Origin of the sequence: Pseudomonas sp. 57B-090624 (assembly GCF_003234055.1) — a bacterium.
Lineage (GTDB): Bacteria > Pseudomonadota > Gammaproteobacteria > Pseudomonadales > Pseudomonadaceae > Metapseudomonas > Metapseudomonas tohonis.
On sequence record NZ_QKRU01000015.1, the window covers coordinates 1 to 110,769 of the forward strand.

Genomic DNA, 110,769 nt, shown 5'->3' on the forward strand with positions numbered 1-110,769 from the left:
GAAGCCCGCAGCGAAAGACTGCAGACGCATTGCGACCGTCCTTGGAGTAATGGCATATCGACATCGGGGCGGCATTTTTATGGCGCCAGCGACTTTGCTCAAGCCCTTTCCCGACCAAATGCGAACCACTCGTCAGATCGGGCGGGCTGGAGAAAGGCGGCAAATGCTAACCGACCGGACAGTCGATGGAAGCCAATCAAGGCTCCTTTACCCGTTAGGAAATTTCCGAGTCGCAGGCAAAAAAAAGCCCGCAGTGTGAACGGGCCGGGAAAAAGGACTCGCTGATGAGTCAGGGGGTAAGACGGTTACTAGCTGCCGCGATAGGTGGAGTAGCTGTAGGGGGAGATCAGCAGCGGCACGTGGTAGTGGTCCTGCTCGGCGCTGATGCCGAAACGCAGCACGACCACATCGAGGAAGGCCTGCTCGGGCAGCTTCACGCCACGCTTGCGGTAGTAGTCGCCGGCGTGGAAATGCAGCTGGTAGACGCCGGTGGCGTAGTCATCGCCCTGCAGCAGGGGGGCGTCGCAACGGCCGTCGTCATTGGTGGTGGTGCGGGTGATCAGCTCCAGGCCGCCATTCTCGACGCGGTAGAGCTCGATGCTGATGTCGCTGCCGGGGCAACCGTGGGCGGCATCCAGTACGTGGGTAGTCAATCGTCCCATTGTTTTCCGGGCTCCCGCTGCGGTCATCGACCGGCGACAGCCACACCTCCTCTTCTCGTTGAAATCGGTGCATCGGGAGTGCCCAAGCCCTGAAAAGGGGCGTTCCGGGAACTGCGATGCGCCAAATATAAGACATTATTCATAAAAATTGTACACAATTATTCGAGAATTTTTATCGCCCCGACGGCGGCTGGATTCGCCAGCACCATTTTGATGCAGACCGGCATAGAGCAAGGGTTGTATTGCAAAGAACTGACCAATCAGGCAAGTTTTTTGCAAACCTGCAGGACGTCGACCTGGACAAATATTTCATTTACAAAACTCGATGACGTTTGTATACAATCACTCATCGCGTTCGCGCAGCCCGGCTCCGCGAACCCTCCACAGACAAGAAGGAATCCAGTAGTGAGCCTCGACTACCCCCGCGACCTGATCGGCTACGGCAGCAATCCCCCGCATCCGCACTGGCCGGGCGAGGCACGCATCGCCCTCTCCTTCGTCCTCAACTACGAGGAAGGCGGTGAGCGCAACATCCTCCACGGCGACAAGGAATCCGAGGCCTTCCTCTCCGAGATGGTCGCGGCGCAGCCCCTGCAGGGCGCGCGCAACATGAGCATGGAATCCCTCTACGAGTACGGTAGCCGAGCCGGCGTCTGGCGCCTGCTCAACCTGTTCAAGAAGCACGACATCCCGCTGACCATCTTCGCCGTCGCCATGGCCGCACAGCGCCACCCGGACGCCATCCGCGCCATGGTCGAGGCCGGCCACGAGATCTGCAGCCACGGCTACCGCTGGATCGACTACCAGTACATGAGCGAGGAGCAGGAGCGCGAGCACATGCTCGAGGCCATCCGCATCCTCACCGAGCTGACCGGCGAACGCCCGCTGGGCTGGTACACCGGCCGTACCGGCCCCAACACCCGTCGCCTGGTGATGGAGGAAGGCGGCTTCCTCTACGACTCCGACACCTACGACGACGACCTGCCCTACTGGGACCCGGCCAGCACCGTGGAGAAACCGCACCTGGTGATCCCCTACACCCTCGACACCAACGACATGCGCTTCACCCAGGTGCAGGGCTTCAACAAAGGCGACGACTTCTACGAATACCTGAAGGACGCCTTCGACGTGCTCTACGCCGAAGGTGCAGCCGGCGCGCCGAAGATGCTCTCCATCGGCATGCACTGCCGCCTGCTGGGCCGCCCCGCGCGCCTCGCCGCCCTGGCCCGCTTCATCGAATACGTGAAGAGCCACGACAAGGTCTGGTTCGCCCGCCGCGTGGACATCGCCCGCCACTGGCACACCATCCACCCTTTCCAAGGCAACGCCCAATGAGCAGCTTCCAGAAGATCACCCCGTCCAGCCTGTCCCGCGAGGCCTTCGTCAGCGCCTTCGCCGACATCTACGAGCACTCGCCCTGGGTCGCCGAGAAAGCCTACGACCTCGGCCTGGATGCCAGCGTCGACCAGATCGACGGCCTGCACCAGCGCATGTCCGACATCCTCCTCAGCGCCAGCCACGACGCCCAGCTGGCCCTGATCAACGCTCACCCGGACCTGGCGGGCAAGGCCGCCGTCCGAGGCGAGTTGACCGAAGCCAGCACCAGCGAACAGGCCGGCGCCGGCATCCACGAATGCACGGCTGAAGAGTTCGCACGCTTCACCGAGCTGAACGACGCCTACAAGGCCAAGTTCGGGTTCCCGTTCATCATGGCGGTGAAGGGCAGCAATCGGCACCAGATCCTGGCGGCCTTCGAGGAGCGCATCCACAACACCCCCGAAGCCGAGTTCAGCCGGGCCCTGGCCGAGATCAACAGGATCGCGCTGTTCCGCCTGCAGCAGATGTGACCCTGGCTGCACGCACGCCGGACACGCCGATGCCCCAGTTCCAAGGCAGACCCTGATGAAGAGCTACGCAGTACCCTTCGAGAAGTACATCAACCTCGCCGACGCCCGTCTCGGGACCCGAGCCCTCTCGGTCACCGACGACTGGTTCGCCGACGTCAACCGCCTGTTCCAGCCGTCCGCGGCCGTGTGGAAGGAAGGCGTGTTCGACGACAACGGCAAGTGGATGGACGGCTGGGAATCCCGTCGCAAGCGTTTCGAAGGTTACGACCATGCCGTGATCCGCCTGGGTGTACCGGGCTCGATCAAGGGCCTGGACATCGACACCAGCTTCTTCACCGGCAACTACCCGCCGTCCGCGTCCCTCGAAGGCTGCTTCGTGGCCAACGGCGACCCGGACGAGAACACCCAGTGGAGCGACGTGCTCGGCGCCGTGGAGCTCAAGGGCGACAGCCACCACTACCACGCGATCGACAACGACCAGGCCTTCACCCACCTGCGCTTCAACATCTACCCCGATGGTGGTGTGGCGCGCCTGCGCGTATACGGCGTGCCCCATCGCGACTGGAGCGCGGTCGGCGACAACGAGCAGGTCGACCTCGCCGCCGCCCTCAACGGCGGCCGCGCGCTGGCCTGTTCCGACGAGCACTTCGGCCGCATGGGCAACATCCTCAACCCGGGCCGTGGCATCAACATGGGCGACGGCTGGGAAACCGCCCGCCGCCGTACGCCTGGCAACGACTGGGTGATAGTCGCCCTCGGCCACCCCGGTGAGATCGAGCGCATCGTGGTCGACACCCTGCACTTCAAGGGCAACTACCCCGACAGCTGCTCGATCCAGGCGGCCTTCGTCAAAGGCGGCACCGACAGCCAGATCGAGACCCAGAGCCTGTTCTGGCGCGAGCTGCTGCCGAGCCAGAAGCTCTCGATGCACGCCGAACACGAATACACCGAACAGATCCGGGCCCTCGGCCCCGTCACCCACGTACGCCTGAACATATTCCCGGACGGAGGCGTCAGTCGCCTGCGCCTGTTCGGCAAGGTGGCCAGATAACGCCGGGCCACTCCCGGCCCCCCCGTCACCGTGGCGGGGCGACAGCAAGGACAAGAAGCACAGCATGCGCACTCTCAAGATCGAGCCCCTGACCAAAGAAGCATTCGCCCCGTTCGGTGACGTCATCGAAACCGAAGGCAGCGAGTTCTTCATGATCAACAACGGCTCCACCCGCCGTTACCACAAGCTGGCCACCGTCGAAACGGCCCAGCCGGACGACAAGGCGATCATCAGCATCTTCAGCGCCGAATCCCTGGAGATGCCCCGCCCCATCCGCATGCTTGAACGACATCCGCAGGGCAGCCAGGCCTTCATACCGCTGCTCGGCAACCCCTTTCTGGTCGTGGTCGCGCCCGTTGGCGATGCACCTGTACCGGGTCTGGTCCGTGCCTTCCTCACCAATGGCAGGCAGGGCGTTAATTACCATCGCGGCGTCTGGCACCACCCGGTGCTGACGATCGAAAAGCGGGATGACTTCCTGGTGGTTGATCGCAGTGGTTCCGGCAACAACTGCGACGAGCATTACTTCACCGAGGACGAACAGCTCTTCCTCGACCCCCACCACTAATAAGAGAAGCCCAGCGATCGCCGTGCCGATCGTTCGGGAAAGAGGTACGTACTGTGGAAGCACATCTGACCGAATGGCTGAACCTGAGCATTCGCTGGGTTCACATGATCACCGGTATCGCCTGGATCGGCGCATCGTTCTATTTCGTCTGGCTGGAGAACAACCTCAACCGCAAGGCCCCGCGCGACGGGCTGGCCGGTGACCTGTGGGCGATCCACGGGGGTGGCATCTACCACCTGGAGAAATACAAGCTCGCCCCGCCGAAAATGCCGGACAACCTGCACTGGTTCAAATGGGAGGCCTATTTCACCTGGCTGTCGGGCGTCGCCCTGCTGACCGTGGTGTTCTACCTGAACCCGACCCTGTACCTGATCGCCCCCGGCCTCGACCTCGCCCCGGCGGCGGCCATCGCCATCGGCGTCGGTTCGCTAATCGCCGGCTGGTTCATCTACGACCTGCTGTGCGACTCGCCCCTGGGCAAGCAGCCCGCCCTGCTCGGCCTGATCCTCTTCGTGCTGGTGATCGGCGCGGCCTGGGGCTTCACCCAGGTGTTCAGCGGTCGCGGTGCCTACATCCACGTCGGCGCGCTGATCGGCACCATCATGGTCGGCAACGTGTTCCGCATCATCATGCCGGCCCAGCGTGCGCTGGTTAAGGCGATCGAAGAGAACCGCACCCCGGACCCGGCGCTGCCGGCCAAGGGCCTGCTGCGCTCGCGCCACAACAACTATTTCACCCTGCCGGTGCTGTTCATCATGATCAGCAACCACTTCCCGAGCACCTACGGCAGCCAGTACAACTGGCTGATCCTGGCCGGGATCGCGGTGATCGCCGTCCTCGTGCGCCACTATTTCAACACCCGTCACGAGAGCAACAAGTTCGCCTGGACCCTCCCGGCCGGCGCCCTGGGCATGATCTGCCTGGCCTTCGTCACCTCGCCGAACTACAAGGCCGCCACCGCGCCCATCGCCAACGTCGCCCCGGCGACCGCACCGGCCCAGACCGAGGCCGCGTCCCCGGCAGCTACCCCCGAAGGCAGCAAGCCCGCCGAGCAGGCCCAGGCACCGGCCCAGCCCGCCACCGCCCAGGCCAACGCCGGCGCCGCGGACTTCGACAAGGTCCACAGCGTGATCCAGGAGCGCTGCTCCGTCTGCCATTCCGCCAAGCCCACCAGCCCGATGTTCACCGCGGCCCCGGGCGGCGTGATGTTCGACACCCCGCAGCAGATCCAGGCCATGGCACCGAAGATCCAGGCTCAGGCCGTCGCTACCCAGATCATGCCGCTGGGCAACATCACCCAGATGACCCAGGCCGAGCGTGACCTGATCGGTTCCTGGATCGCACAGGGCGCCAAGACCAACTGATCTCGACCACGACGGGCCGCATCCCCAAGCTGCGGCCCGTACTTCAAGCCTGCCCCAGGCAGGCTTTTTTTACCGTCTTCCGGCAAGGCGTTCCGGTGCACGTCCAGCATCAGGCCCTGCCCTTTGTTCCGCGTGCCCCCGTCCACCGCCCACAGCTGGGCCTGGATGGCAGAAACATGAATACCAGGATCGCAGCCGGCCTTTGCCGGCTGCGGCCTATAAGGCTCAACAAAAACAAAAGCGCCAGAGGTGTTGCATGACCAAGCTGACCGAGCCCGAGCTCGCCATTCCGCCCGCCGATCAACACCTGCCTCTGCTGCAACTCCTGCTCGTCGGCATCCAGCACGTGCTGCTGATGTACGGCGGCGCCGTGGCCGTGCCGCTGATCGTCGGCCAGGCGGCCGGCCTGTCCCGCGAGGAGATCGCCTTCCTGATCAACGCCGACCTGCTGGTGGCCGGTATCGCCACCCTGGTGCAGTCGATCGGCATCGGCCCGGTGGGCATCCGCATGCCGGTGATGATGGGCGCGAGCTTCGCCGCCGTCGGCAGCATGGTGGTGATGGCCGGCATGCCCGGGGTGGGCCTGCAGGGCATTTTCGGCGCTACCATCGCCGCCGGCTTCTTCGGACTGCTGCTGGCCCCCTTCATGGCGCGCATCGTGCGTTTCTTCCCACCGCTGGTCACCGGCACGGTGATCACCTCCATCGGCCTCACGCTCTTCCCCGTGGCGGTGAACTGGGCCGGCGGCGGCAGCAAGGCGGTGCAGTTCGGCGCCCTGGAATACCTGGCGGTGGCCGCCCTGGTGCTGGGCATCATCCTGCTGGTGAACCGCTTCATGCGCGGCTTCTGGGTCAACGTCTCGGTACTGATCGGCATGGCCGTGGGCTACATCGTCTCCGGCGGCATGGGCATGGTCGACCTCACGGGCCTGGAGCAGGCGCCCTGGTTCCAGGTGGTCACACCGCTGCACTTCGGCATGCCCAGGTTCGAGCTGGCACCCGTGCTGTCCATGTGCCTGGTGGTGGTGATCATCTTCGTCGAGTCCACCGGCATGTTCCTCGCCCTGGGCAAGATCACCGGCCGAGAGGTCTGCCCCAAGGCCCTGCGCCGTGGCCTGCTGTGCGACGCCGGCGCCTCCTTCTTCGCCGGCTTCTTCAATACCTTCACTCACTCCTCCTTCGCCCAGAACATCGGCCTGGTGCAGATGACCGGCGTGCGCAGCCGCTACGTCACCGCCGTCGCCGGCCTGTTCCTGATCACCCTCAGCCTGCTGCCCAAGGCCGCCTTCCTGGTCGCCTCCATCCCGCCCGCCGTGCTCGGCGGCGCAGGGCTGGCGATGTTCGGCATGGTCGCCGCCACGGGCATCAAGATCCTCCACGAGGCCGACATCACCGACCGCCGCAACCAGCTGCTGGTGGCCGTGAGCATGGGGATGGGCATGGCACCGGTGGTGCGCCCCGAGTTCTTCGCCCACCTGCCCCACTGGATGGAACCCATCACCCACAGCGGCATCGCCATGGCCACCGTCAGCGCGCTGGTGCTCAACATCCTGTTCAACATCCTGGGCGAGAAGGAGCGCAGCCGACACTGCGCCGCCCACTGAGCCTTGCTCCCACCTGGATGCACCGACCCGGTGAGGACAGGACTTCCAGCCCGCCTACAAAGCGGGCTTTTTTATGGGCATCCGCCTTCGAACGGAACGACAAGGCACGTAGGGGGTTCGATTCCGCGCCATTGGGCCTCGCTGCGCTCCGCGCCAACCTACGTTTCAGGCGTTAGCCGCGTGCTTTACAGGGCGTTCGCGGGAGGCATGTGACGAGTCGATCGGTCGCAGGCAAAACGGCCGATTTTATGTACACAATTTTGATTTGTTACACAGCCTGTAAACAGGATGCTATATTCGCAAAACCTGACCCGCAGTTCAGATTCTGGACGCGAGGCAGCCAGCGGGACGGCTGTAACCCGCAAGCCCACGACCTACAAAAACAACAGGCAGGCTTTGAACGATGAACCCATCCGCCCAGACCGGCACATCCGGCGCCGTCCGCCGTTCCGACCGCGACACGCCCACTGTCCTGCCCTCCCCGTTCACGACATTCCCCACCGCGGCCTTCCCCCACGAGGCACGGTGCATTTCGCACGACGCAGCCGAACAGCCCAGCGCTGAAGATCGCCCGTCGCCGCCCCGGAATCCGAAGACCGACCGCGTCGTCATGCCGAGCTGACGCCAGGACGGCCAACCCGGAATCCCTCCATGCATCCAGCAAGACCGCCCCGCTCTGCGGGGCGGCTTCCTGCCGGCTGCGTAGAGGCCAACCTGAAGCCCTGAAAAATAAGGAAAACCGCATGAACCTGAAGCATCTGCCTCACTGCATCGCCCTGACCGCAGGCCTCCTGGCGGGAGGGCAGGCCATGGCCGACGGCCCGCTGCTGTGGCAGAACAACAGCGTCACCTACCTGTACGGCAAGGATTTCAAGGTCAACCCGGAAATCCAGCAGACCTTCACCTTCGAGCACGCCAGCGGCTGGACCTGGGGCGACCTGTTCATCTTCGCCGACCAGATCAACTACAACGGCAAGGCCGACGCCAATGCGGGCAACAACACCTACTACGGTGAAATCCAGCCGCGCCTGTCGTTCGGCAAGCTGTTCGACCAGAAGATCGCCTTCGGCCCGGTGACCGACGTGCTGCTCGCCGCCACCTACGAGCGTGGCGAGAACCGCACCCAGAACTACCTGCTCGGCCCGGGCTTCGACCTGGCCATCCCCGGCTTCGACTACTTCCAGCTGAACTTCTACTACCGCAAGCCCGACGGCATCACCAACAACCCCGCCGGCCAGTGGCAGGTCACCCCGGTGTGGTCGTACACCATCCCCGTCGGCAACTCCGACATCCTCATCGACGGTTTCATGGACTGGGTGTGGAACAACAAGGACGGCAGCAGCAGCCGCCCGAACGACCTGCACGCCAACCTGCACTTCAACCCGCAGATCAAGTACGACCTGGGCAAGGCGCTGGACCTGGGTGCCAAGCAGCTCTACGTCGGTGTCGAGTACGACTACTGGAGCAACAAGTACGGCATCGACGACGACAGCTTCCTCGGTGACGAGATCCTCGGCGGTACCGACCAGAACACCGCCAGCCTGCTGGTCAAGGTGCACTTCTGATAGCACCTGCTGCATGAAAAAAGGGATGGCGCGAAACGCCATCCCTTTTTCGTTGGCGGCAATGCCGCCGATACCCGCCGTCAGCTGGCGCGGGCCAGGTTGCGCAGGGCCTTGATCTGGTCATGGTTGCGCTGCACGCCGAGCAGTTGTTTCTCGACGATGGAGCGAGCCGGCGGCGGCAGCTCCTTGCCCAGCGCATCCTTGTAGGCCTTCAGCGCGACATCTTCGCCGCGCTCGCATTCGTTGAGGATGGCGGCATCGTCCTTGCCGGTCACCAGGGCCTTGAGATCGACCCAGCGACGGTGCAGGGCACCGGCCACGCTGGAGGAGGTCTCCGGGTCACCACCCATGGAACGCACCACCTGCTGCAGCTCGGCAGCGGCGCGGGCGCACTCCTGGGCGCGCTGGGTAAAGGTGGCTTTCAACTGGGGGTTCTTGACGTCCTCGGCGCATTCGAGAAACCCCTTTTCGCCGTCCTTGCTGGTTTCGATCAGGTCGTTGAGAACGGAGATAGCCTTGTCGTTATCCATCGTGCTTTCCTCTTTTTCCGGTAGGGATTCCAGCCGAGTTTCTTCCTCAGCCACTCAGGAAGATGGACCGGACGGGTTTTCCGATGGTTCAAGGTTTCGGCAACGAGGCATGACGGAACGGCTCGCGCTGAGCGCGACGAGCCGGCGGGGCAAGGGGCCGTCCGTGCGGTGCGGCCCGTTCGTCGGTCAGGGCCTGGCGGGGTCGTCCTTGCGCTTCTGCCGCTCCAGGTAGTCCACCTTCCACTGCTCCAGCCCCATGTACTCGGTATCGAGGTTGGCCTCGACGCGATGGTGCGCCTTGAGCGCATCCACTTCCGCCTTGTGCGACACCAGGAAGCGGTCGAAGCGCTGCACCAGCTCCGGGTGCCGGGAACTGGAGAGGTGGAAGGTGCCGCGGGTGTGCGGCAGCGACGGGTCGAACACCAGCGCACCGGGGCGGGCGCGGATGTTGTCCAGGTAATAGGTGGCGACCACCACGTTGAAGTAGGCACCGTCGGCCTGCTTCTTCAGGGCCTGGCGGATCATCTGCCGCAGGTCGCTGCCCTGCACCGGCTGCACCTTGCCCTCGTCGATACGCGACTGGTAGCCACGGGGCGTCCAGCCCTGCACCAGGGCCAGGCGCCGCAGGGTCTCGATGCCCTGCCCGACCCGCTTGGGGTCCACCAGCACGCCATCCACGTAACCCACCACCGGTGCGCTGTAGGCCATGGGCTTGCCGGCCTTGACGTCATCCGCCCACTCGGGGCTGTCCGGGTACTTCAGGTCCACCTCGCCCTTGACCAGGCGCCCGGCAAGCTCGGTGACCGGCAGCGCGCGATAGCTCAGCTCGATGTGCTCGGCCTGCGCGAACAAATCCAGCACCTCGCGGGCGAAGCCGCGGTATTCACCCTGTTCGTCGACCCAGTAATGCGGCTGGAAGGACAGGCGTTCGACGCCCACGACATAGCTTTCCCCATGGGCCGCACCCAGGGGCAACAGGCTGGCCAGCAGCCAGCCCAGATAGCTCGCTCTCAAAGGACTCTCCTCGTCTTCGGGTAGGGTGCCGGCCGCGACACGAGCCGCGCCCGGCGCGCCATCACTCGCCCAGCACCAACTGATGAGCGAGGCGGTTGTGGCGCTCGATCACGCGTGGCAGGTCGACCGTCATCAGCTGGCCATCCTTCACCACCAGGCGACCGTTGATCACGCTGTGGGAGACCTGGGCCGGGGCGCAGAACACCAGGGCCGCCAGCGGATCGTGGAGGGCGCCGGCGAAGGCGATCTGGTTCAGGTCGAAGGCGACGAAGTCCGCCGCCATGCCAGGGGCCAGGGCCCCGATGTCGTCACGGTTGAGCACCTTGGCGCCGCCCAGGGTGGCGATCTCCAGCGCCTCGCGCGCGGTCATGGCATCGGGGCCGAAACCGACGCGCTGCAGCAGCAGGGCCTGGCGCACCTCGCCGATCATGGTGGCGCCATCGTTGGAGGCCGAGCCGTCGACACCCAGGCCGACCGGAACGCCGGCATCGCGCATGCGGCGGATCGGCGCGATGCCCGAGGCCAGGCGCATGTTCGAGCAGGGGCAGTGGGCGACACCGGTGCCGGTGCGGGCGAACAGGTCGATGCCGTGCTGGTCGAGCTGAACGCAGTGGGCGTGCCACACGTCATGGCCCACCCAGCCCAGGTCTTCGGCGTACTCGGCGGGGGTCATGCCGAACTTCTCGCGGCTGTAGGCGATGTCGTTGACGTTCTCCGCCAGGTGGGTGTGCAGCGACACGCCGTACTGGCGCGCCAGCACCGCCGCTTCGCGCATCAGGTCCTGGCTCACCGAGAAGGGCGAGCACGGCGCCACCACCACCCGCAGCATCGAGCCATGGGACGCATCGTGGTAGTCCTCGATCAGGCGTTGGGATTCCTTGAGGATGTCCGCCTCCTTCTCCACCACCGAGTCCGGCGGTAGGCCGCCCTGGCTGCGGCCGACGCTCATGCTGCCGCGCGCGGCGTGAAAGCGCATGCCGATCTCGCCGGCGGCGTGGATGCTGTCGTCCAGCTTGCAGCCGTTGGGGTAGATGTAGAGGTGGTCGCTGGAGGTGGTGCAGCCGGAAAGGATCAGCTCGGCCATCGCCGTCTGGGTGGAGACCTGGATCATCTCGGGGGTCAGGCGCGCCCAGATCGGGTAGAGGTTGGTCAGCCAGTTGAACAGCTCGCCGTCCTGGGCGGCCGGCACCACGCGGGTGAGGCTCTGGTACATGTGATGGTGGGTGTTGACCAGGCCGGGGATGACGATGTGGCCCTTGAGGTCCAGCACCTCGTCCGCGCTCTGCGGCAGCTCGGCGCTCGGCCCCACCTGGCGGATGACGTTGTCCTCGATGAACAGCCCGCCCTGCTTCAGCTCACGGCGCTCGCCGTCCATCGTGACCAGCAGGTCAGCGTTCTTCACCAGCAATGTCTTGCCCATGCTCAATCTCCTCAGCCCTTCAGGGCGCTCTTGTTCTTGAAAAGGAATGCAGCAACGGATCGGGTTGCTGGGAGACGGACCGGCAAGGCGCGCCCTCGAAGACAGTACGGTACGTACGGCGAGAGGGCGCAACGCAGCCGGGCCTAAGCCCAGCAGCCCGATCAGCCGCCGGTGGTGCTCATGAAGCGGACTACCTGTACCTGGGAATCCGCCTCGAAATGGTGCCGCTCCGGCTTCAGCCGCAGGGCATCCACCAGGGCCGCGCGCAGCCGCTCACCGTCACCGGGGTGACGACGGATCAGTGCCTTGAGGTCCAGTGCACCTTCATGGCCGAGGCACAGCACCAGCTTGCCTTCGGCGGTGACGCGCACACGGTTGCAGTCGCCGCAGAAGTTGCGGCTGTGGGGGGAAATGAAACCGACCTGGGTATCGCTGCCGATCACCTGCCAGTAGCGCGACGGGCCACCGGTGCGATGGCTGCTGGGCAGGAGCTGGAAGCGTCGCTCGACCCGCTCGCGCACCTCTTCGGAGGTGCACAGGGTGACCTTGCGTTCGTGGCTGGAGATGCTGCCCAGGGGCATCTCCTCGATGAAGCTGATGTCCAGGCCACGCTCAACGGCGAACGCCACCAGGTCCTCGACCTCATCGTCATTGCGGCCTTTCTGCACCACGGTATTGAGCTTGATGCGCTGGAAGCCGGCGTCACGCGCGGCATCGATGCCGGCCAGCACCTGATCGAGGGCGTCGCGGCGGGTGAAGGCGGCGAAGCGCTCGCGCTGCAGGGAGTCGAGGCTGATGTTGAGACGGGTGACGCCGGCGGCGCGCAGGTCGTGCGCCATGTGGGCGAGCTGCGAACCGTTGCTGGTGATGGCCAGGTCTTCCAGCTCGCGGCGGGCACCGAGCCGCGCCAGCAGGCCGGTGAGGCCCTTGCGCACCAGCGGCTCGCCACCGGTCACGCGGATGCGCCTGACCCCGAGCCCGATGAAGGCATCGGCCACGGCGTAGAGCTCTTCGAGGCTGAGTATCTGCGCCCGCGGGGCGAAGACCATGTCTTCGCTCATGCAGTAGGTGCAACGGAAGTCGCAACGGTCCGTGACCGAGAGACGCAGGTAGGTGATCCGGCGACCGAAGGGGTCGCGCAATGTGCTGTCTTGCATGGTGCAGCCTGCCGCAACACGCGCCGGTCGGGACCCCGGCGGCATGGACGGATGCGGAATAAAAACAGAAATCCAAAATCTTGTATACAGAAACCTGTCGGACCGCGCCCTCGCCACCCCTCCCCCGCTTGCTTGAGAGGCCCGGGAGGCCGGTGCTACCATGCCCGACCGCTCGCCAGCCGACCCGTGACGGCCACCCGGCGAGTGAACAGAGGAGCAGATGTGAGCAGCATTCGCGAGCGCAATAAAGAGCTGATCCTGCGGGCGGCCAGTGAAGAGTTCGCCGACAAGGGTTTCGCCGCCACCAAGACCAGCGACATCGCAGCCAAGGCCGGCCTGCCAAAGCCCAACGTCTACTACTACTTCAAGTCCAAGGAGAACCTCTACCGCGAGGTGCTCGAAAGCATCGTCGAGCCGCTGCTGGCCGCCTCCCACCCCTTCAATGCGGGCGGACACCCGGGCGATGTGCTCAAGGCCTACATCCGCTCGAAGATCCGTATCTCCCGCGAGCTGCCCCACGCCTCGAAGGTGTTCGCCAGCGAGATCATGCATGGGGCGCCGCACCTGTCCGCCGAGCAGACCGCCCACCTCAACGAGCAGGCCCGCCACAACATCGCCTGCATCCAGGGCTGGATCGACCAGGGGCTGATGGCCAGGATCGACCCCAGCCACCTGCTGTTCAGCATCTGGGCGGCGACCCAGACCTACGCCGACTTCGACTGGCAGATCTCCGTCGTCACCGGCAAGGCCTCGCTCAGCGACGCCGACTACGAAGCCGCCGCCGACACCATCATCCGCCTCGTGCTCAAAGGCTGCGAAGTGCAGGAAGCCCCCCAGGCGCAGAGCGCCTGAGGGAACCCCTTCAGGCCTTGAAGGTGAGCACCGGGCTGAACCGGGCGATCACCGCCACCGTCTCCTCCTCCACCTGTGAGCGCACCACCTCGCCGATCTCCTTGTAGGCGCCAGGCGCCTCCTCGATCAGCCGTTCCTCGCGGGTGGTGATGCACTGCACCCGCTCCAGACCGAGGATGCCCGGGTCCTTGCGCCCCTTGAACAGGATCTCGCTGCGCGACATCGAGCGCCCCGCGCCGTGGCTGGCCGAGCTCAGCCAGCGCGGGTTGCCGAGCCCCGTGAGCAGGTAGGAGTCGTGCCCCATGCTCCCGGGGATGAGCAGGTCCTGCCCCGCATAGGCCGGCGTCGCCCCCTTGCGATGCACGTTGCCCTGGGGCTCCTGCAGCACGATGTTGTGGGGCACATCCACCAGCAGCGGCGCTTCGGTGTCCGGCCCGAACAGCTCGCGGGTGCGCTGGCGCACCATCTCGGCGATCAACGCGCGGTTGGCGTCGGCGTAATGGGCAGCACTGTGCATGGCCAGCAGGTAGTGCCCGGCCATCTCGCCCACCAGGGCGAAGACCTTCGACTGCGGATGCTTCATGCCCTTGGGCCACAGCTCCCGGGCCTTGTCCATCCAGCGACGGCCGACATGGAAGCCGACGTCCCGCGAGCCGGTGTGGATCATCACCACCACCTGCCCCACCGACAGCCCGCGCTCGAAGCAGGCGCGCCGGTCCACCAGCTCGGTCACCACCTGCACCTCGACGAAGTGGTTGCCGCCACCGAGGGTGCCCAGCCCGGGGTCGCGCAGTACCGCGCGGCCCGTGTTCTGCAACGCCTCGGGTGCATAGGCCGCCTCGCCCCGGACGAAGGACGACGGGTGCAAACCCGCCAGTTCACGCGTCACCTGCTCCAGGTCGAGCCGCGCCAGGAGCCCGTCGCGGTCGGGGCGGCGACCCACCGCATTCCAGAAGTCGCCGAGCCCGCCTTCGAACAGCGCGGTCATGTCGCCCGGCGCCGTGGGGATGTTGCGGGTGCCGCCCAGCAGGTCGCCCCGCACGCGCTCCACCCATTCCGCCTTGCGTGCGAGGAAGGCGTCGTAATGGATGCCCAGCCGATGCAGGCGCATGCCGCAGTTGATATCGGTACCGATGCTCTGGGGGATCACCATGTCGGGGCTGGTGACGATCACCGAGCCCACCGGAATGCCGGAGCCGGCGTGGAAGTCCGGCGTGGCGCAGGCGCAACGCACCTCGCCGCCGTCGGGGTGGGAGACACCGGCGAAATCCAGCAATTGCAGCACCGCCTTTTCCTCGATGGGAAAGGATTCGGGCAGCAGGATGCTGGCACCCAGGCCGGCGCTGTTCAGTGAGGAAACGGACAGGGTGTTGCCGTCGACGCGGCTGATGGCCACGCCGGCTCGGGCCAGCTTTTGCTGGACCCGCTTGAAGGGAGTCTTCTTCATGGAATGCTGCTTTTTCGACAGACGAAAAAAGACATCGCCGCAATGGCGATGTGGATGTCCGTCAGCAGCAGAAAGGGACGGCGCGGATGTTAACGGCATCGCCAGGGCGATTCAACACCTGCGCCAGGGTGCCTCCCGCGAGCGGGAGGCTCGGGAGGGTCAGGCCGCCGCGATGCCGGCGTCGGCCTTGAGGCCCACCGATTCCACGCCGCTGATGGCGCACTGCTCATCGATATCGGAGGTGTCGCCGCTGATGCCGATGGCACCGATCACCTCCCCCGCCTGATTGCGGATCAGCACGCCACCCGGCGCAGGCACCAGGTTGCCGTCGGCCAGGTTGTTCACCGCACCGATGAAGGCCGGGCGCTGCTGCGCATCGGCGGCGATCAGGCGCGAGCCCTTGCCCAGGGCGACGGCACCCCAGGCCTTGCCGATGGCGATCTGCGGGCGAAGCATGCTGGCGCCGTCTTCGCGCTGCAGGGTGATCAGGTGGCCGCCGGCATCCAGCACGGCGATGGTCAGGGGGGCGGTTCGCAGTTCGCGGCCAATGGCCAGGGCGCGGTTGGAGATGCTGACAGCGGTTTCCAGGGACAGGGTGCTCATCGTGAGGCTTCCTCGGGTAGTGGTTGAAGCGGACGCACGTCGCCGGGTTGCCATGGCCATCACGGAGCCGAGTGCACGAATGGCGGCGCTTTCCTCAACTATCTCACCGAACACAGAAAAATCAATCTTGATATACAATTTATTTTTATTTTGTATACATTAATTCAATTACCGCTCCGCGCAGGCCCTGAAAGCCGCGTCAAACGGGCGTTTTAAAGAAACCCGAGCCTGCGACATTTCGCCCGACAAATCTCCTTGACCCTTCAGTCGGCACCTGAATAGAATCCGCCACAAGCACCTTGTATACAATTTTCACAAGAAAAGAGGCACAAAACATGGCCAAAATGAGAGCAATCGAGGCCGCCGTCCTGGTGATGCGCCGCGAAGGCATCGACACCGCGTTCGGCATCCCCGGCGCCGCCATCAACCCGCTGTACGCCGCGCTGAACAAGATCGGCGGCATTGACCATGTCCTGGCCCGCCACGTCGAAGGCGCCTCGCACATGGCCGAGGGCTACACCCGCACCAACCCGGGCAACATCGGCCTGTGCATCGGTACGTCCGGCCCTGCCGGCACCGACATGGTCACCGGCCTGTACTCGGCCTCCGCCGACTCCATCCCGATCCTCTGCATCACCGGCCAGGCCCCTCGGGCCCGCCTGCACAAGGAAGACTTCCAGGCCGTCGACATCACCAGCATCGTCAAGCCGGTGACCAAGTGGGCGACCACCGTCCTCGAGCCGGGCCAGGTGCCCTATGCCTTCCAGAAGGCCTTCTTCGAAATGCGCAGCGGCCGCCCCGGCCCGGTGCTGATCGACCTGCCCTTCGACGTGCAGATGGCCGAGATCGAATTCGATATCGACGCCTACGAGCCGCTGTCGGTGAACAAGCCGGCCGCCACCCGCATCCAGGCCGAGAAGGCCCTGGCCATGCTCAATGAGGCCGAACGCCCGCTGATCGTTTCCGGCGGCGGCGTGATCAACGCCAACGCCTCCGACAAGCTGGTCGAATTCGCCGAACTGACCGGCGTACCGGTGATCCCGACCCTGATGGGCTGGGGCACCATCCCCGACGACCACGCGCTGATGGCCGGCATGTGCGGCCTGCAGACCTCGCACCGCTACGGCAACGCCACGCTGCTGGAATCGGACCTGGTGTTCGGCATCGGCAACCGCTGGGCCAACCGCCACACCGGCTCCGTCGACGTCTACACCCAGGGCCGCCGCTTCATCCACGTGGACATCGAGCCCACCCAGATCGGCCGCGTGTTCACCCCGGACCTGGGCATCGTCTCCGACGCCGGTTCCGCGCTGGACGCCTTCCTCGAAGTCGCCCGCGAGTGGAAGGCCGCCGGCAAGCTGAAGGACCGCAGCGCCTGGGTCGAATCCTGCCGCGAGCGCAAGCGCACCCTGCAGCGCAAGACCCACTTCGACAACGTGCCGGTCAAGCCGCAGCGCGTGTACGAGGAAATGAACGAGTTCTTCGGCAAGGACACCTGCTACGTCAGCACCATCGGCCTGTCGCAGATCGCCGGCGCCCAGTTCCTGCACGTGTACAAGCCGCGCCACTGGATCAACTGCGGCCAGGCCGGCCCGCTGGGCTGGACCGTTCCCGCCGCCCTCGGCGTGGTCAAGGCCGATCCGAGCCGGCCGGTCGTGGCGCTATCGGGTGACTACGACTTCCAGTTCATGATCGAGGAACTGGCCGTGGGCGCGCAGTTCAACCTGCCCTACATCCACGTGCTGGTGAACAACTCCTACCTGGGCCTGATCCGCCAGGCGCAGCGCGGCTTCGAGATCGACTACTGCGTGCAGCTGTCCTTCGACAACGTCAACGCACCGGAGCTCAACGGCTACGGCGTGGACCACGTCGCGGTGGTCGAGGGCCTGGGCTGCAAGGCCATCCGCGTGTTCGACGCCAACGAGCTGCAAGGCGCTTTCGCCAAGGCCCGCAAGCTGATGGAAGAGTTCCGCGTACCGGTCGTGGTCGAGGTCATCCTGGAGCGTGTCACCAACATCTCCATGGGCACCGAGATCAACGCGATCAACGAGTTCGAAGAGCTGGCCCAGCGCGGCGCCGACGCCCCGACCGCCATCTCGATGCTGGACTGACGAGCAACGCCCCCTCTCCCGTTCGTGGCGGGAGAGGGACGTCTACCGAGGAGAATCTTCATGCCCCGTTTTGCCGCCAACCTGTCCATGCTGTTCACCGAAGTGGACTTCCTGGACCGTTTCGCCGCCGCTGCCGAAGCCGGTTTCACCGGTGTCGAGTACCTCTTCCCCTATGACTTCCCGGCCGAGGAGATCAAGGCCCGCCTGGACGCCAACAAGCTGGAACAGGTGCTGTTCAACCTGCCCGCCGGCGACTGGGGCAAGGGTGAGCGCGGCATCGCCTGCCACCCGGACCGTGTCGAGGAATTCCGCGCCGGCGTGGACAAGGCCATCGCCTACGCCAAGGTGCTCGGCAACCAGCAGGTCAACTGCCTGGCCGGCATCCGCCCCCAGGGCCCGGACTGCGCCACCGTCGAGAAGACCTTCGTCGACAACCTGAAGTACGCCGCCGAGAAGCTGCAAGCCGCAGGCATCCGCCTGGTCATGGAAATGATCAACACCCGCGACATCCCGGGCTTCTACCTGAACACCACCCAGCAGGCCCTGGCCATCCGCGAGAAGGTCGGCAGCGCCAACCTGTTCCTGCAGTACGACATCTACCACATGCAGATCATGGAAGGTGACCTGGCCCGCACCGTGGAAGGCAACCTCGCCGTGATCAACCACGTGCAGCTGGCCGACAACCCCGGCCGCAACGAGCCGGGCACCGGCGAGATCAACTACCGCTTCCTCTTCGAGCACCTGGACCGCATCGGCTACCAGGGCTGGGTCGGCTGCGAGTACAAGCCCGCCACCACCACCGCCGCCGGCCTTGGCTGGCTGAAAACCCATAACGCCATCTAAGAAAGAGGTAATCCACATGGCCAAGATCGGATTCATCGGCACCGGCATCATGGGCAAGCCCATGGCTCAGAACCTGCAGAAAGCCGGCCACACCCTGTTCTTCTCCGAGCACTTCGACAAGGCGCCCGCCGACCTGCTCGGTGACAACGGCATCGCCCTGGCCAACCCGCGCGAAGTGGCCCAGGAAGCCGAGTTCATCATCATCATGGTCCCGGACACCCCCCAGGTCGACGACGTGCTGTTCCGCAAGGACGGCGTGGTCGAAGGCGTCGGCGCCGGCAAGGTGGTGATCGACATGAGCTCCATCTCGCCCTCCGCCACCAAGGTCTTCGCCGAGAAGGTCAAGGCCACCGGCGCCTCCTACCTGGACGCCCCGGTATCCGGCGGTGAAGTCGGCGCCAAGGCCGCGACCCTGAGCATCATGGTCGGTGGCTGCCCGAACGCCTTCGAACGCGCCCTGCCGCTGTTCCAGGCCATGGGCAAGAACATCACCCGCGTGGGTGGCAACGGTGATGGCCAGACCGCCAAGGTCGCCAACCAGATCATCGTCGCCCTGAACATCCAGGCCGTCGCCGAAGCCCTGCTGTTCGCCGCCAAGAACGGCGCCGACCCGGCCAAGGTGCGCGAAGCGCTGATGGGCGGCTTCGCCGGTTCGAAGATCCTCGAAGTGCACGGCGAGCGCATGATCAAGGGCACCTTCGACCCGGGCTTCCGCATCAGCCTGCACCAGAAGGACCTCAACCTGGCCCTGTCCGGCGCCCGCGAGCTGGGCCTGAACCTGCCCAACACCGCCAACGCCCAGCAGGTCTTCAGCACCTGCGCCGCCATCGGTGGCAGCAACTGGGACCACTCCGCACTGGTGAAAGGCCTGGAGCACATGGCCAACTTCTCCATCCGCAAAGAGTAAGCCGCTTTCGCCGGGCACCCGCCCGGCACCCCTTTCGACCTTCCTGGCCGGCGGAGTCACGGCCCAATGGCCAGGTGGGTCGATTCCAGTCCCGAGTCGCTGCGAGCGGCGGCTCGGGACTGCAATCGGCCTCCAAGCCCCACCGCAACGAGAATCCAGCGCCCCTCCGGAGTCTGTCATGTCATTCGATCCGCAAAGCCTGCTGCGCGACCTCTTCGCCACCGCCATCGACGCCGCCCACCCCCGCCAGGTACTGGCCGACCACCTGCCCGCCGACCGCAGCGGCCGCCTCATCGTCATCGGAGCCGGCAAGGCCGCCGCCGCCATGGCCGAGGTGATCGAGCAGGAATGGCAGGGTGAGATTTCCGGCCTGGTGGTGACCCGCTACGGGCACGGCGCCAACTGCCGCCGCATCGAAGTGGTCGAAGCCGCGCACCCGGTACCGGATGCCGCCGGCCTGGAGACCGCCCAGCGCGTGCTGGAGCTGGTGAGCGGCCTGAGCGAGAGCGACCGGGTGATCTTCCTCCTCTCCGGCGGCGGCTCCTCGCTGCTGGCCCTGCCCGCCGAAGGCATCAGCCTCAAGGACAAGCAGGCGATCAACAAGGCCCTGCTGAAATCCGGCGCCGCCATCTCCGAGATGAACTGCGTGCGCAAACACCTCTCGGCGATCAAGGGCGGTCGCCTGGCCAAGGCCTGCTGGCCGGCCAGCGTCTACACCTATGCCATCTCCGACGTGCCCGGTGACGAAGCCACGGTCATCGCCTCCGGCCCCACCGTCGCCGATCCGACCACCTCGGCGGAGGCCCTGGCGATCCTCGCGCGCTACCAGATCGAAGTGCCGGCCAACGTCCGCGCCTGGCTGCAGGACCCGCGCTCGGAGACCGTGAAGCCCGGTGACCCGGTGCTCTCGCGCAGCCACTTCCAATTGATCGCCACGCCCCAGCAATCCCTCGATGCCGCCGCCGAGAAGGCCCGCGCCGCCGGCTTCACCCCGCTGATACTGGGCGATCTGGAAGGCGAGTCCCGCGAGGTGGCCAAGGTCCACGCCGGCATCGCCCGGCAGATCGTCCTCCATGGCCAGCCGATCAAGCCGCCCTGCGTGATCCTTTCCGGCGGCGAGACCACCGTCACCGTGCGCGGCAAGGGCCGTGGCGGGCGCAACGCCGAGTTCCTGCTGAGCCTGACCCACACCCTCAAGGGCCTGCCCGGCGTCTACGCCCTGGCCGGCGACACCGACGGCATCGACGGTTCCGAGGACAACGCCGGCGCCATCATGACCCCGACCAGCCACGCCCGCGCCGCGGCGCTCGGGTTGTCCGCCAGCGACGAGCTCGACAACAACAACGGCTACGGCTACTTCGCCGCCCTCGACAGCCTGATCGTCACCGAGCCGACCCGTACCAACGTCAACGACTTCCGCGCCATCCTGATTCTCGAGAGCCCCGCACAATGACCTCCGACAAGAAAGTCAAAATCCTCGCCACCCTCGGCCCGGCCATCAAGGGCGTCGACGACATCCGTCAACTGGTGGAGGCCGGGGTCAACCTGTTCCGCCTCAACTTCAGCCACGGCGAACATGCCGACCATGCCCAGCGCTACCAGTGGGTGCGCGAGGTCGAGCGCCAGCTGGCCCGCCCGATCGGCATCCTCATGGACCTGCAGGGGCCCAAGCTGCGGGTCGGGCGCTTCGCCGAGGGCAAGGTCCACCTGGAGCGTGGCCAGGCCCTGCGCCTGGACCTGGACGCGAGCCCGGGCGATGCCAGCCGGGTCAACCTGCCCCACCCCGAGATCATCGAAGCCCTGCAGCCGGGCATGAACCTGCTGCTGGACGACGGCCGCCTGCGCCTGCAGGTGACCGCCAAGCACGCCGATGCCATCGACACCCGGGTGATCGCCGGCGGCGAGCTGTCCGACCGCAAGGGCGTCAATGTCCCCGAGGCCGTGCTGCAGCTGTCCCCGCTGACCGCCAAGGACCGCCGCGACCTCAATTTCGGCCTGGAGCTGGGCGTCGACTGGGTCGCCCTCTCCTTCGTCCAGCGCCCCGAGGACATAGTCGAGGCCCGGGGCCTGATCCAGGGCCGCGCCGCGCTGATGGCCAAGATCGAGAAGCCGTCGGCCGTGCAACACCTGGAAGAGATCGCCCGCCTGTGCGACGCCATCATGGTCGCCCGTGGCGACCTGGGCGTCGAAGTACCGGCCGAGAACGTGCCGCGCATCCAGAAGGACATCATCCGCACCTGCCGCCAGCTCGGCCGTCCGGTGGTGGTCGCCACCCAGATGCTGGAATCCATGCGTTTCTCCCCGGCGCCGACCCGCGCCGAGGTGACCGACGTCGCCAATGCCGTGGCCGAAGGCACCGACGCCGTGATGCTCTCGGCCGAGACCGCCTCCGGTGACTACCCGCTGGAAACCGTGCAGATGATGAGCAAGATCATCCGCCAGGTGGAACAGGGCCCGGACTTCCAGTCCCAGCTCGACGTCAGCCGCCCGCAGGCCGAAGCCACCGCATCGGATGCCATCAGCTGCGCCATCCGCCGCATCAGCAGCATCCTCCCGGTGGCGACCCTGGTGAACTACACCGAGTCCGGCAGCTCCAGCCTGCGCGCCTCCCGCGAACGCCCCAAGGCGCCGATCCTCAGCCTCACCCCGAGCCTGGAGACCGCCCGCCGCCTGACCGTGGCCTGGGGCGTCTACTCGGTGGTCAACCAGCGCTTGGACAAGGTCGAGGACGTCACCGGCACCGCGCTGGAGATCGCCCGTGCCCAGGGCATGGCCCGCAGCGGCGACACCCTGGTGATCACCGCCGGCGTGCCCCTCGGCCAGCCCGGCTCCACCAACATGCTGCGCATCGCCCATCTGGACTGATCCATCCGCGGCCACGGCGCGCGCAGACGCACCGGGCCGCCCTGCTCCGGCAGGTCGAATGCCGTCCGCAGGCGCCGCGTCCCAGGGACGGGCGCCTTTTCCCTTTCAACCGGCCACACCATGCGACACCTTCCTCTGCCTTGCGATGCCCGTTCCTGGGCCAGTGCCCAGCTCAACGGTTTCAGCCAGATCTTCCTGCAGCGCCACCCCGGCTGCGGCGTCCTGCTGCTCTGCGCCATCCTCGTCGGCGCGCCACAGTTGCTCGGCGGTGCCCTGCTCGGCGGTTTCGCCAGCTGGCTCACCGCCCTGCGCCGGGGCTACCCGCGCGAGGACGTGGAAGCCGGCCTCTACGGCTACAACGGCGTGCTGCTGGGCATGTTGCTGGGTTCGCGCTTCGAATGGACGCTGCACCTGCCACTGCTGATCGTCTGTTGCGCCGGCCTTTCTACCCTGCTGCTGCACCGCCTGTTGCGCAACGCGCGGGAACGCCAGTGGCTGCCCGCCTTCACCAGCCCCTTCGTCGGCTTCGGCTGGGTGCTGCTGTGGCTGGCCCATGGACTGCAGCTGACTGCCCTGCCAACCCCGCCGGCGGCCATTCTCGATGCCGACACCACCGGCCTGTTCCTCGCCCTGCTGCGTGGCTTCGGCCAGGTGATCTTCCTCGCCGACCCGCTGGCCGGGGCCTGCGTGCTCCTCGCCCTGCTCCTGTCCTCCTGGCGGGTAGCGCTCTGGGCGTCATTCGGCAGCGCCCTGGCGCTGGCACTGGGCCTCTGCCTGAAACTGCCCACCGACACACTGCTGGCCGGCCTGTTCAGCCTCAACGGCGTGCTGATCGGCATCGCCCTGGGCAAGCGCCTGGCCAGCCTGCCGGTGGTCATCATCGGCGTCACCCTCGGCGTGCTGCTGCAACCCGGCTTCGCCACCTTCGGCCTGCCCGCCATGACCGCGCCATTCATCCTCGCGTGCTGGCTGGTGATTGCCGGCGGCCGCCTGCTGCGCCAGAACGGCACGCGGCCGCGCCCCACCCGCCTGCGCCACTGAAAGGGCGGCTCTGCTAAGGTTCGTCTCCTGAGGAGGACTCCATGGCCGAGCCACACAGCAGGCGCGAGCGTCTGTACAGCATCATCTTCCAGGCCGACACCCCGGCCGGGCGGCGCTTCGACACCTGGCTCATCTGGCTGATCCTGGCCAGCCTGGCCGTCGTGCTGCTGGACAGCGTCGAGCACATCCACCGCCGCCACGCCGGCCTGCTGTCGGGGCTCGAATGGGCGATCACCGCGCTGTTCATCGCGGAATACCTGCTGCGCCTTTACAGCGCGCCGAAGCCGCTGCGCTACGCCTTCAGCTTCTTCGGCCTGGTGGACCTGATGGCGATCATCCCCGGGGTGGTCGCACTCCTCTATCCGGATGCCCAGTACCTGTTGATCGTCCGCGCCCTGCGCCTGGTGCGGGTGTTCCGCATCTTCAAGCTGCGCCACTACCTGGTGCAGGCGAACTTCCTGCTCAGCGCGCTACGCGGCAGCCAGCAGAAGATCGCGGTGTTCCTGCTCAGCGTCTCCACGTTGGTGGTGGTGTTCGGTGCATTGATGTACGTGATCGAAGGTCCGGAGAACGGTTTCACCAGCATTCCCACCAGCATCTACTGGGCGGTGGTGACCCTGACCACCGTCGGCTTCGGCGACATCACCCCGAAGACGGCACTGGGCCAGGCAGTGGCCAGCCTGGTGATGATCACCGGCTACTCGATCATCGCCGTGCCCACCGGTATCTTCAGCGCCGAGCTGGCCAACGCCATGCGCCAGGAGGGGCAACTGGACAAGGAGTGCGCCACCTGCCGCAAGCGCGGCCACGAATCCGCCGCGAGCTTCTGCAGCCGCTGCGGCAACCCGCTTTTCCCGCGAGGAGGCGAACATGAAACAACTTGATCAGGCACGCTGGGACGCCCTCTGGCTGCGCCTGGGCGCGCCCGCGCCCGAAGGCAGCTTCGATCAGCTGCGCGAGGCCTACGGTGCGCCCCAGCGCCAGTACCACAGCACCGCACACATCAGCGCCTGCCTGGGCCACTTCGACGAATGGAGCCACCTGGCGGACCACCCCGACCGGGTCGAACTGGCGCTCTGGACCCACGACCTGGTGTACGACCCGCAGCGCCAGGACAACGAGGCAGCCAGCGCCGAGCAGACGGTCGCCTGGCTGCTCCAGGCCGGGCTTGGCGAGCACGGCGAGGCGCTGCGCGGGCTGATCCTCGCCACCCGCCACATGGAACCACCGCGTGCCGGTGACGCCGAGCTGGTGGTGGACCTGGACCTGTCGATCCTGGCAGCCCCGAGGGAGGTCTACGACGCCTACGAAAAGGCCGTGCGCGCCGAATACGAATGGGTGCCGGAACCGCTGTTCCGAGCTGGGCGCAGCAAGCTGCTGAAGCAGTTGCTGGACATGCCCCGCCTCTACCACAAGACCCCGCTCGCGCAACGCTGGGAGCAGCCGGCGCGCGAGAATCTGCTTGGCGCCCTGAAGGCCTTGGCCTGAGAATAAGCAAATTCGTTTTCAGTATTTAAAAGAATATATGGCACACCGCTATATTCCCTTGCCCTCACCCCCTAGAAGGAACGATCCGTGAAACGTCTGTTCTCCGCTTCGCTGCTGGCAGCGGGCCTGGCCCTGGCCAGCGCGGCCCAGGCCGCCCCCACCCTGCTCAACGTCTCCTATGACGTGATGCGCGACTTCTACAAGGACTACAACGCCGCCTTCCAGAAGCACTGGCAGCAGGAGAAAGGCGAGAACATCACCCTGCAGATGTCCCACGGCGGCTCCAGCAAGCAGGCCCGTGCCGTGATCGACGGCCTGCCCGCCGACGTCATCACCATGAACCAGGCCACCGACATCAACGCCCTGGCCGACAACGGCGGCCTGGTGCCGCAGAACTGGGCCGAGCGCCTGCCGAACAACAGCGCCCCGTTCACCTCCGCCACCGTGTTCATCGTGCGCAAGGGCAACCCCAAGGGGCTGAAGGACTGGCCGGACCTGCTCAAGGACGGCGTCCAGGTGGTGGTGCCCAACCCCAAGACCTCCGGCAACGGTCGCTACACCTACCTCTCCGCCTGGGGCTACGTGCTGAAGAACGGCGGTGACGAGAACAAGGCCAAGGAGTTCGTCGGCAAGCTGTTCAAGCAGGCGCCGGTGCTCGATACCGGTGGCCGCGCCGCCACCACCACCTTCATCCAGAACCAGATCGGCGACGTCCTGGTGACCTTCGAGAACGAAGCCGAAATGATCGCCCGCGAATTCGGTCGTGGCGGCTTCGAAGTGGTCTACCCGAGCGTCTCCGCCGAAGCCGAGCCGCCGGTGGCCGTGGTCGACAAGGTGGTCGACAAGAAAGGCACCCGCGAGGCCGCCGAGGCGTACCTGAAGTACCTGTGGAGCGACGAGGGCCAGACCATCGCCGCCAACAACTACCTGCGCCCGCGCAACCCGGCGATCCTCGCCAAGTTCGCCGACCGCTTCCCCAAGGTCGAATTCCTCTCCGTGGAGAAGACCTTCGGCGACTGGCGTGACGTGCAGAAGACCCATTTCAACGACGGCGGCGTCTTCGACCAGGTCTACACCGGCCAGTAAGCCGGGCGGCAGACACGAAAACGGCGACCCTGGGGTCGCCGTTCTTGTTTGTGGATCAGGCCGGAGTCGCCGGCCTCACTGCCCAAAGGTGCTGGCCCATTCGCCGAACTTCATGCACAGGCCGAAGCTCATCACGTCATCGGTATCGGCAAGGCAGTTGACCGCCAGGCGCGCCGTGCCGCCCTTGGCGTAGTCGCTCGCGCAGGCCTTCTCGTTGCGCTTCATCTCCTTGTAGGCCGTGTCCATCTTGTACATGGCGTCATCCAGCTGCGCCTGGGTAGCGCGCTTCTGGCGCACGGCCTCGCGACCGATCTTCTGCGTCTCGGTGATCAGCGACGGCATGCGGCGGATGGCGGCGGCACATTGCACCATGCCCTTCTGGTGCAGTTGCCCGGGGTTCAGGTTTTCCTCGTCGTCCTCGAACAGGGTGCTGCGCGAAGAGGTGCGCTGGAGCTCGGAGTCGTCCAGGCCCTGGATGGTGTTCACCTGCAGCTTCTGCTCGGTGACATTGCGGCTTTCCGGTGGCGGGGTATCGGTGAAATGCACCTTCCCCTGTTCGTCGCGCCACTGGTAGACCTGGGCGAGAACCGGCTGGGCGATGAGCATGGACAGAAAGGCCAGGGCGATGCGAGCGAACATCCTTGTGCTCCAAATGGCAGAACGCCAGCACAGTACACAAGGGCTGCCAGGCTGTCCACGCGCCGCGGTGACGGTGGTCGGAACGGCATGACCGCGCGTCAGGACGCGCGGCCGGGCTCAGGGGTGGCGACGCCCGAGACCGGCGGGCACGCCGCTGGAATCGGTGGCCTGCCAGGGGCCGCTGGGGCTGTTGGACCAATGCCAGCCCTGGTCCCAGTGGTAGTAGGTGCGCTCGCGGTAGTAGAGGTCCTGCTCGCCTTCGAGCACATAGACCCCGAGCGCCGTGTCCCAGTAGCAGGCAGCGCCGGGCGGCGGCGCGTAGCGCGGGTGGCTCTTCATCCGCGTGACCTTGGGCGGCAGCGGCTGGGACGGCGTCACCGGCGGGCGGTTCTGCTGGCCGGGCGGCGGCAGCTGTCGCGGTGCAGCGGGCCCGCCGCCGTGCTCGGGAGCCGGCGGCTGCAGGGAGCAGCCGGCAAGGCCGAGGAGCAGGCAGGCAAGGAAAAATCGAAGGGTCGAATTCATGGCTGCGTGCTCGTCGGTCGGTGGATCAGGGCTGGTCCGGGCTGTCGATGGTCAGGCGCTGCTGCTCCTGCACAGCACTAGACAACGCCGGGCTGCGTCCGATCCATTCGCCTGCCTTGGCATTGCCCTCGCGGGAGATGCGCGCCACCAGCTGCACCTGGGCGAAGTTGGAAATCTTCAGCTGCGGCATCATCGCATCGGCGTCGCTGAGCACCACCTCGGCCGGCAGGTCCTTCACCGTCAGGCGCTTGACGGCCAGCGGCATGGGCGGGCCTTCGGCAGCGCGGGCGAAGATGAACACCGCATCCCCCGGCTGCACCTTGTCCTTGAGCGCGGAGGCCAGGTCGACACGGACCTTCAGCTGCGGCATGGACTTGGTGAGGGTATCGCGCTCCGGCAGCGTTTCACCGCTCTCGGCGAGCTTCTCGCGGGCACGCTCGATACCGCCCTGCAGGGCGCCGCGGGACGGGTCGTCCTGCGGCAACACCGCGATCAGGCGTTCCCAGTAGCCGATGGCGTCCTTGAAACGGCCCTCCTCGAAGCCGGCGATACCCAGCAGGCCAAGGCTGGTGACTTCGTTGGCATCGGCCTTCAAGGCCTCTTCGGTCAGCGCCTGCACCTCGGGGGTGAAGCGCTTCTGGCTGGCGAAATACAACGCCTGGGCCCATTGCCCCAGTAGCTCGGGCTGGCGACCGGCGACCTGCACGGCGCGCTCGTAGGCCTTGGCGGCATCGCCGGCACGCTCCTGGGCCATGTAGGTACGGCCGAGGAAATACCAGCCTTCGGCGGAATCCGGCTGCGCCTGCACGACCTTTTCCAGGCGCGCGGTCATCTCCTCGATGGTGCGCGGCTGCTCGCGCATCTCGCGGGCCAGCTCGACCTTGTCGCTGGCGCCCCAATGCAGGTACAGGCCGATGCCCAGCAGCGGCACGGCCAGCGCGACAGCGAGCGGCAGGGCCTTGCCGAGGCGCGAGCTGCGGCCGGTGTCGGCACCCTCGGTGTCGGCCAGCAGCTCACGCGCGGCTTCGGCACGGCCGGCCTCGAGCTGCTCCTCGGTGAGTGTGCCGGCTGTGCGCTGGCCCTGGAGCTCGGCCAGGCGCTCCTGGTACAGGGCGACGTTGAGTGCGGTGCGATCCTCTTCGGCCTGGGCCTTGCGGCCACGCAGCACGGGGATCAGCAGGAATGCGAGGGCGACCAGCAGGAGCAGGCCGGCGGCGAGCCAGAAATCGATCATCAGTGGTTCTTGTCCTGAGTCTCTTGATTGAGCAGCGCATCCAGGCGGGCGCGCTCATCGCTGGAAAGCAGTGCGTCGCCGGGGGCGTTCTCGACGCGGCGGCGGCGCAGCACGATCACCCCGAGCACCAGCAGGCCGCCCACCAGCAGGCCCGCCGGGCCGTACCAGAGCAGCAGGGTGCGGCCGTTGACCGGCGGCTTGTAGCGCACGAAGTCGCCGTAGCGGGCGACCAGGTAGTCGACGATCTCGTCGTCGCCCTTGCCCTCTTCCAGCATGCGGAAGATCTCGCGGCGCAGGTCGGTGGCGATGGGCGCATTGGAGTCGGCGATGTTCTGGTTCTGGCACTTGGGGCAGCGCAGTTCCTCGGTGAGCACGCGGAAACGCTCGCGCTCGGCCTCGTCCTTGAACTCGTAGGTGTCGATGGCCGCGCGGGCCACGCCGGTGAGGGCGAGGCCAAGGGCCAGGGTGGCGAGCAGGCGCTTCATTGGCCGGCCTCGTCGACCAGGGCCTGGTACAGCGGCGCCAGTTGCTCGCGCCAGACGACTTCGTCGATCACGCCGACGAACTTGTGGCGGATGATGCCGTCCTTGTCGATCAGGAAGGTCTCGGGGGCGCCATAGACGCCCAGGTCCAACCCGAGGCTGCCCTGCTCGTCGCGGATGTCCAGCTGGTAGGGGTTGTGGAACTCCTTCAGCCATTTCAGCGCCGCAGCGTTGTCGTCCTTGTAGTTGACGCCGTGGATCACCACGCCCATCTGCGAGAGCTTGTTCAGCACCGGGTGCTCGACCCGGCAGGAGATGCACCAGGTGCCCCAGACGTTGACCAGTGCCGGCTTGCCCTTGAGGTCGGCCTCGCTGAGGTTGCGCGAGCCGTCCACGGACTGCAGCGAGAACGCCGGGAAGGGCTTGCCGATCAGCGCCGACGGCAGCTCGGCGGGGTCGAGGAACAGACCGCGATAGAGGAACACCGCCACGCCCAGGAAGATCACCAGGGGCAGCAACAGGATCAGGCGCTTCATGCTTGCGCTCCAGCCATGCCCAGCGCGTCACGCACGCGGGTCTTCACCTTGACCCGGTAGCGCGGGTCGAACGCTGCCAGCACGCCGCCCAGGCCCATCAGCAGGCCGCCGAGCCAGATCCAGCGGACGAAGGGCTTGACGTGCACGCGCACGGCCCAGGCGCCATCCCCCAGGGGTTCGCCCAGGGCCACGTAGAGGTCGCGGGTCAGGCCGGCGTCGATGCCCGCCTCGGTCATCACCGATTGCTGCACGGTGTACAGGCGCTTCTCCGGGTGCAACACGGAAATTTCGCGGTCGCCGTCGAGCACGCGCACGGTGCCCTTGTCGGAGGTGAAGTTGGGGCCCTCGTGGTGGGCGGCGCCCTCGAACACGAAGCGATAGCCCCCCAGCTCGACGGACTCGCCCGGGGCCAGGCGCAGGTCGCGCTCGGCGCTGTACTGGCTGGAAAGCACCACGCCCAGGGCGCACACGGCGATGCCGGCGTGGGCCAGTTGCATGCCCCAGTAGCTGCGGGTCAGGCTGCGGGCGCCCTTGATCAGGCCCTTGTGGCGGGTCTTGTCGAGCAGATCGCGCACACCGGCCAATACCACCCAGGCGGCCAGGGCGAACACCGCCAGCACCGCCCAGTGGAAGTCGCCATAGACGAACGCGCCGAGCAGGCCGAGTACCAGGCTGCCGATCAGCACCGGGCCGAGCATGCCCAGCAGCCACTTCATCGGGGTGTCCTTCCAGCGCACCAGCACGCCGACCGCCATGACCACCATCAGCAGCGCCATCAGCGGCACGAACAGGGCGTTGAAGTACGGCGGCCCCACCGACAGCTTGGCGCCGGAGATCGCGTCCAGCACCAGGGGGTAGAGGGTGCCGAGGAGGATCATCGAAGCGGCCACCACCAGCACCAGGTTGTTCACCAGCAGCAGGGTCTCGCGGGACCACAGGGCGAAGCCCACCTGGCTCTTGACCACCGGCGCGCGGACGGCGAACAGGGCCAGCGAGCCGCCCACCACCATCAGCAGGAAGATCAGGATGAACACGCCGCGCTCCGGGTCCGAGGCGAAGGCGTGCACGGAGGTCAGCACGCCGGAACGGACCAGGAAGGTGCCCAGCAGGCTGAGGGAGAAGGCGGCGATGGCCAGCAGCACCGTCCAGCTCTTGAACACGCCGCGCTTCTCGGTCACCGCCAGGGAATGGATCAGTGCGGTGCCCACCAGCCAGGGCATGAAGGAGGCGTTTTCCACCGGGTCCCAGAACCACCAGCCGCCCCAGCCGAGCTCGTAGTAGGCCCACCAGGAGCCGAGCACGATACCAACGCTGAGGAAGGCCCAGGCGATGATGGTCCACGGACGCGACCAGCGAGCCCAGGCGGCGTCGAGGCGGCCGCCGAGCAGTGCGGCGATGGCGAAGGCGAAGGCGACCGAGAAGCCCACGTAGCCCATGTAGAGCATCGGCGGGTGGACGATCAGGCCGAAGTCCTGCAGCAGCGGGTTGAGGTCGTTGCCGTCGGCCGGCATGTTCGGCAGCAGGCGGTTGAAGGGGTTGGAGGTGATGATCAGGAACGACAGGAAGCCGATGCTGATCATGCCCATCACCGCGAGCACGCGGGCCAGCATCACCTCGGGCAACTGCCGGGAGAACACCGACACGGCGAAGGTCCAGCCGCCGAGGATCAGCGCCCAGAGCAGTAGCGAGCCTTCGTGGGCCCCCCACACGGCGCTGAACTTGTAGTACCAGGGCAGCGCGCTGTTGGAGTTGCTGGCGACGTAGGAGACGGAGAAGTCGTCGACCATGAAGGCGTAGGTGAGGCAGCCGAAGGCGAACGCCAGGAAGGCGAACTGCCCCCAGGCGGCGGGCTGGGCCAGGCTCATCCACTGGCGATCACCGCGCCAGGCGCCGATCAGCGGCAGGGTCGCCTGCACGGCGGCCATGCACAGGGCGAGGATCAGGGCCAGGTGGCCGAGTTCGGGAATCATGGAATCAGCCCTCTTTCTTCGCGGGGGCCATCTGGCCGCTTTCTTTCAACGCCTTGGTCACTTCCGGCGGCATGTATTTCTCGTCGTGCTTGGCCAGCACTTCATCGGCCACCAGCACGCCCTCGGCGTCCAGCTTGCCCAGGGCGACGATGCCCTGCCCCTCGCGGAACAGGTCCGGGAGGATGCCGTGGTAGCGGATGGTCACGTCCTTGGCGAAGTCGGTGACCACGAACTGCACCTCCAGGGAATCCTGCGAGCGCTGCACCGAGCCATCACGCACCATGCCGCCCGCGCGGATGCGGGTGTCCTTCGGCGCTTCGCCGTTGGCGATCTGCGTGGGGGTGTAGAACAGGTTGATGTTCTGTTGCAGCGCCGACAACGCCAGCGCCACGGCGACTCCCACACCGGCCAGGATGGCCAGGATGATGAACAGGCGCTTCTTGCGGACCGGATTCACTTCGACTCCTCCCGGCGCAAACGGCGCGCCTCGTCTTGCAGGTAGCGACGGCGCGCCATCAGCGGCAGCGCGACGTTGAGGATCAGGATCGCCAGGCTGATGCCGTAGGCGGTCCAGACATAGAGGCCGTGATGGCCCATGGCGAGGAACTCGCCGAACGTTGCGAAATTCACGATGCCTTCTCCACCAGTGCCTTCACCTCCGCCTTGACCCAGCTGGCCCGCGCCTCGCGGCGCAGCACGTCCAGGCGCATGCGCAGCATCAGCACGGCGGCGAAGAAGCAGTAGAAGCCCAGCACCATGATCAGCAGCGGCACCCACATTTCGGCAGGCATGGCCGGTTTCTCGGTGACGGTGAAGGTGGCCGGCTGGTGCAGGGTGTTCCACCACTCCACCGAGTACTTGATGATCGGGATGTTGATCACGCCGACGATGGCCAGCACCGCGCAGGCCTTGGCGGCGCTGTCACGATTGCTGATCGCCTGGCCCAGGGCAATGACACCGAAGTAGAGGAAAAGGAGGATGAGCATCGACGTCAGTCGGGCATCCCACACCCACCAGGCGCCCCAGGTCGGGCGGCCCCAGATGGCCCCGGTGAGCAGCGCGATGGCGGTCATCCAGGCGCCGATGGGCGCGGCGGCCTGCAGGGCGACGTCGGCCAGCTTCATCTTCCACACCAGGCCGACCACGCCGCACACCGCCAGCATCACGTAGCAGGACTGCGCCAGGAAGGCGGCCGGCACGTGGATGTAGATGATGCGGAAGCTGTTGCCCTGCTGGTAGTCCGGCGGCGCGAAGGCCAGGCCCCAGACCAGGCCGGCGAGGATCAGGATGCCCGCCGCCCAGGCGAACCAGGGCAGCCAGCGACCGCTGATCTCGTAGAACCATTTGGGCGAGCCCAGCTTGTGGAACCAGGTCCAGTTCATGAAAGCTGCCTCAAAACTACTGCGCTTGCCGATACGGCGTTGAAAGCAGGCTCGGGCTGCTCATTCAGGGCGACTAAACTCCGCGCCCTCGCCTGCTTTCGCCTTGTCTCGGCTGCGCTCGCTACGTTTTTCAACAGCTTTCTCATGATCAGGCAACTCTGTTTCTTATTCGCCGACGCTGATGGTCAGGCCGGCGGCAATGGCAAAGGGAGTCAGGGTCACCGCCAGGGCGGTGAGGCAGGCCAGCCACAACAGGTGGCCCACCGCCGGCAGTCCTTGCAGGGCCGCTTGCATCGCCCCGCTGCCAAGGATCAGCACCGGGATGTACAGCGGCAGAATCAACAGCGCCAGCAACAGCCCGCCGCGCTTGAGACCAACGGTCAGGGCAGCGCCGACCGCGCCGAGCAGGCTCAGCACCGGCGTACCCAACAGCAACGAACCGAGCAGTACCGGCAGGCAGCGCGCAGGCAGGCCCAGCATCAGCGCCAGCAAGGGCGCCAGCAGCACCAGTGCCAGCCCGGAAAAAAGCCAGTGTGCCAGTACCTTGGCCAAAACCAGAAGCGGCAGGGGGTGCGGCGAAACGACCCACTGTTCCAGCGATCCATCCTCGAAATCACTGCGGAAAAGCCCGTCCAGAGAGAGCAGGACGGCCAACAGGGCCGCGACCCAGACCAGCCCCGGAGAAAGGCTTTGCAACAATTGCGTCTCCGGACCGACGGCCAGGGGGAACAAGGCGATGACGATAGCGAAGAACACCAGGGGGTTGGCCAGCTCCGCCGGTCGGCGGAACAGCAGGCGCGCTTCGCGGGCGACCACCAGGCCGAATACACGGATCATGCGGCGCGCCGCCCGAGGTCGAGTTCGCGGTAGCCGGCGGGGGCGCGGGCCATGCTGTGGTGGGTGGTGAAGACCACCAGGCCACCCGCATCGCAATGCTGGGCCAGGTGTTCCTCAAGTTGCGCCACGCCCTGCTTGTCGAGGGCGGTGAAGGGTTCGTCGAGGATCCAAAGCGGCGGCGCATCGAGGTACAGGCGCGCCAGGGCCACGCGGCGCTGCTGGCCGGCGGACAGGGTATGGCAGGGGACGTCCTCGAACCCGCGCAGGCCCACCGACTCCAGCGCCTGCCAGATGGCATCGCGGCTGGCCGGCTGGTGCAGGGCGCAGAGCCAGGCGAGGTTCTCTTCGGGGCTGAGCAGGCCCTTGATGCCGGCGGCATGCCCGATCCACAGCAGTTCGCGGGCGAGTTCACCGCGCTGCCCGGCCAGGGCCACGCCCTTCAGCCGTACTTCGCCGGCGGTCGGCTGCATCAGCCCGCAGAGCAGGCGCAGCAGGCTGGTCTTGCCGCTGCCGTTGGGGCCGGCCACCTGCAGCATCTCGCCGTGGCCCAGGCGCAGGTCGAGCCGCTCGAACAGCATCCGCCAGTCGCGCTCGCAGGCGAGGTCGTGGGTCTCGAGATAAGGACTGGTCACGGCAACGGATACCCTGGGGGAACTCAAGTCATGGAGGTGCCGGCCGCTATACTCAGGTGCGCGCGAATTCGGCGCCCGGCCCGGACGGGGCGGCATTATACATGTCCACCACGGCCCCCGAAGGGGGCTTTTCAACAGGTTGTTACCCTTGATGACCGAGATCAGTTCCTCGCGCCCCATCAGTGCCACCCCGGCGGCCAGCCGCCCCGCACAGACGGTTGCGGAAGCCGCCGTGAAGCTGCTGCAGCCGATCGGCGGACTGCTCGCGGCGGGTGACAGCGCGGACGCCGAAGTGGTCAGCGTCAAGGAAAACGCACAGAACAGCTTCCAGGTGCTGCTCAAGCTCACCCTGAACGGCGGCCAGCAGGCCACGGTGGAAGCCAGCAGCAACCGTCCCCTGGCCCAGGGCAGCCTGCTCAACGTCACCGCCGTCTCGGAAACCCGACTGATGGTGGCCCTGCAGCCCGGCGGCACCGCCGTACTGGACAGCATCGATCTGGACCAGTTGCCGGTGGGCACCCTGGTACAGGGCAAGGTGGTCTCCAGCGAGCAACTGGCCGAGGCCCGCAGCACCGTCTACCGCTCCCTGATCAACCTGATCAACACACCGCTGGCCGGTCGCCAGATGGCGGTGGAAGGCCCGCTGCCACTGCCCATCGGCAGCCTGCTGAGCGCCCAGGTGCAGAGCAGCCAGTCCCTGCAGTTCCTGCCCCTGTCCGCCCAGCTCGACCAGCTCGCCCTCACCCAGCAGCTCGCTACCCAGCAGAGCCGCCAGGGTTCGCTGGAGGGCCTGGTACAGGCGCTCAAGGGCATGGGCGACGCGCTCCCGAGCAACCTGCGCGGCAGCGTCGACCGCCTGCTGGCGAGCCTGCCCGACGCCTCTCAGCTCAGTGACGCCAAGCTGCTGGCCAAGGCCATGGAGAACAGCGGCGCCCTGCTGGAGGCGCGCCTGCTGGCCGGCCATGGTGCAGCCCTTGGCCAGGACATCAAGGGCAACCTGCTGCGCCTGATCGCCCAATTGCTGCCCAACCTGCCCAACGGCCCAGCCGCGCTCCCCACCGCCGGCGCCAGCAACGCCATGGCCCAGGCCCTGCCGGCCTTCATCCGCAGCGCGCTGGGCTCCCTGGGCCAGGCCAGCGCCCGGCAACAGGCCCTGAGCTTCCCCCTGCCCTCGCGCCTGGCGCAGCAGGCCGAGGGCGAAGGCGACCTGGAGCTGCTGCTGAAGATGGCCGCCGCCGCCGTCTCGCGCCTGCAAACCCATCAGCTGTCGAGCCTCGCCCAGTCGCAGATGACCCCCGAGGGCAACCTGCTCACCACCTGGCAGCTGGAGCTGCCCATGCGCAACAACCAGGACATCGTGCCCCTGCAGGTGAAGGTGCAGCAGGAGCAGACCCCGCAGAAGCGCAAGGAAGAACAGAAGGAGACCCTGTGGCGCATCGAGCTGGCCTTCGACATGGAGCCGCTGGGGCCGCTGCAGGTACAGGCACAACTGATGCGCGGCGCCATCTCCAGCCAGCTCTGGGCCGAGCGCGCGCGCACCGCGAGCCTGATCGATGGTGAATTGCCCAACCTGCGTGAGCGCCTGGTGTCCGCCGGCCTCGAAGTCAGCGAGCTGGCCTGCCGCCAGGGCATACCGCCACAAGGCCCGCGCACCAACCTGCAGCAGCGCTGGGTGGACGAGACCGCATGAACGCCCTGCCCTTCCCGCTCACCCGGAGCACACCGCAATGACCCAGGCCAAGCAGCCACGCCAGGCCATCGCCCTCTCCTACGACGGCGCCACCGCCCCCAGCCTGACCGCCAAGGGCGACGACGAACTGGCGGAAGCGATCCTCGCCATCGCGCGGGAGTACGAAGTGCCGATCTACGAGAACGCCGAACTGGTGCGCCTCCTGGCGCGCATGGAATTGGGCGAGGCCATTCCCGAGGCGCTCTATCGCACCATCGCCGAGATCATCGCCTTCGCCTGGTACCTCAAGGGCAAGTGCCCGGCAGGCTTCGTCGCCGATGGCGAACGCGACGTCACCCCAGCAGTGCCGTTGCTGGGCGGCCCTAGGGGCTGAACGCCAGCACCTCGCCCTCCACCCCCTTGCCCAGCGGGAAGTCGAGCAACTGCCAGGCGAAGTAACCATCGCGGAAGTAGAACACCTGCTTGTAGCCCCAGCTCACCGCGAGCTGCGCCGCCAAGGCGCCTCTCGGGCAGACGTCGCTGTCGCAATAGATCACCAGCGGCACGTGCCGGGGCCAGTGGGGCATCGCCAGGCCGGCGAAGCGATCGGCCAGGTCCAGGTGCACGGCGCCATGCACATGGCCCCAGCTCCATTCCGCGGAAGGCCGCACATCGATGAACAGGGCGCCGTAGTCATACAGCCGCTTGGCCTGGAGCACATTCACCGTGGTCGCTCCCTTGACGCTCAGGGGAGCTTCCTCGGCTACGGCAAACGGCAGGACGCACAACAGCAGGAGCGGCAGAAGTCGCATGACGGACCTCGCGGAATCGATACCCGAGCCTTGAGCTTAGGCAGCGACCGGAGCAGGCCTTGGAACTATTGGTTCAGAGGGGATGAGGTGGTTAGAGCGAGAGGGAGTTAGCGGGGCTCAGCCCTGCTTCTGCTTGCGAGCGAGCTGCAGCTTGCTGACCAGCTCGGCCTCGGCCTGGGTGAGGCCGCAGGAATGGGTGAGGTCATCGACGCTGGCGCCCATGCCTGCCAGGCGCGCGGCCTGGGTGAAGGACAGGCTGCTGGGATCGCGCTGCTCGATCTGGCTGACCTTGTCGGGCAGCGGCGCCACCACCCGGCGCAGCTCGTGCAACTCCTCCCCCATGCGGATGCTGCCGCTGAGGTAGGCGTCGAGCCGCCGGGCGAGCTCCTTGATCCGCTGATCGCGCACGGCGTCCCGCCGGGTCTGCTCCTCGGCTGCCAGGCGCTGCCCCTTCTGCAGCCGCACGCAGGTGACTGCTAGGGCTGCACAGGCGATCGCCAGGATCGCCAGCGCGATCTCGGTCAGCACGTCAGATGCTCTCCAGCTCCGACCACTCTTCCTCGCTCATCATCTTGTCCAGCTCGACCAGGATCAGCAGCTCGCCGTTCTTGTTGCAGACGCCCTGGATGAACTTGGCCGATTCCTCGTTGCCCACGTTGGGCGCGGTCTCGACCTCGGACTGACGCAGATAGACCACTTCGGCGACGCTGTCGACGAGGATGCCCACCACCTGCTTGTCCGCCTCGATGATGACAATGCGGGTGTTGTCGGTGACCGAGGCCGAGTCCAGGCCGAAGCGCTGGCGGGTGTCGATCACGGTGACGACGTTACCGCGCAGGTTGATGATGCCCAGCACGTAGCTCGGGGCACCCGGAACCGGCGCGATCTCGGTGTAGCGCAGCACTTCCTGGACCTGCATCACGTTGATGCCGTAGGTCTCGTTGTCCAGGCGGAAAGTCACCCATTGCAGGATGGGATCTTCGGAACCTTGCCCTGACGATTTCTTCATGTTCCCTAGCCTCTTCTAGAACCGCCCGGGGCGGCGTTCGCGGGTTCTGCCCGCTTTTTTACAAACCTGGGCGCCACGCTCGTGCGAGGCGCCGGCATTCAGTTGAGCGACATCTTCTTGACGGCACCGCTGGCGATGAGTTCAGCCAGCGCGGAGACGTCCAGCAGCGCGCACATGTGTTCGATCACGGTACCGGCGAGCCAGGGACGCTGGGTGCGCTGGGTGCGCCACTTGATCTCGCTCGGGTCCAGGCGGATGGAGCGGCTCACCTGGTGCACGGCCAGGCCCCACTCGTAGCCCTGGACGGAGATAACGTACTGCAAGCCTTCGCGGAAATCATCGCGATACCGGTCCGGCATGACCCAGCGCGCGGTGTCGAGCACCTTCAGGTTGCCGGCCTGGCTCGGCAGGATGCCGAGGAACCAGTCGGGCTGGCCGAACAGCGGGGTCAGCTCCTGGCCGGCCAGGGGATAAATGGAGCCCAGGCAAACCAACGGGACCGCGAGCGTGAGGCCGGCCACGTCGAACAGCAGGCACTCGAAGGGCTCTTCGGCCCAGCTCGGACGCTGGTCGAAGGACATCGGCTCGCTGTCGAGCAGCGGCGCGTTGACTGCCTTGAGCTCGGCGACCGGCTCGACCAGGCTGGGGCGGGCAACGGGAGCGACCGGAGCGGCCGGCGCCACAGGTGCGGCGGGCATGGCCTCGGTACGCAGCTCGGTCGGCGCCGCGACCAGCGTACGCAACGGCGCGGCCTCGACCACCGGCCTGGCAACGGGTGCTGGCGCTGCGACCGCAGCGGCGACCACGGAAGGAGCCGCCACGGGCGCAGGGGATGGCACGGCCGCGATCACCGGCTTGGCGGTCATCAGCCGGGCATCACGGACCTGCTCCTCCAGCACCGCTGCCTCGAACTCGTCCAGCGTGATGCTGTCGGCGAGTTCGATCGTCGCTTCCTGCAACAGGGAATCGAGGTAGGACTGCAAGGCCAGCTGCGGCCTCGTGGCGGTGGCGACGGTACGGCTCATTGATGGGACCTGCAGGAGTGGGCTCCAGAGTCTATCGGCAGCAAGGCCGCGCGACTTGAGGGATGTAATTCAGCATAGACGCTCATTTCAGGCTACCTGGGCGGCCAGTTGCTGGCTGAGCAGATGCTTGAGCAGCGCACGGTAGGCGATCACCCCACGGCTGTTGGAATCGTACTGCGAAGGCGTGACCCCGGCGCGGCTGGCATCGCGCAGGCGGGTGTCCACCGGGATATAGGCCGGCCACAGGTGCTCGGGGTAGGAATTGCGCAGCACCCGCAGGGTATTCAGGGAGGCCTGGGTGCGGCGGTCGAACAGGGTCGGGACGATGGTGTACGGCAGCGCCTGCTTGCGCGAGCGGTTGATCATCGCCAGCGTGCTGACCATGCGCTCCAGGCCTTTCACCGCGAGGAACTCGGTCTGTACCGGGATCACCAGTTGCTGGCTGGCAGCCAGGGCGTTGACCATCAGCACGCCCAGCAGCGGCGGGCTGTCGATGATGGCGTGGTCGAACTCCTGCCACAGTTGCGCGAGGCTCTTGGCGACCACCAGGCCCAGGCCGTTCTGCCCCGGAGACTGGCGCTCCAGGGTCGCCAGCGCGGTACTGGAAGGCAGCAGGGAGATGCGCTCATGACTGGTCTGCAGCAGCAACTGGCGCGGCAGGCCATCCGGCACGTTGCCCTGGTGCAGGAACAGGTCGAAGCAGCTGTGCTCCAGGGTGTCCGGGTCATGCCCGAAGTAGCTGGTCATCGAACCGTGGGGGTCGAGGTCGACCACGACCACACGTTTGCCGGCGTCGGCCAGCAGGCCCGCCAGTGCGATCGACGAGGTGGTCTTGCCTACACCACCCTTTTGATTGGCTACCGCCCAAACTCTCATCTTCTTCATCCTCCCGGCAGAAACGCCGCCTTGCCGAGAATCATTGTCCGCCTGCGGGGGCCGGCGACGGGGAATTGACGCCCCCCTCTGCAGAGGGGCTCGCTGCTGGCGACGGTGCAGGTTGCGTGCCAGCACGCTGCAAGGCGCCATCAGGTTTTGCGTTGGCACTGCCGACGCCGCTCACCGCGCGACGCACGTCCAGATTGCGGGAAATCACCAATACCACGCGCCGGTTGCGCCCGCGTCCTTCTGCCGTCGCGTTGTCGGCTACGGGCTGGAACTCGCCATAGCCGACCGCCGCCAATCGCGCCGGGTTCACACCGTCCATCGACAACATCCGCACGATGCTCGCGGCCCGCGCCGTAGACAGCTCCCAGTTGGAAGGATAGTTCGCCGTGCTGATCGGCAGGTTATCGGTGAAACCTTCCACGTGCACCGGGTTTTCGTAGGGGGCGAGGATCTTCGCGACCTTTTCGATGATGGTGAAGGCTTCGTTGGCCGGAATGGCGTCGCCGCTGGGGAACAGCAGGCTGGAGTTCAACTCGATCTCCACCCACAGCTCGTTGCCGCGAACCGTCATCTGCTCGTCCTTGATCAGGTCGCCGAACGCATCGCTGATATTGCGGGTGATCTCCCGCAGGGGATCGCTGGCGTCGCCGTCGCTGCTGCCGGAGTCCTGGGTCATGGACTTGTCGGACTCGGTGGTGCGCGGGCGCTCCTCGCCCACGGGGATCGGCTTGATCGAGCGATCCGGCTGGTTGAAGACCCCGGTCAGGCTCTCCGAGAGGATCTTGTACTTGCCTTCGTTGATCGAGGAGATGGAATACATGACCACGAAGAAGGCGAAAAGCAGGGTGATGAAGTCGGCGTAGGAGACCAGCCAACGCTCGTGATTCTCGTGTTCTTCCTGATGACGTCTGCGGGCCATGTCGCCTCCATCAATCCATGAAGCCTTGCAGCTTCAACTCGATGGAGCGCGGGTTCTCGCCCTCGCCGATGGAAAGGATGCCTTCGAGCAGCATTTCCCGGTAGCGCGACTGGCGCATGGCAATGGATTTGAGCTTGTTGCCGATGGGCAGCAGCAGCAGGTTGGCGAAGCCGACGCCGTAGATGGTGGCGACGAAGGCCACCGCGATACCGCCGCCCAGCTGGCTGGGATCGGCCAGGTTGCCCATCACGTGGATCAGGCCCATCACCGCGCCGATGATGCCGATGGTCGGCGCGTAGCCGCCCATGCTCTCGAACACCTTGGCGGCCTGGAAGTCGCGGGCTTCCTGGGTGTAGAGGTCCACCTCGAGGATGCTGCGGATGGCCTCCGGCTCGGCGCCGTCCACCAGCAACTGGAGGCCCTTGCGCGCATAGGCGTCGGGCTCGGAATCGGCAATGGGTTCGAGTCCCAGGAGGCCTTCCTTGCGCGCCGCCATGCTCCAGCCGACCACGCGGTTGATACCACCGGCGAGGTCGATCTGCGGCGGGAAGATGATCCAGCGGATGACGACCAGGGAGCGCTTGAACACGCTCATGGGGGTCTGCAGGAATGCCGCGCCCAGGGTGCCGCCGATGACGATCAGCGCCGCCGGGCCGTTGAGCAGGGCCCCGGCGTGCCCGCCTTCCAGGTAGTTGCCACCGATGATCGCGACGAGCGCGAGAATGACCCCGACGAGACTCAGTACATCCATTGAAGCGTGCTCTCCATTACAGGCACGCCTCGGCGATGTGCCTGCCGATATCGTCGAGCCCGTAAACGGCATCGGCCAGGTTGGCCTTCACGATGGCCATGGGCATGCCATAGATCACGCAGCTGGCCTCATCCTGCGCCCACACCTGGCTGCCGCCCTGCTTGAGCAGACGCGCGCCCTCCCGGCCATCGGCGCCCATGCCGGTCAGCACCACCGCCAGGACCTTGTCGTTATAGGCCTTGGCCGCGGAACCGAAGGTGATGTCCACGCAGGGTTTGTAGTTCAGGCGTTCATCGCCGGGGAGGATGCGCACGGTGCCGCGCCCGTCCACCATCATCTGCTTGCCCCCGGGCGCCAGCAGCGCCAGGCCGGGGCGCAGCACATCACCGTCCTCGGCCTCCTTGACGGATATCCGGCAGAGCTTGTCGAGGCGCTCGGCAAAGGCCTTGGTGAAGGCCGCCGGCATGTGCTGGATCAGGACGATGGGCGCCGGAAAGTTGCCGGGCAGCTGGGTCAGCACCCGCTGCAGGGCCACCGGGCCGCCAGTCGATGTACCGATGGCCACCAGCTTGTAGGACTTGCGCTTGGGGCTCGGGCTGGAAGCGCCACCGGCGCCCGAAGCCGGTGCAGGCGCAGCGCCGGCACTGGGACGCGAGGGTGCCGGAGCGGGTGCGGCGTGGCTGGGCGACGGCGTCGGGGCAGCCGGAGCCGGGCTGTAGCTGCTGTAGCGACGGTTGCTACGCGCGATGCTGTGGACCTTCTCGCAGAGCAGTTGCTTGACCTTGTCGGGGTTGCGCGAGATGTCCTCGAAGTTCTTCGGCAGGAAATCCACAGCACCCGCGTCCAGGGCGTCCAGGGTCACCCGGGCGCCTTCGTGGGTCAGGGAGGAGAACATCAGCACGGGGGTCGGGCAGCGCTGCATGATGTGCCGCACTGCGGTGATGCCGTCCATCATCGGCATCTCGTAGTCCATGGTGATCACGTCCGGCTTGAGCGCCAGCGCCTGGTCGATGGCCTCGCGGCCATTGGTGGCGGTACCGATCACCTGGATATTGGGGTCGGCGGACAGAATCTCCGAAACGCGACGACGGAAGAACCCGGAGTCATCAACCACCAGAACCTTGACTGCCATAAACACTCCTAACAGGCGGCCCGACGGGCCGCCTAAACGATCAACCGCGGCGCGCGTAGCGCTTGAGCATGCTCGGCACGTCGAGAATCAGGGCGATGCGCCCATCACCGGTGATGGTCGCGCCGGACATGCCGGGCGTACCCTGGAGCATCTTGCCCAGGGGCTTGATCACCACCTCTTCCTGGCCGACCAGCTGGTCCACCACGAAGCCGATGCGCTGGGTGCCCACGGAAAGGATCACCACATGGCCTTCGCCCTGTTCCTCATGGGCGGCATCGCGAACCAGCCAACGCTTGAGGTAGAACAGCGGCAGTGCCTTGTCGCGGACTATCACCACTTCCTGGCCGTCCACCACGTTGGTGCGCGACAGGTCGAGGTGGAATATCTCGTTGACGTTGACCAGCGGGAAGGCGAAGGCCTGGTTGGCCAGCATCACCATCAGGGTCGGCATGATCGCCAGGGTCAGCGGCACCTTGATGACGATCTTCGAGCCCTGCCCCTTCTGCGAGAACACGTTGACCGTGCCGTTGAGCTGGGAAATCTTGGTCTTCACCACGTCCATGCCGACACCACGGCCGGACACGTCGGAAATCTCGGTCTTGGTCGAGAAGCCCGGGGCGAAGATCAGGTTGTAGCACTCCAGATCGGTCAGGCGGTCGGCAGCGTCCTTGTCCAGCAACCCCTTCTCCACCGCCTTGGCGCGGAGGATGTTGGCATCCATGCCCTTGCCGTCGTCGGTGATCATCAGGAGGATGTGGTCGCCTTCCTGCTCGGCGGAGAGCACCACGCGGCCCGTACGCGGCTTGCCGGCGGCCTCGCGCTCCTCGGGCGTCTCGACACCGTGGTCGACGGCGTTGCGCACCAGGTGGACCAGCGGGTCGGCCAGGGCTTCGACCAGGTTCTTGTCGAGGTCGGTCTCCTCGCCCACCAGCTCGAGGTTGATCTCTTTCTTCAGGTTGCGCGCCAGGTCGCGGACCAGGCGCGGGAAGCGGCCGAAGACCTTCTTGATCGGCTGCATGCGCGTCTTCATGACGGCGGTCTGCAGGTCGGCGGTGACCACGTCGAGGTTGGACACGGCCTTGGCCATGGACTCGTCGCCACTGTTGAGGCCCAGGCGCACCAGGCGGTTACGCACCAGCACCAGTTCGCCGACCATGTTCATGATCTCGTCCAGGCGCGCGGTGTCCACGCGCACCGTGGTCTCGGCTTCGCTGGCGGGAGACGCGGCCTTGTCGGCCGCCGCCGGTGCAGGCGCCGCTGCGGGTTTGGCAGCCGGCTTGGGCGGCTCGGCGGCCTTCGGAGCCGCCGGCTTCGCGGCGGCAGCAGGCTTGGCGGCCGGTGCGGCAGCGGGCTTGGCCGGTGCAGCGGGTTTGGCAGGCGCGACCTCGGCAGCTTCGGCAACGAACTTGCCCTTGCCGTGCAGTTGATCGAGCAGCGCTTCGAATTCGTCGTCGGTGATGTTGTCGCCGGCACCGGCACCGGGTGCAGCCGCCTGCGGGGCGGGCGCGGCGGCAGCCGGTGCAGCGGCTTCCGTCGCAGCGAACTTGCCCTTGCCGTGCAACTGGTCGAGCAGCGCTTCGAACTCGTCGTCGCTGATCTCGTCGCCCCCACCGGCAACCGGTGCGGCAGGCGCAGGTGCGGCCGGTTTCGCCGGCGCGGCGGCTTCCGTCGGCTCGGCAACGAACTTGCCCTTGCCGTGCAACTGGTCGAGCAAGGCTTCGAATTCGTCGTCGCTGATCTCGTCGCTGCCGGCAGCGGCGGCGGCAGGCGATACGGGGCTTTCGGCAGCAGGCGCGTCGAGCACGTTCAGCAGTTGCTCGAACTCGCTGTCGGTGATGTCGCCGGATACAGCGGGAGCGGCCTCGGCGACCGGTTCAGGCTCGGGCTCGTACTCCGGCTCGGCAGCGGGCGCTTCCTCGTCGTCGCCACCCGGCTCGGCCAGCCGCGCCAGGGCGGCGAGCAGTTCGGGGGTGGCCGGCGTCGGCTCGGCACGCTCACGCACCTGGCTGAACATCTCGTTGACGGTGTCCAGCGCCTGCAGGACCACGTCCATGAGCTCCGCCGTCACGCGGCGTTCACCCTTGCGCAAGATGTCGAACACGTTCTCGGCGATGTGGCAGCACTCCACCAGCGCATTCAGCTGGAGGAAACCGGCACCGCCCTTGACCGTGTGGAAGCCGCGGAAAATGGCATTGAGCAGATCCATATCGTCCGGACGGCTCTCGAGCTCGACCAGCTGTTCGGACAATTGCTCCAATATTTCGCCGGCCTCAACCAGGAAGTCCTGGAGGATTTCTTCATCGGCGTCGAAGCTCATTCGGTTGCTCCCTAGAATCCAAGGCTGGATAACAGATCATCGACATCGACCTGACCGGACACGACATCATCACGCTTATCGGCATTGATCTGCGGACCTTCACCCCTGGAAGGCTCTTTTTGTTTTTCTTTTTCAGCCACGAGCTCCGCACGGTCGTGCTGGATGCCGGCGAAACGATCGACGTCGCTGGCCATCAGTACCAGTTTCACCAGATTGCTCTCGACTTCGGTGACCAACTGGGTAACGCGCTTGATCACCTGCCCGGTCAGGTCCTGGTAGTCCTGAGCGAGAAGGATGTCGTTCATTCTGGACGAAAGCTGCTCGGTGTCGCGTTGACTGCGAGCAAGGAAGGTCTCGATACGCTTGGCCAGGTCGCGGAAGGCATCCGCGCCAATTTCCCGACGCATGAAGCGACCCCACTCCTCACCCAGGCTTTGGGCTTCGTCGCCCAACCCGTTGAGCAGCGGCGCGCTCTCCTCCACCAGGTCCATGGTCCGGTTGGCAGCCTTCTCCGTCATCTTCACCACGTAGGAGAGACGATCGGTGGCATCGGCGATCTGCGAGACCTCGGTGGCGTGGGGCAGATGCGGGTCGATCTGGAAGTTGACGATCGCGGTGTGCAGCTCGCGCGTCAGCTTGCCGACTTCCTGGTAAAGCCCACGGTCACGGACCTTGTTGAGTTCATGGATGAGTTGCACGGCATCGCCGAAATTGCCTTTTTCAAGGGTCTCGACCAGCTCGCGCGCATGGTTTTTCAGGGTCGACTCTAGGTCTCCCGATTGGGAATCTTTCTGGTCCATGGCGTCCTCGCGACTGGCATCAGCCGTTGACCCGTTCGAAGATCTTCTCGATCTTCTCTTTGAGCACCTGGGCGGTGAAAGGCTTGACCACATAGCCATTCACACCGGCCTGGGCCGCTTCGATGATCTGGTCACGCTTGGCCTCGGCCGTCACCATCAGCACCGGCAGGTGCTTGAGGCGCTCGTCGGCACGCACGGCGCGCAACAGATCGATCCCGGTCATGCCGGGCATGTTCCAGTCGGTGACCAGGAAATCGAAATTGCCACTGTGCAGCATGGGTAGAGCGGTGGTGCCATCATCGGCCTCTGCGGTATTGGTGAAACCCAAGTCACGCAGGAGGTTCTTGATGATGCGTCTCATCGTCGAGAAATCGTCCACGATGAGGATTTTCATGTTCTTGTCCAAATCGACCTCCGTACAGTCCTAAACGCCCCCGAATAACGGGGGCGTCGATCAATCGAAAAACCGGCGTGCCGATCAGTGTGCTCGCCACTCGCCCAGCCGCGACCGCAAACGCGCAGCACATTGGCTGTGCAACTGGCTCACACGCGATTCACTGACCCCCAGCACTTCGCCGATTTCCTTCAAATTCAGCTCTTCGTCGTAATACAGCGCCAGTACCAGGCGCTCTCGTTCCGGCAGATTGGCGATGGCGTCAGCCAGCGCCGCCTGGAAGCGTTCGTCTTCCAGATCATTCGAAGGTTCGAGATGGGTGACTCCGGTATCTTCGTGCGTCGCGCCATGCTCACCGTCCTGCAACAGGTCGTCGAAGCTGAACAGGCGACTGCCCAAAGTGTCGCTCAGGATGCCGTAGTAATCTTCGAGACTCAATCCAAGTTCGGCCGCAACTTCCTGATCTTTAGCGTCTCGCCCGGTTCTCGCCTCAATTTTCCGGATGGCATCGCTCACCATCCGGGTGTTGCGGTGGACCGAACGTGGTGCCCAGTCCCCTTTCCTCACTTCGTCGAGCATGGCACCGCGGATGCGGATGCCGGCGTAGGTCTCGAAACTGGCGCCCTTGCTGGAATCGTATTTCTTCGAGGCTTCGAGCAGGCCGATCATGCCGGCCTGCATCAGGTCCTCCACCTGCACGTTGGCCGGCAGGCGGCCCAGCAGGTGGTAGGCGATACGTTTGACCAGCGGCGCGTAGCGCTCGATCAGCTGGTGCTGGGAATCCCTAGCCTGTGCCTTGTTGTACATACGAAGTCCACTAGCGGGTGTCATATGGCCGAATCCGCGATCGGTTGCTGCACCAGGCGCTCGACGAAGAACTCCAGATGACCGCGTGGGTTCGCCGGCAGGGGCCAGCTATCCACCTTCTGGGCTATCGCCTTGAACGCCAGGGCGCACTTCGAGCGCGGGAAGGCTTCGTAAACCGCGCGCTGCTTCTGCACGGCCTTGCGTACGGACTCGTCATAGGGCACCGCACCGACGTATTGCAAGGCCACATCTAGGAAGCGATCAGTCACTTTTGTCAGCTTAGCAAAGAGGTTGCGACCCTCCTGTGGACTGTGTGCCATGTTGGCCAATACGCGGAAACGGCTCATGCCGTAGTCGCGGTTGAGGAGCTTGATCAAAGCATAGGCGTCGGTGATGGAAGTGGGTTCGTCGCAGACGACCACTATCACTTCCTGCGCCGCACGCACGAAGCTGACCACCGCATCGCCGATACCGGCAGCGGTGTCGATCACCAGCACATCGAGGTTGTCGCTGATCTCGCTGAAGGCCTGGATCAGGCCGGCGTGCTGCATGGGCGAAAGCTGCACCATGCTCTGGGTGCCGGAAGCGGCCGGCACGATGCGTACGCCCCCCGGCCCCTGCAGCAGCACGTCGCGCAGGTCGCACTCGCCGGCGATCACGTCGGCGAGGGTGCGCTTGGCGGTGAGGCCGAGCAGCACGTCGACGTTGGCCAGGCCGAGGTCGGCGTCCAGCAGCATGACCCGGCGACCAAGGTCGGCGAGGGCCAGCGAGAGGTTCACCGACACATTGGTCTTGCCGACGCCACCCTTGCCGCCGGTCACAGCAATCACCTGTACGGGATGCAAACTACCCATTTATTACACCTTGTCTCACGTCGACTGGGCCACTTGGCGGGCTCGTGCCACTCATCCGGAGTGGCTGGGGTTCTAACCGACTCGGCGGGCCGGATTCTGGTACAGGCCGGCGAAGAGGTCGGCCATGGCTTCTTCGCTGGGGTCTTCCGGGGTCTGCAGGCTGACCGCACGGCTCACCAGTTGGTGGCTGCGGGGCACCTGCAGGTCGTCCGGAATCCTGGGCCCATCGGCGAGATAGGCTACCGGGAGATGCTGGCCGATAGCCAGTCCTAAAACCTCTCCCAGGCTCGCCGCTTCGTCGAGCTTGGTCAGGATGCAGCCGGAAAGACCGCAGCGCTTGTAACTATGGTAGGCCGCCTTTAGCACTTGGCTCTGGCTGGTTGCAGCCAGCACCAGATAATTCCTGGCTTTGACCCCTTTGCTGGCCAACGTTTCCAACTGCATTTTAAGCGCAGGATCGGCTGCCGGCAGGCCTGCCGTATCGATCAGCACCACGCGCTTGCGCGCCAGGGGCGCCAGGGCCTGGGTCAGGGACTGGCCCGGATCGACGTGGGTCACGGAGACGTTGAGGATGCGGCCGAGGGTCTTGAGCTGCTCCTGGGCGCCGATGCGATAGCTGTCCATGCTCACCAGGGCGATCTGCTGGGCGCCGTACTTGAGCACGTAGCGCGCAGCCAACTTGGCCAGGGTGGTGGTCTTGCCCATGCCGGCGGGGCCGACCAAGGCGATCACCCCGCCCTCCTCCAGCGGCTCCTGCTGCGGGGTGCGGATGGCGTGGGCCAGGTGGGCCAGGACCATGCGCCAGGCCTGGCGCGGGTCCTTGACCGAGGCAACGCGCTCCATCAGCGCCCGCGACAGTTCGGCGGACAGGCCCATGCGCTGCAGGCGACGCCAGAGGCCGGCCTGCTGCGGACGGCGGCTCTGCATCTGGCCCCAGGCGATGGAGCCGAGTTGTACTTCGATCAGCTCACGCAGGCCATTGAGCTCGAAACGCATGGCGTCCAGGCTGCGCTGGTCGGCGGCCGCCGGTGCGGCGGGCCTGGCCGGAGCGGCGGCGGGAGACGGGGCCACCGGCGCGGCGGACGGGCGCTCCAGGCGCGACGAACGCATGGCGGCGGCGAGGCTTTCCGGGGACAGCTCCGAGCGGTCGGCGATCAGCTGGCGGTTCTTGCCGGCGTCGGCCTGGCCACCGCGGTTGCTCAGCTCCGCGTGGGCCTCGGCGATGCGGGCCTGGGTGCGGCGCAGCTCGGCTTCGAGGGCCGGGTTGGGCTTGCTCGGCGCGGGAGCCGGCATGGGATAGTCGAGCGCGGCGGTGATCTCCACGCCACCTGCGACCCGACGGGTGCCGATGATGGAGGCATCCGCGCCCAGTTCGTCCCGCACCAGTTTCATGGCCTGGCGCATATCCGCAGCGAAGAAGCGTTTGACCTGCATGGCCTGTGACCTCGGTTAGTTCTGCCCCACAGTCGCGACTATGGTGACCTGCTTGTTGTCCGGTATTTCCTGGTAGGCCAGTACGTGCATGGTTGGCACGGCGAGCCTTGCGAAGCGCGACAGCATCGCCCGGATCGGCCCGGCCACCAGCAGGATGGCCTGCTTGCCGAGCATCTCCTGGCGCTGCGCCGCTTCCACCAGGGAACGTTGCAGCTTCTCGGCCATGCCAGGCTCCAGGAGGATGCCATCCTCGGAGCCTTGTCCGGCCTTCTGCATGCTACTGAGCAATATCTGTTCCAACCTGGGCTCCAGGGTGATCACAGGCAGCTCCGGCTCTAGTCCCACAATGCTTTGCACGATTGCACGGGCGAGCGCCACGCGAACCGCCGCCACCATAGCGGCGGGATCTTGACTCTTCGGGGCCACGTTGGCGATGGCCTCGGCGATGGTACGGATGTCGCGCACCGGTACCTGCTCCTGCAGCAGCGCCTGCAGCACCTTGAGCAGGGTCGACAGCGACACCAGGCCCGGCACCAGCTCCTCGGCGAGCTTGGGCGAGCTCTTGGCCAGCAATTGCATGAGCTGCTGCACTTCTTCGTGCCCCAGCAGCTCGTGGGCGTGCTTGTGCAGGATCTGGTTGAGGTGGGTGGCGACCACGGTGCTGGCGTCCACCACCGTGTAGCCGAGGGATTGCGCCTGGTCGCGCTGGCTGCCATCGATCCAAACGGCCTCCAGGCCGAACGCCGGATCCTTGGCGGCGATGCCATTGAGGGTGCCGAAGACCTGGCCGGGGTTGATCGCCAGCTCGCGGTCCGGGTAGACCTCCGCCTCGGCCACGCTGACGCCCATCAGGGTCAGGCGATAGGCGTTGGGCAGCAGGTCGAGGTTGTCGCGGATGTGCACCGAGGGCATGAGGAAGCCCATTTCCTGGGACAGCTTCTTGCGCACGCCCTTGATCCGGGTGAGCAACTGGCCACCCTGGTTGCGGTCCACCAGGGGGATCAGGCGGTAGCCGACCTCCAGGCCGACCATGTCCACCGGGGTGACGTCGTCCCAGCCCAGCTCCTTGGTCTCCGGAGCACGCTGGGCCGGCAGCAGTTCCTGCTGGCGCTGCGCTTCCTGGACGGCCACTTCCTTCTCCTTCTGCCCCTTGCGCCAGATCCACCAGGCACCGCCGGCGGCGATCAGGCCGAGGCCGAGGAAGGACACGTGGGGCATGCCCGGGACCAGGCCCATGGCGATGAGGATGGCGGCGGAGACAGCCAGTGCCTTGGGCGAGGCGAACATCTGGCGGTTGACCTGCTGGCCCATGTCCTCGGAGCTGGAGACGCGGGTCACCATGATCGCAGCGGCGGTGGACAGCAGCAGCGAGGGGATCTGCGCCACCAGACCGTCACCGATGGTCAGCAGGGAGTAGATGCGCCCGGCGTCGCCGAAGGTCAGGCCATGCTGGATGATGCCGATGGCCATGCCGCCGATCAGGTTGATGAACAGGATCAGCAGGCCGGCGATGGCGTCGCCGCGGACGAATTTGCTGGCACCGTCCATGGAGCCGTAGAAGTCGGCTTCCTGGGAGACTTCCGCGCGGCGCTTCTTGGCCTCGACCTGGTCGATGATGCCGGCGTTGAGGTCGGCGTCGATCGCCATCTGCTTGCCGGGCATGGCGTCCAGGGTGAAGCGTGCACTCACCTCGGAGATACGCCCGGCACCCTTGGTGACCACCACGAAGTTGATGATCATCAAGATGGCGAAGATCACCGCACCGACCACGTAGTTGCCGCCGATGACCACTTCACCGAAGGCCTGGATCACCTTGCCCGCGGCGTCGTGGCCGTCCTGGCCGTGGAGCAGCACCACGCGACTGGAGGCCACGTTCAGCGCCAGGCGCAGCAGGGTCGAGACCAGCAGGATGGTGGGGAAGACCGCGAAGTCCAGCGGGCGCAGGGCATAGACGCTGACCAGCAGGACCACGATGGAGAGGGCGATGTTGAAGGTGAAGAACACGTCCAGGAGGAACGGCGGCACCGGCAACGTCATCATGCCGAGCATGATCAGCACCAGCAGCGGCACCCCCAGGTTGCCCCTGGAAAGGCTGGCGAAGTTGCCGCGCACGTTGCCGATCAGTTGCGAACGATCCAAATCTCTACCCTCACGCAATGGCGAAACACAGCCCTCGCCCATTCAATCTTTTGACGCGCGGATGCGCGCTGGAGGGCTTGTGCAAGAAGCTCACCAACTTTGCCGGGATCGGCTTTACAGAGGGGTTGCAGCGGCAATGGCCGACCGTCTGCGGGTCACTCGTCGCGGCGCAGGTCGGCAGGGATCGGCGGCTCCGCCAGGGGCGCAGGGCGCTTGCCCTTGCCCGCGCGGAACTGCTTGAGCTGGTAGACGTAGGCCAGCACCTGGGCGACCGCCAGGTAGAGGCCGGCAGGGATCTCCTGGTCCAGCTCGGTGGAGTAGAACACCGCCCGCGCCAGGGCCGGGGACTCCAGCACGGTGATCTTGTGCTCCTGGGCGATCTCGCGAATCTTCAGGGCGGTGAAGTCGTTGCCCTTGGCCAGCAGCAAGGGCGCCGTGCCCTTGGCCGGGTCGTACTTCAGGGCCACGGCGAAGTGGGTCGGGTTGGTGATCACCACGTCGGCCTGGGGCACGGCGGACATCATGCGGCGCTCGGCCATCTCGCGCTGCATGCGGCGGATGCGCGACTTGACCTCGGGCTTGCCCTCGCTGTCCTTGTACTCGTCGCGCACTTCCTGCTTGGTCATCATCAGCTTCTGCTTGTTGTCCCAGAGCTGGTAGGGCACGTCGATGGCGGCGATCAGGATCAGCCCGCAGGCCAGCCAGACCGCACTCCAGCCCACCACCTGGACGCTGTGCAGGATGGCCTGCTCCAGCGGCTCGTGGGCGATGGCCAGGAGGTCGTCGGCATCCGAGGACAGCACCATCAGCGCCACCATCAGGATCAGCCCGAACTTGCCCAGCGCCTTGAGCAGCTCCACCACCGCGTGCATGGAGAACATGCGCTTGAGGCCGGACAGCGGGTTCATGCGGCTGAACTTGGGTGCCAGCGCCTCGAAGGAAAACAGCCAGCCACCCAGGGAGATGGGCGCCACCAGGGAGACGATGAGCAGGGTCACCAGCAGCGGCGTGATGGCCGAGAGCGCCATCTGCCCGGACTGCAACAGCCACAACGCCATGCTGCGCTCATCCATCAGCACCTCGCGCGGCAGGGTGAAGTTGGACTGCATCATGCGCATCATCATGTCCGCCAGGCCGCCGCCCGAGGCCAGCACGCCCCCTGCCCCACCCAGGGTGATGGCGAGGGTGTTGAGCTCCCTGGAACGGGCGATCTGCCCCTTCTCGCGCGCCTCCTGCTGGCGTTTCGCCGTGGGTTCTTCGCTCTTGTCCGCCCCGCTCTCACTCTCCGCCATGGCGCACCTCGGCAGCAGGCCCGGTCAACCGACCGGGACGGGCAATGGGCTGCGCGCAGCCAGGCTGGACGATCATCAGCGCGCCCTCGCCAGCTCGCGCAGGAGCTGCAAGGCGTCGGAAGCGAGGATCTGGTACTGGGCGAGGATGTCGGCCATGCCGATCCAGATGATCACCAGGCCCAGGGCCACCGTCAGCGGGAAGCCGATGGAGAATATGTTCAGTTGCGGCGCGGCGCGGGTCATCACGCCGAAGGCGATGTTGACCACCAGCAGCGCGGTGATCGCCGGCAGCGCCAGGAGCAGGCCGGCGCCGAGCACCCAGCCGAGCTTGGTGGCCAGCTCCCAGTAGTGCGCGGCCATCAGGCCGCCTCCCACCGGCAGGGTGACGAAGCTCTCGGCGAGCACCTCGAACACCACCAGGTGGCCGTTCATGGCGAGGAACAGCAGGGTCACCAGCATGGTGAAGAACTGCCCGATCACCGGCACCGAGACGCCGTTGGTGGGGTCGACCATCGAGGCGAAGCCCAGGCCCATCTGCACCGCGAGGATCTGCCCGGCGACGACGAAGGCATGGAAGAACAATTGCAGGGCGAAGCCCATCACCGCGCCGACCAGGATCTGTTCGGCGATCAGCAGGAAGGCTTGCAGGCTGATGGCATCGACCGCCGGCATCGGCGGCAGCGAGGGCGCCAGCACCGTGGTGATGCCGAGGGCCAGGTACAGCCGCACCCGGGTCGGCACCAGCTGGGTGCCGATCAGCGGCATGGTCATCAGCAGGGAAGCGATGCGGAACAGCGGCAACAGGTAGCCACTGAGCATCCCGCCGATCTGCGCCGCACTCAGCTCGAACATGTCAGCCGATCAGCATGGGGATGTTGTGGTACAGGTTGGTCATGTATTCCATCAGCTCACGGGTCAGCCAGGGCCCGGCCCACATCAGCGAGATCAGCATCACCAGCAGGCGCGGCAGGAAGCTCAGGGTCTGCTCGTTGATCTGCGTGGCGGCCTGGAACATGGCAACGATCAGGCCCACCACCAGGCTCGGCACCACGAGGATGCCGACGATCACGCAGGTCAGCCACAGCGCTTCGCGGAACAGGTCGACAGCGACTTCGGGCGTCATGGCTAAACCCCTCCAAAGCTTCCGGCGAGTGTGCCGATGATCAGCGCCCAGCCATCCACGAGCACGAACAGCATGATCTTGAACGGCAGCGAGATGATCAGCGGCGACAGCATCATCATGCCCATCGCCATCAGCACGCTGGCCACCACCAGGTCGATGATCAGGAACGGGATGAAGATCATGAAGCCGATCTGGAATGCGGTCTTCAGCTCGGACGTGACAAAGGCCGGGATCAGGATGGTCAGCGGCGCGGCGTCGGGCGACTGGATGTCGGTGCGCTTGGACAGGCGCACGAACAGCTCCAGGTCGCTGGAGCGGGTCTGCGCCAGCATGAAGTTCTTCACCGGCACCTCGGCGCGCTTGATCGCCTCCTGCGCCGGCAACTGCTCGTTGAGGTAGGGCTGCAGGGCGTCGCGGTTCACCTGGTCGAACACCGGCCCCATGATGAACATCGTGAGGAACAGCGCCATGCCGGTGAGGATCTGGTTCGACGGCGTCTGCTGCAGGCCCAGCGCCTGGCGCAGGATGGAGAAGACGATGATGATCCGGGTGAAGCTGGTCATCAGCATGACGAACGCCGGGATGAAGCTCAGCGCGGTCATGATCAGCAGGATCTGCAGGCTGACCGAGTATTCCTGCTGGCCTTCGGCGTTGGTCGACAGGGTAATGGCGGAGATCGACAATGGGTCGTCGGCGCCCAGCGCCAGGGGGGCCGCCAGTGCCAGCAGCAGGGCGATCAGGATGCGCCAGTAACCCATCAGCTCTTGTCCTTGTCCTTGCCCAGCAGCTCCATCAGGCGCTGGGCGAATTCGGGGGTGGCAGGCTCGGCGTCGGGCATGTGCACCGGCTCCTTGAGCACGTGCAGCGGGGTGATGCGCCCGGCGGTCAGCCCGAGGAGGATCTGCTCGCCGCCGACCTGCACCAGCACCAGCCGATCACGCGGGCCCAGCGCCTGGCTGGAGATCAGCTTGATCACCTGGCCGCCACGTGGGTTCATCTGCTGGACCCGGCGCAACAGCCAGGCGAGCAGGAAGATCACACCCACCACCAGCAGCAGGCCCAGGGTGAGCTGCCCGAGCTGCGCGGCCACGCCACCGCCGGCATTGACCACCGGAGCCGCGGCAGCCGGGGCCGCCATCGTCATCGGGGTGGCGGAGGCCGCCGGTGCGACAGGATCGGCGGCGAAGGCCAGCAGCGGCAGGCAGGGCAGTGCGAGCAGGAGTCGGCGCATGGCGTCAGCGCAGCTTCTTGATGCGTTCGCTGGGGCTGATCACGTCGGTCAGGCGGATGCCGAACTTCTCGTTGACCACCACGACTTCGCCATGGGCGATCAGGGTGCCGTTGACCAGCACGTCCAGCGGTTCGCCGGCCAGGCGGTCCAGCTCGATCACCGACCCCTGGTTCAACTGCAACAGGTTGCGAATGGTGATGTCGGTGTTGCCCACTTCCATGGAAATCGATACCGGGATGTCGAGGATCACATCGAGATTGGGGCCATCCAGGCTCACCGGCGCGTTGGAACGCGGCATGCTGCCGAACTCCTCCATCGGCGCGCGCGGATTGGACGGTGCCGCAGGGGCAGCGCCCTGGTTCATCAGTGCGTCGATATCGTCCTGGCTGGCCTCGTCGCCCGCCTCGGCCAGGGCCGCCGCCCACTCGTTGGCGAGCGCCTGTTCCTCGGGGGTGGTGTTTTCTTCGTCTGCCATCGGTTGACCTCGGCTGGCTCAAATGGGGGTGGAGCGACCGTCAGCGCTGACGGTCGATCGGATCGAGAATCTGCAGGGCCAGGTTGCCCTTGTGGGCCCCCAGCTTGGCCTTGAAGGCCGGCACGCCGTTGGCGCGCATGATCATGTGCTCGGGCATCTCCACCGGGATCACGTCGCCCGGCTGCATGTGCAGGATGTCGCGCAGGCGCAGCTGGCGGCGGACCACGGTGGCGCCGACCGGTACGCTGACGTCGAGGATGTCCTCGCGCAGGGCCTTGATCCAGCGCTCGTCCTGGTCATCGACATCGGACTGGAAGCCCGCGTCGAGCATCTCGCGGATCGGCTCGATCATCGAGTAGGGCATGGTGATGTGCAGGTCGCCGCCGCCGCCATCGAGCTCGATGTGGAAGGTGGAGACCACGATCACTTCGCTGGGGCTGACGATGTTGGCCAGCGCCGGGTTCACCTCGGAGTTGATGTACTCGAAGTTCACGTCCATCACCGCATGCCAGGCTTCCTTCAGGTCGACGAAGGCCTGGTCCAGCACCATGCGCACCACGCGCAGCTCGGTGGGGGTGAATTCCCGGCCCTCGATCTTGGCGTGACGGCCGTCACCACCGAAGAAGTTGTCCACCAGCTTGAACACCAGCTTGGCGTCGAGGATGAACAGGCCGGTGCCGCGCAGCGGCTTCATCTTCACCAGGTTGAGGCTGGTGGGCACGTACAGCGAATGCACGTACTCGCCGAACTTCATCACCTGCACGCCACCCACCGCCACGTCCGCCGAGCGGCGCAGCAGGTTGAACATGCTGATGCGGGTGTAACGGGCGAAGCGCTCGTTGATCATCTCCAGGGTCGGCATGCGTCCGCGGACGATGCGATCCTGGCTGGTCAGGTCGTAGCTCTTGACGCTCCCGGGTTCCGCGTCGTTCTCGGTCTCGACCAGGCCGTCGTCGACGCCGTGGAGCAGCGCGTCGATCTCGTCCTGGGAAAGCAGGTCTTGGACTGCCATCGGTCTCCCCTGCTACTGCAATACGAAATTGGTGAACAGCACTTGTTCGATCGCCACCTTGCCGGTCTGCGCCTTGGCCACCTCCTGGATGGTCGCGGTCGCCTGCTGGCGCAGCATTTCCTTGCCCACCGGCGTGACCAGGGTGTCGAAGGTCTGGCTGGAGAAGAGCATCACCAGCTTGTTGCGCACCACCGGCATGTGGACTTTCAGCGCGTCCATCTCGGCCTTGTCGCGGCCCATCAGGGCGACGGTCACCTGCATGTAGCGCTGGTGGCCGTTCTGGTTGAAGTTGACCACGAAGGCCGGGGCCAGCGGTTCGTACAGGGCGATCTGCTTGACCGGTGCGGCGTGCTCGGCGGCCGCTTCGGCGTCCTTGGCATCGTCCTTCTTGGCATCGCCGCGACCGAGCAGGAACCAGGTGGCGCCGACCGAGGCGCCCACCACCACCAGCAGCACGACGACCAGCAGGATGATCAGTTTGAGCTTGCTCTTGCCCGCCGGCTTCTCGCCGCCGCCCGCGTCCGCCTTCGCTTCTTTCTTCGCCATGCCAAAATTCCGTCGCTGATTCGGGTTCACACCCGCATTCAATGGGTTGAGAGCAAGTGTTATGCCAGCTTCTCAACAAACGCCGCAGCGGATATACCAGTGTCCTTGGCGCCTGTCACCCACGAAAAAGGCGCCCGGTGGCTTTTCGTTCAGCCACCGGGCGCCTTCAGTCTAGAACATGGCGATTGCCGGGATGCGGATCAGGCGTAGTAGTCCACCAGGCCACGCCCGCCACCCGCCGTCGGGCTGCGAATCTCGCTGATGCCGACGGCGATCTCCTCATCGCCGCCCCCGCCCAGGTGCGATGCGCCGCCATTGCCACGGCCGCTACCCCCCTCATTGCCCTGCTGGCCCTGCCAGCCGCGGTTCAGGGACTGGTCGGAGACGTTGACGTCCAACTGGTTCATGCCCTGCTGCGAGAACATGTCGCGCAGCCGGTGCATCTGCCCTTCCAGTGCGTCGCGCACCCCGGCGTTGGGGCTGGCGAAGGTCACCTGGGTCTGGTCCTGGTTCATGTGGATACGCACTTCCAGGCGCCCCAGTTCCTGCGGGTCGAGCTGGATCTCGGCCGACTTGAGGTTCTGGCTGGACAGCCACATGACCCGGTCGACCACCGCTTCGCTCCAGCCACCCTGGTTCATCGCCACCGGCTGGCCGGGGACCAGTGCCGGCGTGCGCTGGGCCAGGGCCGATTGCTGGCTGATGGCCTGGCCGAGCGCGTTGAGGCGACTGTCGAGGACTTCACTGCGGATCTCCGACTTGCTCTCGCCCAGGCCCTGGGTCAGTTGCTCGGAGAGCTCGGCCACCGGCAGCTCGACATCCACCGGGGTCTCGCCCGTCTCCGCCGGCTTGTCGGAGAACGCGGCCATGGCGCTGGCGAAACTCTGCCCGGCACTGGCCGAGTTCTGCGCAGTGACCGTAGTTGTGGTCGCGACCTGGACCTGGTCGCCCTCGCCGGTGGCCTGCAGGCTGACCTGCATGCCGGCGAAGCCCTGCAGCGGGTCCGCCTGCGGGTCGACCTCCAGGGTGGAGGTGCCGGGAGTGGCCGCGGCGACGCCGGGCATCCCGGTGGGCAGGGTGATTTCCGGCGCCGGCGGCTCGACCACCGGCGGTGCGATCTGGCCGCTCATGGCCATCAGCAGCAGCGGGTCGATCACCGGGTCATCCGGCTGGGTGCCATCGCTGGCGGTGACGGTGTCGTCGCTGGCCTCGCCCCCGCTGCCGCTTCCCTTTCCGCTGTCGCGGTCGGCCGGCAAGTCGTTGCCGCTATCGGCAACCGTCGTTGGCTTGCCGCTGCTGTCATTGGCCGGCCGGTCCGCCGAATCGTCCGCCTTGCGGGTGTCATCGGGCTTGTCACGGGCGGGCTTGGCCGCCGGCTCGTTTCGTTCTACAGGCTTGGCCTGCTGCTCCTTCGCATACACCTGGGCAAAGCTGGGAGCCGCATTCCTGCTGGGCTCCGGGGCCTTCACCTGGGCTTTTGCCGCCTGCACTTTCGGCTTCACATCAGGGCTGGCCTGCAGAAGCATATCGGTGGCAACGGGCATGGGCACTCTCCGCTGAGGGGTTGGTTCGTGCCAAGGGGATTGCAAGGGGCGGGCCAAGTTTCAGCCATGCAGGGCAGCGGTGCGTCAGAAGCTGTGGCGCTGGCGCTCGGAGCGGAACAGGATGCGCACGATGGCGAACTCGCGCTCGATGCGCTCGACCAAGTCCGGCGCGTCTTCCAGGCGCTCGCGGCGAGCGCTCTCTTCCAGCTGCTTGCACAGGCTCGCCAGCAACGGCGCGCCCATGTTGCTGCAACTGCCCTTGAAACTGTGCGCGGCAAGGCGCAAGGCCTGCGCGTCCTGCTGGTCACAGGCCTGGTGGAGCAGGCGCACGCGCTCTTCCGAGTCGACCAGGAAGGTGTCCAGCAACACCGGGTACTCGTCTTCCATGACTTCCTGCAAAGCGGCCAGTACGCCATTGTCGATATGCAGATCGGACAACCGGATCACTCCTTGAACGACACGATGGGAATCAGGATGGGCGCGGCCAGACGAACTCCACGCGAATGCCCCTGCCATCCTCCGGCAAGTCGCAGCGCGCGGCAAGTTGTCTGACCAGGGTCAGGCCACGACCGCTGAGGCGCGACGTGTCCGCCGCACGCGCCAGCATCGCCTGCGCATCGAAGCCCTTGCCGCTGTCCTCGACCCGAATCGACAGGCACCCGCTTTCCTCGCTCTCGGACAGCAGTTCGAGGTGGATGCGCACATGGCCGTCCTCCAGGCAGGCCAGGCGCAGGGCACGCTCGCGGTAGTACTCGGCGAACCCGCGCGCATCGCGCTTGAGCGATGAGTCCAGGCCCAGCACACCGTGCTCCAGTGCGTTGGAATAGAGCTCGGCGAGCACGGTGTAGAGCGCCCCGCCCTGGTCACGCAACCCCTGCACCTCCAGCAGCAGTTGCAGGAGGAAAGGCAGGGGATTGAAGCGCTTGAGGGTCGGGGCGCGGAACTCGAAACAGGCGGACCAATCCATCGGGCTCAGCTGGCCACTGTCGGTGAAGGCCAGTTGCGGACGCTGGTCGAGGTCCTCGACCAGCGCCACCTCGATCATGCTGACATCGTCCTGCGCCTCGCCACGGAACGCGGCCAGGGTGCGCTGGATTTCGTCGAACAACCGATCGGCGCGGGTATTGCCGGCGAACACCCGCTGCAGGCGCTCGTCACCGAACAGCTCGCCGGCTTCGTTGCGGGTCTCCAGCACGCCGTCGGACCAGAGGAACACGCGGTCGCCGACTTCCATCGGGTAGACCTCGTACTTGTCATCGAACACAGCGGGGTCGAGCACCCCGAGCGGCAGGTGCCGCGACACCAGCGGCACCACCGGGCTGCCGTCGGCACGGCGCAGGTAGCCATCGGGCAGGCCGCCGTTCCACACCTCCAGCACACGGCGCTGGAAGCTGAGGTTGAGCAGGGTCGCACAGCAGAATACGCCCACCGGCAGGATGCGCTTCAGCTTGGCGTTCATCTCGCGGAGGATGTCGACCATGGCGTAGCCCTTGGCGGTCATCCCGTAGAACACCTCGGCCAGCGGCATCGCGCCGATGGCGGCCGGCAAGCCGTGACCGGTGAAGTCGCCGAGCAGTACGTGCATGCCGCCGGAGGGCTTGAACGCGGCCAGCAGCAGGTCGCCATTGAACAGCGCGTAGGGCGATTGCAGGTAGCGGATGTTGGAGGCATTGAGGCAGCCGGAGTGGGCCACCTTGTCGAACACCGCCTTGGCCACCCGCTGCTCGGTGAGCAGGTGTTCGTTGTGCTTGGCGATCAGGTCACGCTGGTGCAGGACCGTCTCCTGCAGGCGGCGCAGGCGATCCATGGCCTTGATCTTGGCTTCGAGGATGACGCGGTTGTAGGGCTTGGCGAGGAAATCGTCACCACCGGCCTCCAGGCAGCGCACCAAGGCCTCGTTCTCGGTCAGCGAGGTGAGGAAGATGATCGGCACCAGCTCCTCGCCCGCCAGCTGCTTGATCCGCCGTGCGGCCTCGAAGCCGTCCATGACCGGCATCAGCGCATCCATCAGCACCATGTCCGGCCGCTCCTGCTCGAACAGCGCCACCGCTTCCAGGCCATTGGCCGCCGTCAGGGCACGATGGCCCTGGCGGTTGACGATGGTGGAGAGCAGCATGCGGTCGGCTGCGTTGTCCTCGGCGATGAGGATCGACAGGCGGGCCGACATGGCGGTTTCAGGCAATCTGGAACAGCTGTTCGAAGTTGGAGATGGCGAGGATCTTGCGGACGTCGGGGTTGCAGTTGACCAGGCGGATCTGCGCGCTGTCGCCGCCCGCGTGGTCACGCAGCAGGAGCAGCATGCCCAGGGCCGAGCTGTCGAGGTAGGTGGTGCCCTTGAGGTCCACCACGTAGCGTGTGGGGTGGATGCTCACGCGCTCGTAGGCGTCGCGAAATTCCTGGTGGGCCCCGAAATCGAAACGTCCCTGGATGACGATGGTCAACTCTTGCCCGTCGCTCGAAGGCAGCGAGGTGATGGCCATGCAAGACTCCTTGATCAGATGAAAACGCGTGCTGAAGATTTAGCACCCGCCTGGAGCCTCGGCAACCGCGATTTAGCGTTCCTCACGCCCGATGAGGCGTTGCGAGAGCTCGTCGAGCAGCTTCTGCTCGCGCTTGTCCTGGATCGCCCGCGCTTCGTCGAGGTAGCGCTGCACCAGTTTCTTCAGGCCCTCCAGGCGGGCGTAGCGCTGCTGCCAGGCCTCACGCGCCTTGACCAGATTCTCGCGGTGCCAGGCCACGCTCTGGGTCTGCTGGGCGACGGCCGTTTCCAATTGCGAGAGAAAGCGCTGGTAGTTGGTCAGCCACTGGCCGGAGACGCCCTTGCTGCCCTGAGTGATCCACTGCTGCTGGTAGTCGGACCGAAAACGCTCGAGATCGCCGAGCTTGCCTTCGGCCTGGCCGAGCAGGCCCTGGCAGTGGCCGACCTGGCGGGCGGCGTCGCGTTCGGCTTTCTGCGCCATTTCCACCACGGGTGCCAGGCGCGCGGCGCGGTCACGGGCCATGGATCATCAGCCCGCGTTGCCGGTGTTCAGCACCGCTGCCAGGCCTTCGACACTCTGCGCCAGCGGCTCGCTTTCGTTGAGCCCCTGATGGAGGTAGCGGGCCATGGCCGGATGCCGGGCGATGGCCAGGTCGGTGTCGGCGTCGCCACCGGCGACATAGGCCCCGACGCTGATCAGATCGCGGCTCTGCTGGTAGCGCGACCACAGTTGCTTGAAGCGCTGGGCCAGCTTCATGTGCTCCGGGCTGACCACCTGGGGCATGACCCGGCTGATCGACGCCTCGATGTCGATGGCCGGATAGTGCCCCTCCTCCGCCAGGCGTCGTGACAGCACGAAGTGGCCATCGAGCACGCCACGCGCCGCGTCGGCGATCGGGTCCTGCTGGTCGTCGCCCTCGGACAGCACGGTGTAGAAGGCGGTGATGGAACCCCCGCCCTTCTCGCCGTTGCCGGCACGCTCCACCAGCTTGGGCAGCTTGGCGAACACCGATGGCGGGTAGCCCTTGGTCGCCGGGGGCTCGCCGATGGCCAGGGCGATCTCCCGCTGGGCCTGGGCGAAGCGGGTCAGCGAATCCATCAGCAGCAGGACGTTCTTGCCCTTGTCGCGGAAGTACTCGGCGATGCGCGTGCAGTACATGGCGGCGCGCAGGCGCATCAGCGGGGCGTCGTCCGCAGGGGATGCGACCACCACGGAGCGCTTGATGCCCTCCTCGCCGAGGATGTGCTCGATGAATTCCTTGACCTCGCGGCCCCGCTCGCCGATCAGGCCGACGACGATGATCTCCGCCTCGGTGAAGCGGGTCATCATGCCCAGCAGCACCGACTTGCCGACGCCGGTGCCGGCGAACAGGCCGAGACGCTGGCCCCGGCCAACGGTGAGCAGGCCGTTGATGGAGCGGATGCCGACGTCCAGCGGCACGGAAATGGGGTCACGGTTGAGCGGGTTGATCACCGGGCCGTCCATCGCCACCCAGTCCTCGGCCTTCATCCCGCCCTTGCCATCCAGGGCACGCCCGGCGCCATCGAGCACACGACCGAGCATGGACATGCCCATGGGCAGGCGCCCGGTATCTGGCAACGGCACCACGCGCGCGCCCGGTGCGATGCCGGCGAGGCTGCCGACGGGCATCAGGTAGATCTTGTTGCCGGAAAAGCCCATGACCTCGCCTTCGACCTGCACCGGGTGGTAGCTGTCGTCGTTGATCACCAGGCAGCGGCTGCCGATCGCGGCGCGCAGGCCTTCGGCCTCGAGGGTGAGGCCGACCATGCGCAGCAGGCGTCCTTCCACCACCGGCTGGGTGGGCAGCCGTACGGCATCGGCGTAGCCGCCGAGGCGCTTGGCGAAGCTGATGCGCTCAAGACGCATGGGGGTGTTCCGGGGCACTCAGGTCGAGAGCGATGTCGGCGGCCGGCGGGTGCACCTTCTGCTCGCGCTGCTGGTCGAACAGCTGCTTGAGCGCCTGGCTCATGCGCGTCTCGATGCTGGCGTCGACGCGGCTGTGCTCGGTCTCGATGCGACAGCCACCGGGCAGCAGCGTCTCGTCCTCGAGGATGCGCCAGGTTTCTTCGTGGCGCTCGCGCAGGGCCTTCACCAGCTCGAAGTCCTGCGGGTTGATGTGGATGCGCAGGTTGCTGGCGCCCATGGGCAGCAGCTTCAGGGCCTCGCGCAGGATCTGGCGGATCTGGCTGGAGTCCATCGCCAGCTCGCGCTGGATGACCTGGCGGGTCATCTGCCCGATCAGGTGCACCATGGCCTCTTCCAGCTGCTGGTCCTGTTCGGCGATGGGCGCCATGAGCTGGCCCATGAGGCTTTCCAGGGACTCCAGGCGCGCATTGGTGGCCACCTCGGCCTCCTGCCGCGCCTTGATCTGGCCGGCGTGGAAACCGTCCTTCTCGCCGGTGGCGAAGCCCTCGTTGTAGGCGTCCTGGCGGATCGCTTCCAGCTCATCGAGCGTCAGCGGCTTGACGGCCTCGGGCTCGACCTCCTCGATCGCCTGGGGCGTTTCCAGCGTCGGGGCGGCTTCAGCGGCTTCGGCGGTGGCCGGTGCGTCCGGCTGCCGGACGGGCTCGACCGGCTCCTCGGCCACATCGGCGGGCCCTTCGGGGTCGAAGCTGGGCAGGGACCAGCGGTCGAAGGCGCTCACGTCCTTGGCGCGGATCAGCTCGCTCTGCGCTTCCTTGGTAGCCATCGGGCGGGCCTCAGATCATTTCTTCGCCGCCCTTGCCGCCGAGCACGATTTCTCCGGCTTCGGCCATGCGACGGGCGATGGTGAGGATTTCCTTCTGCGCGGTCTCCACGTCGCTGACGCGGACCGGGCCCTTGGCCTCGAGGTCGTCGCGCAGCAGCTCGGCCGCGCGCTTGGACATGTTCTTGAAGACCTTCTCCTTGATCGCCTCGTCCGACCCCTTGAGGGCCAGCACCAGCACATCGGAGGACACCTCGCGCATCAGCGCCTGGATGCCGCGATCGTCGACGTCGGCGAGGTTGTCGAAGACGAACATCAGGTCCTCGATCTGGCTGGACAGGTCCTCGTCCACTTCGCGGATGGAGTCCATGAGCTGGCCCTCCACCGAGCTGTCGAGGAAGTTCATGATGTCCGCCGCGCGTTTCACGCCGCCCATGGTGGTGCGGGTGGAGCTGGCGTTGCCGGCGAACTGCTTCTCGAGGATCAGGTTGAGTTCCTTGAGCGCGGAAGGCTGCACGGTGTTCAGCGAGGACACGCGCAGGATGATGTCCAGGCGCACCTTGTGGTCGAAGTGGCTGAGCACCTCGCCGGCCTGGTCCGGGTCGAGGTAGGCGACCACGATGGCCTGGATCTGCGGGTGCTCGTAGCGGATGACATCGGCCACGGCGCGCGGCTCCATCCACTTCAGGCTGTCCAGGCCGCTGGTGCTGCCGCCTAGCAGAATACGGTCGATCAGGTTGTTGGCCTTGTCCTCGCCCAGGGCCTGGGTGAGCATCTTGCGGATGTAGCCGTCGGCACCGACGCCCAGGCTGGTCTGGTCGCCGACGATCTCGACGAACTCGCCCATCACCTGCTCGACCTGCTCGCGGTGCACGTTGCGCATCTGCGCCATCGCCACGCCGACCTTCTGCACTTCCTTCGGGCCCATGTGGCGCAGCACCTGCGCGGCATCGGTCTCGCCGAGGGAAAGCAGGAGGATGGCGGCCTTGTCCACCTTGGTCAGCTTGACCGGGGCGCGATTATCACTCATCGGCGTTGATCCACTCTTTGACTACCAGGGCCACGCGGCCCGGGTCTTCGGCTACCAGGCTCTTGATCGCGTTCAGTTGTGCATCATACCCCTCGCTCGGGCTCGGCAGCAGGATGCTTTGCGGCCCACCGAGGCTCACCCGATCATCGGACAGCTCGCCGGACAGCCCACCCATTTCGCCCAGCTCGACGTCGCCGTCGCGACCGCCGCCGACCAGGTCCTTGCCCTTGCCGCCGCCGGAGATGTTGTTGAGCACGGGACGCAGCACGAACCACACCAGGATCAGGATCAGCAGCGCCGGGAACAGCTGCTTCAGGCCCGACGTCAGCATCTGGAACCAGACCTGCTCGTACCACGGCAGTTCGATCACCTCCTCGCCCCCGCCGACGAACGGGGTGTTGATCACGCTGACGCTGTCGCCACGGCTGGCATCGAAGCCAACGGCATCCTGCACCAGGCGGGTGAAGCGGGCGATCTCGTCGGCCGTCCAGGGTACATGGGTGGTCTCGCCCTGGGCGTTGACCTTGACCTGGTCGTCCAACACCACGGCGACGGAAAGCCGGCGCAGGCGACCTTGCTGTTGCTTGGTATAGCTGATGGAGCGATCCAGCTCGAAGTTGCGCGTGGTCTGGTCGCGCTTGTCGGTCGGGTACGGCGCCAGCATCGGCTTGCCGGTGGCCTGGTCGATGATCTGCTGGCCGTTGTCGTCGAGGATCGGCTGACCGGGCGCCACGGCCGGTGCGGCAGCGGCCGGAGCCGCCTGCTGCGGGGCCGTGGCCGGGCCCGGGGGCTGGTTGGACAGCGCACCGGGCACGCCCTGCGGACCGGAGGCGGCCTGGCGCTCCTCATTGAGCTTCTGCTCGCTGCGCAGCGCGGGCTGGTCCGGGTTGAACATTTCGGCGGTGGACTCAACCGCGCTGAAGTCGACATCCGCGGACACTTCGGCCTTGTAGCGGCCATTGCCCAGCACCGGCTGCAGGATGCTGTGCACGCGCTGGGTGAACAGGCTTTCCATGCGACGCGTGTAGTCGTACTGCTTGCCCGCCATGGACAGCTCGGAAAGCTCCTGCTGGTCGGACAGCAGCGTGCCCTTCTGGTCCACGACCGTGACCTGGCCCTTGTCCAGTTCCGGCACGCTGGTGGCGACCAGGTTGACGATCGCCATCACCTGGCTCGGCTCCAGGGAACGCCCCGGGTACAGCTCGACCAGCACCGAAGCGCTGGGCTTGCGCTCGTCGCGGACGAATACCGAGCTCTTGGGAATGGCCAGGTGCACGCGAGCGCCCTTGACGTTGTTCAGGCTGGAGATGGTGCGTGCGAGCTCGCCTTCCAGGCCCCGACGGTAGCGGGTCGCCTCCATGAACTGGCTGGTGCCCAGCCCCTGCTCCTGGTCGAGGATCTCGTAGCCGACGTTGCCATCGTTCGGCGCGATGCCGGCACCGGCCAGCTTGATGCGGGCACGGGCGACGTCGTCGGCCTTGACCAGCAGGGCGCCGGAATTGGGTTCGATCTTGTAGGGGATGTCCGCGCCGTTCAGGGCTTCCATCACCTGATTGGCATCCATGCCGCTGAGGCTGCCGTAGAGCGGACGGTAGTCCGGCTGCTGCGACCAGAGCACCACGGCGAAACCGATCGCCACGCTGGCGGCGAGACCGACCAGCAGGCCGATCTGGCGCAGCATGCTCATCTGCGACAGGTTTTCCAGGAATGCCAGCCCGAACAGGGGCTTCTTCTCGCCTTGCTCGCCCGCCTGGGCCGGGACGTTAGCGGTTGCCGCGTCTGCCATTTCTCAACCCTGCCCTTAAACCGGCATCTGCATGATGTCTTGATACGCCTGGACCAGCTTGTTGCGTACCTGGGTCATGGCCTGGAAGGACACGCTGGCCTTCTGCGAGGCGATCATCACGTCGGTGATGTCGACGCCTTTCTGCCCCATCTCGAAAGCGGTGGCGAGTTGGCTGGACGCCTGCTGGGTCTCGTTCACCTTGTTGACGGCCTGGCCGAGCATGTCGGAAAAGCTCGGCGCGTTGACCTCGGGCGTAGCGCTGGCCACGGGCTTGGTACGGGCCATGGCCTCCATCTGCATGGAGCGCATTTCCAACATCAGGCGATTGAATTCGACACCCTGGCTCATCACATTCCTCCGCGACCGCAATTTTTTGACACTGGAGCGGTCTTTGCGGGGGAGGTTGCAACAAGGGTGCCAATTAGGCGGGCAAGCTGGAAGCTGGAAGCTGGAAGCTGGAAGCTGGAAGCTGGAAGCTGGAAGCTGGAAGAGCCTGGGGGATCGGCGGACACCGTCAACCCCTGGGCTGATTTATTTCCGCACTCTGCGCGTAGCCCGGGGCTTCAGCCCGGTGAACTTCGCAGCCATGCCAAGCCCCACCGGTGGATGCAAAGAGCGACACCCACCCGGCTTCAGGCTTCAGGCTTCAAGCTTCCAGCGTCAAACTTCAGCGTCAGCTGGCATACAGATACGCCTCCACATCCATCCCCGCATCGCGCATCTGCGCGAGCTTGTAGCGCAGGGTGCGCGGGCTGATGCCCAGGCGTTCGGCGGCTTCCTTGCGGCGGCCGCGCTCGGAACGCAGGGTGTCGATGATCATCTGGAACTCGTGTCGACGCAGGTCTTCGCCCAGCGCGCCTGCGGCGTCCGCAGCGGGCGCGGCAGGGCTGGCGGGCAGGCCGACCGGCGCCGGAACGACGGCGGCGACCGGGCTCAGGGGTACCGATACCGGTGCGACGGCCATGCCGATGGGCGCGGTGAGGCACAGGTCGTGGGGCTGGATCAGGCCGCCCTGCTGGAGGATCAGCGCACGCTGGATGGCGTTGTCCAGTTCGCGGACGTTGCCCGGCCAGGGGTGGCTGACCAGCGCCTGGCGCGCCTCGGCGGAGAAGCGCACCGGGGCATGGTTCATTTTCTTGACGTGCTTGCCCAGCAGGCGCTCGGCCAGGGGCAGGATGTCCGCCGGGCGCTCGCGCAACGCGCGCCAGGCCAGGGGGAAGACCGAGAGGCGGTAATAGAGGTCCTCGCGGAAGCGCCCCGCCGCCACTTCGCCGGCGAGGTCGCGGTTGGTGGTGGCCAGTACGCGGATGTCCAGCTCGATGGGCTTGCGCGCGCCGACCCGCTCCACCTCGCGCTCCTGCAGTACGCGCAGCAGCTTGGCCTGCAGGCCCAGGGGCATCTCGGAAATCTCGTCGAGGAGGATGGTGCCGCCATCGGCCAGTTCGAACTTGCCGGGCTGGGCGGCGATGGCACCGGTGAAGGCACCCTTCTCGTGACCGAACAGGGTCGCCTCGAGCATGTTGTCGGGGATCGCCGCGCAGTTGATGGCGATGAAGGGCTTGTTGGCACGCGGTGACTGCTGGTGGATGTAGCGGGCGAGCACTTCCTTGCCGGTACCGGACTCACCGGAGATCAGCACCGTGGAGTCGCTGCGGGCCACACGGGCGGCCAGTTCCAGCAGTTGCAGGCTGGCCGGCTCCTGGGCCACGGGGCCCTCCCCTTCACCGGCGCTGGCGCGTCCCAGGGCATGGCGCTCGACCAACTCCAGCAGCGCGCGCGGCTCGAAGGGCTTGACCAGGTAGTCGGCGGCGCCCTGGCGGATCGCGTCGACCGCACGCTCGACCGCGCCATAGGCGGTCATCAGCAGCACCGGCAGTTGCGGGTAGCGGGTACGCACCAGCGCGAGCAACTGGTGGCCATCCATGCCGGGCATGTTGACGTCGCTGATCATCATGCCGAAGGGCTCCTCGCCAAGTGCCACCAGGGCGGCCTCGGCGCTATCCGCTTCGCGGAAGTCGTAGCCGCCGAGCATCAGGGTGTCGGCAAGCGCTTCGCGCAGGGCACGGTCGTCTTCGACCAACAGAACTTTGACGGTCATGGGGTTACTCCTGAATTACCGGCTGTGCCGTGCCAAGCAGCGGCAGGACCAGGGTGGCGCAGGTGCCACGACCGGGGCGGGAGCTGAGCAGCAACTCACCCTGGTGCGCACGCGCCACCGCCTTGACCACCGCGAGGCCGAGGCCCGTTCCGGTGGTCTTGGTGGTGAAGAAGGGTTCGCCCAGGCGAGCCAGGGTGGCGGCGTCCATGCCCGGGCCGTTGTCACTGATGCACAGACGCAGCGTGCCGCTGCGGCTGTACAGGTGGATCTTCAGGCGCACGTCGCGGCCGGCGGCCTGGATGGCGTTTTCGATGAGGTTGAGCAGCGACCCCACCAGGGTGTCGCGGTTGCACAGCAGTTCGCCGCCGCTGGCGTCGCACTGCCAGCGCACGGAGAGGCCACCGACATGGGATTCGGCGGCCGAGCGCAACGCGGCGAAGAGCATCACCGGCTTCAGGCGATCCGGCAGGGGCAGGTCGCCACGGGCGAAGATCAGCATGTCGCGGACCTGGTGCTCCAGCTCGTGCAGCCGCTCCTTCAAGCGCCCGGCGAAACGCTGCTGCTGCTCCACCGGCAGGACCTGCTCGGTGAGATGGCTGGCATAGAGCAGCGCGGCGGACAGCGGCGTACGGATCTGGTGGGCCAGGGAGGCGACCATGCGCCCCAGCGCGGAGAGGCGCTCATGACGGGCCAGCTGGTCCTGCAGGCGACGGGTTTCGGTGAGGTCGGCGAGCAGTACCAGTTGCCCGGGCTCGCCGTTCAATGAACGGGTGGCGATGGACAGGCGGCGCCCGTCCTTCATGGATATCTCGTGACCGTCGTCCTTGCGGGGGGCGAAGTTGCGGGCGATGACCTCGCGCCAGAGCATCCCCACCAGCGGCTTGCCGAGCAGGCTGCGCGCCACGGGGTTGGCTTCCCGGACCACGCCCTGGCCGTCGATGACGATGACGCCGCCGGGCAGCAGGTCGAGCAGGCTCTGCAGGCGCAGGGCCAGGCGTTCCTTCTCGGCGAGTTCCTGCATGCGCTGGGCGCTGACCAGGGCCAGCTGCCCCTTGAGCTCCGTCACCCGGGCTTCCAACAGGCTGTACGACTCGCTCAGCTGGTTGGACATCTGGTTGAACATGGCGAACGCCTGCTCGAGGCTGGCTCGGCCAGCCTCTTCCACGGGCGCCGCACTGGCGGACTCAGGTTTCTGCGATGGGCTGGCACTGGCGGTCATGATTCTCTCTCGCTCGGCAAACCGTCAGGAGACGGTCAGTCGAGAGAGACATAGCAATACCCGTGCCTAAAAAAATATCCTTTTAAAACAATGAATTACGAAATAAGCGTCAATCTTCTGCCATTTCGTCGTCGCGACGGCTCATGCCGTACTTGCGCATCTTCTCCACCAGGGTGGTGCGGCGGATGCGCAGGCGCTCGGCGGCGCGGGCCACCACGCCGGCGGCGTCGTCCAGGGCCTGCTGGATCAACCCCTGCTCGAGATTGCCCAGGTAGTCCTTGAGGTCCAGGCCTTCGGGCGGCAGCATCGCCGGGCTGCTGACGCCAGGCAGGCCGGCCCCGATGGCGGAGCGCTCTTCGAGCTCCTCGCGCAGGCTGGCGGCCAGTTGCTCGTCCTCGTCATCCACGTGGCGGAATTTCTTCGGCAGCTCGGTAACGCCGATGACGCCGTAGGGATGCATGATCGCCATGCGCTCCACCAGGTTGGCCAGCTCGCGGACGTTGCCGGGCCAGTCGTGGTTGCACAGCGACATGATGGCGGCGGAGTTGAAACGGATGGAGCCACGCTTCTCGTGCTCCATGCGCGAGATCAGCTCGTTCATCAGCAGCGGGATGTCCTCCACGCGCTCGCGCAGCGGGGCCATCTCGATGGGGAACACGTTGAGGCGGTAGTAGAGGTCTTCGCGGAAGCCGCCTGTCTCGATCATCTGCTCGAGGTTCTTGTGGGTGGCGGCGATGATGCGCACGTCGACGTTCTGGGTCTTGTTGCTGCCCACGCGCTCGAAGGTGCGCTCCTGCAGCACGCGCAGCAGCTTGACCTGCATGGGCAGCGGCATGTCGCCGATCTCGTCGAGGAACAGGGTGCCGCCGTTGGCCAGCTCGAAACGCCCGGCGCGGCTGGTGATGGCACCGGTGAAGGCGCCCTTCTCATGGCCGAACAGTTCGCTTTCCAGCAGCTCGGCAGGGATGGCACCGCAGTTGACCGGAACGAAGGGCGCGTCGCGGCGCTTGGAGTGGTAGTGCAGGTTGCGCGCCACCACCTCCTTGCCGGTGCCCGATTCGCCCAGGATCAGCACGCTGGCGTCGGTATCGGCCACCTGCTGCATCATCTGCCGCACCTGCTGGATGGCACGGCTGGTGCCCACCAGACTGCGGAACAGGTTCGGCTCGCGCTGGCGCCCGCGCTCGCGGGCCTGGTCGTACATTTCGCGGTAGACCTGGGCGCGGTGCAGGGAGTCCAGCAGTTTGTTGTAGCTGGGCGGCATCTCGAGGCTGGCCAGCACACGGCGGCGCACCTCGTCGGACCAGTCGGCCGGGACCACCTGGTCGATCAGCAGCACGGGCAGGAACTCGTCCCAGGTGGCCACCTGCTTGAGCAGCTCGGTGGTGCCACCCTTGGACTCGACATCCCCGAGCAGGACGCAGAGCACGTCACGCGTGGCGTTCAGCGCGCCGACGGCTTCACGCCAGTCGCGGCTGGCGCAGGCCAGGTGCTCTTCGCCGAGAAAGTTCAGAATGACCGCCAGATCACGGCGGCGATCGCTGTTGTCGTCAATCAGCAGAATCTTGGTTTCACGCCACATGCTTGTTCTGTTCTTTGCTCGAGGGCTGATGCCGCCTCTGCAGCGGCACAAGGGCAACCGGTGCCATCAGATTCCCGATGAACGCCAGCAATTGGCCACTAGTAAAGTCAAAAAAGTGCCAAGAGTCAAATTTATGGCGTGCTTTTTTTTGCGTCTGGCGACAGATAGCCTAAGAGGCTGAGGGTGCAGCGCCGATCACCTGCCGACGCCGCATCGGGACGCTATCAGCCGAACAGCTGATAGACCTTCGCGCCCTGGTTGGAGCGGACGAGATTGCGGAGTTCGTCGGCGACCTGGTCGCGCTGCTGGGCACAGGCTTCGGTGAGACGACGGTAGACATCGATCAGCGCTTCCAGCTGGGCACGCAGGCCCTCTTCCATGTCGGCGCAATCGAGCATGGCGACATTCACCTGGTCGCGGCACTGGCGGTCGAGCTGGCTCACGATTTCCCAGTCCTGGCTCTCGAAGGCGGAGACCAGGGCCAGGCGGGTTTCTTCGATCTGCTGGAGCATGGCTTGGCTCATTTTCCTCTCCTAACTCAGGGCGCTATGGCATCCCAGCCGGACTTCACTTCACGCAGCAGGCCGGCAACCTCGGTGAGAACCGCAGGGTCGTTGGCTTTGTTGGCGTGGATGAGGCGCGCGATCATGTATTCGTACAGGCGATCGAGATTGGCCGCGACTTCGCCACCGCGAGTCGGGTCCAGTGCCTCGCGGAGGCCGCCGATGATACCGATGGATTTGCTGATCAGCTCGCCTTTCAGTGAGGCCTGGTCGCGCATCATCGCGCCCTGGGCCTGAGCCATGCGTTCGAGCCCGCCTTCCATCAGCATCTGGATCAGGCGATGAGGGCTTGCATCAGAGACCTGAGCCTGAACATTCACCTGCTGATACTGCTTCATGGCCAACATCGCTCTCATCTCGCAACTCCTCGTGAACCAGTGTTTCTTCGATGTCCATAATATCGGCTGGTTTCACGGGAGCTTTAAGCCTCCTGCTGAGCTTTTTTCGTCATTAGGACGCGAGCTGACCAAACCTCGGGTTCGGTCAGTTCTTCTTGGTCAGGCCAGGCAGTGCATCGAGCTGAGAGGTCAGGCTGTCGCTGGTGCCCTGCATCTGCGCCAGCAGGGAGTCAAGGGTGGTGAACTGCTTGTACAGGCGGGTCTGCAGCGCGGTCATGCGCAGGTCGAGGGCCTCTTGCTGCTTGTCGACCCCCTTGATGGTGTCGCGAAGCACCTTGCTGCGCTGCTCGATGACACCGGTGGAGTCGGTATAGGGCTTGGCCTGCTTGGTCATGCGGCTGGCCAGGCCGTTGTCACCGGTGAAGAAATCGGAGATGCCCTGGTAATCGGCGGCGATGGCCTTGTCCAGCTTGGTGGCGTCCAGGTCCAGGGTGCCGTCCTGCTTGGTGGTGATACCCAGGCTGGCCAGGGCCTTGACGGAGCCTTCGCCACTGGGGGTGACCAGCTCGCTGCGCATCGAGGCGAGCAGGGAACGGGCGGTGGAGTCGCCGGCCAGCGCCGCCACCACAGGGTCGCTGCCTTCCACGGTGGTCACCTTGGTCAGCGAACTGATGGTGCTGACCATCTTGTTGTACGCGGTGACGAAGTTCTGCACGTTGGTCTTAACCGCACTGCTGTTCTGCGAGACGGTCAGGGTCAGCGGCTTGTTGGCCTCGGTCTCGGCGGTCAGGTTCAGGGTGACGCCATCGATGGCGGTGGTGACGGCGTTGGAGTCGCTCACCACGTTGAGGCCGTCCACCGTCAGCTTCGCGCTCTGGGCGGTCGACAGGGTCTTGCCGGCCTTGGCCACGGCCGCGTCGTACTCGGCGGTGGTCGGGAAGTCCGCCGGGTTCAGGGTCGGGCCGGGGAAGGTCAGCTGGCTCAGGTCGGTGTTGCTGCCCGAGGTGCTGGTGCCGGTCATGGTGATGTCTTTGCCATCGCCCATCTTGCTGCTGCTCAACACCAGGCGCGAACCCTGGTTGTCGGTGACGATGGTGGCGCTGATGCCCTTCGCCGCGCCCTGCTTGTTGATCGCGTCGCGGATGCCGGAAAGGGTGTTGTTGGTGCTGTCGACGGCAACGGTCAGCGCGTCGTCGCCACCGATCTTGATGTCCAGCGAGCCTTCGTTGAACTTGGTGGTCGCGCCGGTACCGAATGCGGCGGACGCGATCTTGCTGCCGGTGGCCAGCTGGGTGACGTTGATCTTGTAGGTGCCGCCGATGGCGCTCTGGCTGGCCGTGGCGTTGAGCGCCGCGGTGTTGCTCGAGGTCGCGGTGCGCGACAGGAAGCTGGTGGGGCTGTTGAGCAGCGACATCGCCGTCTGGAAATCACTGACGGCGCTCCGAAGCGAGCCGAGGGCGGTGAGCTTGGTCGTGGACTTCGACTCGAGGGTATCGAGCTGGTTCTGCTTCGGCGCCCTGGCGTTGGCCACCAGCGCTTTCACAGTGGCATCGATATCGATGAGTCCAGATCCAACCGTACCGATGGTGGTAGCCATCTCACACCTCCGTCAAAAAAACGTCCCGAGTTCCCTTCGGGGAACGATCATGAGTTTGGCACTCAAGAAACGTACCAACTCAAGCCTTGGCCTCGAACATCAGACTGCGGATGTCTTCCAGGCGTTCAGCGAGCTTCAGCAATTCCTCGGAGGGGATCTGCCGGATCAGCTTGCCGGAGTCCGTATCGATGACCTTCACCACCACTTCACCGCTGGAGTCATCGACGTTGAAGTCCAGGCCGCGTTTCACCGTCTGGACGAAGGACTGGATATCGGCGACCGCCGATTCCAGGTCACCACCTTGGGCCTGGGAACGGGCATCCGCCTCTTCGGGGCTTGCCGCATTGCTGGCGGGCGCTACCGTCCTGGCAGCCTCCTGGCCGGGCGTTACGCTGGCAACGGGGTCCTTGGCCAACCTGGGCAGGGCACCGACCGACGTAATGTTCGAGATATCCATTTTACATACCTCACAATGGCCAAATGGGAGGAAGGGTTATCCCCTTCCCCCCATTGTTGCTGGGCGCTCTTCCTGCGTTATTGCAGCAGGCTGAGGACCGACTGCGGCAGCTGGTTCGCCTGGGCCAGGATCGCGGTACCGGCCTGTTGCAGAACCTGGTTCTTGGACAGGGTCGCAGTTTCAGCTGCGAAGTCGGTGTCCTTGATCCGGCTGCGAGCAGCGTCGGCGTTCTCGGAGATGTTCTGCAGGTTGGCTACGGTGTTATCGAAGCGGTTCTGCACAGCACCGAGGTCGGCACGTTGGGAGTCGATCGCGGCCAGGGCGCTATCGACCACTGCCAGGGCGCGCTGGGCACCATCGGCGGTGGAGATGTCGACGTTGGCAACGGTGTTCAGCGTCGAGGAGCTGGCGTTGAACACACCACCGGTCGCACCGGTCACCGCGAAGGATACCGGGGAATCCAGCTGTACGTAACCGAAGGCCTTGCCCCCACCCGCCTTCACGTCCGCCGAGGCGCCGTAGGTACCGTCGTTGCCTTGTACGGCCACGTCGATGGTGCCTGCGGAGGTACCGGTTGCAGTGCCGAACTGGATCGTCTCACCGGTGGACGAGGTGATGGTGATCTTGTCGTTCTGCGAGTCGTAGTTGGCGGTCAGGCCAAGCTTGCCGGCGTTGGAGTTGATCTGGTTGGCCAGGTCTTCGTTGGAGGTCACACCCACCATCTGAACGGTGTTGGAACCTACGGTCATGTTGAAGGTGGCAGCACCGGAGGTGAAGTTCACATCGGCCTGGATCACGGTACGGGCAGTGGCAGAGAGGCCGGCGATCGAGCCGTCGAACTTCTGCGCGATGCTCTTCGCGCTGTCGGTCGCAGTGATGTTCACGTCCTTGGTCTGGCCATTGCCGACCACGGTCACGGTGCCGGAGGCGAAGGCGCCGCCGCTACCGGTGACCAGGGTGCCTGCGACGGTGGAGACCGAGGCGGCCGAAGCACCGGCAGCGTTGGTGGAGGCACCGCCACCGACCTGGTAGGAACCCAGCTTGGCGGAGGACGCGTCTTTCAGGGTCACGTCGATGGTTTCGTAGGCGTTGGAACCGACCTGGAAGCTGGTGGTACCGAAGGTGCCGTCCAGCAGCTTGCGGCCACCGAAGGTGGTGGTTTCGGCGATACGGGACAGTTCGGCCTGCTGGGCGGTCACTTCTTTCTGCAGGGCGGCGCGGTCGGCGTCGCTGTTCGAGCCGCTGGCTGCCTGGATGGACAGGTCGCGGATACGCTGCAGGATGTTGGTGGACTGCTGCAGGGCACCTTCAGCGGTCTGCGCCAGGGAGATGCCGTCGTTGGCGTTGCGGGTCGCCTGGTTCAGGCCGCTGATCTGGTTGGTCAGACGGTTGGAGATCTGCAGGCCGGCGGCGTCGTCCTTGGCACTGTTGATACGGTTGCCGGTGGAGAGACGCTGCAGCGAGGTGTTCAGCGAGTTGGACGATGCGTTCAGGTTGCGCTGAGTGTTGAGCGAAGCGATGTTTGTGTTGACTGTAAGTGCCATTTGGCGTCTCCCGAAGTACCTAGTATTTACCTGAGCTTTGCGACCTTCAGGACCTGCTGCTCAGGTGCCCCTAGAATTCGCATTCGAACTGTTTATCGGCGCTTGCTGGTGGAGCTTTAGGGGAAATTTGAAATTTATTTCGCCTTGGGCTTGCCGAGCAGGCTCGAACAGTGTTCGTACCAGGGTTATCGGCAGGCGTAGCGAAGGTTTAGCCGTTCGCCACGCCGTTCGTCGGCGACCTCCGGTCAGTCCGGCAGCCAGGCGGAGCGCCAGCGCACGAGGTTGTCCCCCTCCAGCATCCAGTTGCCCAGCACCTGTGCCCGCAGGGTGTCGCCGGCGGCGGCCGTGGCGTCCAGGTCGGCCAGGTGCATGCGGATGGCGTCCACCCAGTCGCGGAAGCGGTTCTTCACGCGGGTGGCGGTGAGATCGCCGCGGTAGCAAAGCGCATCGCTGCAGATCACCGGGAAGCCGCAGGCCCCGTACTCCAGCAGGCGCAGGTTGCTCTTGCACTCGTTGAACAGGTTCTGCTCCAGCGGCGCCAGGGCCAGGTCGAGGTCCAGGCTGGCCAGCTTGGCCGGGTACTGGTCGATGGGCAGGCCCATGTGGAACTCGTGGACGAACGGTCGCAGCTTCTCCGGGCACATGCCGAAGAACACCCACTCCACCTCCCCCGCCAGTTCGCGCACCACGTCGGCGATCAGCTCCAAGTCGCCCTGGTGGCTGCTGCCGCCGGCCCAGCCGACGCGGGGCTTGCGACCGCGACGGCGCTGGCTGCGCAGGTTGCCCCACCAATGGGTGGGCAGGGTGTTGGGCACCACGCGGATGTCCGGGTGCAGGTCGGCGAAGGCTTCCGCCAGGGGCTGCGTCGAGACCACGAAGCGGTCGGTCAGGGAAACCGCCTGGCGCAGGGACTTGAGGATGTCCCGGGGCATGGTCTCGCGGTGCATGCTCTTGAGCGGCAGGTTGGGCAGGTAGTCGTCCAGCTCGTAGACCTTGAAGGCGCCGGAGAGGGCCTTCACCTCGCGCATGCCCGCGATCTGCGGCTCCATGATCTGCCGCTGGAACACCACGCTGCGGGCACCGAAGCGCTCCAGCTCCACCGGCGCCAGGTGCACGGCGCTGATCAGGCCGTCGATCAGGCCCTCCTCGCGCAGCGCGGCGAAGGGCTGGCGCACGCGATAGTGGCCGCAGCCGGTGGCGTCCGCCGGGTAGCAGAGCACCTGGGGCAGCAACGGATGGTGCACCCGCCGCGTGCCGTATTCGAAGCCGAAGCCATTGCCGGCCAGGGACAGGTTGGCGTTGTAGGCCGGATCGCGGGCCAGGGTCGGCAGCCAGCGCTGCAACATCTCCTCGCGCGCCGCCTTGAGCGCGGCCTGGCGCTGCAAGGCGCCGTCGATGGCCAGCACGGGCAGCTCGATGCCGTCGCGCAGCACCGTGCAATGGGGCGTCCAGACGTTCAGCAGACCCGCGCTGCGGATGCGCAGGCACAGGTCGATGTCGCCATAGAAGGCGCTCAGCTGCGCCTCGTCCATGCCGCCGACCTCGATGTAGGCGCTGCGTCGCACCATCAGGCAGGCCGAGCCGACCGCGCTGTAGTTCTGCGTCACCTGCAAGCGGTTCATGTAACCAGGGGCGTCGCCCTCCTCACCGACGAAGGCGCGCCCGGCGACGTCGTGCAACCCCAGCACGATGCCGGCCTGCTCGATGCACCCCATCGAATCGAGCACCTTGGCACCCACCACCCCCACTTCCGGGCGCTGGGCATGATTGAGCAACTGCTCCAGCCAATCCTCCTGCACCACCTGCACGTCGTGGCTCAGCAGCAGCAGGTAGTCGGATTCCACCGCCATCGCCACGGCATTGACCGTCGCCGAGAAATTGAATGCCCCGGCGAAGCGCCAGACCTTCACCTGCTCGCTCTGCAGCGCCTCGACGCCGTCGAGCCACTGGCGGGTCGCCGGCTCCCGGCTCTCGCAGTCGACCAGCAGCAACTCGTAGCGGGCGTAGCGGGTCTTCTCCAGCACGCTCTCCACGCAGCGCTGGAGCAGCGGCAGGTGGTCACGCACCGCCACCACTATGGACACCCGTGGCTGGTCCGCGTGGCCGTAGTCGATGTGGTAGCGCCCCGGCATGAACGCCTGCACCGTGGCCGGGTAGCCACGGGCCTGCAGATGGCGCTCCAGCGCGACCTGTTCGGCGGGGTTGAAGGCCAGGCTGGGGACATCCGCCACCAGCAGCACCTCGGGCAGGTGCAGCAGGCCGTTGCCGCCAGAGCCCTGGACCAGGCGCAGGACGAGGTCCAGCCGGCAGGCATCGCCGAACACCGGATCGAAGCCGCCCAGCTCGACGAAGCTGCGCCGGCGCAGCGCCCAGTGACGGCCGTGCATGGCCGGGAAGCTCAGCAGCAGATCGAGGTTGAAGTCCGGCTTGAACAGCGCCCCCAGGGCACCGGAGGGCGAACGTTGCAGCTCGTCGGCATAGAAGGCGTGGATGATCTCGCCGGTCTGCGCCTCATGGGCCAGGGCCTCGGCGAGCTCCAGGCAGAACAGCAAGGGCCCGGCCTGGGTGAACTCGGTGCCCGCGTCCACCAGCAGCACCCAGTCGAAGGCGGCTGCGGCGACGAACCCGTTGATCGCCTCATAGGGATCATCGGGCGAGACCTGGACGAAACCGGCGCGCGTGCCCACGGCCGTCGCACTGGCGCCGAAGACGGTGACGTCCACCGGCGCCGGCAATGCGCGCTCCAGGCTCGCCAGGGTGCGCTCCAGCGCCCGCGCATCGTTGCGCTCGAGCACCAACACCCCGAGCACGGGGCCGTCGCCCTTGCACAGCGCCAGGCGCTCGTCGATCAGCGCGCGCTCGGCCGCCACCGGCAGGCGCGAATCGAGCCAGGCGAGTAGCTTGGGCACCAGGCCCACGGCCATCTCGCCCATCAGCTCGGCGACACGGGCCGAGGCCAGGCCGTCGATGCCGAGGTTGAAATAGGGACGCGCCCGTGCCGCCAGCGCCTGCTGCCGCTCGCGGAACGCCGTATCCACCAGCAGTAGGCGGATGGCCTCGGCGAGCTCACCGGGCTCGACGTCCAGCACGCCCGCCTCGGCGTCGTAGCACGGCCCGAACAGGGTGTTGGCCGGGTGCTGCAGGTTGATCGCCGGGGTGCCGCAGAGCATCGCCTCGACGCAGTAGTTGGAGTCCACCGCCACCAGCACGTCGGCGCTGGCGGCCCAGAGCGGGCCATCCTCGACCAGGTAGAAATAGCGCGCCGGGTCCGCACCGCGCTCGGCCAGCAGCTCCTTGAAGCGGCGCTCGCCGAAGTGATAGTTCGGCGGCCGGTCCTTGATGATCGGGTTGATCTGCAGGCCGGCGCGGAAGAGGGTTTCGCAGGCGTCGATGAAGGCGCCCACCGTCTGCCCGAAGATGCCTTCGTCGCCATGGGCGGTCAGGCTGCTGGTCCAGGTGGTGCCGAACACCACGATGGGCTCGCCCTCGCGCAAGGCGTGCCGGCGTCGCAGCTCGCCCTCGTGGACCAGCCGTTCGCCGGCCAGCTTGAGGAACTTGTCCCAGGCCGGGTTGCCGGTCACGCGCAGGCGCTCGGCCGGCACGCCGTAGTCCAGGTACCCCTCCAGCCCGCGCTGCCCATAGACCGCATGGATGTCCGCCACCAGGTGCGCATGCACGGTGTGCGGGTCGTTCAGCGCCAGGGCGTGGGACAGGTGCAACGACGGGATGCCCTGGGTCCGCGCCCAGTGCATCGCCACCTTGGACACCGGCAGCACGTCCTCGCTGCCGATCATCAGGCACAACTGGTAGTGCCGCTGGGCCAGTTCCAGGCCATGCAGCACGGTCATCAGCAGCGGCAGCTCGGCATCCAGGCGCGCGCCGATCACCCGCGCCAGCGCCCCGCCCTCCTCGGCCGCCAGCAGCGCCGGCAGCGCCTGTTCCAGGTGCTGGCCGTACAGCTCGCGCAGCGGCTCCCACTCGGCACGTATGCCCTGGGCGCCCATGTCGCCGAGCTCCTGGTCCATGGCATAGAGCTTGCCACCGGCCTCGTCGACGATATCGATCAGCGCCTGGGAGATGTACGGGGTCAGGGTGACCACGGTGAGCGGGCCGTGGCGCTTGAAGAATTCCTTCAGCACGCCCACCTGGGGCTCCCAGAGGAAACTGACGATGGCGGGGGTTTTCACGAGCTGACTCCGCTGTGGGTCTTGAAGTAATCGCGCAGCAGCGCGGTCGCCAGGTGGTACTCGAGGCCGGAGACCAGGTCCACGCCTTGCCGCTGCCGCAGCATCGGCTCCACCACCCAGCCCCGGGCGATGGCCATGTTGCGGCCGTCGATGGCCTGGGCCCGCTGCCAGCGACGCAGCTGCTCGGCGACCTCGGGCGCCAGCCAGGGCTCCAGGTCGAAGTCGGGGCGATGGAAGGCCAGGGCCTGTTGCAGGAGGAACAGCACGTGCCGGGTCCGCAAGCTGCCGAGCGGCCCGGCGGTCTGCGCGGCAAAGGTTTCGGGGCCCTGCTGCAGCAGGCCCTCGATACCGGCCAGCGACGGCGCCGCGAGCACCGCCTCGCGGGCAGCCAGGCGTTCGGCCCAGGCGGCGTTGCCGGCCGGGTCGCGACGCTTCTCCAGGGCCACCAGGTAGCGCCCGCTGGCCGAGGTGCCGAGCCTGGCGAGCACCTTCTGCTCCAGTTGCAGCGCCAGGCCGAAGAGCGCCTCGTCGCTGTCGAGCCAGGACAGCAGCCGCAACCATTTGAAGCGCCGCTCCAGGCGCAGGTAGAGCAAGGCGTTGTCCCACAGGCCCGCATAGGGCTCCAGCGCCACCAGGCTCAGGCCCCGGGCATCGGCCGCCGCCAGCAACGCGGCAGGCGAGCAGAGCGCCACCGCCGGGTCGTCACGGCCACGCTCGGGCCAGGCCGCCGGCGACTCGCCGAAGGCCGCCTGCCAATGGGCGGGCGAGCGCAGGTCGAGGACCACCCGCCCCGCAGGCCGCAGGCCTTCGGTGCAGCGATCCAGCAGGTGCGCCAGGTCGCCCGGCGCCGGCAGCGCGGCGAAGGCGCGAACGCCGTCCCAGACCTCGCGGGCACCGGCGGTCGGTTCGACGACCACGCGCCCGGCCAGGTGGCGGGCGGCGAAGTCGTCCTCCACGGCACGGCGCAGGCGGGCGATGCCGGGGTTGTCGAAGAGCTGCGGCCCTTCGGACAGCGCCAGGTGGTTGGCGCTCCAGTCTTTCTCGTCAAGCGGCTGCGGATTCATGTGCGGTTCCAGGGGCCAGGCCCCATCAGTGTCGGTTCAGGTGGCGGCCGAGCACGAAGGCCTCGGCGGCCTCCATGCCCACGCAGGCGCCGCGCCAGCGGGCCAGGTGCTCGACGGCCTTGAGCGAGCGCGGATGCGGCCATTCGCGCATCTCCATCGCGTAGGCGTCGAGGGCGCGCAGCTTGGTGTCGAGGGTCGAGCCGATGTCGTTGAACCAGCCCGGCCAGAAGGCCGGCGCGCTGTGGGGCACCTGCCATTCGGTGGACGAGGGGATTTCGAAGAACAGCAGCGTGTGCACCGGGTGGCCCGGCTGCGGGCGGCAGGCGGTGACCACCGCCTCGTGCAGGCGCCGGTGGTCGATGTTCACGTCGCCGCTCCAGTGGGCATAGACGATGCCCGGGCGGTGGCGGGCGACCAGCGCCTCGACGGGCTTGACCAGGTCCAGCAGGTCGAGGCCGTCCAGGCGGTTGTCCGGCAGGTCGAAGCACTCCAGGCCCTGCACGCCGAGGATGCGGTTGGCCTCGGCGCAGGCATCGCGCAGCGCCTGCTGCTCGGCCTCCTCCGGGGTGCCACGGCTGAACAGGCCCTGGGCCATGATCGCCACCTGCACCTCGTCGCCGTCGGCGACATGACGGGCGATGCTGCCGCCGCAACCCAGCACCTCGTCGTCGGGGTGGGCGGCGATGACCAGTACGCGTTCCTTGCTCATCGGGGGTCTCCGGGGGTGGCGGGTACGCCGAAGCGGCGTTCCAGCTGGGTGGCGGTATCCAGCAGGACGTCGGTGGTGAAGAAGGCATCCGAGGCGTTGCGGCCGCAGAGCACCAGTTCCGGGGCATGCTCCAGCACGCGCTCGCGCAGCTCGCGGTTGGCGGCTTCCTGGGCCAGGGTGACCTCCGGGAAGCCATTGGCGATGGACTGCTCCAGCACCAGCCGCGCCTCGCAACCGGGCGCCAGCACGCCGGCATCGCGCAGCTCGCGCAACACCGCCGCGGCCTGCTGCCCGGTGGTCTCGCCCGGCGCATCGAGGGCCTCCACGGTCAGGCGCCAGGGTGCCTCGTTCCGCTCCAGGACGTTGTCGTAGAGGGTGATGCGGAAGGCGCGTGCCGCCGGGTCGTTCAGGTACAGGTAATGGCAGTCGCACGCCGCCGGCCGGTCCAGCAGGAAATGGAACAGGCGCAGGGGCAGGAAGCGCGGAGGCGCGGAGGCGACCGGCAGCCCCAGCGCCCTGGCCAGCAGCGCCAGCGGCGCGGTCCAGACCAGTTGCTCGAAGCCCAGCCGCTCGCCATCGGCCAGGCTCAGCACCTGCGCCGCGTGATCGACGCCCTGGACCTGGGCGCCGGTGAGGATGCGCCCGCCGCCAGCGCGCAGGCGCTCGCAGAGGGCTTCGACCCAACTGCCGACACCGCCGTCGCGGGGGTAGCGGTGGCGCACCGCGCTGCGCCCCTCCAGGTAGTCGCGGAACGCCACCTTGGCGTCGTAGACCACCGAGCGCTTGAGCTCCCGGCACACCTCGGCGCTGCCGGCGATGACACGGCCATAGCCGAGGAAGCGGTGGCTGCTCGCGCTGAGCTGGTCGAAGGGCGCCACGTAGAAACGCCTGAGCAGCGGGAAGAACACCTCGCGCGCCAGCGGCTCGCCGAAGTGCGCGAGCAGCGCCGCTTCGAGGCTCGGGGCGTCGCGGTCGGTGGTCAGGCTGTTCAGCAGCCCGGTGAAGCAGGCCTGGTAGAGGCCGGGTGCCAGGACGCTGATGTCGATGAACTGGCTGCGGTCGTTGAGCACGCCGGCGAAGACGTTGCCGACCCGCAACACGGGCACGTCCTGCCAGTCGAGGCCGGCCTCGTCGAACAGCAGGCGGTCGACCCGCGCATCACCGGTCATCGCCGGGACGTGGGTGCCCTGGTCGAACGCATTGCCGTCCTCGTCGCGGTAGGAGCGCAGCAGCCCGCCGCACGCGTCGGCGCGCTCGATCAGCACCACGGGCAGGCCGCAGGCCTGTACCCAGTTCGCCGCCAACAGCCCGGCGATGCCGCCGCCCACCACCACGACCGGGCGCACGGCGTTCATGCCCGCACCGCCGGCTTGCGCGCCACCAGCAGCCAGGAGGCGAAGCGATGACCATCCGCCGGCTCATAGCGCACCGACTGCTTCTCCTCCAGGTGCAGCAGTTCGAAGTCGGCGAACAGCGCACGCAGGTGCGCCTCGTCGGAGAAATGCACGCGGCCGGTGCCGGCGAAGGAGCCATCGGTGAAGCCGCTGCGGGTGTGCGGGTCGGCATCGGGCTGGCCACGGCTGGCGTCCGAATGGTTCACCGAGTACCAGTCGACGCCGATGAAGAACCCTCCGGGCACCAGGGCGTCGTGCACCTGGCGCAGGCAGCGGCGGATGGCCTGCTCGCCGTTGCAGGTGAGGGAGGCGCGGTCCAGCACCAGGTCGAAGCCCGGGGCGAAGGGCCAGGGTTGGGTGAAGTCGCCGGTGGCGATGGTCGCGGCCAGCTCGGGCAGACGCTCGCGCAACTGGGCGGCGATGGTCGGGCTGCCTTCCACGGCGTGGTAGTCCACGCCAAGGGACTGGAAGAACGGGATGTTGGCGCCCGCGCCACAGCCCAGCTCCAGCACACGCCTGCCGGGGCCGAGCTCGCGGCAATGACGCTTGGTCAGGCTGACCACATCGGACCAGGGCCAGATGGAAAGGTGGGTGCTGGCGGCGTAGCGCTGTTCCCACTCGATGGAAAAACTCATGTCAGCTCCCTGAATTCGCTGCGGCTGTCGCCGCTGTTCATCCACCAGTCCAGCACGCCGAGGCCGGGCACGAACGCGCCCCACAGCTGAGGATAGGTGGGCGGGGTGAAGGCCTGGTAATGCACGTCGATACCCCGCTCGGCGAAGGCGGCCTCGTCGAGGTAGTCCCGGCCCAGGGCGCCGGACAGGTAGCTGTCCGCGCCCAGGGCCAGGCAGATGTCGAGCACCAGCTGCGACTTGCGGCTGTCGACGTCCAGCTCGCTGGCACGCACCAGGGGCGTCTCGATGCCGAGTTCATCCAGCCAGAAGCCCAGCTGGCGCCAGCAGAGCTCGGCCAGGTTGTCCTGGCGCTCGGCGTACAGCTGCTCCAGCTGCGCGTAGCGCTCGGCGAAGCGTGGTGCCCGGCGGTAGTTCATCGCCACGGCCTTGAGGTGGTCGCGGCGCCAGTCGCGGCTCTCGTCGATGCGGGTTTCGCGCAGGGTGCTGGCCAGGTGGCCCCGGCCGAGCACCGGCACCGTCAACCACTGGGCGCCCTGGGGCGTCTTGATGCGATTGCGGTTGATGAAGCTGTTCTTCTCGAACTGCACGGTGTCGAGGAAGACGAAGCGGTCGACCCGGGCGATGCGGTCGAAGTAGCCCAGCCACGGCAGGTAGGCAGGCTGGTGGATGGCGACCCGGCGCGCGTCACTCATCGAAGAGCTCCGCCAGAAGTGGCCCGCGCAGGCGTCGCCAGTCCTCGGCGAAGAGCGCCAGCACCTCGACGTCGAAGACTCCATCCGGGCGGTGGATGTGCCGGCGCAGGCGTCCCTCCGCCACGAAGCCCAGGCGCTGGTGGACCCGCAGGCTGGCCGCATTGAAGTCGAGCACCTCCGAGCAGATCTTCTCCAGCTGCAGCACCTCGAACACCTGCTCGGCGAGCAGCGCCAGCATGCGCAGGCCGGTGCCCCGGGGCTGGGACGCGTCCCCGAGATTGAAGCCCCAGGTGCAGCGCCGGTGTCGCTCGCTGATGTCCGCGAGGCTGGCGTAGCCCACGGGCGCACCGTCACGCTCGAGCAACAGGTGGCGCGAGGCCGGGTTGGCCAGTTCGCGCTGCAACCACCTCTGGTGCTCGGGCAGGGCGATCTCGGCGGTGTTGTACATGCACTGGCGCACCGGCTCGGCGTTGCGCCAGCGCAGCAGCAGCGCGGCGTCGTCCAGGGTCACCGGGCGCAGCTGGAAGGTCGGTGCGGGCACCGCGCTCATGGCGCGTCCACCGGGGCGAAATCCCCCAGGCGCAGCAGCTCGCCACTGGCGATCGCCCGTGTCGCGACGCTGCCCAGCGCCTGCTCGTAAAGGGCGGGCGGCAAGCCGTTGCCGGGGCGGCGCAGCCCCAGGTTGTGCTCGTCCAGGCGTTCGCCCACGGCGATATCGCGCAGCGCCATGAGGCTGCGCCGGGCGAGCACGCGCATGTCCCCTTCGGCGCGTGTCGGGCGCAGGTAGGGCGAACCGATGATGGCGTCGGCCCGGTGGATATGGGCGATCCATTCGGCCAGGCCCTGGGGGTTCTCGGAGAACCAGTGATCCGGCCCCGGCAGGTCGTGGTCGAGGGTGAAGTGCTTCTCGAACAGCCGCGCCCCGCGCGCCACCGCCAGGGAGGCGGCCAAGGGCCCCTGGGTGTGGTCGGAAAAACCGGTCAGCAGCCCGGGGAAGGCCTGCTGCAGGGTGCCCAGCTTGGCCAGGTTGACGTCCGCGTCGGGGGTCGGGTACTGCGAGGTGCACAGCAGCAGCGCGACCTGGGCCCCGTCGAACCAGCCCACCGTCTCCAGCGCCTGGTGCACGTCGGCCAGGTCGCTCATGCCGCAGGAAAGGATCAGCGGCAGCCCGGCGCCGGCGTAGTGGCGCAGCAGCGGCAGGTTGCTGAAATCGTCCGAGCCGACCTTGATCGCCGGCACGCCGATGCGTTGCAGCACCTCGAGATCGCTGCGGTTCTGCGGCGAGGAGAAGAAGGTGATGCCGACCTTGGCGCAATGGGCCTTGACCGCCCGCCACTGCGCCTCGTTGAACTCGTAGCGCCTGAACATCGCCAGCATGGATTCGGTGACGCTGCGCCCCTGGGACTGGTAGGTGAACATCTGCTGCGGGTCGCCGCAGAACTCCTCGGCCTTGAAGGTCTGGAACTTCACCGCATCGGCGCCCGACTCGCGGGCGACTTCGATCATCCTCAGGGCCAGGTCGAGATCACCGTTGTGGTTGATGCCCACCTCGGCGATGCAATAGGGCTTCTCGTCGGGCCCGATGGGGCGACCGGCTATTTCGAAGCGGCGTGTCGACATGCTGATGATTCCTCTGCGGCCGGCTCAGGAGCCGACCGACGCATCCAGGAGTGCGCGGCAGACCCGGACGGCGCCGAAGCCGTCGACCAGGTCCCAGGCGCGTTGGGAAAGCCCGCGCAACCGCTCGGCATCGAGGCCGTCCAGCGCGCGCCGGTAGTCCATGGGGGTAAGGCGGGCGTGCTCGCCCAGGTCGATGGCCAGGTCGAGTTCCTGCAACCCCCTGGCCAGCTCACGCTGGTTCTCGGCCAGCACCACCACCAGCGCTGGCAGGCCGAGGGCGCAACGCTCCCAGGACGACGAGCCGGCGGCGCCGATGGCCAGGTCGGCCTCGGCCATCAGCCGGGCCATGTAGTCGATCTGGCAATGCAGGCGCCAGCCGTGGGCAGCACACAGGGCGTCCAGCGCCTGCCGGTCCGCGTGCCCCTGGCCGATGACCACGTCCACCTGCAGTGACGGCCGCCAGCCGGCCAGCGCGTGCAGGGCCTTGAGCGTCTCGCCCTGGTCGTCGCCGCCGGTGAAGAACACCAGCACGCGCTTCAGCTCCCCGGTACGCGGGGCGACCTGCTCGCGGGCCAGCAGGAATTCGTCGCGCAACAGCGCGTAGGTGGGGCCGAACAGGCAGGTTGCCGCACGCGCCAGGTAGCCGGCATAGCGCGCCTCCGGCGCGGCGTGCAGGCCCTGGTCCAGCAGCAGGTCGCAGTCCAGCGGGCGGTTGGCCAGATCGTCCAGCACCATGACCCGCCGCGCATGGCGACGCGCCAGGCCGTGCCAATCGGCGTCGAGGCCGTAGTGGTCGACGACGCACCAGTCGACTTGGCGATCGCCCAGCAGCGCATGCAACGCCTCGGCGTCGGCGCGGTTGTCGATCCGCGCCTCGGCGGTAGCGGCCATCGGGTCGGCATGGCGTGCCGGCAGCTCGAGCAGCTCGTATTCGGCCGGCACCAGCGACAGGGGCGCGCCTTCCAGGCCGCGACAGGCGAAGCTCAGGCGGGCGCCCTGCTCGTGCAGTTCGCGGGCCAGCGTCAGGCAGCGCATCAGGTGACCGCTGCCGATGACGGGCGAGGCGTCCACGCGAAACAGCACGCGCATCTCAGATGTCCCCCTCCAGCAGCAGGGTCGCGTACATCAGTTCGGCGCGGTGCCAGTCCTCGGGGCTGTCGATGTCCTGAACCAGGTAGCGCGGCAGCACCAGCGGCAGCGAATGCGGGGCGTGGATGGCCTTGCCGTCGAGCCAGGCGGCGACGCGGCCCCAGTAGAACTGGCCGGCGTCGTGGTAGGCGCGCTCCAGGTCCTGGGAACGGGTGTCGTAGAACTCCGGGTAGAGCGACTCCACGCCACCATCGGCGTTGATCCGCAGGGCGCGCTGCACCGGCGAGCCGTAGTCGGTGACGGTGAAGGCGAAGTCCTTGTCCGGGTTCGCGGCCAGGAGTTCGAAGCCGTCGCAGAGCTTCTCCGGCAGCACCAGGGGGGCGGTGGCGTAGAGGCAGCAGGCGTAGTCCGGGTGGTACCCGGCGGCGGCAAGCTCGCGCAGGGCGTGCTGGATCACCTCGACGGTGCCGGCATGGTCGTCGGCCAGCGCCGCCGGACGCAGGAAGGGCACCTCGGCGCCCTGGGCCAGGGCGATGTCGGCGATCTCGGCATCGTCGGTGCTGACCACCACCCGCTCGAACAACCCGCAGGCCAGCGCCGCGCGGATCGAGTAGGCGATCATCGGCTGCCCCTGGAACAGCTTCACGTTCTTGCGCGGAATCCGCTTGCTGCCTCCGCGGGCAGGAATGATGGCGACCTTGCTCATGGGCGTTTTTCCAGAAGGAACCAGTTGATGTCGTCGGTCGGGAAATTGACGTCGCGCCGATAGACGAAGCCGTAGTCGACCAGCTGCAGGTCGGGATACAGGTCGAGCATCTCGCCGGCGAAGTCCCGCTTGAACAGCTTGCCGGCATGGCCCCGGTAGCTGATTTCCACCGGCGAGGGGCTGTAGTACTCGGCGATCAGCACGTGACGGCGGCTGGCCTCATGGAGTTTGGCATAGGCCTGGGGCAGGAGCTCCGGCGGCAGATGGATGAGCACGCCGCGGGTGAAGGCCAGGTCCACGGGCTGTTGCACCGGGTAGTCGAACAGCGAGCCCTGCCAGACGTCGGCGATGCCCAGGGCCTGGGCGATGTCGCGGGCCTTGGCGTTGAGCTCGACGCCCCGCAGCGTCGCCTGGGGGAACAGGCGGTTCAGCGCGCGCAGGTTGAGGCCGCGATTGGTGCCCAGCTCCAGCACGCTGTCGATGCGTCCGGCACGGCGCAGGGCCTGGACGAAGAAGGCGGTGACGTTGGCGACATGGACCTCGCCGTCGTTGCGGTCGACGTACTGGTCGCCGAACTCGCCCTGCCAGAATCGTTCTTGCTCGGTCAGCTCACGCACGGGTTTCTCCAGTCACTGCAGGACGCTGGCGAGGGTGCTCGCCACCTGGTCCTGCTGCTCGTCGGTCAGGTCGGGGAACAGCGGCAGGCTCAGGGCCTGGGCGTAGTAGCGCTCGGCCTCGGGGAAGTCGCCCGGGGCGAAGCCCAGCTGCCGGTAATAGGGCTGCAGGTGCACGGGGATGTAGTGCAGGTTGACGCCGATGCCGGCGCCGCGCAGGGCTTCGAAGATCGCCCGATGGCCGTGCTGCAGGCGTTCCAGGCGCAGGCGCACAGGGTACAGGTGCCAGGCCGGCTCGGCGCCCGCTTGCACCTGCGGCAGCTCCAGCGGCAGGTGGGCGAGCCGCTCGCCGTAGCGGGCCACCAGTTGCCGGCGACGGGCGACGAAGGCGTCCAGGCGCTGCAGCTGGGACAGGCCGAGGGCGGCCTGCAGGTCGGTCATGCGGTAGTTGAAGCCCAGTTCCAGCTGCTGGTAGTACCAGGGGCCTTCGCTCGGCCCCGTCATCGCCGCCGGGTCACGGGTGATGCCGTGGCTGCGCAGGCGACGCAGGCGTTCGGCCAGCCGCGGGTCGTTGGTGGTGAGCAGGCCGCCCTCCCCCGTGGTGATGATCTTCACCGGGTGGAAGCTGAATACGGTGATGTCGGCATGCTCGCAACAGCCCACCGGGCGACCGCCGTAGCGGGCACCGATGGCATGGGAGGCATCCTCGATCACGCGGAAGCCGTAGCGCCGCGCCAGCTCGGCGATGCGAGCCATGTCGCAGCTCTGCCCGGCGAAGGCCACGGGAACCACTACCTTGGGCAGGGTGCCGTCGCGTTCGGCGCGTTGCAGGCGGGCGTCGAGCTGGGCGACGTCGAGGTTGAGGGTCGCCGGGTCGATGTCGACGAAATCCACCTGGGCGCCGCAATAAAGGCCGCAATTGGCGCTGGCGACGAAGGTGTTGGGGCTGGTCCAGAGGCGGTCGCCCGGCCCCAGGTCGAGAGCCAGGCAGGCAATGTGCAGGGCGGCGGTGGCGTTGCTCACGGCGATGCCATGGGCGGCCTGGCAACGCTGGGCAACGGCCTGCTCGAAGCGTTCGATGGCCGGGCCCTGGGTCAGCCAGTCGGAACGCAGGGTGTCGACCACCGCATCGATGTCGGCCTGGCTGATGTTCTGGCGACCGTAGGGAATCATGGTCAGGCCCAGGCGTCGGCCAGCTGTCGCAGCTCGGGCACGCTCAGGTAGTGGGGGTTGCTGTCGGAGACGTACTCGAAGCCCTCCTCCACCGCCACGCCCACGCCGCCCAGGCCATCGCGGGCGTAGTCGTACTGGGTGTTGAAGGTGATCGACGGGGCGATGACGAAGTGCCGGGCGAATTCGAAGGTGTGGGTGCTGTCGTCGCGGGAGATCATCATCTCGTGCAGCTTCTCGCCCGGACGGATGCCCACCTGCCTGTGCGGCATGCCGGGCGCCAGCGCCTCGGCCAGGTCGGTGATGCGCGCGGAGGGGATCTTCGGCACGAACAGCTCGCCACCGTGCATGCGCTCGAAGCTGCGCATGACGAAGTCGACACCCTCGTCGAGGGTGATCCAGAAGCGCGTCATGCGCGGGTCGGTGATCGGCAGCTCGCGGGCGCCTTCGGCGATCAGCTTGCGGAAGAACGGCAGGACAGAGCCCCGGGAGCCGACCACGTTGCCGTAGCGCACCACCGCGAAACGGGTCTGGTGGTCACCTGTGATGTTGTTGGCGGCGACGAACAGCTTGTCGCTGAGCAGCTTGGTGGCGCCGTAGAGGTTGACCGGACTGGAGGCCTTGTCGGTGGACAGCGCCACGACCTTCTGCACGCCATTGGCCAGCGCCGCGTTGATGATGTTCTCGGCGCCGCTGACGTTGGTGCGGATGCACTCGGTGGGGTTGTACTCGGCGGCCGGCACCTGCTTCAGCGCGGCGGCGTGGACCACCAGGTCGATGCCGCGCATGGCCTGCTGCAGGCGGTCGGCGTCGCGCACGTCACCCAGGAAATAGCGCATGCAGGGGGCGTTGAACTCCTGCTGCATCTCGTACTGCTTGAGTTCGTCGCGGGAGAACACCACCACGCGCTTGGGCTGGTAGCGCGCCAGCAGGGTACGGATGAACGCGCGACCGAACGAGCCGGTGCCCCCGGAAACGAATACGGACTTGCCATCGAACATGCTGCTCTCCCCTGCCCATGTCAGCCGGCCCTGCGCCGGATGAACGCGCTGCCTTTGTCACCGACAGTTTTATGGCGCTCGCTTTTGATGTCGAGACCCAAAGCAAGCATGGTGCCAACCCGTTGAAATGCAAGGTGGCCCGGCGGGGAGATGGATGGCCTGGCACCGCGCGCGACAGCGCGGCGGACGGCTCAGTTGAGGAAGTTGAACAGGCTCAGGCCGCTGATCTTCACGTAGCTCTGTTGCGCGGCCTGGAGGATGGTGGACTGCATGGTCAGGCGCGACAGGGCCTCGGCGTAGTCGAGGTCCTCCAGCGACGACTGCACGGACTTGTTCACCAGGCTGACGTCGTCGACGAAGCCTTCGGTGGAATCCAGGGTGTTGAGGCGTGCGCCCACCGAGCCCTGCACGGCCAGCACCTTGGTGTTGACCGCGTCGAGGTTGGAGGTGGCGACCGCCACCGCGTCACGGATCTGCCGGTTGCCCGCCGGGGTGTCGGAGGACGACTGCAGCGCCTTGCGCAGGTCGGAGACCACGTTGAGCAGGCTGCGCTTCTCGGCATCCGGCTTGCGGTTGACGGCGAAGTCGTCGCCTGCCGCCGGCGCGCCGTCGATCTGTACCTTGACGCCACCGTAGGTGATGAAATCGGAGGTCTGCGAGTTGGTGTCCAGGGCGCCGGTGGCCAGTTGCCCGGCCGGCGGGGTCGCCGGGTTGTAGGTGGTCCAGTCATAGCCGACCGGCAGGGTGGCCGGGTCGTAGACCACGTAGCGCTGGGCATCGAGGAAGTGGATGCCGATGGCGTCGGTGGCCGCCGGCGGGTTGCTGGACGGGAAGACCGTGTCGTAGTCCGTCTTGTCGACGACCAGGCCCTGGGAAATGGTCGCGGTGCTGCCGGTCCCCGTGGCGCTCTTGGAGGTGGTCACGCGGTTGGCGTTGAAGACGTTCTCGAACAGGTCCTTGCCGTTGTCGCCCAGGGCCAGGAAGTTGCTGCTGGCCACCTGGACCTCGCGCCGGCCTTCGTCGCCCTGGTAGCTGTAGGTGCCGTCGGCATTGCGCACGAAGGGCTGGGTGTCGGCCTGGGAACCGGAAAACAGGTACTTGCCGCTGGCGTCCTTGCTGTTGAGCAGGCTCATCAGCTCGTCTTCGCGCTGCTGCAGCTCGGTGGCCAGGGAGGCCTTGTCGGTGGAGTCCAGGGCACCGTCGCCCGCTTCGACGGCGATCTCGCGGATGCGCTGCATCACGTTGCCGACGGAGGTGAGGATGCTCTCCTCGGAGTTCAGGCTGTTCTTCGCGGCGGTGATGTTGGACTTGTACTGGGCATTGAGCGCCTCTTCCTGGCTCAACTGCAGCAGGCGCACGGAGGCCACGGGATCGTCGGCGGGCGTGAGGATGCGCTTGCCGGTGCTGATCTGCTCCTGGGTCCGGGTCACGTTCGCGTAGTTCTTCTGCAGGCCCGCGACCTGGTTGTTGAAAGCCTGGATAGTCGAGATTCTCATTTCACATCAGCCTCAATTGAAGGCGCCTATGAGTGTATCGAACAGCGCGCGCGCAACTTGAATGACCTGGGCGTTGGCGTTGTAGTACTGCTGGAACTGGATCAGGTTCGCCGCCTCCTCGTCCAGGTTCACGCCCGAGAGCGAGTCGCGGTTCTCCTGCGCCTGGCTCAGCACCGCCTCGCTGGCATCGGAGTTGACCCGCACCTGCGCGGTCAGCGAACCGACCCGCTCCACCAGTCCGCTGTAGGCATCGGTGTAGGTGGCGCCGGTGCTGCCGTTGCCGACCACCGGCTTGGTCTGCAGGCCGACCAGGGCCAGGGCGTTGCGGTTGTCGCCGGTGCCCTTGTTGTTGAAGGCCAGGCTGAAGCTGTCGCCGCTCTGCGGGGTGCCGCCCATGGTGAATTCGTAGGTGTAGCTGTTGTTGGTCGACGGGTCGGTGTAGTTCAGCCGCAGGGTGTTGGTCTGCCCCGGGGTCAGCGCCGTGGTGGACGGCGACACGTAGCTCAGGGTGGCGCCGGCCGGCAGGGTGCCGTTGAGGGTGTTGGTGGTCGCGTCGAAGGTCAGCGCGATGCCGCTGGCGCCGAACAGGTCCTGCAAGTCGGTGACATCGATCGGCGAGGGCCCGCTGGTCAGGGCCGGCTGGCTGATGGTGCCGGTGCCCCGGTTGTTGGTGGTCGCCTCGGCCCGCGCCGAGCCGGAGAAGGCCAGCTGGTCGGAGGTCTTGAGCACGCTCTCGAAATCCGTGGCGCCGCGCCGGGTCGGCTGCAGGGTGAAACGATCATTGGCCGCCGGCAGCGAGTCCAGCTGCACCTGGAAGCCCTGGTCGTTGCCCGCGGCGTCGGCGAAGGCCAGGGTGTAGGGGCCGGTGCCGGTGACGGTGACCGTCATCGGCGCGTTGTCCGACAGGCGCGTGGCGGTGTAGTTGGTGCCGTCGAAATCCAGGCGGTAGTCGCTGGTACCGAGCTTGCTGGTATCGGTGATGTTCAGCGTGGCATTGGCGGTGCCGGTGTTGTTGACGTTCGGCAGCACCCGCAGCGACGTCGACTGCGGGTCGTTGATGTTGCCGAACAGCGGACTGCCGGCCCGACCGGCGGAATCCAGGCCCTGCCCCAGCTGCCTGTTGATGGTGTCGGAGAGGGTGATCGCCAGCTGGCCGAGGGCGTTGTACGACTGGTCCAGCGCGGTGTCGCGGTAGGCCAGCAGGCCGCCCATCTCGCCACCGGAGATCTGCGTGGTGATGGTCTGCGAGACGCCGCCTGTGACCAGGTCGATCTGGTAGCGCGACGGGTCGTCGACGCCGGGCTTGGCGCGCAGGGTGGAGGCGGTGTTGCCCACCACCAACGGCTGCCCGGTGCCGACGAAGAGGCTGACGCTGCCGTCGCTCTGCTCCAGGGTCTTGACCCCGATCATCTCGGAAATCTGGCGGATGGCCTCGTCACGGGCGTCCAGCAGGTCGTTGGGCTCGGCGCCGCTGGCGCGGGCCTTGGCGATGGCGTCGTTGTAGTTGGCGACGTTGGCGGCCAGGGAGTTGACCTGGGTGGTCAGCGCGCCGAGCTGGTCGTTGATCTGGCTGTTCTGCTTGTCGAGCTGGTCGTAGAGGGTATTGAAGGTGTCCGCCAGGCCCTTGGCCTGGGACAGCACCGCTTCGCGCGCAGCCACCGAGGACGGGTCCTGGGAGGCGGTCTGCAGCGAGGTGAAGAAGCTCTTCAGCGCCGGGCTGATGCCGGTGGTGGTGTTGGACAGCAGGCCGTCGAGCTGTTCGATCTGGCTCTTGAAGGTCTGCAGTTCGCTGTTCTGGCTGGTGGCGGTGCGCAGCTGCGAGGTGAGGAACTCGCTGGCCAGGCGACGCACGTCGACCACCTGGCTGCCGGAGCCGATGTAGCCGCCGCCGGTGAACTGCGGGATGTTCGATTGCTGCACGGCCTGCTGGCGCGAATAGCCCGGCGTGTTCACGTTGCTGATGTTGTGTCCGGTCACCGTCAGGGAGGTCTGCGAGGTGCGCAGCCCGGACAGCCCGATGGATAACAGGTCAGCCATGTCTCATCCTCATGAGCGGGGCACCGCCGACTCGCCGGCCGCTACAGCCTGGTAGGTCTGCATCTGCCGGGCGATCTGGGCGACCTTGCGCGCGTATTGCGGGTCGGTCGCGTAGCCGGCCTGCTGCAGTTCGCGGACGAAACGCTCAGGCTTGTCGGTTACTTCCAGTGCCTCTTGATATCGATCGTTCCCCTGCAGAAAGTTCACATAATCGTGGAAGCTCTGCTGATAGGAATCGTATGCGCGGAACGATGCCGCTTCCTTGACGGCCTGGCCGTCCTTGAACTCGGTGGTCAGGGCACGGGCCGACTGGCCGTCCCAGCCATGGGACTTGATGCCGAACAGGTTGTGGCTGCTGCTGCCGTCCTGCTGGCGGATGATCGATTTGCCCCAGCCGGTCTCGAGCGCCGCCTGGGCCACCAGGTAACGGGGGTCGACGCCGATGCTCTTCGCCGCCTCCTGGGCCATGGGCAGCATGGTGTCGATGAACTCCTGCGGCGAGCTGAACGCGGACTTGCCCGGCGCCAGTGGCGGCTGGGCGATGCGCCGGCCGATCACGGCGTCGTTGCCGGCGATGCGGTTGGCGCTGGTCTCGGGGGCGCCATAGGACTTGGCCGGCAGCCAGTCGGAGCCGGCCAGGGCCTGGCTCTGCGCCGGTGCCTGGGCAGCGCCTTCGGCGGCGCTGGCGGAGGGCACGATGCCGGCCAGCAGGCGGTCGGTGAGCTTGCTCGGCAGGCTGATGCGACGCATGGCCAGCAGCCTGGAGTCGTCGCGACCGTCGGCCGGTGCTTCGAGCTTGCTGCCCTTCTGCGGCCAGCTGATGCCGTTGGTCTCGGCCACCTGGGCGAAGGGGTTCGGGCCGGTGGACTTGGAGACGCCCTTGTTCTTGGTCAGCTGGCGGGTCAGCACGTCGGACAGGCCGATGCCCTGCCCCTTGGAGATGGTCACGGCCAGCTGCTGGTCGTACATGTCCTGGTAGGTCTTGCTCTCGTTGCTGTTGAGGAAGTTGCCCTCGGCGAACACATTGTTGGCCGAGCGCATGGCCTTCATCATCTCGTTGAGGAACAGCGATTCGAATTCCTGGGCGACCTTCTTGATGTTCGCGTCGCTGTCCCGATCCTTGCCCACCTTGAACTGGGCCATGCGGTTGAGGTCGGTGTACGCGCCGGTATCGACGGGGCTGCCTGCGCCTATTCCTGCCGAGAGTCTGGAGTCCATGGCCGCCTCCTCAGATCACGATCAGGTCGGCCTGGAGGGCGCCGGCTTGCTTGAGCGCCTCGAGGATGGCCATCAGGTCGGAAGGCGCGGCGCCCACCTGGTTCACCGCACGGACGATCTCGTCCAGGGTGGTGCCGGGGCCGAACTTGAACATCGGCTTGGCTTCCTGGTCGGCGTTGACCTTGGAGCGCGGCACCACGGCGGTCTGCCCACCGGACAGGGCGCCGGGCTGGCTGACGATGGGGTCTTCGGTGATGGTCACGGTCAGGCTGCCGTGGGTGACGGCGGCCGGCTGCACCTTGACGTTCTGGCCGATGACGATGGTGCCGGTGCGCGAGTTGATGATGACCTTGGCCACCGCCTGGCCGGCTTCCACTTCGAGGTTCTCCAGCACCGACATGTAGTCGACGCGCTGGCTCGGGTCCATCGGCGCGGTGACGCGCACCGAGCCGCCGTCCAGCGCCTGGGCGACGCCCGGGCCGAGCAGTTCGTTGAGCTTGTCGACGATGTTCTTGGCGGTGGTGAAGTCCGGGCGATTGAGGTTCAGGGTCAGGGTGTTGCCCTGGTCGAAGCCGCTGGGTACCGGGCGCTCGACCGTGGCACCGGCAGGAATGCGGCCGGACGACGGAACGTTGACGGTGATCTTCGAGCCGTCGCTGCCTTCGGCGTCGAAGCCGCCGACCACCAGGTTGCCCTGGGCGATGGCGTAGACGTTGCCGTCGATGCCCTTCAGCGGCGCCATCAGCAGGCTGCCGCCGCGCAGGCTCTTGGCGTTGCCGATGGACGAGATGGTGACGTCGATGGCCTGGCCCGGCTTGGCGAAGGGCGGCAGGTCGGCGTGGATGGACACGGCCGCGACGTTCTTCAGCTGCACGTTGCCGGAGCCGGCCGGCACCTTGATGCCGAACTGCGCCAGCATGTTGTTGAAGGTCTGCAGGGTGAAGGGCGTCTGGGTGGTCTGGTCGCCGGTACCGTTGAGGCCCACGACCAGGCCGTAGCCGATCAGCTGGTTGTTACGCACGCCCTGAATGCTCGCCAGGTCCTTCAGCCGTTCGGCATGGACGGTCGTGGCGGCGAGCAACAGGCAGAGGGCAGCGGTCAGTCGTTTCATCTTCGCAATCACCTGCTCAGAACGGCCACAGCGGGCTCATGAAGAAGCGGTCGAACCATCCTGGCTGGCTGGCATCGGCGAAGGCGCCGGTGCCGGAATAGGTGATGCGCGCATCGGCGATGCGGTTGGAAGAGACGCTGTTGTCGGTGCCGATGTCGTCGGCGCGGACCAGGCCGGCGATGCGCACCAGCTCGTCGCCGGTATTGAGGGTCATCCACTTCTCGCCGCGCACGGCGAGGATACCGTTGGGCAGCACTTCGGAGACGGTGACGGTGATCGAGCCGCTGAGGCTGTTGCTCTGCCCCGCCTGGGAGTTGCCGCTGGTGTCGCGCGTGCCGCTGTAGCCGACGTCCATGGACAGGTTCTCCGCCTTGAGCGGGTTGAGGCCGGTGCTGGGGTTGTCGACCCGCACGCCGCCGCCGAACAACGAGGTCAGCCCGAGGTTGGCGGTGCTGTCCTTCTTGATCTGCGAGGTGGCGTTCTTGCTGGCCTGGGTGCGCTCGTTGAGAGTGATGGTGATGATGTCACCGACACGATACGCCTTGCGGTCGTCGTAGAGATTGGTTTCGAAGCCGGCCTGATAAATGGAGCCGTTGTTCTGCGCGGCGGGCATGGGCGTGCGCGGCAGGACGGGGGCGTAATAGGGATCGTTCGGTTTGGCGGCCGGCGCGACGCACCCGGTGAGCAGGTGGGTGGCGAGCAGCGAGACAGGAAGGATCAGCCGGTTCATGACAACTTACCTCGGGGGTATTACAGGTTCTGCGAGAGGAATCCGAGCATCGAGTCGGCCGTGGAGATGACCTTGGAGTTCATCTCGTAGGCGCGCTGGGTGGTGATCATGTTCACCAGCTCCTCGACCACGCTGACGTTGGAGTTTTCCAGGGTGTTCTGCAGCACGTTGCCCAGGCCGGTCAGGCCGGGGGTGCCGACCTGCGGCGCACCGCTGGAGGCGGTCTCCAGGAACAGGTTGTTGCCGATGGCCTGCAGGCCGCCGTAGTTGACGAAGTCGGCGGTCTGGATGTTGCCGATCACCTGCGGGGTGGGGTTGCCGAAGGTGGTGACGGATGCGGTGCCGTCCTCGCCCACGGTGAAGGTCTGCACCTCGGCCGGCAGCACGATCGCCGGCTCCAGGGGATAGCCCTGGGAGGTGACGACCTGGCCGTCGGAGTTCAGGTGGAAGCTGCCATCGCGGGTGTAGGCGACGGTGCCGTCCGGCATCAGGATCTGGAAGAAGCCACGGCCGTTCACCGCCAGGTCCAGCGGCTGCTCGGTGGTCTGCAGGCTGCCCTGGGTGAAGATCTTCTGGGTGCCGGCGATGCGCACGCCGGTACCCAGTTGCAGGCCGCTGGGCAGCTCGCTGTCCTGGGTGCTCTGCGCGCCGGGCTGGCGGCGGATCTGGTACAGCAGGTCCTCGAACTCGGCGCGATCACGTTTGAAACCCGTGGTCGATACGTTCGCCAGGTTGTTGGAAATGGTGGTCAGGTTCATGTCCTGAGCCGCGAGGCCCGTCTTGCTGACCCAGAGTGCCGGAAGCATCTTCGTTCTCCTCGGGCGCCGGTTTCATGGCGCCGCGTACTGGTAATTAGCTGAGTTGCATGACCCGTGCCATCGCCGAAGCATCGTCTTCGGCGGTGCGCATCATCTTCACGTGCAGTTCGAACTGGCGGGACAGCGAGAGGATCGCGGTCATCTCTTCCACCGCGTTGACGTTGCTGCCCTCGAGGAAGCCCGAGGTCACCTGGACGGCGCCGTCCACCGGCGCGGGCTGGCCGCTCTTGAGGCGCATCAGGCCGTCGGTGCCTTTTTCCAGCTGCTTGAGATCGGGGTTGACCAGCTTGATGCGGTCGACCTCGGCCATCACGTTCGGGGCCTCGCCCAGGGAGCGGATGCTGATGGTGCCGTCGGCGCCGATCTCCACCTTCTGCTCCGGCGGGATGGCGATGGGACCGGCATTGCCGATCACCGGCAAACCGTCGCCGGTACGCAGCTGGCCGAGGGCGTCGACCTGCAGGCTGGCGGTGCGTACATAGGCTTCGCTGCCGTTGCCCGACTGCACGGCGATCCAGCCCTGGCCACCGATGGCGATGTCCAGGTCGCGTCCGGTTTCCTGCATGGAGCCCGGTGTGAAGTCGGTGCCGGGGCGCTCGCTCATGGCGTAGACGCGCGCCGGAAAGGTGTCGCCGAACACGGGCATGGAACGGGCCTGCTCGTAGTCGCGACGAAAGCCCGTAGTGGAAATGTTCGCCAGGTTGTTGGCGTGGGCGCGCTGGGCCAGGGTGTTCTGGCTGGCGCCTGACATGGAGACGTACAGCATCTTGTCCATGGGGTTCTCCGAGTGGGCTTTTGACGCCCGCTGACTCTTTGCAGGCTATTCAGCAATTGCTGTGCCAGAAACGGAGAAATAAGTGCAAGCCACTGATACGGAAGGGAAAAACAAAAAGAAAAAGGCCCAAGCAAGGGGCCTTCGAATGCCGTGGCGGCGAGGGGCTGCCGCCAGCGGCAAGGTCCTTGCCGCCCGATGACCCGGGCGGCAAGCACCACTCAACGCAGGTTGATGATGGTCTGGGTGACTGCGTTCTCGGTCTCGATGGTCTTGGCGTTGGCCTGGTAGTTGCGCTGCGCCACGATCAGGTCGACCAGCTCGGTGGAGATATCGACGTTGGAGGCTTCCAGGGCGCCGGACTGCAGGGCGCCCAGGGTGCCGGAGCGCGGGGTGCCGATGACCGGCTCGCCGGATTCGGAGGACTGCACCCAGGAGGTCTTGCCCACCGGGGTCAGGCCCTGGACGTTGGCGAAGTTCGCCAGCACCACCTGGCCCTGGATCTTCGACTGGCCGTTGGTGTAGCGGGCGAAGATGTTGCCTTCGTCGTCGATCTCCAGGCCCGACAGCTGGCCGGTGGTGTAGCCGTCCTGGGCGACCTTGGTCACCGCGAAGGCGCTGGAGAACTGGGTCGAGCCGCGGATATCGAAGCTGATGGTCGGCGCGGCGGCGGCGCCGTTGGCACTCCACACCGGCGGAGTGGCGCCGTTGGACTGCGCCGGCACCCAGCCGGTGATGCCCAGGGTACCGTCGGCGTTGACGGTGAAGCCGCCCGTGCCGGTGAAGGTGGTGGTGTCGAGCTGGCCGGAGCTGGTGAAGCCCACCGTGGTGTTGATCGGCGCAGTGCTGGCCGGGTTGGTCGGGTTGCGACCGTCGATCAGCACGTTCATGGTCCAGGTGTTGGCCGGGGTGGCCGCCTTGACGAAGTACTGGGTCATGACGTGGGCGTTGCCCTGGGCGTCATAGATGTTCACCGAGGTCGACGAGTTGTAGGTGGTCGGGTCGGCCGGGTCGAACGGCGTCTTGGTCGGCACCGTGTTGGTGGAGTTGAGGTTGAACGGCTGGGTGATGGTGGTGGTGGCCTTGGGCTGCTGGTTGTTGGTCTGGATCACCAGGTCGCCGACCACGCCGCTCTGCAGCGCACCGTTGGCATCCACCGAGTAGCCCTGCAGGCGATAGCCGTTGTTGTCGACGATGTAGCCGTTCTTGTCGGTGCCGAAGTAGCCGGCGCGGGTGTAGCTGATGGCGCCGTTGTTGCTGGTGATGAAGAAGCCGTTGCCGTTCACCGCCAGGTCGAGGGCGTTCTCGGTGTAGTCGATGGTGCCCTGGTTGTAGAGCTGGGCGACGTTGCCCAGCAGCACGCCGCTGCCGATGGTCTTGCTGCCGGAACCGAGCACGGAGGCCGAGTACAGGTCCTGGAACTCGCCACGGGATTGCTTGAAGCCGACGGTGCCGGCGTTGGCGATGTTGTTGCCAGTGATATTGAGGTCACTGGAGGCGGCGCGGATGCCGCTGAGTCCGATATTGAACGACATGGGATGCTCCTGTAACGCCGGCGCCGCCGACGATTATTGACCGATGACCTTGACCTTGGAGAGTGCGACGCTGCCCAGCCCGGCGAGGTTGAGCGTCATCTCGGCACCATTCAGGCCGAGGGTGACGCTGTCCACGTTCGCCGGCAGGTTGGTGGACATCGCCACCGTCTTGCCGTCGATGGCCGCCTCGGCCTGGAAGGTGTAGGTACCGTTCGGCGCGACGTTGCCGCTCGAATCCTTGCCGTCCCACATGAAGCTGACCTGGCCGGCACTCTGGGCGCCCAGGTTGATGCGGTTGACGGTGTTGCCCTTGCTGTCCAGCACGTTGACATAGACGTTGGTGCTGGCGCCGGTGAGGTTGATGCTGCCCTTCATGGTCTCGCTGGTGTCCACCACCGCCTTGTTGGTGGTGACGATGACCTTGCGGCCGACCAGGGAGGACGCCTGCAGCGCCTGCGAGGACTGGGTGCTGGAGAGGATGCTCTCGACACTGGTGTTCAGGTTGTCGAGGCCTTCCACGGTACTGAACTGGGCCAGCTGCGCGACGAACTCGCTGTTGGTCTGCGGGTCCAGCGGGTTCTGGTTGTTCATCTGAGCCACCAGCAGCTGCAGGAACTGGTCCTTGCCCAGCGAGCTGTCCTTGGTCTTGTCGTTGTCCTTGAGCTTGTACTGGTCGAGGACCGAGCTGCTCGAAGTTCCGCTTACGCTGTCAACGCTCATCTTGTTCCCTCACTCGCGCCTTACTGACCCAGGGTCAGTACGCGCTGCATCATCTGCTTGGCGGTGTTCATCATTTCGACGTTGGTCTGGAAGGCACGGCTGGCGGAAATCATGTCGGCCATCTCCTCCACCACGTTGACGTTGGGGTAGTACACGTAGCCATCGGCGTTGGCAGCCGGGTGGTTCGGCTCGTAGCGCGGGGTCAGGGCGCTCTGGTCTTCGATCACACCGAGCACCTGCACGCCACGACCGGATTCGTCCTCGCCGGCGAACAGCGAGGCGCTGCCGCCGTTCTCGCTGTTGAGCTGGCTCTGGAACATGGTGGCGAAGACCGGGTGACGGGCACGGTAGGTCTGGTTGAGGCTGGAGGACACCGTCTCGGCGTTGGCGATGTTGCTGGAGATGGTGTTCAGGCGAGTGCTCTGGGCACTCATGCCGGTGCCGGCAATGTTGAAGACGCTGGACAGTGACATGGTGGTGATCTCCCCTTATTCGCCGCGCAGGGCGTTGACCAGCCCTTTGAACTTGCTGTTGAGCAGGGTGAAGCTGGCCTGGAACTGCATGGAGTTCTCGGTGTAGGTCGACTGTTCCTGCTGCAGGTCGACGGTGTTCTGGTCGATCGAGGGCTGGAACGGAATGCGGTACTTGAGGCTTTCGTCGAACAGGCTGGCGCCTTCGGCGGCGATGTGGCGCGCGTTGGTCAGGTTGGCATGGAAGGTGCCCTTGCTGTTCTCCACCTGCTGCTGGAGCACGGCCTTGAAGTCCAGGTCACGCGCCTTGTAGTTGGGCGTGTCGGCGTTGGCGATGTTGTTGGCCAGCACTTCGGCACGCTGGGTGCGGAAGCTGAGGGCCTTTTCATGGATGCCGAGGGCGCTTTCGAAGCTGATGCTCATGTCTCTAACCTTTGCCGAGTGGCAGTTCGGTTTACCTGCCTGACATTCAGCAAAGGCTGTGCCAACTTTTATATTCCTTTATTTTCAATAGCTTGCGATAAATCCGAACGGCAATCGCAGCGGAAACGGCAAGGCATTACCGCTTTTGCCGGCACTGGCGGCAACGTGCACGGGTGGTCATTGCCGCTGGGCGGCAACGGCCGATGCGGGGCTTGCCGCTCCGCCCTCTCCTTTCATCTGCGTGGTCTAGGCTTTGGTTTCCGCTTGGCGGCAGCCGCTGCGCAACGCCGCCATCGCCCCTTGATCGACGAACCCGAGGAGATCGAAATGCCCATCGAAAAAGCCCTGTACCGCGCCTACGCCGAAGCCTACGGCGGCCGTGAAGGCCGTGCCGTATCGTCCGATGGCGTGCTGGATGTGAAGCTGACCACGCCCAAGGAACTGGGCGGGCCGGGAGGTGAAGGAACCAACCCCGAGCAGTTGTTCGCGGCCGGCTATTCGGCGTGCTTCCTCGGTGCCATCAAGTTCGTGGCCGGCAAGGAGAAGGTCACCCTGCCGGACGATGCATCCATCGAGGGCATCGTCGGGATCGGCACGCTGCCAACCGGTTTCGGCATCGAGGTGGAGTTGCGCATCTCCCTGCCGGGCATCGACAAGGCGGTGGCCAAGGACCTGATCGACAAGGCGCACGTGGTGTGCCCCTATTCCAACGCGACCCAGGGCAACATCAACGTGATCCGCACGCTGGTGTGAGGACACGCGCCACCGTTTGCGGCGCAAATGAAAAGGGAGGCTTTCGCCTCCCTTCTTCATTTCACCCACGGGTCATTTGACCTTGTAGATGATCCCCGGGCTGCACTGCACCATCTGGTACAGGTCCGGCAGGCCGTTGAGCGCCTCGGACGCGCCGAGGAACAGGTAGCCGCCGGGTTTCAGCGTGGCGTGGATGCGCGTGAGGATGTCCTTCTTCACCTCGGCGGAGAAGTAGATCAGCACGTTGCGGCAGAAGACGATGTCGAACTTGCCCAGTGCCGCGTAGCTGTCCAGCAGGTTCAGCGGGCGGAACTCGACACGGTTGCGGATCGCCGGCTTGACCACCCAGCGCCCCGGCCCCTTGGGGTCGAAGTAACGGGTCAGGCGCTCCTGGGAGAGCCCGCGCCCCATCGCCAGGCTGTCGTACTCGCCGGCTTTGCAGGCGGCGAGCATGGCGCTGGACAGGTCGGTAGCGACGATGCGCACGCCGGCCTTGAGCTGACCGAGGTTGGTCTTCTCGAACTCGTCGATCGTCATGGACAGGGAGAACGGCTCCTGCCCGGACGAGCTGGCCGCCGACCAGATGCGCAGCGGCTGGTTGGGCGAGGCCTTGATCATCTCCGGCAACACCCGGCTCTTCAGTACCTCGAAGGGATAGGTGTCGCGAAACCACAGGGTCTCGTTGGTGGTCATGGCATCGACGACCTGCTCGCGCAGGCCGCCACGGGGGGAACCCTGGATCTTCTGGATCAGCTCCCCCAGGGTCTTGATGCCGTTCTGCTCCATCAGCTTGTTAAGGCGGCTGGATACCAGGTACTGCTTGTTGCTTCCCAGCAGGATGCCGCAGGTTTTTTCCAGGAAGGTCCGGAACTGCTCGAAATCCAAGTTACCTGAAGACACTAGGCCCGCCTCATTCATATCTGTTTCCTGGGGGAGTCATCCCTCAGCCGCCATCAGCGATTCTGATCCGCTCGATCACCCGCGCCGCCAGGTCGTCGGGTCGGAACTTGGCGAGGAAGTCATCCGCGCCGACCTTCTTCACCATCGCCTGGTTGAACACGCCGGAGAGCGAAGTATGCAGGAGGATATGCAGTTTCTGCATTCTCGCATCGCCTCGGATCTCCGCCGTCAGCGTGTAGCCGTCCATTTCCGGCATCTCGATGTCGGAAATGATCATCAGCAATTCCTTTTCCGGCGCCTTGCCCTGCTCGACCATGTCGTGCAGGTAGTTGTAAGCCTGGCGACCGTCGTTGAGCGCCGTGACCTCGACGCCCACCGTCTCCAGGCAGCGGATCAGCTGCTTGCGGGCTACCGAGGAGTCGTCGACGATCAGCACCCGCTTGGTGACGGCACTGGCCTGGGTGTTCTGGTCGATCACGCCCTCGGAAATGACTTCGGAAGTCGGTGCGACCTCGGCGAGGATCTTCTCCACGTCGATGATCTCCACCAGGTTCTTGTCGACCCGGGTAACCGCGGTCAGGTAGTGCTCACGACCGGTCCCCTTGGGTGGCGGATGGATCTCCTCCCAGTTCATGTTGACGATGCGCTCCACCGAGCGCACCAGGAAACCCTGAACCTTGGTGTTGTATTCCGTGATGATGACGAAGCTGTTCTTCAGGTCATCCAGCCCGCGTCGACCGGTGGCCATGGCCAGGTCGAGGATGGGAATGGTGCCCCCGCGGATATTGGCCACGCCGCGAACCACCGGGCTCGACTTGGGCATGATGGTGAGCTTGGGGCATTGCAGCACCTCCTTCACCTTGAACACGTTGATCCCGTAGAGCTGGGTCCCATCCAGCCGGAACAGCAGCAACTCCAGCCGGTTCTGACCGACCAGTTGCGTACGCTGGTTAACCGAATCCAATACACCGGCCATGCCAGGACTCTCCCGTTGTTAGCTTCAGCACGCTTCGCCTTAGAGTAGCAGGCGGCACGAGCCTTGCTTTTGATCTTGATATGAACGCTATGACGACGATTTTCCGACACACGATGGCACAACGCCGCCATCTTTTTAAGGCTCTTTTACTTGTTTTGCTCGGCCTCGGCCACAACGGCGCCTCGGCTGAGGAACTCACGTCGCCCGAAGTCCTTATCGGCTCCACCCAAGGCTTTCTTGAGTTCACGGTGGAGGATTATCTGCAGACCAACAATATCCAGGGTCGTTACGACATTCAGATCAACCGTCTCGACCCACGCCTGCGTCTCGCCGCCTGCGACAGGGAATTGACGGTCGCACTGGAAAGCCCGGCACAACCCATAGGCCGGGTGACCGTCAGCGTGCGCTGCGAAGGCAGCACGCCGTGGAGCATCTATGTCCCCGCGCAGGTGCGGCTGTTCCGGGAAGTAATAGTAGTAGCCCGTCCGCTACGCAGGGGGGCGGTCGTCACCTCGGATGACTACAACCTGGTGGAACGCGAAGTAGGCCTGCTCAACCAGGGCTACCTCACCGACCCCGCACAGGCCGAAGGCTTCAAGCTGACCCGCGCCGTGGTCGCCGACCAGGTGCTGGCGCCGGTGCACCTGGAGACCGCCGAGGTGATCCGCAAGGGCGACCAGGTGGTGATCACCGCCAGGAGCAGCAGCATCAGCGTGCGCATGCCAGGCGAGGCCTTGTCCGATGGCTCGCCGGGGCAGCAGATAAGAGTGCGCAACCTGCAGTCCAAGCGCGTTGTCAAAGCCCGGGTAGTAGGCCCGGGCCAGGTCGAAGTGGCAATGTAGGCACGGGTCTTGTATGCAAATACGCCATCTCGTGTAAAGTGCCGTTCCGACGTCACTTGCAGGTCCGGAAAAAAAGTCCGGAAATTTGCCTAAAGTTTCGTTAGGCATTGCCGATAGCGTCGGTAAGCGTCCAAACACCCAGAGGTTCTGCATCATGGTCATCGACTTCAACCGGCTGAATAACGCCGCTACGCCGCCCGGTACGGGCCGTACGAGCAACGCCCAGGCCGGCGGCAAGAACGAAGCCGTCTCCAGCTCGACGACTCCGTCGCAGGCTGCCACCACCGACGCGGCCAAGACCGCCAAGACCGGTGAGAACGTGCAGCTCAGCAGCGAGGCGCAGAACCTGCAGAAAGCCACCGACAAACTGCGTGACCTGCCCACCGTGGACAAGGAACGCGTCGAAAAAATCAAACAGGCCATTGCCGACGGCTCCTATCAGGTAGACAGTCAGCGCGTGGCCAGCAAACTGCTCGACTTCGAATCCCAGCGCTAGTCCCACGGCAGCGCTGGGGATATTGGACGCCCAATCCCCAGAGCCCGCGATGCAAGACACTATCCTGCTCGACCTGTTCACCCACGATATCGGCCACGCCCAGCGCCTGCTTGAGCTGATCGATACCGAATTCAAGGCCCTCACCGAGCGTGACCTGGGCCATCTCGAAAAGATCCTCGCCGACAAGCAGCCCCTGCTCGCCCTGCTCGATGCCCACGGCAAAGAGCGCACCGAAGCCCTCCTTGCGCTGGACCTGACCGCCGACCGTGCCGGCCTGCACAAGCTCGCCGAAACCTCGCCACTGGGGGCCGACCTGATCGCCCGCAGCGAGGAACTGAGCGCCGTGCTCGAGCAGTGCCAGACCGCCAACCAGCGCAATGGCCGATTGATTCGTGCGAATCAGGCCTCGGTCGGCAGCACCCTGGCGATTCTGCGTGGTCAGGATGCTCCCAGCCTCTATGACAGCCGTGGCGGTGCCGCTAAAATCCCGCGACAGCGCCCGCTCAGCCAGGCCTGATAACAATAAAGGTACGACGACATTACCGGCACGATGCCAGTATGCTAGTGCCGGAAGTCATTCGTGCTTGGAGAGTCCTGGAACGTGTCCAATGCGTTTATCGAAGAAGATGGCCCCCAACCACCCAAGGTGCTCAAGGCGCCGGTGGAGATCCTTGCCAATCTTCGTCTGCTGCAGCAAAACCACGACCCGCTGATCATCACCTTCAACGAGCGCAGCCAGCGCTTCCAGACCTACCTCGTCGAGATCGACAAGGACAAGAAGATGCTGGCCCTCGACGAGATGATCCCCAACGATGGTGAGCGCTACCTGCGCAATGGCGAGAGCTTCCGCCTGGAAGGTTTCCGCGATGGCGTGCGCATCGCCTGGGAATGCCCGCAGCCCGTGCGCGTCGGGGAGTTCGAAGGCGACGCCTGCTACTGGTGCCCGCTGCCCGACGAGGTGATCTACCACCAGCGTCGCAATGCCTTCCGCGCTCCGCTGATGCTCAGCCAGCTGGCGGTGGTGGAACTGGCCGGCGACAAACTGCCCAAGGGCCTGCCCGGGCACATGCTGGATATCTCCGCTACCGGCTGCAAGCTGCGCTTCACCGGCGATCTCACCAGCCGCCTGCAGCCTGGCCAGGTCTATGAGCGCTTCAGCGCCCAGCTGCCGGTCGGCACCCTGGTCGCCGCCGTCGAACTGCGCCACGCCAGCTATGACGAAAAGCTCGACATGACCTTCGTCGGCATGCGCTTCTACCGCTCCGGCGGCCAGGAGCAACGCCTGATCGAACGCTTCGTCTACCAGCTGCAGCGCGAAGCACGACGTTTCGACAAGGACGACCTGTTCTAGCCACCCGCACCGCTCACCTCGCGAGCGGTGCACGTCCTCACGGCACTTGCATCTCTATCCCGAGCTCCGCCAGGCGCGGCAGGTGCTCCGGCCGGTCCAGCGCCCACATCACCGGCAACTGGCCATGGCTCCACCCCAGTTCCCGCAGGCGTTCGCAGGTGAGCGCCAGCAGCTGATCGGTGCCCCAGGGCATCGACTCGAACAGCCGTGGATCGACCCGGCGCAGGCCCAGCAGCACGTAGCCACCCTCCTCCGTCGGCCCGAGCACCGCCTGATGTTGCTGCAAGGCCTCGCACGCCGCTGCCAGGTAATCCGCATCCAGTGCCGGGCTGTCGTGACCGAACAGCACCACCGCATCGCTCTCCGCCAGGCCCAGCGCGGCGATGCGGCGCAGGCGCTCGCCCAGGTCGCCCGCCGGCTGGCCGACCACCGTCCAGCCCAACTCGCCGGCGAGAGCCGAAAGCGCCTCGTCGGGCCCGTCGTCCAGCCACAGGAAGCGTTCGCCGAACCCCGCCACCGGCAGGCCCAGCGCCCGCTCGACCAGCTGTCGCTGCAGAAGGCTGGCGCCCTCCTCGCCCAGCACCGGCACCAGCCGGTTCTTGACGCTGCCGGGCTGCGGCGCCCGGGCCAGCAGGTGCAGGGAAATGCTCAAGCTCATGGTCAGCCCTCCTCGGTCCGGTAGCGGGCGCGCAGCAGCGAGCGCCCGGGCGAGTAGTTCCGACAGCGGCGAGCGGCATTGATTCGGCGCCAATCAAGGGCGCCCGTCGCCATCAGCTGGGACGGGGCTCCTCGGGGGGCGGCGGCGTGAAACTGTCGCCGCCCATCTGCTCGTGCACCACCTGCTCGTCCACGCGCGGGTCGAGGGCGGCCACCAGGGGCGAACTGACCTCCGGGGTCGCCACGTGATGCAACGGCGCCTCGTCGACGCGGTGCAGCCCGGTCACCTTGTCGGGCCGCACGCGCAGCACCAGCACCAGCGCGCAGAGGCTGGCGAAGGCATAGAACATGTTCGGCCCCAGCTGCTTCATCAGCGCACCGGTGACCAGCGGACCGATGCTCGCGCCGACGCCGAAGGTGATCAGCAGCATGGCGGTCAGCGAGACCCGCCGCTCCGCCTCGATATGGTCGTTGGAGAAAGCCACCGCCAGCGGATAGAGGGTGAACTGCAGCATGCAGACCAGGAAGCCCATGGGAAACAGCAGCGCCATCGGCACCTGCGGCATCAACGCCAGCGGCAGGGCCGCCAGCACCAGCAGCGCGGCGACGGTGCGGATCAGCATCGCCCGGTCATGTCGGTCCGACAGCCAGCCCAGCGGCCACTGCACCAGCAGGCCGGCGAGGATGCAGCAGCCCATGAACAGACCGATCTGCTCCGTGGACAACCCCTGCCGCGTGGCATAGAGCGGCGCCAGGCCATAGAAGGAGCCGAGCATCAGCCCGGAGATCAGCACCGTGGTCATCGACTGCGGCACGCGCTTGATGAAGAAGCGGGGCTCCAGGGGCGCCGGGTGCAACGGCGCCGGGTGGATCTTGCGGGTCACCGCCACCGGCACCAGGCACAGCGCGAAGCACATCGCCACCAGCATCAGCAGCTCCGGGCCCAGGCTCGGATGCAGCACCAGCACCAGCTGGCCCAGCACCAGGCCGAGGTAGGACGCCACCATGTAGCCGGCGAACACCTGGCCACGCTGGCCGGCGTCCGCCTGCTCGGTGAGCCAGCTCTCGATGACCATGTACTGGCACATCATCCCCAGGCCCACCAGCATGCGCATGAACAGCCACGCCGGCAGCCAGTCGACCAGGCCGTGCCCCAGCACCGCCGCCGTCACCGCACCGGCACAGGCCACGTAGGCACGGATATGCCCCACCCGCGCGATCAACCGATGCCCCAGCTTGCCGCCGAGGATCAGGCCCAGGTAGTTGGCCGCCATCAGCGCACCGACCCACAGACCGTCCACCTTGTCGGCGGCCAGGCGCAGGCCCAGGTAGGTACTGAGCAGGCCGGAACCGATGAGCATCAGCAGCGTGGCGAAGTAAAGGGCACGAAAGGACTTCAAGACACGACCCATTGGCTTTCCATGCGCTCCTTGAACAAGAGCGGGCCGCCATATGCGACCCGCAGGGGGGATGCTACGCCTGGGCGGCCAGTACGCGGCGTTCCCAGGGGGTGATCTGGTCGAAGAAGCTGGTCAGCTCCATCGTCTTGGTAGCGATGTAGCCTTCGATGAACTCCTCCCCGAACAGTTCCCGGGCCAGATCACTGCGCTTCAGACGCTCCAGAGCGGCATGCAGGGTACAGGGCAGGACCAGGGATTCGGGAATATCGAACTCGCCCTGCATGGGCGCGCTCGGCGCGATCCGCTGTTCCATGCCGTGCAGCCCTGCCGCCAGGCTGGCCGCGATGGCCAGGTACGGGTTGGCGTCGGCGCCCGGCAAACGGTTCTCCACCCGCCTCGCCACCGGCGCGCTGGCCGGAATACGCAGCCCCGCGGCACGATTGTCGTGGGACCAGCAGGCATTGTTCGGCGACGCATAGGGATGGCAGAGGCGCTGGTAGGAATTCACGTTCGGCGCGAACAGCCCGGTGAAATCCGCCATCGCCGCCTGCTGCCCGCCAATGAAATGGTAGAAGGCATCGGTCGCCTCGCCCGCCCCGTCGCTGAAAATATTCCGCCCGTCCCCGATCGCCACCACGCTCTGGTGGATGTGCATCGAGCTGCCCGGCGTATGCGCCAGCGGCTTGGCCATGCACACCACCGTCACCCCGTGCTTGAGCGCCACCTCCTTGAGCATGTGCTTGAACAGGAACGTCTGGTCCGCCAGCAGCATCGCATCGCCATGCAGCAGGTTGATCTCGAACTGGCTCACGCCCATCTCGTGCATGAAGGTGTCGCGGGGCATGCCCAGCCGCTCCATGCACGCATAGACCTCCTCGAAGAACGGGCGCAGCCCGTTGTTGGAAGTCACGCTGAAGGCCGAGCAGCCATCCTCGCGGCGCCCGTCCAGGCCCAGCGGCGGCAGGAACGGCTGGTGCGGATCGGGGTTCGGCGCGAAGACGAAGAACTCCAGCTCGGTGGCCACCACCGGGGCCCAGCCGTGGGCGGCGTAGCGCTCCAGCACCCGGCGCAGCAGGCCGCGGGTCGACAGGCCGGACGGCCGCCCATCCAGCTCCTGGGCATCGCAGATGGCCAGGGCGCGCGGGGTGGCGCTCCAGGGCAGGCGGTGCACCTGGCTCGGCTCGGCCACCAGCGCCAGGTCACCGTCGTCGCTGCCGTAATACTTCGCCGGCGGGTAGCCACCCATGATGCATTGCAGCAACACGCCCCGTGCCAGCTGCAAACGGCGGCCGGAGAGGAAGCCCTCGCCGGTCATCACCTTGCCCCGCATCACCCCGTTGAGGTCAGGGGTGAC

Annotated in this window: 112 protein-coding genes; 24 read left to right on the forward strand and 88 right to left on the reverse strand. The window is 66.3% G+C overall.

Annotated features, from left to right (window positions below; genetic code table 11):
• Nucleotides 1–308 precede the first annotated feature (308 nt).
• Entirely contained in the window at nt 309–662 is a 354-nt protein-coding gene (gene uraH, locus DMX10_RS09365; protein WP_111260831.1) for a hydroxyisourate hydrolase, read from the reverse strand.
• 405 nt (nt 663–1,067) lie between these two features.
• On the opposite strand from uraH, the gene puuE reads away from it, so the two are divergent.
• From puuE to DMX10_RS09400, 7 genes are all read left to right on the forward strand, one after another.
• Nucleotides 1,068–1,997, forward strand: a complete 930-nt coding sequence (puuE, locus tag DMX10_RS09370; protein WP_111260832.1) for an allantoinase PuuE — start codon at nt 1,068–1,070, stop codon at nt 1,995–1,997.
• The gene (gene uraD, locus DMX10_RS09375; protein ID WP_111260833.1) at nt 1,994–2,509 is read left to right on the forward strand and encodes a 2-oxo-4-hydroxy-4-carboxy-5-ureidoimidazoline decarboxylase; all 516 of its coding nucleotides are present in this window, start codon (nt 1,994–1,996) and stop codon (nt 2,507–2,509) included. The genes puuE and uraD overlap by 4 nt, the downstream gene beginning before the upstream one ends.
• 55 nt (nt 2,510–2,564) lie before the next feature.
• Nucleotides 2,565–3,560 carry an allantoicase gene (gene alc / locus DMX10_RS09380; protein ID WP_111260834.1) on the forward strand — a complete coding sequence of 332 codons (996 nt, stop codon included), beginning with the start codon at nt 2,565–2,567 and terminating at the stop codon, nt 3,558–3,560.
• 64 nt (nt 3,561–3,624) lie between these two features.
• Nucleotides 3,625–4,128 carry an ureidoglycolate lyase gene (locus tag DMX10_RS09385; RefSeq protein WP_111260835.1) on the forward strand — a complete coding sequence of 168 codons (504 nt, stop codon included), beginning with the start codon at nt 3,625–3,627 and terminating at the stop codon, nt 4,126–4,128.
• Between the two features lie 53 nt (nt 4,129–4,181).
• Nucleotides 4,182–5,492, forward strand: a complete 1,311-nt coding sequence (locus tag DMX10_RS09390; RefSeq protein WP_111260836.1) for a urate hydroxylase PuuD — start codon at nt 4,182–4,184, stop codon at nt 5,490–5,492.
• A gap of 256 nt (nt 5,493–5,748) precedes the next feature.
• On the forward strand, nt 5,749–7,095 hold the full coding sequence (locus DMX10_RS09395; protein WP_111260837.1) for a nucleobase:cation symporter-2 family protein: 1,347 nt from the start codon (nt 5,749–5,751) through the stop codon (nt 7,093–7,095).
• A gap of 743 nt (nt 7,096–7,838) precedes the next feature.
• The gene (locus DMX10_RS09400; RefSeq protein ID WP_111260838.1) at nt 7,839–8,660 is read left to right on the forward strand and encodes an outer membrane protein OmpK; all 822 of its coding nucleotides are present in this window, start codon (nt 7,839–7,841) and stop codon (nt 8,658–8,660) included.
• 80 nt (nt 8,661–8,740) lie between these two features.
• Here the strand turns inward: DMX10_RS09400 and DMX10_RS09405 are convergent, their stop codons facing one another.
• The 4 genes from DMX10_RS09405 to moaA all read right to left on the reverse strand — a co-directional run bounded on the left by DMX10_RS09405 (nt 8,741) and on the right by moaA (nt 12,781).
• Nucleotides 8,741–9,190 (reverse strand): PA2169 family four-helix-bundle protein, encoded by a 450-nt coding sequence (locus tag DMX10_RS09405; protein ID WP_111260839.1) that lies wholly within the window; start codon nt 9,188–9,190, stop codon nt 8,741–8,743.
• Nucleotides 9,191–9,376: 186 nt separating this feature from the next.
• Nucleotides 9,377–10,204, reverse strand: a complete 828-nt coding sequence (locus DMX10_RS09410; RefSeq protein ID WP_371921685.1) for a substrate-binding periplasmic protein — start codon at nt 10,202–10,204, stop codon at nt 9,377–9,379.
• A gap of 61 nt (nt 10,205–10,265) precedes the next feature.
• A complete protein-coding gene (locus tag DMX10_RS09415) occupies nt 10,266–11,624 on the reverse strand; it encodes an 8-oxoguanine deaminase (protein WP_111260840.1) in 1,359 nt (452 codons plus the stop codon).
• 161 nt (nt 11,625–11,785) lie between these two features.
• A complete protein-coding gene (gene moaA / locus DMX10_RS09420; RefSeq protein WP_111260841.1) occupies nt 11,786–12,781 on the reverse strand; it encodes a GTP 3',8-cyclase MoaA in 996 nt (331 codons plus the stop codon).
• Between the two features lie 222 nt (nt 12,782–13,003).
• On the opposite strand from moaA, the gene DMX10_RS09425 reads away from it, so the two are divergent.
• Nucleotides 13,004–13,633 (forward strand): TetR/AcrR family transcriptional regulator, encoded by a 630-nt coding sequence (locus DMX10_RS09425; protein ID WP_111260842.1) that lies wholly within the window; start codon nt 13,004–13,006, stop codon nt 13,631–13,633.
• A gap of 10 nt (nt 13,634–13,643) precedes the next feature.
• Here DMX10_RS09425 and DMX10_RS09430 read toward each other — a convergent pair whose 3' ends face one another.
• Together DMX10_RS09430 and DMX10_RS09435 are read right to left on the reverse strand one after the other, a co-directional pair.
• Complete coding sequence (locus DMX10_RS09430) at nt 13,644–15,080, reverse strand: RtcB family protein (protein WP_111260843.1); 1,437 nt, start codon at nt 15,078–15,080, stop codon at nt 13,644–13,646.
• Nucleotides 15,081–15,239: 159 nt separating this feature from the next.
• Complete coding sequence (locus tag DMX10_RS09435; RefSeq protein WP_021220542.1) at nt 15,240–15,683, reverse strand: heme-binding protein; 444 nt, start codon at nt 15,681–15,683, stop codon at nt 15,240–15,242.
• Nucleotides 15,684–16,018: 335 nt separating this feature from the next.
• Between DMX10_RS09435 and gcl the strand changes: the two genes are divergently transcribed.
• The 9 genes from gcl to DMX10_RS09480 all read left to right on the forward strand — a co-directional run bounded on the left by gcl (nt 16,019) and on the right by DMX10_RS09480 (nt 26,024).
• Nucleotides 16,019–17,794 (forward strand): glyoxylate carboligase, encoded by a 1,776-nt coding sequence (gene gcl / locus DMX10_RS09440; RefSeq protein ID WP_111260844.1) that lies wholly within the window; start codon nt 16,019–16,021, stop codon nt 17,792–17,794.
• A gap of 60 nt (nt 17,795–17,854) precedes the next feature.
• Complete coding sequence (gene hyi / locus DMX10_RS09445) at nt 17,855–18,637, forward strand: hydroxypyruvate isomerase (RefSeq protein ID WP_111260845.1); 783 nt, start codon at nt 17,855–17,857, stop codon at nt 18,635–18,637.
• Between the two features lie 16 nt (nt 18,638–18,653).
• Complete coding sequence (locus DMX10_RS09450) at nt 18,654–19,544, forward strand: 2-hydroxy-3-oxopropionate reductase (protein ID WP_111260846.1); 891 nt, start codon at nt 18,654–18,656, stop codon at nt 19,542–19,544.
• A 178-nt stretch (nt 19,545–19,722) separates the two neighbouring features.
• The gene (locus DMX10_RS09455) at nt 19,723–20,997 is read left to right on the forward strand and encodes a glycerate kinase (protein WP_111260847.1); all 1,275 of its coding nucleotides are present in this window, start codon (nt 19,723–19,725) and stop codon (nt 20,995–20,997) included.
• The gene (gene pyk / locus DMX10_RS09460; RefSeq protein ID WP_111260848.1) at nt 20,994–22,409 is read left to right on the forward strand and encodes a pyruvate kinase; all 1,416 of its coding nucleotides are present in this window, start codon (nt 20,994–20,996) and stop codon (nt 22,407–22,409) included. The genes DMX10_RS09455 and pyk overlap by 4 nt, the downstream gene beginning before the upstream one ends.
• 120 nt (nt 22,410–22,529) lie before the next feature.
• Nucleotides 22,530–23,450, forward strand: a complete 921-nt coding sequence (locus tag DMX10_RS09465) for an urea transporter (RefSeq protein ID WP_111260849.1) — start codon at nt 22,530–22,532, stop codon at nt 23,448–23,450.
• A 41-nt stretch (nt 23,451–23,491) separates the two neighbouring features.
• Nucleotides 23,492–24,334, forward strand: a complete 843-nt coding sequence (locus tag DMX10_RS09470; RefSeq protein ID WP_111260850.1) for an ion transporter — start codon at nt 23,492–23,494, stop codon at nt 24,332–24,334.
• On the forward strand, nt 24,321–24,938 hold the full coding sequence (locus DMX10_RS09475; RefSeq protein ID WP_111260851.1) for a hypothetical protein: 618 nt from the start codon (nt 24,321–24,323) through the stop codon (nt 24,936–24,938). The genes DMX10_RS09470 and DMX10_RS09475 overlap by 14 nt, the downstream gene beginning before the upstream one ends.
• A gap of 87 nt (nt 24,939–25,025) precedes the next feature.
• Complete coding sequence (locus DMX10_RS09480; RefSeq protein ID WP_111260852.1) at nt 25,026–26,024, forward strand: sulfate ABC transporter substrate-binding protein; 999 nt, start codon at nt 25,026–25,028, stop codon at nt 26,022–26,024.
• A 75-nt stretch (nt 26,025–26,099) separates the two neighbouring features.
• Here the strand turns inward: DMX10_RS09480 and DMX10_RS09485 are convergent, their stop codons facing one another.
• The 11 genes from DMX10_RS09485 to ccmA all read right to left on the reverse strand — a co-directional run bounded on the left by DMX10_RS09485 (nt 26,100) and on the right by ccmA (nt 34,258).
• A complete protein-coding gene (locus DMX10_RS09485) occupies nt 26,100–26,663 on the reverse strand; it encodes a DUF4124 domain-containing protein (protein WP_111260853.1) in 564 nt (187 codons plus the stop codon).
• A 117-nt stretch (nt 26,664–26,780) separates the two neighbouring features.
• Complete coding sequence (locus tag DMX10_RS09490) at nt 26,781–27,185, reverse strand: hypothetical protein (protein WP_111260854.1); 405 nt, start codon at nt 27,183–27,185, stop codon at nt 26,781–26,783.
• Between the two features lie 25 nt (nt 27,186–27,210).
• Complete coding sequence (gene ccmI / locus DMX10_RS09495; RefSeq protein ID WP_111260855.1) at nt 27,211–28,419, reverse strand: c-type cytochrome biogenesis protein CcmI; 1,209 nt, start codon at nt 28,417–28,419, stop codon at nt 27,211–27,213.
• Nucleotides 28,419–28,904: a cytochrome c-type biogenesis protein gene (locus DMX10_RS09500; protein ID WP_111260856.1), complete on the reverse strand. Its 486-nt coding sequence runs from the start codon at nt 28,902–28,904 to the stop codon at nt 28,419–28,421. Before DMX10_RS09500 ends, ccmI begins: the two co-directional genes overlap by 1 nt.
• Nucleotides 28,901–29,437, reverse strand: a complete 537-nt coding sequence (locus DMX10_RS09505; protein WP_111260857.1) for a DsbE family thiol:disulfide interchange protein — start codon at nt 29,435–29,437, stop codon at nt 28,901–28,903. The genes DMX10_RS09500 and DMX10_RS09505 overlap by 4 nt, the downstream gene beginning before the upstream one ends.
• The gene (locus DMX10_RS09510; protein ID WP_111260858.1) at nt 29,434–31,407 is read right to left on the reverse strand and encodes a heme lyase CcmF/NrfE family subunit; all 1,974 of its coding nucleotides are present in this window, start codon (nt 31,405–31,407) and stop codon (nt 29,434–29,436) included. Before DMX10_RS09510 ends, DMX10_RS09505 begins: the two co-directional genes overlap by 4 nt.
• 4 nt (nt 31,408–31,411) lie before the next feature.
• Entirely contained in the window at nt 31,412–31,864 is a 453-nt protein-coding gene (ccmE, locus tag DMX10_RS09515) for a cytochrome c maturation protein CcmE (RefSeq protein ID WP_111260859.1), read from the reverse strand.
• Complete coding sequence (gene ccmD / locus DMX10_RS09520; RefSeq protein WP_111260860.1) at nt 31,861–32,037, reverse strand: heme exporter protein CcmD; 177 nt, start codon at nt 32,035–32,037, stop codon at nt 31,861–31,863. Before ccmD ends, ccmE begins: the two co-directional genes overlap by 4 nt.
• Complete coding sequence (locus DMX10_RS09525) at nt 32,034–32,789, reverse strand: heme ABC transporter permease (protein ID WP_111260861.1); 756 nt, start codon at nt 32,787–32,789, stop codon at nt 32,034–32,036. The genes ccmD and DMX10_RS09525 overlap by 4 nt, the downstream gene beginning before the upstream one ends.
• A 165-nt stretch (nt 32,790–32,954) precedes the next feature.
• Nucleotides 32,955–33,626 (reverse strand): heme exporter protein CcmB, encoded by a 672-nt coding sequence (ccmB, locus tag DMX10_RS09530; protein WP_111260862.1) that lies wholly within the window; start codon nt 33,624–33,626, stop codon nt 32,955–32,957.
• Nucleotides 33,623–34,258 (reverse strand): cytochrome c biogenesis heme-transporting ATPase CcmA, encoded by a 636-nt coding sequence (gene ccmA / locus DMX10_RS09535; RefSeq protein WP_256604780.1) that lies wholly within the window; start codon nt 34,256–34,258, stop codon nt 33,623–33,625. The genes ccmB and ccmA overlap by 4 nt, the downstream gene beginning before the upstream one ends.
• Before the next feature lie 151 nt (nt 34,259–34,409).
• Here ccmA and DMX10_RS09540 point away from each other — a divergent pair, with 151 nt between their 5' ends.
• The gene (locus tag DMX10_RS09540; RefSeq protein WP_111260864.1) at nt 34,410–35,948 is read left to right on the forward strand and encodes a flagellar hook-length control protein FliK; all 1,539 of its coding nucleotides are present in this window, start codon (nt 34,410–34,412) and stop codon (nt 35,946–35,948) included.
• Between the two features lie 37 nt (nt 35,949–35,985).
• Nucleotides 35,986–36,321, forward strand: coding sequence for an EscU/YscU/HrcU family type III secretion system export apparatus switch protein (locus DMX10_RS09545; RefSeq protein ID WP_111260865.1), 336 nt, complete (start codon nt 35,986–35,988; stop codon nt 36,319–36,321).
• Here DMX10_RS09545 and DMX10_RS09550 read toward each other — a convergent pair.
• The 65 genes from DMX10_RS09550 to flgB form a co-directional block, all read right to left on the reverse strand.
• Nucleotides 36,311–36,739 (reverse strand): rhodanese-like domain-containing protein, encoded by a 429-nt coding sequence (locus DMX10_RS09550; protein WP_111260866.1) that lies wholly within the window; start codon nt 36,737–36,739, stop codon nt 36,311–36,313. The two genes, DMX10_RS09545 and DMX10_RS09550, sit on opposite strands and share 11 nt — an antisense overlap.
• Before the next feature lie 117 nt (nt 36,740–36,856).
• Nucleotides 36,857–37,264 (reverse strand): DUF2802 domain-containing protein, encoded by a 408-nt coding sequence (locus DMX10_RS09555; RefSeq protein ID WP_111260937.1) that lies wholly within the window; start codon nt 37,262–37,264, stop codon nt 36,857–36,859.
• Between the two features lie 4 nt (nt 37,265–37,268).
• On the reverse strand, nt 37,269–37,748 hold the full coding sequence (locus tag DMX10_RS09560) for a chemotaxis protein CheW (protein WP_021220567.1): 480 nt from the start codon (nt 37,746–37,748) through the stop codon (nt 37,269–37,271).
• 98 nt (nt 37,749–37,846) lie between these two features.
• Nucleotides 37,847–38,773 (reverse strand): CheW domain-containing protein, encoded by a 927-nt coding sequence (locus DMX10_RS09565; protein ID WP_111260867.1) that lies wholly within the window; start codon nt 38,771–38,773, stop codon nt 37,847–37,849.
• Between the two features lie 87 nt (nt 38,774–38,860).
• Nucleotides 38,861–39,649 carry a ParA family protein gene (locus tag DMX10_RS09570; protein WP_111260938.1) on the reverse strand — a complete coding sequence of 263 codons (789 nt, stop codon included), beginning with the start codon at nt 39,647–39,649 and terminating at the stop codon, nt 38,861–38,863.
• A 40-nt stretch (nt 39,650–39,689) separates the two neighbouring features.
• Nucleotides 39,690–40,577 (reverse strand): flagellar motor protein MotD, encoded by an 888-nt coding sequence (gene motD, locus DMX10_RS09575; RefSeq protein ID WP_111260868.1) that lies wholly within the window; start codon nt 40,575–40,577, stop codon nt 39,690–39,692.
• A 10-nt stretch (nt 40,578–40,587) separates the two neighbouring features.
• Entirely contained in the window at nt 40,588–41,328 is a 741-nt protein-coding gene (locus DMX10_RS09580) for a flagellar motor protein (protein WP_111260869.1), read from the reverse strand.
• A 16-nt stretch (nt 41,329–41,344) separates the two neighbouring features.
• Nucleotides 41,345–42,460: a chemotaxis response regulator protein-glutamate methylesterase gene (locus DMX10_RS09585; protein ID WP_111260870.1), complete on the reverse strand. Its 1,116-nt coding sequence runs from the start codon at nt 42,458–42,460 to the stop codon at nt 41,345–41,347.
• A gap of 40 nt (nt 42,461–42,500) precedes the next feature.
• The gene (locus DMX10_RS09590; RefSeq protein ID WP_111260871.1) at nt 42,501–44,777 is read right to left on the reverse strand and encodes a chemotaxis protein CheA; all 2,277 of its coding nucleotides are present in this window, start codon (nt 44,775–44,777) and stop codon (nt 42,501–42,503) included.
• An 11-nt stretch (nt 44,778–44,788) separates the two neighbouring features.
• Nucleotides 44,789–45,577: a protein phosphatase CheZ gene (locus DMX10_RS09595; protein ID WP_111260872.1), complete on the reverse strand. Its 789-nt coding sequence runs from the start codon at nt 45,575–45,577 to the stop codon at nt 44,789–44,791.
• A 19-nt stretch (nt 45,578–45,596) separates the two neighbouring features.
• Complete coding sequence (locus tag DMX10_RS09600) at nt 45,597–45,971, reverse strand: chemotaxis response regulator CheY (protein WP_003083073.1); 375 nt, start codon at nt 45,969–45,971, stop codon at nt 45,597–45,599.
• A gap of 84 nt (nt 45,972–46,055) precedes the next feature.
• Entirely contained in the window at nt 46,056–46,802 is a 747-nt protein-coding gene (fliA, locus tag DMX10_RS09605) for an RNA polymerase sigma factor FliA (protein WP_031288164.1), read from the reverse strand.
• Nucleotides 46,799–47,632 (reverse strand): flagellar synthesis regulator FleN, encoded by an 834-nt coding sequence (gene fleN, locus DMX10_RS09610; RefSeq protein ID WP_021220576.1) that lies wholly within the window; start codon nt 47,630–47,632, stop codon nt 46,799–46,801. Before fleN ends, fliA begins: the two co-directional genes overlap by 4 nt.
• A 72-nt stretch (nt 47,633–47,704) precedes the next feature.
• The gene (flhF, locus tag DMX10_RS09615) at nt 47,705–49,066 is read right to left on the reverse strand and encodes a flagellar biosynthesis protein FlhF (RefSeq protein ID WP_111260873.1); all 1,362 of its coding nucleotides are present in this window, start codon (nt 49,064–49,066) and stop codon (nt 47,705–47,707) included.
• Between the two features lie 15 nt (nt 49,067–49,081).
• Nucleotides 49,082–51,205, reverse strand: coding sequence for a flagellar biosynthesis protein FlhA (flhA, locus tag DMX10_RS09620; RefSeq protein WP_111260874.1), 2,124 nt, complete (start codon nt 51,203–51,205; stop codon nt 49,082–49,084).
• Nucleotides 51,206–51,360: 155 nt separating this feature from the next.
• Nucleotides 51,361–52,497 carry a flagellar biosynthesis protein FlhB gene (gene flhB / locus DMX10_RS09625; RefSeq protein ID WP_111260875.1) on the reverse strand — a complete coding sequence of 379 codons (1,137 nt, stop codon included), beginning with the start codon at nt 52,495–52,497 and terminating at the stop codon, nt 51,361–51,363.
• Nucleotides 52,498–52,572: 75 nt separating this feature from the next.
• Nucleotides 52,573–53,349, reverse strand: a complete 777-nt coding sequence (fliR, locus tag DMX10_RS09630; RefSeq protein WP_111260876.1) for a flagellar biosynthetic protein FliR — start codon at nt 53,347–53,349, stop codon at nt 52,573–52,575.
• Nucleotide 53,350: 1 nt separating this feature from the next.
• A complete protein-coding gene (gene fliQ, locus DMX10_RS09635) occupies nt 53,351–53,620 on the reverse strand; it encodes a flagellar biosynthesis protein FliQ (protein ID WP_021220581.1) in 270 nt (89 codons plus the stop codon).
• 2 nt (nt 53,621–53,622) lie between these two features.
• Entirely contained in the window at nt 53,623–54,378 is a 756-nt protein-coding gene (gene fliP, locus DMX10_RS09640; RefSeq protein ID WP_111260877.1) for a flagellar type III secretion system pore protein FliP, read from the reverse strand.
• A complete protein-coding gene (gene fliO / locus DMX10_RS09645) occupies nt 54,378–54,851 on the reverse strand; it encodes a flagellar biosynthetic protein FliO (protein WP_111260878.1) in 474 nt (157 codons plus the stop codon). The genes fliP and fliO overlap by 1 nt, the downstream gene beginning before the upstream one ends.
• Before the next feature lie 4 nt (nt 54,852–54,855).
• On the reverse strand, nt 54,856–55,326 hold the full coding sequence (gene fliN / locus DMX10_RS09650) for a flagellar motor switch protein FliN (protein WP_111260879.1): 471 nt from the start codon (nt 55,324–55,326) through the stop codon (nt 54,856–54,858).
• Between the two features lie 40 nt (nt 55,327–55,366).
• The gene (fliM, locus tag DMX10_RS09655; protein WP_111260880.1) at nt 55,367–56,338 is read right to left on the reverse strand and encodes a flagellar motor switch protein FliM; all 972 of its coding nucleotides are present in this window, start codon (nt 56,336–56,338) and stop codon (nt 55,367–55,369) included.
• A gap of 12 nt (nt 56,339–56,350) precedes the next feature.
• Nucleotides 56,351–56,884, reverse strand: a complete 534-nt coding sequence (gene fliL, locus DMX10_RS09660) for a flagellar basal body-associated protein FliL (RefSeq protein WP_111260881.1) — start codon at nt 56,882–56,884, stop codon at nt 56,351–56,353.
• 200 nt (nt 56,885–57,084) lie between these two features.
• Nucleotides 57,085–58,428, reverse strand: a complete 1,344-nt coding sequence (locus DMX10_RS09665; RefSeq protein ID WP_111260882.1) for a flagellar hook-length control protein FliK — start codon at nt 58,426–58,428, stop codon at nt 57,085–57,087.
• 84 nt (nt 58,429–58,512) lie between these two features.
• Nucleotides 58,513–58,866 (reverse strand): Hpt domain-containing protein, encoded by a 354-nt coding sequence (locus DMX10_RS09670; RefSeq protein WP_111260883.1) that lies wholly within the window; start codon nt 58,864–58,866, stop codon nt 58,513–58,515.
• 31 nt (nt 58,867–58,897) lie between these two features.
• Nucleotides 58,898–60,595, reverse strand: a complete 1,698-nt coding sequence (locus DMX10_RS09675) for a fused response regulator/phosphatase (protein WP_111260884.1) — start codon at nt 60,593–60,595, stop codon at nt 58,898–58,900.
• A 7-nt stretch (nt 60,596–60,602) separates the two neighbouring features.
• Nucleotides 60,603–60,908 carry an STAS domain-containing protein gene (locus tag DMX10_RS09680; RefSeq protein WP_111260885.1) on the reverse strand — a complete coding sequence of 102 codons (306 nt, stop codon included), beginning with the start codon at nt 60,906–60,908 and terminating at the stop codon, nt 60,603–60,605.
• Between the two features lie 72 nt (nt 60,909–60,980).
• Nucleotides 60,981–61,430 carry a flagellar export protein FliJ gene (gene fliJ / locus DMX10_RS09685; RefSeq protein ID WP_111260886.1) on the reverse strand — a complete coding sequence of 150 codons (450 nt, stop codon included), beginning with the start codon at nt 61,428–61,430 and terminating at the stop codon, nt 60,981–60,983.
• A gap of 6 nt (nt 61,431–61,436) precedes the next feature.
• Nucleotides 61,437–62,795, reverse strand: coding sequence for a flagellar protein export ATPase FliI (fliI, locus tag DMX10_RS09690; protein ID WP_111260887.1), 1,359 nt, complete (start codon nt 62,793–62,795; stop codon nt 61,437–61,439).
• Entirely contained in the window at nt 62,785–63,618 is an 834-nt protein-coding gene (gene fliH, locus DMX10_RS09695) for a flagellar assembly protein FliH (protein WP_111260888.1), read from the reverse strand. The genes fliI and fliH overlap by 11 nt, the downstream gene beginning before the upstream one ends.
• Nucleotides 63,619–63,628: 10 nt before the next feature.
• Nucleotides 63,629–64,645 carry a flagellar motor switch protein FliG gene (fliG, locus tag DMX10_RS09700; RefSeq protein ID WP_111260889.1) on the reverse strand — a complete coding sequence of 339 codons (1,017 nt, stop codon included), beginning with the start codon at nt 64,643–64,645 and terminating at the stop codon, nt 63,629–63,631.
• Nucleotides 64,638–66,431, reverse strand: a complete 1,794-nt coding sequence (fliF, locus tag DMX10_RS09705; protein ID WP_111260890.1) for a flagellar basal-body MS-ring/collar protein FliF — start codon at nt 66,429–66,431, stop codon at nt 64,638–64,640. The genes fliG and fliF overlap by 8 nt, the downstream gene beginning before the upstream one ends.
• A 15-nt stretch (nt 66,432–66,446) precedes the next feature.
• Nucleotides 66,447–66,779, reverse strand: coding sequence for a flagellar hook-basal body complex protein FliE (fliE, locus tag DMX10_RS09710; RefSeq protein ID WP_111260891.1), 333 nt, complete (start codon nt 66,777–66,779; stop codon nt 66,447–66,449).
• Nucleotides 66,780–67,104: 325 nt separating this feature from the next.
• Nucleotides 67,105–68,529, reverse strand: coding sequence for a sigma-54-dependent response regulator transcription factor FleR (gene fleR, locus DMX10_RS09720; RefSeq protein WP_111260893.1), 1,425 nt, complete (start codon nt 68,527–68,529; stop codon nt 67,105–67,107).
• A 4-nt stretch (nt 68,530–68,533) separates the two neighbouring features.
• Nucleotides 68,534–69,748, reverse strand: a complete 1,215-nt coding sequence (locus DMX10_RS09725; RefSeq protein WP_111260894.1) for a PAS domain-containing sensor histidine kinase — start codon at nt 69,746–69,748, stop codon at nt 68,534–68,536.
• A 109-nt stretch (nt 69,749–69,857) separates the two neighbouring features.
• On the reverse strand, nt 69,858–71,330 hold the full coding sequence (locus DMX10_RS09730) for a sigma-54 dependent transcriptional regulator (RefSeq protein ID WP_111260895.1): 1,473 nt from the start codon (nt 71,328–71,330) through the stop codon (nt 69,858–69,860).
• A gap of 224 nt (nt 71,331–71,554) precedes the next feature.
• Nucleotides 71,555–71,854, reverse strand: coding sequence for a flagellar protein FliT (locus DMX10_RS09735; RefSeq protein ID WP_111260896.1), 300 nt, complete (start codon nt 71,852–71,854; stop codon nt 71,555–71,557).
• Nucleotides 71,855–71,868: 14 nt separating this feature from the next.
• Complete coding sequence (gene fliS, locus DMX10_RS09740; RefSeq protein ID WP_111260897.1) at nt 71,869–72,249, reverse strand: flagellar export chaperone FliS; 381 nt, start codon at nt 72,247–72,249, stop codon at nt 71,869–71,871.
• A gap of 127 nt (nt 72,250–72,376) precedes the next feature.
• Entirely contained in the window at nt 72,377–73,828 is a 1,452-nt protein-coding gene (gene fliD, locus DMX10_RS09745; protein ID WP_111260898.1) for a flagellar filament capping protein FliD, read from the reverse strand.
• A 79-nt stretch (nt 73,829–73,907) separates the two neighbouring features.
• Nucleotides 73,908–74,285 carry a flagellar protein FlaG gene (locus DMX10_RS09750; RefSeq protein ID WP_111260899.1) on the reverse strand — a complete coding sequence of 126 codons (378 nt, stop codon included), beginning with the start codon at nt 74,283–74,285 and terminating at the stop codon, nt 73,908–73,910.
• A gap of 77 nt (nt 74,286–74,362) precedes the next feature.
• Complete coding sequence (locus DMX10_RS09755) at nt 74,363–75,829, reverse strand: flagellin (RefSeq protein WP_111260900.1); 1,467 nt, start codon at nt 75,827–75,829, stop codon at nt 74,363–74,365.
• A gap of 245 nt (nt 75,830–76,074) precedes the next feature.
• Nucleotides 76,075–80,016, reverse strand: a complete 3,942-nt coding sequence (locus DMX10_RS09760; RefSeq protein ID WP_111260901.1) for a glycosyltransferase — start codon at nt 80,014–80,016, stop codon at nt 76,075–76,077.
• A complete protein-coding gene (locus tag DMX10_RS09765) occupies nt 80,013–81,080 on the reverse strand; it encodes a hypothetical protein (RefSeq protein ID WP_111260902.1) in 1,068 nt (355 codons plus the stop codon). The genes DMX10_RS09760 and DMX10_RS09765 overlap by 4 nt, the downstream gene beginning before the upstream one ends.
• Before the next feature lie 25 nt (nt 81,081–81,105).
• Complete coding sequence (locus DMX10_RS09770) at nt 81,106–81,789, reverse strand: PIG-L deacetylase family protein (RefSeq protein WP_111260903.1); 684 nt, start codon at nt 81,787–81,789, stop codon at nt 81,106–81,108.
• Nucleotides 81,786–83,144: an FAD-dependent oxidoreductase gene (locus DMX10_RS09775; RefSeq protein ID WP_111260904.1), complete on the reverse strand. Its 1,359-nt coding sequence runs from the start codon at nt 83,142–83,144 to the stop codon at nt 81,786–81,788. Before DMX10_RS09775 ends, DMX10_RS09770 begins: the two co-directional genes overlap by 4 nt.
• Complete coding sequence (locus DMX10_RS09780; RefSeq protein WP_111260905.1) at nt 83,141–83,818, reverse strand: bifunctional 2-polyprenyl-6-hydroxyphenol methylase/3-demethylubiquinol 3-O-methyltransferase UbiG; 678 nt, start codon at nt 83,816–83,818, stop codon at nt 83,141–83,143. The genes DMX10_RS09775 and DMX10_RS09780 overlap by 4 nt, the downstream gene beginning before the upstream one ends.
• Nucleotides 83,815–84,510 carry a WbqC family protein gene (locus DMX10_RS09785; RefSeq protein ID WP_158545589.1) on the reverse strand — a complete coding sequence of 232 codons (696 nt, stop codon included), beginning with the start codon at nt 84,508–84,510 and terminating at the stop codon, nt 83,815–83,817. Before DMX10_RS09785 ends, DMX10_RS09780 begins: the two co-directional genes overlap by 4 nt.
• Entirely contained in the window at nt 84,503–85,060 is a 558-nt protein-coding gene (gene pseH / locus DMX10_RS09790) for a UDP-4-amino-4,6-dideoxy-N-acetyl-beta-L-altrosamine N-acetyltransferase (protein ID WP_111260907.1), read from the reverse strand. Before pseH ends, DMX10_RS09785 begins: the two co-directional genes overlap by 8 nt.
• A complete protein-coding gene (locus tag DMX10_RS09795) occupies nt 85,057–86,130 on the reverse strand; it encodes an N-acetylneuraminate synthase family protein (protein ID WP_111260908.1) in 1,074 nt (357 codons plus the stop codon). Before DMX10_RS09795 ends, pseH begins: the two co-directional genes overlap by 4 nt.
• A 24-nt stretch (nt 86,131–86,154) precedes the next feature.
• On the reverse strand, nt 86,155–87,219 hold the full coding sequence (gene pseG, locus DMX10_RS09800; RefSeq protein ID WP_111260909.1) for a UDP-2,4-diacetamido-2,4,6-trideoxy-beta-L-altropyranose hydrolase: 1,065 nt from the start codon (nt 87,217–87,219) through the stop codon (nt 86,155–86,157).
• Between the two features lies 1 nt (nt 87,220).
• Nucleotides 87,221–87,925 carry a pseudaminic acid cytidylyltransferase gene (pseF, locus tag DMX10_RS09805; protein ID WP_111260910.1) on the reverse strand — a complete coding sequence of 235 codons (705 nt, stop codon included), beginning with the start codon at nt 87,923–87,925 and terminating at the stop codon, nt 87,221–87,223.
• The gene (locus tag DMX10_RS09810) at nt 87,922–88,542 is read right to left on the reverse strand and encodes a pseudaminic acid biosynthesis-associated methylase (RefSeq protein ID WP_111260911.1); all 621 of its coding nucleotides are present in this window, start codon (nt 88,540–88,542) and stop codon (nt 87,922–87,924) included. The genes pseF and DMX10_RS09810 overlap by 4 nt, the downstream gene beginning before the upstream one ends.
• A gap of 12 nt (nt 88,543–88,554) precedes the next feature.
• Nucleotides 88,555–89,712: a UDP-4-amino-4,6-dideoxy-N-acetyl-beta-L-altrosamine transaminase gene (pseC, locus tag DMX10_RS09815; protein WP_111260912.1), complete on the reverse strand. Its 1,158-nt coding sequence runs from the start codon at nt 89,710–89,712 to the stop codon at nt 88,555–88,557.
• A gap of 2 nt (nt 89,713–89,714) precedes the next feature.
• A complete protein-coding gene (gene pseB / locus DMX10_RS09820) occupies nt 89,715–90,710 on the reverse strand; it encodes a UDP-N-acetylglucosamine 4,6-dehydratase (inverting) (RefSeq protein WP_111260913.1) in 996 nt (331 codons plus the stop codon).
• A 191-nt stretch (nt 90,711–90,901) separates the two neighbouring features.
• Complete coding sequence (gene flgL, locus DMX10_RS09825) at nt 90,902–92,206, reverse strand: flagellar hook-associated protein FlgL (RefSeq protein ID WP_111260914.1); 1,305 nt, start codon at nt 92,204–92,206, stop codon at nt 90,902–90,904.
• A gap of 12 nt (nt 92,207–92,218) precedes the next feature.
• Complete coding sequence (gene flgK / locus DMX10_RS09830; RefSeq protein ID WP_111260915.1) at nt 92,219–94,243, reverse strand: flagellar hook-associated protein FlgK; 2,025 nt, start codon at nt 94,241–94,243, stop codon at nt 92,219–92,221.
• 9 nt (nt 94,244–94,252) lie between these two features.
• A complete protein-coding gene (flgJ, locus tag DMX10_RS09835; protein WP_111260916.1) occupies nt 94,253–95,461 on the reverse strand; it encodes a flagellar assembly peptidoglycan hydrolase FlgJ in 1,209 nt (402 codons plus the stop codon).
• 10 nt (nt 95,462–95,471) lie between these two features.
• Complete coding sequence (locus tag DMX10_RS09840; protein WP_371921686.1) at nt 95,472–96,581, reverse strand: flagellar basal body P-ring protein FlgI; 1,110 nt, start codon at nt 96,579–96,581, stop codon at nt 95,472–95,474.
• Nucleotides 96,582–96,588: 7 nt separating this feature from the next.
• The gene (gene flgH, locus DMX10_RS09845) at nt 96,589–97,302 is read right to left on the reverse strand and encodes a flagellar basal body L-ring protein FlgH (RefSeq protein WP_111260918.1); all 714 of its coding nucleotides are present in this window, start codon (nt 97,300–97,302) and stop codon (nt 96,589–96,591) included.
• Between the two features lie 20 nt (nt 97,303–97,322).
• Entirely contained in the window at nt 97,323–98,108 is a 786-nt protein-coding gene (gene flgG, locus DMX10_RS09850; RefSeq protein WP_111260919.1) for a flagellar basal-body rod protein FlgG, read from the reverse strand.
• 46 nt (nt 98,109–98,154) lie between these two features.
• Nucleotides 98,155–98,895, reverse strand: coding sequence for a flagellar basal body rod protein FlgF (locus DMX10_RS09855; RefSeq protein ID WP_111260920.1), 741 nt, complete (start codon nt 98,893–98,895; stop codon nt 98,155–98,157).
• Nucleotides 98,896–99,113: 218 nt separating this feature from the next.
• Entirely contained in the window at nt 99,114–100,427 is a 1,314-nt protein-coding gene (gene flgE / locus DMX10_RS09860; protein WP_111260921.1) for a flagellar hook protein FlgE, read from the reverse strand.
• A 33-nt stretch (nt 100,428–100,460) separates the two neighbouring features.
• Nucleotides 100,461–101,147 (reverse strand): flagellar hook assembly protein FlgD, encoded by a 687-nt coding sequence (gene flgD, locus DMX10_RS09865; RefSeq protein WP_111260922.1) that lies wholly within the window; start codon nt 101,145–101,147, stop codon nt 100,461–100,463.
• 20 nt (nt 101,148–101,167) lie between these two features.
• Nucleotides 101,168–101,620: a flagellar basal body rod protein FlgC gene (gene flgC, locus DMX10_RS09870; RefSeq protein ID WP_111260923.1), complete on the reverse strand. Its 453-nt coding sequence runs from the start codon at nt 101,618–101,620 to the stop codon at nt 101,168–101,170.
• A 15-nt stretch (nt 101,621–101,635) separates the two neighbouring features.
• Nucleotides 101,636–102,040 (reverse strand): flagellar basal body rod protein FlgB, encoded by a 405-nt coding sequence (gene flgB / locus DMX10_RS09875; protein ID WP_111260924.1) that lies wholly within the window; start codon nt 102,038–102,040, stop codon nt 101,636–101,638.
• A 327-nt stretch (nt 102,041–102,367) separates the two neighbouring features.
• Here flgB and DMX10_RS09880 point away from each other — a divergent pair, with 327 nt between their 5' ends.
• Entirely contained in the window at nt 102,368–102,793 is a 426-nt protein-coding gene (locus tag DMX10_RS09880) for an organic hydroperoxide resistance protein (protein ID WP_111260925.1), read from the forward strand.
• Nucleotides 102,794–102,865: 72 nt separating this feature from the next.
• On the opposite strand, the gene cheR is transcribed toward DMX10_RS09880, so the two are convergent.
• Nucleotides 102,866–103,693 (reverse strand): protein-glutamate O-methyltransferase CheR, encoded by an 828-nt coding sequence (gene cheR / locus DMX10_RS09885; RefSeq protein ID WP_111260939.1) that lies wholly within the window; start codon nt 103,691–103,693, stop codon nt 102,866–102,868.
• A gap of 43 nt (nt 103,694–103,736) precedes the next feature.
• A complete protein-coding gene (locus DMX10_RS09890) occupies nt 103,737–104,669 on the reverse strand; it encodes a chemotaxis protein CheV (RefSeq protein ID WP_111260926.1) in 933 nt (310 codons plus the stop codon).
• An 80-nt stretch (nt 104,670–104,749) separates the two neighbouring features.
• Here DMX10_RS09890 and flgA point away from each other — a divergent pair, with 80 nt between their 5' ends.
• The 4 genes from flgA (at nt 104,750) to DMX10_RS09910 (ending at nt 107,358) form a co-directional block, all read left to right on the forward strand.
• Nucleotides 104,750–105,511 carry a flagellar basal body P-ring formation chaperone FlgA gene (gene flgA / locus DMX10_RS09895; RefSeq protein ID WP_111260927.1) on the forward strand — a complete coding sequence of 254 codons (762 nt, stop codon included), beginning with the start codon at nt 104,750–104,752 and terminating at the stop codon, nt 105,509–105,511.
• Between the two features lie 154 nt (nt 105,512–105,665).
• The gene (flgM, locus tag DMX10_RS09900; protein ID WP_111260928.1) at nt 105,666–106,007 is read left to right on the forward strand and encodes a flagellar biosynthesis anti-sigma factor FlgM; all 342 of its coding nucleotides are present in this window, start codon (nt 105,666–105,668) and stop codon (nt 106,005–106,007) included.
• A 49-nt stretch (nt 106,008–106,056) separates the two neighbouring features.
• Entirely contained in the window at nt 106,057–106,524 is a 468-nt protein-coding gene (locus tag DMX10_RS09905) for a flagella synthesis protein FlgN (RefSeq protein ID WP_111260929.1), read from the forward strand.
• 84 nt (nt 106,525–106,608) lie between these two features.
• The gene (locus DMX10_RS09910; protein WP_111260930.1) at nt 106,609–107,358 is read left to right on the forward strand and encodes a flagellar brake protein; all 750 of its coding nucleotides are present in this window, start codon (nt 106,609–106,611) and stop codon (nt 107,356–107,358) included.
• Nucleotides 107,359–107,395: 37 nt separating this feature from the next.
• Here the strand turns inward: DMX10_RS09910 and DMX10_RS09915 are convergent, their stop codons facing one another.
• From DMX10_RS09915 to DMX10_RS09925, 3 genes are all read right to left on the reverse strand, one after another.
• Entirely contained in the window at nt 107,396–108,016 is a 621-nt protein-coding gene (locus DMX10_RS09915) for a TIGR04282 family arsenosugar biosynthesis glycosyltransferase (RefSeq protein WP_111260931.1), read from the reverse strand.
• Between the two features lie 112 nt (nt 108,017–108,128).
• Nucleotides 108,129–109,427 carry an MFS transporter gene (locus DMX10_RS09920; RefSeq protein WP_111260932.1) on the reverse strand — a complete coding sequence of 433 codons (1,299 nt, stop codon included), beginning with the start codon at nt 109,425–109,427 and terminating at the stop codon, nt 108,129–108,131.
• A 61-nt stretch (nt 109,428–109,488) separates the two neighbouring features.
• Entirely contained in the window at nt 109,489–110,730 is a 1,242-nt protein-coding gene (locus tag DMX10_RS09925) for a glutamine synthetase family protein (RefSeq protein ID WP_178082937.1), read from the reverse strand.
• Between the last annotated feature and the right edge of the window lie 39 nt (nt 110,731–110,769).

What these genes read in the sequence shown, in the direction of transcription:
- flgL (WP_111260914.1), bottom strand. Translation starts at nt 92,206, where the DNA reads ATGAGAATCTCGACTATCCAGGCTTTCAACAACCAGGTCGCGGGCCTG.
- DMX10_RS09755 (WP_111260900.1), bottom strand. Translation starts at nt 75,829, where the DNA reads ATGGCACTTACAGTCAACACAAACATCGCTTCGCTCAACACTCAGCGC.
- DMX10_RS09490 (WP_111260854.1), bottom strand. Translation starts at nt 27,185, where the DNA reads ATGAATTCGACCCTTCGATTTTTCCTTGCCTGCCTGCTCCTCGGCCTT.
- fliD (WP_111260898.1), bottom strand. Translation starts at nt 73,828, where the DNA reads ATGGCTACCACCATCGGTACGGTTGGATCTGGACTCATCGATATCGAT.
- motD (WP_111260868.1), bottom strand. Translation starts at nt 40,577, where the DNA reads ATGGCCCGCAGACGTCATCAGGAAGAACACGAGAATCACGAGCGTTGG.
- ccmI (WP_111260855.1), bottom strand. Translation starts at nt 28,419, where the DNA reads ATGATCGATTTCTGGCTCGCCGCCGGCCTGCTCCTGCTGGTCGCCCTC.
- flgM (WP_111260928.1), top strand. Translation starts at nt 105,666, where the DNA reads ATGGTCATCGACTTCAACCGGCTGAATAACGCCGCTACGCCGCCCGGT.
- DMX10_RS09570 (WP_111260938.1), bottom strand. Translation starts at nt 39,649, where the DNA reads ATGAGAGTTTGGGCGGTAGCCAATCAAAAGGGTGGTGTAGGCAAGACC.
- alc (WP_111260834.1), top strand. Translation starts at nt 2,565, where the DNA reads ATGAAGAGCTACGCAGTACCCTTCGAGAAGTACATCAACCTCGCCGAC.
- ccmB (WP_111260862.1), bottom strand. Translation starts at nt 33,626, where the DNA reads ATGATCCGTGTATTCGGCCTGGTGGTCGCCCGCGAAGCGCGCCTGCTG.
- DMX10_RS09465 (WP_111260849.1), top strand. Translation starts at nt 22,530, where the DNA reads ATGCGACACCTTCCTCTGCCTTGCGATGCCCGTTCCTGGGCCAGTGCC.
- fliS (WP_111260897.1), bottom strand. Translation starts at nt 72,249, where the DNA reads ATGAGAGCGATGTTGGCCATGAAGCAGTATCAGCAGGTGAATGTTCAG.
- DMX10_RS09545 (WP_111260865.1), top strand. Translation starts at nt 35,986, where the DNA reads ATGACCCAGGCCAAGCAGCCACGCCAGGCCATCGCCCTCTCCTACGAC.
- flhB (WP_111260875.1), bottom strand. Translation starts at nt 52,497, where the DNA reads ATGGCGGAGAGTGAGAGCGGGGCGGACAAGAGCGAAGAACCCACGGCG.
- DMX10_RS09765 (WP_111260902.1), bottom strand. Translation starts at nt 81,080, where the DNA reads ATGAATCCGCAGCCGCTTGACGAGAAAGACTGGAGCGCCAACCACCTG.
- flgJ (WP_111260916.1), bottom strand. Translation starts at nt 95,461, where the DNA reads ATGGACTCCAGACTCTCGGCAGGAATAGGCGCAGGCAGCCCCGTCGAT.
- DMX10_RS09405 (WP_111260839.1), bottom strand. Translation starts at nt 9,190, where the DNA reads ATGGATAACGACAAGGCTATCTCCGTTCTCAACGACCTGATCGAAACC.
- DMX10_RS09920 (WP_111260932.1), bottom strand. Translation starts at nt 109,427, where the DNA reads ATGGGTCGTGTCTTGAAGTCCTTTCGTGCCCTTTACTTCGCCACGCTG.
- DMX10_RS09400 (WP_111260838.1), top strand. Translation starts at nt 7,839, where the DNA reads ATGAACCTGAAGCATCTGCCTCACTGCATCGCCCTGACCGCAGGCCTC.
- DMX10_RS09730 (WP_111260895.1), bottom strand. Translation starts at nt 71,330, where the DNA reads ATGTGGCGTGAAACCAAGATTCTGCTGATTGACGACAACAGCGATCGC.
- flgG (WP_111260919.1), bottom strand. Translation starts at nt 98,108, where the DNA reads ATGCTTCCGGCACTCTGGGTCAGCAAGACGGGCCTCGCGGCTCAGGAC.
- gcl (WP_111260844.1), top strand. Translation starts at nt 16,019, where the DNA reads ATGGCCAAAATGAGAGCAATCGAGGCCGCCGTCCTGGTGATGCGCCGC.
- DMX10_RS09580 (WP_111260869.1), bottom strand. Translation starts at nt 41,328, where the DNA reads ATGGATGTACTGAGTCTCGTCGGGGTCATTCTCGCGCTCGTCGCGATC.
- fliA (WP_031288164.1), bottom strand. Translation starts at nt 46,802, where the DNA reads ATGACACCCGCTAGTGGACTTCGTATGTACAACAAGGCACAGGCTAGG.
- DMX10_RS09450 (WP_111260846.1), top strand. Translation starts at nt 18,654, where the DNA reads ATGGCCAAGATCGGATTCATCGGCACCGGCATCATGGGCAAGCCCATG.
- flhF (WP_111260873.1), bottom strand. Translation starts at nt 49,066, where the DNA reads ATGCAGGTCAAACGCTTCTTCGCTGCGGATATGCGCCAGGCCATGAAA.
- DMX10_RS09735 (WP_111260896.1), bottom strand. Translation starts at nt 71,854, where the DNA reads ATGAGCCAAGCCATGCTCCAGCAGATCGAAGAAACCCGCCTGGCCCTG.
- flgK (WP_111260915.1), bottom strand. Translation starts at nt 94,243, where the DNA reads ATGGCTGACCTGTTATCCATCGGGCTGTCCGGGCTGCGCACCTCGCAG.
- uraH (WP_111260831.1), bottom strand. Translation starts at nt 662, where the DNA reads ATGGGACGATTGACTACCCACGTACTGGATGCCGCCCACGGTTGCCCC.
- DMX10_RS09385 (WP_111260835.1), top strand. Translation starts at nt 3,625, where the DNA reads ATGCGCACTCTCAAGATCGAGCCCCTGACCAAAGAAGCATTCGCCCCG.
- fliJ (WP_111260886.1), bottom strand. Translation starts at nt 61,430, where the DNA reads ATGGCCCGTGACCGCGCCGCGCGCCTGGCACCCGTGGTGGAAATGGCG.
- fliE (WP_111260891.1), bottom strand. Translation starts at nt 66,779, where the DNA reads ATGAGCCAGGGTGTCGAATTCAATCGCCTGATGTTGGAAATGCGCTCC.
- moaA (WP_111260841.1), bottom strand. Translation starts at nt 12,781, where the DNA reads ATGCAAGACAGCACATTGCGCGACCCCTTCGGTCGCCGGATCACCTAC.
- fliN (WP_111260879.1), bottom strand. Translation starts at nt 55,326, where the DNA reads ATGGCAGACGAAGAAAACACCACCCCCGAGGAACAGGCGCTCGCCAAC.
- DMX10_RS09750 (WP_111260899.1), bottom strand. Translation starts at nt 74,285, where the DNA reads ATGGATATCTCGAACATTACGTCGGTCGGTGCCCTGCCCAGGTTGGCC.
- DMX10_RS09565 (WP_111260867.1), bottom strand. Translation starts at nt 38,773, where the DNA reads ATGAGCCGTACCGTCGCCACCGCCACGAGGCCGCAGCTGGCCTTGCAG.
- fliG (WP_111260889.1), bottom strand. Translation starts at nt 64,645, where the DNA reads ATGAGTGATAATCGCGCCCCGGTCAAGCTGACCAAGGTGGACAAGGCC.
- DMX10_RS09600 (WP_003083073.1), bottom strand. Translation starts at nt 45,971, where the DNA reads ATGAAAATCCTCATCGTGGACGATTTCTCGACGATGAGACGCATCATC.
- DMX10_RS09795 (WP_111260908.1), bottom strand. Translation starts at nt 86,130, where the DNA reads ATGTCGACACGCCGCTTCGAAATAGCCGGTCGCCCCATCGGGCCCGAC.
- DMX10_RS09880 (WP_111260925.1), top strand. Translation starts at nt 102,368, where the DNA reads ATGCCCATCGAAAAAGCCCTGTACCGCGCCTACGCCGAAGCCTACGGC.
- DMX10_RS09785 (WP_158545589.1), bottom strand. Translation starts at nt 84,510, where the DNA reads ATGAGTGACGCGCGCCGGGTCGCCATCCACCAGCCTGCCTACCTGCCG.
- fliH (WP_111260888.1), bottom strand. Translation starts at nt 63,618, where the DNA reads ATGGCTACCAAGGAAGCGCAGAGCGAGCTGATCCGCGCCAAGGACGTG.
- uraD (WP_111260833.1), top strand. Translation starts at nt 1,994, where the DNA reads ATGAGCAGCTTCCAGAAGATCACCCCGTCCAGCCTGTCCCGCGAGGCC.
- hyi (WP_111260845.1), top strand. Translation starts at nt 17,855, where the DNA reads ATGCCCCGTTTTGCCGCCAACCTGTCCATGCTGTTCACCGAAGTGGAC.
- DMX10_RS09675 (WP_111260884.1), bottom strand. Translation starts at nt 60,595, where the DNA reads ATGTCGGCCCGCCTGTCGATCCTCATCGCCGAGGACAACGCAGCCGAC.
- DMX10_RS09540 (WP_111260864.1), top strand. Translation starts at nt 34,410, where the DNA reads ATGACCGAGATCAGTTCCTCGCGCCCCATCAGTGCCACCCCGGCGGCC.
- fliI (WP_111260887.1), bottom strand. Translation starts at nt 62,795, where the DNA reads ATGCGTCTTGAGCGCATCAGCTTCGCCAAGCGCCTCGGCGGCTACGCC.
- DMX10_RS09665 (WP_111260882.1), bottom strand. Translation starts at nt 58,428, where the DNA reads ATGCCCGTTGCCACCGATATGCTTCTGCAGGCCAGCCCTGATGTGAAG.
- flgE (WP_111260921.1), bottom strand. Translation starts at nt 100,427, where the DNA reads ATGTCGTTCAATATCGGACTCAGCGGCATCCGCGCCGCCTCCAGTGAC.
- DMX10_RS09485 (WP_111260853.1), bottom strand. Translation starts at nt 26,663, where the DNA reads ATGTTCGCTCGCATCGCCCTGGCCTTTCTGTCCATGCTCATCGCCCAG.
- DMX10_RS09775 (WP_111260904.1), bottom strand. Translation starts at nt 83,144, where the DNA reads ATGAACGCCGTGCGCCCGGTCGTGGTGGTGGGCGGCGGCATCGCCGGG.
- DMX10_RS09500 (WP_111260856.1), bottom strand. Translation starts at nt 28,904, where the DNA reads ATGAAGCGCCTGCTCGCCACCCTGGCCCTTGGCCTCGCCCTCACCGGC.
- pseC (WP_111260912.1), bottom strand. Translation starts at nt 89,712, where the DNA reads ATGATTCCCTACGGTCGCCAGAACATCAGCCAGGCCGACATCGATGCG.
- fliM (WP_111260880.1), bottom strand. Translation starts at nt 56,338, where the DNA reads ATGGCAGTCCAAGACCTGCTTTCCCAGGACGAGATCGACGCGCTGCTC.
- pseF (WP_111260910.1), bottom strand. Translation starts at nt 87,925, where the DNA reads ATGAGCAAGGTCGCCATCATTCCTGCCCGCGGAGGCAGCAAGCGGATT.
- DMX10_RS09780 (WP_111260905.1), bottom strand. Translation starts at nt 83,818, where the DNA reads ATGAGTTTTTCCATCGAGTGGGAACAGCGCTACGCCGCCAGCACCCAC.
- flgC (WP_111260923.1), bottom strand. Translation starts at nt 101,620, where the DNA reads ATGTCACTGTCCAGCGTCTTCAACATTGCCGGCACCGGCATGAGTGCC.
- DMX10_RS09560 (WP_021220567.1), bottom strand. Translation starts at nt 37,748, where the DNA reads ATGAAGAAATCGTCAGGGCAAGGTTCCGAAGATCCCATCCTGCAATGG.
- fliO (WP_111260878.1), bottom strand. Translation starts at nt 54,851, where the DNA reads ATGCGCCGACTCCTGCTCGCACTGCCCTGCCTGCCGCTGCTGGCCTTC.
- DMX10_RS09905 (WP_111260929.1), top strand. Translation starts at nt 106,057, where the DNA reads ATGCAAGACACTATCCTGCTCGACCTGTTCACCCACGATATCGGCCAC.
- DMX10_RS09470 (WP_111260850.1), top strand. Translation starts at nt 23,492, where the DNA reads ATGGCCGAGCCACACAGCAGGCGCGAGCGTCTGTACAGCATCATCTTC.
- pseH (WP_111260907.1), bottom strand. Translation starts at nt 85,060, where the DNA reads ATGAGCGCGGTGCCCGCACCGACCTTCCAGCTGCGCCCGGTGACCCTG.
- DMX10_RS09550 (WP_111260866.1), bottom strand. Translation starts at nt 36,739, where the DNA reads ATGCGACTTCTGCCGCTCCTGCTGTTGTGCGTCCTGCCGTTTGCCGTA.
- DMX10_RS09525 (WP_111260861.1), bottom strand. Translation starts at nt 32,789, where the DNA reads ATGAACTGGACCTGGTTCCACAAGCTGGGCTCGCCCAAATGGTTCTAC.
- fliL (WP_111260881.1), bottom strand. Translation starts at nt 56,884, where the DNA reads ATGGCGAAGAAAGAAGCGAAGGCGGACGCGGGCGGCGGCGAGAAGCCG.
- fliR (WP_111260876.1), bottom strand. Translation starts at nt 53,349, where the DNA reads ATGTTCGAGCTGAGTGCGGCGCAGATCGGCGGGATGCTCAGTGGCTAC.
- DMX10_RS09510 (WP_111260858.1), bottom strand. Translation starts at nt 31,407, where the DNA reads ATGATTCCCGAACTCGGCCACCTGGCCCTGATCCTCGCCCTGTGCATG.
- pyk (WP_111260848.1), top strand. Translation starts at nt 20,994, where the DNA reads ATGACCTCCGACAAGAAAGTCAAAATCCTCGCCACCCTCGGCCCGGCC.
- DMX10_RS09415 (WP_111260840.1), bottom strand. Translation starts at nt 11,624, where the DNA reads ATGGGCAAGACATTGCTGGTGAAGAACGCTGACCTGCTGGTCACGATG.
- fleR (WP_111260893.1), bottom strand. Translation starts at nt 68,529, where the DNA reads ATGACCGTCAAAGTTCTGTTGGTCGAAGACGACCGTGCCCTGCGCGAA.
- pseB (WP_111260913.1), bottom strand. Translation starts at nt 90,710, where the DNA reads ATGTTCGATGGCAAGTCCGTATTCGTTTCCGGGGGCACCGGCTCGTTC.
- DMX10_RS09585 (WP_111260870.1), bottom strand. Translation starts at nt 42,460, where the DNA reads ATGGCAGTCAAGGTTCTGGTGGTTGATGACTCCGGGTTCTTCCGTCGT.
- DMX10_RS09455 (WP_111260847.1), top strand. Translation starts at nt 19,723, where the DNA reads ATGTCATTCGATCCGCAAAGCCTGCTGCGCGACCTCTTCGCCACCGCC.
- DMX10_RS09430 (WP_111260843.1), bottom strand. Translation starts at nt 15,080, where the DNA reads ATGAAGAAGACTCCCTTCAAGCGGGTCCAGCAAAAGCTGGCCCGAGCC.
- DMX10_RS09595 (WP_111260872.1), bottom strand. Translation starts at nt 45,577, where the DNA reads ATGGACCAGAAAGATTCCCAATCGGGAGACCTAGAGTCGACCCTGAAA.
- flgA (WP_111260927.1), top strand. Translation starts at nt 104,750, where the DNA reads ATGAACGCTATGACGACGATTTTCCGACACACGATGGCACAACGCCGC.
- DMX10_RS09680 (WP_111260885.1), bottom strand. Translation starts at nt 60,908, where the DNA reads ATGGCCATCACCTCGCTGCCTTCGAGCGACGGGCAAGAGTTGACCATC.
- DMX10_RS09435 (WP_021220542.1), bottom strand. Translation starts at nt 15,683, where the DNA reads ATGAGCACCCTGTCCCTGGAAACCGCTGTCAGCATCTCCAACCGCGCC.
- pseG (WP_111260909.1), bottom strand. Translation starts at nt 87,219, where the DNA reads ATGCGCGTGCTGTTTCGCGTGGACGCCTCGCCCGTCATCGGCAGCGGT.
- flgD (WP_111260922.1), bottom strand. Translation starts at nt 101,147, where the DNA reads ATGAGCGTTGACAGCGTAAGCGGAACTTCGAGCAGCTCGGTCCTCGAC.
- DMX10_RS09505 (WP_111260857.1), bottom strand. Translation starts at nt 29,437, where the DNA reads ATGAAGCGCCTGATCCTGTTGCTGCCCCTGGTGATCTTCCTGGGCGTG.
- flgB (WP_111260924.1), bottom strand. Translation starts at nt 102,040, where the DNA reads ATGAGCATCAGCTTCGAAAGCGCCCTCGGCATCCATGAAAAGGCCCTC.
- fliQ (WP_021220581.1), bottom strand. Translation starts at nt 53,620, where the DNA reads ATGACGCCCGAAGTCGCTGTCGACCTGTTCCGCGAAGCGCTGTGGCTG.
- DMX10_RS09725 (WP_111260894.1), bottom strand. Translation starts at nt 69,748, where the DNA reads ATGACCGCCAGTGCCAGCCCATCGCAGAAACCTGAGTCCGCCAGTGCG.
- DMX10_RS09855 (WP_111260920.1), bottom strand. Translation starts at nt 98,895, where the DNA reads ATGGACAAGATGCTGTACGTCTCCATGTCAGGCGCCAGCCAGAACACC.
- fliF (WP_111260890.1), bottom strand. Translation starts at nt 66,431, where the DNA reads ATGGCAGACGCGGCAACCGCTAACGTCCCGGCCCAGGCGGGCGAGCAA.
- DMX10_RS09475 (WP_111260851.1), top strand. Translation starts at nt 24,321, where the DNA reads ATGAAACAACTTGATCAGGCACGCTGGGACGCCCTCTGGCTGCGCCTG.
- DMX10_RS09770 (WP_111260903.1), bottom strand. Translation starts at nt 81,789, where the DNA reads ATGAGCAAGGAACGCGTACTGGTCATCGCCGCCCACCCCGACGACGAG.
- fliP (WP_111260877.1), bottom strand. Translation starts at nt 54,378, where the DNA reads ATGGGTTACTGGCGCATCCTGATCGCCCTGCTGCTGGCACTGGCGGCC.
- DMX10_RS09915 (WP_111260931.1), bottom strand. Translation starts at nt 108,016, where the DNA reads ATGAGCTTGAGCATTTCCCTGCACCTGCTGGCCCGGGCGCCGCAGCCC.
- fleN (WP_021220576.1), bottom strand. Translation starts at nt 47,632, where the DNA reads ATGGGTAGTTTGCATCCCGTACAGGTGATTGCTGTGACCGGCGGCAAG.
- DMX10_RS09395 (WP_111260837.1), top strand. Translation starts at nt 5,749, where the DNA reads ATGACCAAGCTGACCGAGCCCGAGCTCGCCATTCCGCCCGCCGATCAA.
- DMX10_RS09890 (WP_111260926.1), bottom strand. Translation starts at nt 104,669, where the DNA reads ATGGCCGGTGTATTGGATTCGGTTAACCAGCGTACGCAACTGGTCGGT.
- DMX10_RS09590 (WP_111260871.1), bottom strand. Translation starts at nt 44,777, where the DNA reads ATGAGCTTCGACGCCGATGAAGAAATCCTCCAGGACTTCCTGGTTGAG.
- flgH (WP_111260918.1), bottom strand. Translation starts at nt 97,302, where the DNA reads ATGAACCGGCTGATCCTTCCTGTCTCGCTGCTCGCCACCCACCTGCTC.
- DMX10_RS09925 (WP_178082937.1), bottom strand. Translation starts at nt 110,730, where the DNA reads ATGACCGGCGAGGGCTTCCTCTCCGGCCGCCGTTTGCAGCTGGCACGG.